This window comes from Roseibium suaedae (assembly GCF_900142725.1).
In the GTDB taxonomy this organism is placed as follows: Bacteria; Pseudomonadota; Alphaproteobacteria; order Rhizobiales; family Stappiaceae; genus Roseibium; species Roseibium suaedae.
Genome location: NZ_FRBW01000006.1, coordinates 115,344 through 198,029, shown reverse-complemented (window position 1 = coordinate 198,029; position 82,686 = coordinate 115,344). Strand labels below are relative to the sequence as shown.

At 63.9% G+C, this 82,686-nt stretch carries 61 protein-coding genes (1 of these 61 cut by a window edge); 45 read left to right on the top strand and 16 right to left on the bottom strand.

Annotated elements, in window-relative coordinates:
- The 4 genes from BUA94_RS23650 to BUA94_RS21285 all read left to right on the top strand — a co-directional run.
- On the top strand, nucleotides 1–1,623 hold a 1,623-nt coding region (locus BUA94_RS23650), incomplete at its 5' end, for a YDG domain-containing protein (protein ID WP_235860670.1).
- Nucleotides 1,624–1,655: 32 nt separating this feature from the next.
- A complete protein-coding gene (locus BUA94_RS21295) occupies nucleotides 1,656–3,527 on the top strand; it encodes a ShlB/FhaC/HecB family hemolysin secretion/activation protein (RefSeq protein WP_235860669.1) in 1,872 nt (623 codons plus the stop codon).
- 471 nt (nucleotides 3,528–3,998) lie between these two features.
- On the top strand, nucleotides 3,999–4,424 hold the full coding sequence (locus tag BUA94_RS21290) for a PACE efflux transporter (protein ID WP_073015406.1): 426 nt from the start codon (nucleotides 3,999–4,001) through the stop codon (nucleotides 4,422–4,424).
- 535 nt (nucleotides 4,425–4,959) lie between these two features.
- Nucleotides 4,960–5,199 carry a hypothetical protein gene (locus tag BUA94_RS21285; RefSeq protein WP_073015386.1) on the top strand — a complete coding sequence of 80 codons (240 nt, stop codon included), beginning with the start codon at nucleotides 4,960–4,962 and terminating at the stop codon, nucleotides 5,197–5,199.
- A 16-nt stretch (nucleotides 5,200–5,215) separates the two neighbouring features.
- Here the strand turns inward: BUA94_RS21285 and BUA94_RS23430 are convergent, their stop codons facing one another.
- From BUA94_RS23430 to BUA94_RS21265, 5 genes are all read right to left on the bottom strand, one after another.
- Entirely contained in the window at nucleotides 5,216–6,013 is a 798-nt protein-coding gene (locus tag BUA94_RS23430) for a hypothetical protein (protein ID WP_139251241.1), read from the bottom strand.
- 163 nt (nucleotides 6,014–6,176) lie between these two features.
- Nucleotides 6,177–6,989, bottom strand: coding sequence for an inositol monophosphatase family protein (locus tag BUA94_RS21280; RefSeq protein WP_073015385.1), 813 nt, complete (start codon nucleotides 6,987–6,989; stop codon nucleotides 6,177–6,179).
- Nucleotides 6,989–8,047: an ABC transporter ATP-binding protein gene (locus BUA94_RS21275; RefSeq protein ID WP_073015384.1), complete on the bottom strand. Its 1,059-nt coding sequence runs from the start codon at nucleotides 8,045–8,047 to the stop codon at nucleotides 6,989–6,991. The genes BUA94_RS21280 and BUA94_RS21275 overlap by 1 nt, the downstream gene beginning before the upstream one ends.
- Entirely contained in the window at nucleotides 8,040–10,052 is a 2,013-nt protein-coding gene (locus BUA94_RS21270; protein WP_073015383.1) for an ABC transporter permease, read from the bottom strand. The genes BUA94_RS21275 and BUA94_RS21270 overlap by 8 nt, the downstream gene beginning before the upstream one ends.
- The gene (locus BUA94_RS21265) at nucleotides 10,049–11,005 is read right to left on the bottom strand and encodes an extracellular solute-binding protein (protein ID WP_073015382.1); all 957 of its coding nucleotides are present in this window, start codon (nucleotides 11,003–11,005) and stop codon (nucleotides 10,049–10,051) included. The genes BUA94_RS21270 and BUA94_RS21265 overlap by 4 nt, the downstream gene beginning before the upstream one ends.
- Before the next feature lie 176 nt (nucleotides 11,006–11,181).
- Between BUA94_RS21265 and BUA94_RS21260 the strand changes: the two genes are divergently transcribed.
- Genes BUA94_RS21260 through BUA94_RS21250 form a run of 3 tightly spaced genes read left to right on the top strand, consistent with a single transcriptional unit; the run spans nucleotide 11,182 to nucleotide 14,228 of the window.
- On the top strand, nucleotides 11,182–12,405 hold the full coding sequence (locus BUA94_RS21260; protein ID WP_073015381.1) for an ROK family protein: 1,224 nt from the start codon (nucleotides 11,182–11,184) through the stop codon (nucleotides 12,403–12,405).
- Between the two features lie 48 nt (nucleotides 12,406–12,453).
- Complete coding sequence (locus BUA94_RS21255) at nucleotides 12,454–13,614, top strand: Gfo/Idh/MocA family protein (RefSeq protein ID WP_073015380.1); 1,161 nt, start codon at nucleotides 12,454–12,456, stop codon at nucleotides 13,612–13,614.
- A gap of 17 nt (nucleotides 13,615–13,631) precedes the next feature.
- Nucleotides 13,632–14,228, top strand: a complete 597-nt coding sequence (locus BUA94_RS21250) for a GNAT family N-acetyltransferase (RefSeq protein WP_073015405.1) — start codon at nucleotides 13,632–13,634, stop codon at nucleotides 14,226–14,228.
- Between the two features lie 15 nt (nucleotides 14,229–14,243).
- Here the strand turns inward: BUA94_RS21250 and BUA94_RS21245 are convergent, their stop codons facing one another.
- The 5 genes from BUA94_RS21245 to BUA94_RS21225 all read right to left on the bottom strand — a co-directional run bounded on the left by BUA94_RS21245 (nucleotide 14,244) and on the right by BUA94_RS21225 (nucleotide 19,161).
- Nucleotides 14,244–15,569: a type II toxin-antitoxin system HipA family toxin gene (locus BUA94_RS21245; RefSeq protein ID WP_073015379.1), complete on the bottom strand. Its 1,326-nt coding sequence runs from the start codon at nucleotides 15,567–15,569 to the stop codon at nucleotides 14,244–14,246.
- Nucleotides 15,569–15,871, bottom strand: coding sequence for a helix-turn-helix domain-containing protein (locus BUA94_RS21240; RefSeq protein ID WP_073015378.1), 303 nt, complete (start codon nucleotides 15,869–15,871; stop codon nucleotides 15,569–15,571). The genes BUA94_RS21245 and BUA94_RS21240 overlap by 1 nt, the downstream gene beginning before the upstream one ends.
- A gap of 202 nt (nucleotides 15,872–16,073) precedes the next feature.
- Nucleotides 16,074–17,468 (bottom strand): dihydropyrimidinase, encoded by a 1,395-nt coding sequence (gene hydA / locus BUA94_RS21235; protein WP_073015377.1) that lies wholly within the window; start codon nucleotides 17,466–17,468, stop codon nucleotides 16,074–16,076.
- Nucleotides 17,465–18,409 (bottom strand): polysaccharide deacetylase family protein, encoded by a 945-nt coding sequence (locus BUA94_RS21230; protein ID WP_073015404.1) that lies wholly within the window; start codon nucleotides 18,407–18,409, stop codon nucleotides 17,465–17,467. Before BUA94_RS21230 ends, hydA begins: the two co-directional genes overlap by 4 nt.
- A gap of 14 nt (nucleotides 18,410–18,423) precedes the next feature.
- On the bottom strand, nucleotides 18,424–19,161 hold the full coding sequence (locus BUA94_RS21225) for a maleate cis-trans isomerase family protein (RefSeq protein ID WP_073015376.1): 738 nt from the start codon (nucleotides 19,159–19,161) through the stop codon (nucleotides 18,424–18,426).
- 284 nt (nucleotides 19,162–19,445) lie between these two features.
- On the opposite strand from BUA94_RS21225, the gene BUA94_RS21220 reads away from it, so the two are divergent.
- From BUA94_RS21220 to BUA94_RS21195, 6 genes are all read left to right on the top strand, one after another.
- Complete coding sequence (locus BUA94_RS21220) at nucleotides 19,446–20,147, top strand: GntR family transcriptional regulator (protein WP_084082175.1); 702 nt, start codon at nucleotides 19,446–19,448, stop codon at nucleotides 20,145–20,147.
- A 93-nt stretch (nucleotides 20,148–20,240) separates the two neighbouring features.
- A complete protein-coding gene (locus BUA94_RS21215; RefSeq protein ID WP_073015375.1) occupies nucleotides 20,241–21,272 on the top strand; it encodes a TRAP transporter substrate-binding protein in 1,032 nt (343 codons plus the stop codon).
- 112 nt (nucleotides 21,273–21,384) lie between these two features.
- Nucleotides 21,385–21,939: a TRAP transporter small permease subunit gene (locus tag BUA94_RS21210; RefSeq protein WP_073015374.1), complete on the top strand. Its 555-nt coding sequence runs from the start codon at nucleotides 21,385–21,387 to the stop codon at nucleotides 21,937–21,939.
- Between the two features lie 6 nt (nucleotides 21,940–21,945).
- Nucleotides 21,946–23,241, top strand: a complete 1,296-nt coding sequence (locus BUA94_RS21205) for a TRAP transporter large permease (protein WP_073015373.1) — start codon at nucleotides 21,946–21,948, stop codon at nucleotides 23,239–23,241.
- The gene (locus BUA94_RS21200) at nucleotides 23,238–24,656 is read left to right on the top strand and encodes an amidase (protein ID WP_073015372.1); all 1,419 of its coding nucleotides are present in this window, start codon (nucleotides 23,238–23,240) and stop codon (nucleotides 24,654–24,656) included. Before BUA94_RS21205 ends, BUA94_RS21200 begins: the two co-directional genes overlap by 4 nt.
- Nucleotides 24,657–24,801: 145 nt before the next feature.
- The gene (locus tag BUA94_RS21195) at nucleotides 24,802–27,540 is read left to right on the top strand and encodes a cation-translocating P-type ATPase (RefSeq protein WP_084082174.1); all 2,739 of its coding nucleotides are present in this window, start codon (nucleotides 24,802–24,804) and stop codon (nucleotides 27,538–27,540) included.
- Between the two features lie 265 nt (nucleotides 27,541–27,805).
- Here BUA94_RS21195 and BUA94_RS21190 read toward each other — a convergent pair whose 3' ends face one another.
- Complete coding sequence (locus BUA94_RS21190; protein WP_073015371.1) at nucleotides 27,806–29,008, bottom strand: AI-2E family transporter; 1,203 nt, start codon at nucleotides 29,006–29,008, stop codon at nucleotides 27,806–27,808.
- 845 nt (nucleotides 29,009–29,853) lie between these two features.
- Nucleotides 29,854–33,057: a hypothetical protein gene (locus BUA94_RS21185; protein ID WP_139251240.1), complete on the bottom strand. Its 3,204-nt coding sequence runs from the start codon at nucleotides 33,055–33,057 to the stop codon at nucleotides 29,854–29,856.
- Between the two features lie 210 nt (nucleotides 33,058–33,267).
- Between BUA94_RS21185 and BUA94_RS23425 the strand changes: the two genes are divergently transcribed.
- From BUA94_RS23425 to BUA94_RS21035, 31 genes are all read left to right on the top strand, one after another.
- Nucleotides 33,268–33,477 (top strand): hypothetical protein, encoded by a 210-nt coding sequence (locus tag BUA94_RS23425; RefSeq protein ID WP_139251239.1) that lies wholly within the window; start codon nucleotides 33,268–33,270, stop codon nucleotides 33,475–33,477.
- Between the two features lie 669 nt (nucleotides 33,478–34,146).
- A complete protein-coding gene (locus BUA94_RS21180) occupies nucleotides 34,147–34,746 on the top strand; it encodes an RNA polymerase sigma factor (RefSeq protein ID WP_084082173.1) in 600 nt (199 codons plus the stop codon).
- Nucleotides 34,739–35,464 carry an anti-sigma factor family protein gene (locus BUA94_RS21175; protein ID WP_073015369.1) on the top strand — a complete coding sequence of 242 codons (726 nt, stop codon included), beginning with the start codon at nucleotides 34,739–34,741 and terminating at the stop codon, nucleotides 35,462–35,464. The genes BUA94_RS21180 and BUA94_RS21175 overlap by 8 nt, the downstream gene beginning before the upstream one ends.
- Before the next feature lie 71 nt (nucleotides 35,465–35,535).
- Nucleotides 35,536–36,867, top strand: a complete 1,332-nt coding sequence (locus BUA94_RS21170) for a S8 family peptidase (RefSeq protein ID WP_175558098.1) — start codon at nucleotides 35,536–35,538, stop codon at nucleotides 36,865–36,867.
- Between the two features lie 533 nt (nucleotides 36,868–37,400).
- Nucleotides 37,401–38,471 (top strand): peptidoglycan-binding protein, encoded by a 1,071-nt coding sequence (locus tag BUA94_RS21165; protein ID WP_073015367.1) that lies wholly within the window; start codon nucleotides 37,401–37,403, stop codon nucleotides 38,469–38,471.
- Nucleotides 38,472–38,552: 81 nt separating this feature from the next.
- Nucleotides 38,553–39,425 carry a Tll0287-like domain-containing protein gene (locus BUA94_RS21160; protein ID WP_073015366.1) on the top strand — a complete coding sequence of 291 codons (873 nt, stop codon included), beginning with the start codon at nucleotides 38,553–38,555 and terminating at the stop codon, nucleotides 39,423–39,425.
- Complete coding sequence (locus tag BUA94_RS21155) at nucleotides 39,418–40,845, top strand: serine/threonine-protein kinase (RefSeq protein ID WP_073015365.1); 1,428 nt, start codon at nucleotides 39,418–39,420, stop codon at nucleotides 40,843–40,845. Before BUA94_RS21160 ends, BUA94_RS21155 begins: the two co-directional genes overlap by 8 nt.
- Before the next feature lie 34 nt (nucleotides 40,846–40,879).
- Nucleotides 40,880–41,962 (top strand): type VI secretion system protein TssA, encoded by a 1,083-nt coding sequence (tssA, locus tag BUA94_RS21150; RefSeq protein WP_073015364.1) that lies wholly within the window; start codon nucleotides 40,880–40,882, stop codon nucleotides 41,960–41,962.
- A 59-nt stretch (nucleotides 41,963–42,021) separates the two neighbouring features.
- Nucleotides 42,022–42,552, top strand: a complete 531-nt coding sequence (gene tssB / locus BUA94_RS21145; RefSeq protein WP_073015363.1) for a type VI secretion system contractile sheath small subunit — start codon at nucleotides 42,022–42,024, stop codon at nucleotides 42,550–42,552.
- A gap of 3 nt (nucleotides 42,553–42,555) precedes the next feature.
- Nucleotides 42,556–44,058 (top strand): type VI secretion system contractile sheath large subunit, encoded by a 1,503-nt coding sequence (tssC, locus tag BUA94_RS21140; protein WP_073015362.1) that lies wholly within the window; start codon nucleotides 42,556–42,558, stop codon nucleotides 44,056–44,058.
- Nucleotides 44,059–44,130: 72 nt separating this feature from the next.
- Entirely contained in the window at nucleotides 44,131–44,676 is a 546-nt protein-coding gene (locus BUA94_RS21135) for an Hcp family type VI secretion system effector (protein WP_073015361.1), read from the top strand.
- Between the two features lie 71 nt (nucleotides 44,677–44,747).
- The gene (locus BUA94_RS21130) at nucleotides 44,748–45,596 is read left to right on the top strand and encodes a type VI secretion system accessory protein TagJ (protein ID WP_208980187.1); all 849 of its coding nucleotides are present in this window, start codon (nucleotides 44,748–44,750) and stop codon (nucleotides 45,594–45,596) included.
- Entirely contained in the window at nucleotides 45,589–46,086 is a 498-nt protein-coding gene (gene tssE, locus BUA94_RS21125) for a type VI secretion system baseplate subunit TssE (protein WP_073015360.1), read from the top strand. The genes BUA94_RS21130 and tssE overlap by 8 nt, the downstream gene beginning before the upstream one ends.
- A 4-nt stretch (nucleotides 46,087–46,090) precedes the next feature.
- Complete coding sequence (tssF, locus tag BUA94_RS21120) at nucleotides 46,091–47,965, top strand: type VI secretion system baseplate subunit TssF (protein WP_073015359.1); 1,875 nt, start codon at nucleotides 46,091–46,093, stop codon at nucleotides 47,963–47,965.
- Nucleotides 47,929–49,041, top strand: coding sequence for a type VI secretion system baseplate subunit TssG (gene tssG / locus BUA94_RS21115; RefSeq protein ID WP_208980186.1), 1,113 nt, complete (start codon nucleotides 47,929–47,931; stop codon nucleotides 49,039–49,041). Before tssF ends, tssG begins: the two co-directional genes overlap by 37 nt.
- A 24-nt stretch (nucleotides 49,042–49,065) precedes the next feature.
- The gene (gene tssH, locus BUA94_RS21110; protein ID WP_073015358.1) at nucleotides 49,066–51,828 is read left to right on the top strand and encodes a type VI secretion system ATPase TssH; all 2,763 of its coding nucleotides are present in this window, start codon (nucleotides 49,066–49,068) and stop codon (nucleotides 51,826–51,828) included.
- A gap of 820 nt (nucleotides 51,829–52,648) precedes the next feature.
- Nucleotides 52,649–56,173 (top strand): autotransporter outer membrane beta-barrel domain-containing protein, encoded by a 3,525-nt coding sequence (locus BUA94_RS21105; protein WP_073015357.1) that lies wholly within the window; start codon nucleotides 52,649–52,651, stop codon nucleotides 56,171–56,173.
- A 218-nt stretch (nucleotides 56,174–56,391) separates the two neighbouring features.
- Nucleotides 56,392–58,206 carry an allophanate hydrolase gene (gene atzF, locus BUA94_RS21100; RefSeq protein WP_073015356.1) on the top strand — a complete coding sequence of 605 codons (1,815 nt, stop codon included), beginning with the start codon at nucleotides 56,392–56,394 and terminating at the stop codon, nucleotides 58,204–58,206.
- A gap of 413 nt (nucleotides 58,207–58,619) precedes the next feature.
- Nucleotides 58,620–62,027 carry a type VI secretion system contractile sheath small subunit gene (gene tssB, locus BUA94_RS21095; protein WP_073015355.1) on the top strand — a complete coding sequence of 1,136 codons (3,408 nt, stop codon included), beginning with the start codon at nucleotides 58,620–58,622 and terminating at the stop codon, nucleotides 62,025–62,027.
- Nucleotides 62,027–62,335, top strand: a complete 309-nt coding sequence (locus BUA94_RS21090) for a hypothetical protein (RefSeq protein ID WP_073015354.1) — start codon at nucleotides 62,027–62,029, stop codon at nucleotides 62,333–62,335. The genes tssB (BUA94_RS21095) and BUA94_RS21090 overlap by 1 nt, the downstream gene beginning before the upstream one ends.
- 26 nt (nucleotides 62,336–62,361) lie before the next feature.
- Entirely contained in the window at nucleotides 62,362–64,488 is a 2,127-nt protein-coding gene (locus tag BUA94_RS21085) for a type VI secretion system Vgr family protein (protein WP_073015353.1), read from the top strand.
- Nucleotides 64,489–64,498: 10 nt separating this feature from the next.
- On the top strand, nucleotides 64,499–65,134 hold the full coding sequence (locus tag BUA94_RS21080; RefSeq protein WP_208980185.1) for a DUF6931 family protein: 636 nt from the start codon (nucleotides 64,499–64,501) through the stop codon (nucleotides 65,132–65,134).
- Nucleotides 65,131–65,421 (top strand): PAAR domain-containing protein, encoded by a 291-nt coding sequence (locus BUA94_RS21075; protein ID WP_073015352.1) that lies wholly within the window; start codon nucleotides 65,131–65,133, stop codon nucleotides 65,419–65,421. Before BUA94_RS21080 ends, BUA94_RS21075 begins: the two co-directional genes overlap by 4 nt.
- A 3-nt stretch (nucleotides 65,422–65,424) precedes the next feature.
- The gene (tagH, locus tag BUA94_RS21070; RefSeq protein WP_073015351.1) at nucleotides 65,425–67,125 is read left to right on the top strand and encodes a type VI secretion system-associated FHA domain protein TagH; all 1,701 of its coding nucleotides are present in this window, start codon (nucleotides 65,425–65,427) and stop codon (nucleotides 67,123–67,125) included.
- Between the two features lie 12 nt (nucleotides 67,126–67,137).
- On the top strand, nucleotides 67,138–67,575 hold the full coding sequence (gene tssJ / locus BUA94_RS21065; protein WP_073015350.1) for a type VI secretion system lipoprotein TssJ: 438 nt from the start codon (nucleotides 67,138–67,140) through the stop codon (nucleotides 67,573–67,575).
- 30 nt (nucleotides 67,576–67,605) lie between these two features.
- On the top strand, nucleotides 67,606–68,940 hold the full coding sequence (gene tssK, locus BUA94_RS21060; protein ID WP_073015349.1) for a type VI secretion system baseplate subunit TssK: 1,335 nt from the start codon (nucleotides 67,606–67,608) through the stop codon (nucleotides 68,938–68,940).
- 25 nt (nucleotides 68,941–68,965) lie between these two features.
- Nucleotides 68,966–70,411, top strand: coding sequence for a type VI secretion system protein TssL, long form (gene tssL, locus BUA94_RS21055; RefSeq protein WP_073015348.1), 1,446 nt, complete (start codon nucleotides 68,966–68,968; stop codon nucleotides 70,409–70,411).
- A 3-nt stretch (nucleotides 70,412–70,414) separates the two neighbouring features.
- Nucleotides 70,415–74,011, top strand: coding sequence for a type VI secretion system membrane subunit TssM (gene tssM / locus BUA94_RS21050; RefSeq protein ID WP_073015347.1), 3,597 nt, complete (start codon nucleotides 70,415–70,417; stop codon nucleotides 74,009–74,011).
- Nucleotides 74,011–74,970 carry a type VI secretion system-associated protein TagF gene (gene tagF / locus BUA94_RS21045; protein WP_073015346.1) on the top strand — a complete coding sequence of 320 codons (960 nt, stop codon included), beginning with the start codon at nucleotides 74,011–74,013 and terminating at the stop codon, nucleotides 74,968–74,970. The genes tssM and tagF overlap by 1 nt, the downstream gene beginning before the upstream one ends.
- Entirely contained in the window at nucleotides 74,967–75,695 is a 729-nt protein-coding gene (locus BUA94_RS21040) for a PP2C family protein-serine/threonine phosphatase (protein ID WP_073015345.1), read from the top strand. Before tagF ends, BUA94_RS21040 begins: the two co-directional genes overlap by 4 nt.
- A gap of 4 nt (nucleotides 75,696–75,699) precedes the next feature.
- A complete protein-coding gene (locus BUA94_RS21035; protein WP_139251238.1) occupies nucleotides 75,700–76,749 on the top strand; it encodes a hypothetical protein in 1,050 nt (349 codons plus the stop codon).
- Nucleotides 76,750–77,173: 424 nt separating this feature from the next.
- On the opposite strand, the gene BUA94_RS21030 is transcribed toward BUA94_RS21035, so the two are convergent.
- The 4 genes from BUA94_RS21030 to bla all read right to left on the bottom strand — a co-directional run bounded on the left by BUA94_RS21030 (nucleotide 77,174) and on the right by bla (nucleotide 81,776).
- Nucleotides 77,174–78,028 carry a hypothetical protein gene (locus BUA94_RS21030; protein ID WP_073015343.1) on the bottom strand — a complete coding sequence of 285 codons (855 nt, stop codon included), beginning with the start codon at nucleotides 78,026–78,028 and terminating at the stop codon, nucleotides 77,174–77,176.
- Nucleotides 78,029–78,088: 60 nt separating this feature from the next.
- Nucleotides 78,089–78,910: a M15 family metallopeptidase gene (locus BUA94_RS21025; RefSeq protein ID WP_073015342.1), complete on the bottom strand. Its 822-nt coding sequence runs from the start codon at nucleotides 78,908–78,910 to the stop codon at nucleotides 78,089–78,091.
- Nucleotides 78,911–79,592: 682 nt separating this feature from the next.
- Complete coding sequence (locus tag BUA94_RS21015; protein ID WP_073015340.1) at nucleotides 79,593–80,546, bottom strand: D-2-hydroxyacid dehydrogenase family protein; 954 nt, start codon at nucleotides 80,544–80,546, stop codon at nucleotides 79,593–79,595.
- A 267-nt stretch (nucleotides 80,547–80,813) separates the two neighbouring features.
- Complete coding sequence (bla, locus tag BUA94_RS21010; protein WP_084082170.1) at nucleotides 80,814–81,776, bottom strand: class A beta-lactamase; 963 nt, start codon at nucleotides 81,774–81,776, stop codon at nucleotides 80,814–80,816.
- Between the two features lie 148 nt (nucleotides 81,777–81,924).
- Between bla and BUA94_RS23855 the strand changes: the two genes are divergently transcribed.
- A protein-coding gene (locus BUA94_RS23855) for a LysR family transcriptional regulator (protein WP_073015339.1) crosses the window boundary here: on the top strand, nucleotides 81,925–82,686 show its 5' portion. 345 nt of this gene lie beyond the right edge of the window; the window shows 762 of its 1,107 coding nt (coding positions 1–762); its start codon is at nucleotides 81,925–81,927; its stop codon lies beyond the right edge, outside the window.

The window sequence follows — 82,686 nt, the reverse complement described above, 5'->3', positions numbered from 1 at the left end:
TCGGCCACCGGCAGCTTCAGCGGGTTCTCCGGCCTGATCTCCGGGGATGTGGTCAGCCTTGACGGCAGCGCGCTCTTTGCCTTTGCCGACAAGAACGTCGGCTCCGGCAAGACCGTCACGATCTCGGGCCTCAGCCTGACCGGCGCAGATGCGGGCAACTACACCATTGCCTCTGCTACTTCCGCCACAGCGGCCATCACCCCCAAGACCCTCACGGTCTCGGCGGCAGCAGATGACAAGGTCTATGACGGCACGACGTCGGCCACCGGCAGCTTCGGCGGGTTCTCCGGCCTGATCTCCGGGGATGTGGTCAGCCTTGACGGCAGCGCGCTCTTTGCCTTTGCCGACAAGAACGCCGGCTCCGGCAAGACCGTCAGCGTCTCGAACATCGGTCTCAGCGGCACGGACGCAGGCAACTACGTCATTGCCTCCACCGCCTCGTCGACAGCTGCCATCACCCCCAAGACCCTGACGGTCTCCGCGACGGCAGACGACAAGGTCTATGACGGCACGACGTCGGCCACCGGCAGCTTCAGCGGGTTCTCCGGCCTGATCTCCGGGGATGTGGTCAGCCTTGACGGCAGCGCGCTCTTTGCCTTTGCCGACAAGAACGCCGGCTCCGGCAAGACCGTCAGCGTCTCGAACATTGGTCTCAGCGGCACGGACGCAGGCAACTACGTCATTGCCTCCACCGCCTCGTCGACAGCTGCCATCACCCCCAAGACCCTGACGGTCTCCGCGACGGCAGACGACAAGGTCTATGACGGCACGACTTCGGCCACCGGCAGCTTCGGGGCCTTCTCCGGTCTGATCTCCGGGGATATGGTCAGCCTCGATGGCAGCGCGCTCTTTGCCTTTGCCGACATGAACGCCGGCTCCGGCAAGACGGTCAATGTCTCGAACATCGGCCTCAGCGGCACGGATGCAGGCAACTATGCCATTGCGTCGTCCCTCACCACCACGGCCAGCATCACGCCCAAGACCCTGACCGTGAATGCCCTTGCCGCCTCCATGATCTATGGCGACGCCATGCCTGGACTGAGCTTCACCGTCACCGGCTATGCAGGTTCGGACAATATGTCCCTGATGACCGGTGCCCTGTCCACCAGCGGGGGCTCCGGCTCCAACGCTGGCACCTATGCGATCTCGCAGGGGTCCCTGTCGGCAGGCGGCAACTATCAGATCGCCTTCACCGGTGCGGATCTGGTCATCAACCGGCGTGCCGTCACGGTCACCGCAAACAACCTGACCCGCCCTGAAGATGTGGCAAATCCGCTGCTGACCTACGCCCTGACCTCCGGTTCGCTGGTGGCTGGCGACAGCTTCACCGGTGCGCTTGCCACAAGTGCCGGTCTCTCTTCGCCAATCGGGACCTATCTGATTTCCCAGGGCTCTCTGGCCCTGAATTCCAACTATGACCTCACCTTCGTGCCGGGCACCTTGACCATCAGCGGTGAGATCGTTATGCCCCAGATCTTCACGCCGCAGGCTTATGAGAGCCAGCCGCCGCTCGCAACGCCGGAAGGTGTGCCAAGCCAGAGCTGCCAGGTCGGTGGCGGCGGTGGAGGCGTCTATCCCTGCAACAGGACCTTCGGGCCCTGGCTCAGCGCTCAAGCGGAGTAGGCCTCTTGCACGCCCAGAAAAGACTTCATTCCATGGCTGCTCATCAGATGGCAAACGCGCCTGTGGCCGCAGGGCCCGGTTCCTCCGCAAAACGTCCGGCACGCCTTCCGGCGCTGACGCCTGCCCTGCTTTCAGTCCTGCTTTCCGGCGTCATGCTTCTGGCTTCTGCCGCGCCTGAGGCCCGTGCCCAGGCCGCCCTGGAGCGGAACCTGCCGGAGCGGCCGGTGCAGCAGCCGGTGTCGCTGAATGTGGATGCCCAGACCTTCACGCAAGGCGATACCACGCCTCTCGGGGTCAATCTGTCCGGCGTGCATCTGATCGGCCAGGGCCAGGAGGTTGACGCCTCCGCGCCCAAGGGCATCAGCGGTGCCACCGAAAGCCTTGCGGGCAGCATTCCCGCTTCCGCCTTCCAGACCGCGCTGACGCCCTTCCTGAACGAGCCCCTGTCGATCGACCTGGCCGGACGGGTTCAGGCAGCCATCGCCAAGGTCTACCGGGATGCGGGCTTCCCCTTCGTCTCCGTCACCCTGCCGCCTCAGGAAATCACCAGCGGCGTGCTGCAGGTCCGGGTCATCGAGTTCAAGTCCGGCACCGTGAGCGTCACGGGCGTTGATGCGGGCGAGGCCGAAGAGATCAGCAGCGACCTTCGGGTCGAGCGCGGTCAGCCGATCGATGCCAGGGCGCTGGACGAGGATCTCTCCTGGCTCAACCGCTCGCCCTACCGCCGCGCGGAAGGCACGTTCCGTCCCGGCGAGGATGCCGCGCTGAGCAATCTCGGCGTTGCGGTCACGGCCTCCAAGCCCTGGCAGGTCTTCGGCGGCTGGTCCAACTCCGGCTCCAGCGACACGGGCCGCGACCGCTATTTCCTGGGCGGCAATGCCCGCCTGCCGCTGCCGGGCGGGCCCTGGGTCTCCTATCAGATGACCGCCAGCGATGCGCTGTGGGGCGATCCGTCGATCGCCTTCCCCCGGGAAGGCCATTATCCGGATTACATCAGCCATGCAGGCCGGCTGACGATCCCGCTGTTTGCCCGCCAGAGCCTGGAGATTGCTCCGGCGATGGTGGCAACGCGGGACGATCCGAATGCGTTCTTCTCCATCGAGAACACCACCTATGAAATGCCGGTGATCTACCGGACGGCCATTTCCAACTTCCTGCCCGGCCATTATTGGGGCGATCTCTACGGCGGCGTGGAGCTGAAACGCCTGGAGCGCAAGACCTATTTCCTCGGCACGCCCGTGGCCGACGGCGCGGTTGACCTGTTCCAGCTCGTGCTCGGCTGGAGCCGTAATTTCTCCGACCCCTATGGCCGCACCGCGCTGGACCTGCGCGTCAAGGCCAATCCGGACGGTGTGCTTCACGGCAATTCCGCCGAGGCCTGGCGGCTGTTTTCCAACGGCCGGGTGAACGGCGTGTCCTACGCCTATCTTGCCGCCGATGTCAGCCGCATCACGCCCCTGCCGGGGCGGTTCTCCTGGATCAGCAACCTCTCCGGCACCCTGGCCGGACAGCCGCTGCCGGATACGGAGCGGATCTCGCTCGGCGGCCGCTATGCGGTGCGCGGCTATAATTATGACGATGCCAGCGTCGACAGCGGCGCGATCTGGCGCAACGAGCTGCGCTTGCCGGCCTTCTCGCCGCTGGCCAGCCTGATCAGCCAGGACGGCTGGCCGGAGTTTCTGCGCGGCGACAGCCTGTCCGCCTTCGTCTTTGCGGATGCGGGCTACGGCGTCGACCACGGCACCGGCAAGAGCGCCACGCTCGGTGGTCTCGGCGCAGGCTTCGACTATTCCATCGGCACCAGCCTGACCGCCAATTTCATCGCAGGTATCGCCCTGCGGGATGGGGGCAGCACCGAAGCCGGAGACATCAACCTCCAGGCCTCGATCACAGCACGGTTCTAAAGGGTGCCGGTCCGCCGGCGCCCTGGCTCGACCCATTGCTGTCCGGTTTCAATTCCGGAGCTACTTTCAAGGTATTGAAATCAGAGCTGGATAATACACGAAAGCAGCGCGGCATACACCCGTCTCCCCCCTTGCGGGGGAGATGTCAGCTTCAGCTGACAGAGGGGGGTGAGGCTTCGGCATATTCAGAAAAAGCTGCAATTTCCGAGGGGCTTATACCCCCCTCTGCCCCCTTCGGGGGCATCTCCCCCGCAAGGGGGGAGACGGGAGCAAGTCGAGGTGCTCGAGAAACAGGAGCTGATGTCTCAACCGGATAGCTGTCGGCTCGACCACGTCAGAAATGCCCAAAAGGCGGCGGCGTTGCCATTGAACGCTGCCGCCTTCAAGCTATATAAGGATCCGAAAGCGAGGACGGCCTCCCCCAGCTCTGGGAAAACGCGTCCGGGACGGCCCGGGCACATGGAGGCGGATATGCGCTCATTCAGTGACCGGATGCGTCACACGATCAGCTTTGAAATCATTGGACTTTTGCTCATCACCCCGCTGGGTGCCTGGGCATTCCACTTTCCCATGCAGGATGTTGGCCTGGTGGCATTCGTCAGCGCCACCCTCGCGACCGTGTGGAACCTTGCCTACAACTACCTGTTCGATCTGGCCTTGCAGAAGCGGACCGGCACCACGCTGAAGTCCGGCTGGACGCGGGCCCTTCACGCCGTGCTGTTCGAAGCCGGTCTGCTCGTTGTCCTGATGCCGTTCATCGCCTGGTATCTCGGCATCAGCCTCTGGCAAGCGTTCCTGATGGATGTCTCCTTCGCCCTGTTCTACATGGCCTACGCCTATGGCTTCAACTGGGCCTACGACCGCCTCTTCCCCCTGCCGGAATGGACCACCCAATAGGTTTTTCTCATGGCGGGCACGTGGTTCCAGGAATTGAGGAGAGACCGGCATCCGGCCTCTCCGGGATTTCGGCTCCGTCTTGCGGTCGCCCGGGAAGCGGACATGATCCAGAAACTCCTTGTTCCTGCATCTTGTGGCACTCCCTCAAAAAGCGGCGGACCCTGTGAGAGTGATTTGTTGGGAGAATACGGTGAATGGGACCGATATGATGACAGGCACCGTTCACTGCATATCGAATACTGTCCAAACAGCGTCAGAATAAGAATGGTAACGCTCATGCGTTTCGACGTTGCTGTCAGGATATGAGCAGGGCGGGGCACCGCCAGGTCAGTATGAGGCCCCCAGACTGTGGAGCTCACCGAAGTAATCATCTCCAGATCCGGCCGGCTGGGCCAGGTTGCAGGGGAGGTGAGGGGCGTGCAATTGGTTTCACGTCGCGTCAATGCAGGGCGAAAGCTCCGCCATCGCATCCCGTGGAGCTGTCCAGTGCCAAGTCAGACGAAACAATTCGTATTGTCAGAATAATGCATATGTCATGAAAAGATACTTTGAAGTTCTTTACGTTCTTCACATCGCATTGATTGAGGCCAGATCTGCTGAGAGCGTTGAGAAGGCAAGCATTCTTGCCGATATTGTTCACAACGTGCCGACCATGATTATGGCTGGAAGCGAAGAGGGCGAAATTATCGCCAAGGTGATGCTCAACGCAAAGCGGCATGGTTTGGAAAGCTACTTTTCCAAACTTATCGAGAAGGCAAAGAATAAGCAGACTTGAGCTTTGCTGGGTGGCGTTAAATCGTCAATGGCTTGAATTTGCCAATCGCAAAATTCACAGCGGTGCCACCAAGAGTGACTGTATTTTCATGCGAGCAATATACAATCCACTCGTTGGAAGGTGAACACCAATATCCTTCAGCGCCATTGTATTGGGGGTGAGCTAATCTGCCATCCAGTTGGTAGCTCGGACCATATTCTCGCAGTTCAAAAATCTTTTCATCTCGTCCAAAAGAAAGAAACTTACAGAGGTATTTCAAAAATCTCTTTTCGTCGATAGAGCCCAAGTCAAAGGCAACCAGGCTCGGGTGGGACTTCTCTCTTAAAGGATACCAATAATCATCTGTCGCACCCCAGATCGTCGCAATGTCAGATCGCACCTGTTCGACTTCTGAGTGTGCCAGCACCCTTCGATACGGAAGGGGGAGTTGCTCACCTGGACCGTCTGCCGCAGCTTTTTCAACTGCCTCTATGAAAGTGTATCGTTCTTCTTGTTCAGCCGAGTGGGCCGTGGAATTGTCATGGTTCGACGTAAAGTCACTTTTTGCGGAGTGACCGAAATTGGATAGCAACTCAGCCAGTTTTTTAAACTCTGGCAAGTTGTCTGAATCTAATGTTTCTACCGATAACAGTATTTCGGCTAGAATATTGTATCTTGGAAATATGTCATACGCGGCGTCGGTGGTTTTATGGCGTCCAGAACCAATACTATTAATTTCGTTCCGTTCTATCGGTCGATATTTATTATGCCAATAGGCTATTCGATCGATGCAGTATCGACGCGCAAATGTGTGTAGATCCAGGCTTTCAGTCATTCCCCTGTGCACCATAAATATGGTGAAGTTTCAACACTAGGACGTGTATCTGTGCAGAAATTCAGCGATAGCGAGCCGGGAGAGAACGTGCCCATCGGCAAACCCAGTCGCGCATAATCTGTATTATGGAACCTTTAATCCTGACTGAGGCCGATGGGCCGGTTCAGTCCGGCTTGACCGGACCAAACCTCTCCATCAGCCACTGGTGCATGGCGGGAGGACCGGCGTAGACGGAGCCTTCGCGGGCGGGAGTGCCGTTGACATCTGTCACCAGGGCACCGGCTTCCAGGGCGACCAGCTTTCCGGCGGCGAGGTCATAATAGCTGAGGCCGTCCTCGAAATAGCCGTCCAGCCGCCCGCATCCCACATAGGCAAGATCCAGGGCCGCGGAGCCGAGCCGGCGGATGCCGGCTGTCTGGTCCATCGCGGCCTGCAGGCCGCTGAAGAAGCGGTCCTTGCCGATCACCTTCAATTGGCCCGGAACCGGCATGGAGACGGAGACCATGGCTTCCGAGGCGGGTTTGGCCGCAAGCTGCGGCAAGGGGGTGCCGTTCAGCCAGACGCCCTGCCCGCAGATCGCGCTGAACATTTCGCCGCGCACCGGATCATAAACCACGCCGAGAATTTCCCCTTCCCCGTCGCAGAGCGCGATGCTGACAGCGAAATAGGGAATGCCCCAGACGAAATTGCTGGTGCCGTCGAGCGGGTCCACGACCCACATTTCCGGACGGGTTCCGGCGCTGAAACCGGTCTCCTCACCCAGAAAGCCGAAGCTGGCGCCATCTGCCCTCAAAACTTCGGCAATCGCGGCTTCCGCGGCAGTATCGGCCTCAGAGACATAGTCCGCCTGCCCCTTCTTGCTGACCTCGCCTTCCTTGAGCGCATGAAAGCGGGACATCAGCGCCTCGCCCCCGGCGCGGGCTGCGGCTTCGGCAAGGGTGAGAAGGGAGGCGGTGTTCAGGTCCATGGTCGTCATCAAGCAGCTCTGAGAAGGGTTGCGGCTTCAAATCCGAGCCCGAAGGTCTCGCCGATGTTCAGTTTGACCGGCGCTTCGGCCCAGACATGAAGGGCTTCGCCCAATGCAAGCTTGTGCACCCAGGACCGGCCGACATAGCGGATGTCGGAGACCGTGGCATCAAGCTGGCCCTGGCCCGCCTCGACCAGCCGGAGCCGCTCGGGGCGGATGAAGAGGGTTGCGGGACCGGCTTCGCCCGGTTCGGCAAGCTGCAGGGACCTGCCATCTTCCAGATGGAACCGGCCCTCGGCAACCCGGCCTTCCAGGAAATTCGCGTCCCCCACGAATTCGGCGACGAAGCGGGTTTGCGGACGGGCGTAGATGTCTTCCGGCCGGGACAGCTGTTCCACCACACCGCCATGCATGACGGCGATCCGGTCTGACAGTTCCAGAGCCTCTTCCTGATCGTGGGTGACATAGATCGCCGTCACCCCGATACGCTGCTGCAGGTCGCGCAGCTCCTGACGCAGCGAAACGCGCAGGCGGGCGTCCAGATTGGACATGGGCTCATCCAGAAGCAGCAGGGGCGGATCAATGACCAGCGCCCGGGCCATGGCAATGCGCTGCTGCATGCCGCCGCTCATCTCGGAAGGATAGCGGTCCTCGACATTCTTGAGCTGCACCTGCTGCAGGGCATTGCGCACGCGCTTGGCGATATCTGCCTTCGGCACTTTGCGGAGCTTCAGGCCATAGGCGACATTGTCGAAGATCGTCTTGTTCGGCCAGAGCGCATAGTTCTGGAAGACGAAGCCGATGTTGCGGTCCCAGGGGGCGAGCCTGGACACGTCCTTGCCGTCGAAGGCGATCTTGCCGCTGTTGATCGGATGAAAGCCTGCGATGGCACGCAGCAAGGTGGTCTTGCCGCAGCCCGAGGGCCCGAGCAGCGTGAAGAACTCGCCCGGCTGGATGGTCATGGTCACGTCGCGCAGGACCGTGAGGGGACCATAGGCTTTCGACACCGATTCAATGGCCACTTCACACCCTTGCGGGCGGCCGGGGTTTGTCAGGATGTCAGGCATTCTCGATCCTTCTCGACTGGCCATAACGCACGACCAGGTAAAGCGGCACATAGATGATCATCATCAAGAGGATGGTCTGGGCGGCCGAGACGCCGAAATCGGCATCGACGAGCGTGTTCTCGAAGATCACGGCGGTCATCGGCTTCCAGGGCGGACGGTACAGGACGATGGTCGAGGACAGTTCCGTCACGATGTGAAGGAAGGTCAGGGTCGCGCCCGTGACGGCGCCCGCAAGCATCAGGGGTGCGGTCACCGTCAGGAACACGCGCAAGGGGCGTGCGCCGAGACTGATGGCGGCCTCGTCAAGGGCCGGATGCACCTGCCGCAGGGCCGCTTCCGAAGCCTTCACCGTGAAGGGCAGGTTCCGGATCACATAGGCAAGGGCCAGGATGAACCAGGTTCCCGTCAGCTGCAGCGGCGCCTCGTTGAACATCATGATCAGGCCGATGCCGAGCACGGTGCCGGGGATGACATAGGGCATCATCACCGTGACGCTGAGGACCGGCGCAAGCACCGCATAGCGCTTTCTGACCAGCACGAAGGCAATGCCGAGGCCGAGGGCAAAGGCGACCGCCGTTCCGGCAATGCCGAGGGACAGGGTCACCCAGGCGGGCGTCAGGCCGCTTTCCAGCATGTTGGTGTAGTTGGACAGGGTGAAGGCAAAGCGGGGCAGGCCGACACGCCATTCCATGAAGCTCGTGACCAGAACGGTCATGTGGGGCACGAAGGCGAAGAACAGCACCAGGCCCGCAAAGCCAAGGGCGCAGATCTGGCCGGTCGTGCTGAGCGGCCGGCGGTCGATCGCCCGCGAGGAGACGACGGAAAAGCCGCGCTTTGCGAGATAGATCTGCTGCGCCATCAGGAAGAGGCTGGAGATCGCCACGAGAACGACGGAGCCGGTTGCCGCCAGCGCCGGGTTGCGGCCTGCCTCGCTCAGGAACGAGGTGTAGATCAGAACCGGCAGGACATTCAGGTCCAGCCCGATGATCCGCGGGGTTCCGAAGTCGGACAGGGCCGCCATGGTCGCCAGATAGAGGCCGGTGATGATGCCGGGCATGGCAAGGGGGATCTCGACGGAGAACCGGGCCTTGGCCGGATTGGCGCCGAGGCTTTCGGCCGCTTCCACGTGGGAGGCGTCAAGGCCGCGGAAGGCGCTGTAACTGAGCAGGAAGATGACCGGGAACACCAGCCAGGCGATGACCCAGATGACGCCGTGAATGCCGACGATGGAAAAATCGACGCCGAGCCCGTTGGTGATGACCCCGTTGCGGCCAAGCAGAAGGCGCCAGGAATAGGCGCCCAGGAAGGGCGGCGAAACCGAAGCCATGGTGGCGAAGAACACGATGCCATTCGTGCCCATGACATCAAACCGGGCGACCACATAGGCCAGCGACACCCCGATCAGCGCCGCAATCAGCGTGGCGGACAGGGAGATGAACAGGCTGTTGAGCGTCGCCTTGACGGTTTCGTTGCCTGTGACGAAGTCGATGTAATTCGAGATCGTCAGGCGGGTGCCCGGATCGTTGAAAGTCAGATAGGCATTGGCCGCATGTTTCAGGACCACACTGCCGTCCGGCTCCTGGGAGGCGGACAAGGGGTCCGGCGCCGTGCGGTTGAAGAGACCGCGCGGCGCCTGCTGTGTGACGGCAAGACTGCTGCCGCCGAGCTGGAGCGATAGATGGCCGTTGCCGTCGTCCGTCGTTCCGATCCTTTCTGCCGCAGAGAGCCGGAGCGTTTGCCGGTCCATGCGGGAGATATCGAGCGCAAACCCGCCGCCTCTGGTGACTTTGAGGGCATTGCCCTTGTCAACAGCCTCCGTCTGGAACTGGTCCGACATTTCGGGAACCGGTTCCAGGCCGGAGCCTCGGTGCACCATCGAGAAACTTCCGCCATCACCAATGACGGAAGCACTCAGAAGACGCAGCTGGGGCAGCAGGATTGTCGCTACGCAAAGGACCAGAGCGACAATCGTGAACAGCAGCCAATTATCGCGCCAGACCCTCATTTGCTCAGGAATTCCTGGAAGCGGGCGACCACGACCGGGCGCGGATCAACCGGAGACACGATGTTCAGGCTGCCGAGTTCCGGAAGAACCGTCGGTGGGGTCACATCTGCACGGGCAGACCGGCGGATGGTGGCATCGCGCACGACTTCATGAGACGCCTTGGAGCCGAGGAAGTCGATGAACGCCTTGGCTTCGTCCAGATGTGGGGCGCCGGCAACGATGGCCTGGGCATCGACCTGGCCGGTCACGGCGTCGGACGGATAGATGACTTCGATCGGCAGGCCTTCAGCCTTCCACTTTGCACCCAGATCCTCGTTGATCCAGCCCACGGCGGCTTCACCGTCACGCACGGCGTTGAACGCATCGTCGGAGCCAGGGGCGATGCGGGCGTCCTTGGCAAGGTTGCCGACAAATTCCCAGCCCTTGTCGCCGGAAAGCGCGGACAGGATCGTGTAGCCGGTGCCGGACTTTGCCGGATCCGGAATGATCAGCGAGCCGAGTTCCTTCCACTTTGCCGTGACCAGGTCGTCCTGGGTCTTCGGCATGTCATCGGCGCTGACGCGCTTGGTGCTGACGATGATCGGCTGCAGCAGCACGGTGTAGGGGTGCCAGATGTGGTTCGGGTCAACCGTCACCATGTCGGCGTCGGTTGCGCTTTCATAGGCCTGGAAGAGAGCGGCGTTCTCTTCGAAGGTCTGGGTGGGGCCGCCCCAAAGGACATCTGCAGTAGGGTTGCCGGCTTCGGCGCGCAGGCGCTCGACGACTTCACCCGTGCCGCCGCGGACGATCGTCACGTTGATGTCCGGATGGGCCTGCTTGAACGCGTCCAGGATCGGGCTAGAGGTGGTTTCGCCATGTGACGTGTAGACGACGAGATCGGCGGCCGAGGCGGTTGCCGGGACAAGCATGGCTGCCCCCATTGCTGCGGCTGCTAGTGCTAGATATCTGCTCATTGACTGCTCCCCTTTGTCGGGTGGAAGGACAATAAATCTATTAAATGGGAAAAATGACAGTTTAGCAACAGCGCATTTTTCAGCCAAAAATTTGAAGCACACGCCCAAGCTGAGAGACTGGACAGGATTCATATGCCGCTATATAGTCAACTAAATAGAATAAATATGGAGCGACCGTGTCGGTAACCGGGAACAACCACGCCTATTCCGGCCGTTACAATCGCCGGCTGGTCTTCGATCTCGTGCGCTCGAAGGGCGCAACGAGCCGGGGAGAGCTCGTGGCGACGACCGGTCTCCAGACCCAGACCATCTCCAACATCACGCGGGATCTTCTGGACCGCGGGCTCCTGCGCGAGGAAAGCCGTCCGGACGGAAGCCGCGGCGCACCGCAGAAGATTCTGACCCTGGAAAGCAATGCGGGATGCTCCATCGGCCTGCATGTGGACCGGGACATCGTGGTGGGCGTGGCCTGCGACCTCTCCGGCCGGGAAATCACCCGCAGCACCAAACGTCTCAACTGGCGCGATCCGCAGGCCAGCGTGGAAAGCATGGCCTCCATCGTGTCCGAGCTTGCTGCCGCCGGGAAAGACGCGCCGGCCTGGGGCGTGGGCATTGCAATGCCGACCCTGCAGGAAGCGGATTACGAGCAATATGTCGGCTCTCCCGGCTGGCAGGAATGGAGCCGCATCGATGTGGCGGATGCGCTCGAGGATGCGTGCGGGTTGCCGGTCATCGTTGAAAATGACGCGACTGCTGCCGCCATCGCGGAACTGCAGGCGGGCGAGGCCACCGGTCTCTCGCATTTTGTCTATATCTTCGTCGGCCACGGCCTTGGCGCCGGCATCATCATCGACGGCCTTCCCTTCCAGGGAGCTTTCAACAATGCCGGAGAAATCGGTCTCCTGAGCTGGCCGGCAGAGCTGAAGCCCGAGGAAACCGGCGCGGCGACGCCTTTCTCGCTGGAAGAAGTCGCGATCATGATCAGTTGCGATCCCTTGCGGCTTGAGGAGCCGGGGGCGCTGGAAAAGCTCTACCAGGCCCGCGATGCAGGCCTGATGCGCTGGCTGGAACTGAGCAGTGCCCGGCTCCGCCAGCTCGTTGCCATGATCGAGAACATGTTTGATCCGCAGGCGGTTTTCGTCGGCGGCACCTTCCCGGCGGCCATCCTGTCGTCGCTGGTCGACCGGGCCTATCCGCTGCTGCCCTCCGTTGCAGCCCGCAAGGACCGGGATGGCCCGCGCCTGCGCCTGGCGCAGCTGGGGGCGAGTGCTTCCGCGATCGGCGCGGCCATGTTGCCGATCATCGCCCATGGCAGCCCGGATTTCCGCCGCCTGTCGCTCATGCGCGGACGCAAGGGGCCAGTGGATCCTGAAACCAGATTTGACCGGGTGGCCGGATAGTCCGGCGCCTGAAAGCCAGTTCAACTAAGTTCGAAAGTGTCGCTTCCCATGAAAGTTGCAGTCGTCGGCCTGGGCTACAGGATGGCCAACGTGTTGAAGTCCTTCCAGAAGGCCAACCCGGATCTTGCCGTGACCGGCCTTGTCGACCCCGCGCCGGCGGGCCTTGAAGACCTTCAGAAGGCCGGACTTGATGTGGGCCCGCGGTTCGACAACGTGGACGAGATGGTGCAGACGGCCCGCCCGGACCTGCTGATGGTCGGCTCTCCCAACGCCTTTCATCTGGAGCATGTGCGAAGCGGGCTGCGCAACGGGGTGAAGGTCTTCACCGAAAAGCCGGTGGTGATCGACGAGCAGCAGTCCATGGAAATGGCGCAGCTCCTCGGTGAATACGGCGCCGACCGGGTGCTGGTGGGTCTGGTGCTGCGCTATTCCGATCTCTACCGGGATCTGAGGAAGGCCCAGGCCGACGGCCAGATCGGTGACGTGGTCTCCATCGAGGCGTCCGAACATATCGCGCCCTACCACGGTGCCTTCTTCATGCGGGACTGGCGCCGGTACCAGCAATATGCCGGCCCCTATATCCTGGAAAAATGCTGCCACGACATCGACCTCTACGCGAGTGTCGTGGGCGCGCGGGCAAGCGCTGTCTCCAGCTTCGGCGGCCGCAAGTCCTTCGTGCCGGATAATGCGCCTGCGGTTCTCTCGAACGCCGAGCGCGAGCAGTATTACTGCAAGCCGAGCGGCTGGAACGCCACGGACAAGGTCTTCGACAGCGACGCGGATATCATCGATTATCAGACGGCCCTGATCGAATATGAGAACGGGGCAACCATGGCCTTTCACGCCAATCTGAACGTGCCCAACCAGTTCCGCCGCTTCTGCGTGATCGGTTCCAAGGGCATGGCGGAAGGGGATTTCGTCCGCAACAATTTCTCCGTCCACGCCGCCTCTTCCGGCGAGAAGCTGGTCGAGAAGCGCTATGAGGGTGTCGAAACCGACCACTATGGCGCCGATGACCAGATGGCCGCCGATATCACGCGCAACCTGCTGGAAGGCGAGCCCCTCCCCGTCGGCATCATCGACGCGCTGGAGGCCGGACTGACGGCAATCAAGATCGACGAGGCCCGGCGCGAGCGCCGTCTGATCGACATGGGCAGCACGTGGGCGCGTTTCGATGAAGCGCTCCGCACAGCGCCGCGCCAGTCATGAGGACAGATCTTGCAACCATGACCGGATATGCCATCCGGCCCGCCCGCGCCGGTGACCGGGATGCGGTCGCCGCCATTTGCCTGCGGACCGCCAACAAGGGCCAGGATGCCAGCACCTGCTACAGCGATCCGGACTATCCCGGGTTTGTCTGGGCCCTGCCCTATCTGGCGCTGGACGGCGGGATTGCCTTTGTCCTGACCCGGGACGAGGAGGTCGTGGGCTATGCGGTTGGAACGGCTGACACCCGCGCCTTCGAGCAGGAACAGGAAAAGAGCTGGTGGCCGGAGCTGCGGTCGCGTCTTGCAGAGGCAAAGGCTGCCACGGACGATGACCGGTATGTCCTGGACTATGTCCGCACGCCGGAATCCCTGCCTGAAGAGATCGTGCAGCCCTATCCGGCCCATCTGCACATCAATCTCCTGCCCGAGGCACAGGGAGAGGGACGCGGGACCCGTCTGCTGGCCACCTTGCTCGACGCACTGGCGGCAGCAGGAGCATCAGGGGTTCATCTTGGCGTCAACCACATGAACGAGCCGGTCACCGCCTTCTACGGCAAGCTCGGCTTCACCGAGATCGCCAGACTGCCGTCCATCATCATGGCAAGGCCGCTCTGACGGCCGGAACCTTCGTCACGCTTCGCCTTGCTGCTCCAGATAGCGCCGCAAGGCCTCCAGCCGGGGTCTGGCTGCGGCCTCGATGGCCGTGACCAGATCCTGCGGGAAGCCGTCTGGCAAGGCCTTGGCTGCCCTGTCGAAGGCGGTGTCTGCATGATCCGCCAGCTGCCGCAGGGCCGCGGTCATGACGGGGACAGGAACGCCTGCGGCCATGGCGCTCTGGACGAAGTGGCGCGGATGGATCTCGTCCAGCCGGTAATGGCGGTTTTTGCCCGCGCTCATGGCCAGTCTCATCTGGCGGCGGGTGACCTGATGGCGGGCATGCGCCGGTTCCGCGCTCAGGATGTCGTAGAGCGGGGTCATGGCAAAGCCGCCGCCGGGTTTCAGGAACAGGCTGAAGTTCTTCGCATGGCCATCGGTGGCACCGATGATCCAGAAGAACAGCTGGGCCGCCAGGAATTGCGCCTGATCCCTGGCCGGCGCGTCCGAGGCCTTCAGAAGATCCAGCACCTCTGCCATGCCCAGCCCGCCTTCGCTCTGGTATTTCAGGGTCGGCGGCACGGACAGAGCCTGACAGCAATCTTCCTGCGGCAGGCGCAGCAGGCGCCCATCCGCAAGCGGGCGCCTGTCGAACCGTTCGATCACCAGGGCGGTGACGCCGTCGAAGGTTCTGATTTCGGCCCGGTTCACCGGAAAACCAAAGCTTTCGGCCAGCTTGAGGCAGTAGAACTCGTTCTCGACGCTGTCCGTCAGGTCGATGCCGCCCGGCAGATGGCCGATGCGGGTCTTGAAGATGTGGCTGGTGGGCGTCGTGCCATGGGGCTTCAGCCACTTGTCCTCCTTGAGCAGCAGCGCGGTCTTTTCCTGGGCGCCCGCGATTGAAATGCGGAAGTCATCCTCCGGCGACAGGCCAAGGGGGGCGGCGGCCAGATTGGTCAGCAGCCGGGCGATGTCCGCATCCGTCACCGTTTCACCGGCAAGGCCATCGTCGCGCCGGTCCATGTCCCCGGCAACAAACTGAAGGGCGCCGACACAGTCCTGGCCGATGCGGGCCAGAAGACTGTAGGCATCCGTGCCTCTGGCGCCCACCCGCTCCGCCACCTTGCGGCGCAGGAGGCCGGAATCCGGCAGAAGGTTCTCGAAAACGGCGGCCACCGGCTCGCCCCGGTAGGCGTCTTCGCGCAGGGGCAGGGACAGGGAGATGGGCAGCGCGCCGGGCTGGGCCAGCCAGTCCGGGTCATAGCGGAAGGCAATCGCCCCGCCCGGTTCCCTGATCAGGCGGCCAGTGAGACGGGAGCCGAGATAGACCCGCAAGGGCACATGGTGAGGAGGCCGGCCCATTATCCGATCAGGTCCTCAAGCCCGTCCGGTTGCGGGTGGTCCGCGCTCTGGTCTGCGTCTTGCCCTGAGAATTCTCCTGAGATTTCCCCGCGCGGCCCGATGCGGAACTCCAGCCCGAGGGCGGCGAGAACCGACAGCAGCGTTTCCAGCCGCACCCCGGCATGACCGCTTTCGATCTGGGATACCGTGCCCTGGCGCAGGCCGGACTGAAGCCCAAGCTCGCCCTGGCTCCAGCCTTTCGCCTTGCGCGCCCGGCGCACGAGCGTGCCGATCTGTTGGGGACTGCGTGCCAGGTTGCTCATCACCGGTCTCCTGCCCCCTTGAGGGGTGGCCATTCACCGATATCAGTCCATGATACCGGACCGGGACTATACGCTCTTGCGGATAAAATTGCAATATACGTCAAGGCGTATAAATTGCAATTAATCGCCACAGCGTATATTTCTAAGCCGTCTGGCCCGCGCGGAAGTGTGGCCGCGCAGGCCCTGGGTCATCCTTGCGGCGTCACGCTTGCGGCTTTTCCCTCGGGATGTGCAGGCCGGTGGACGGGGTGGAGAGCGTTCCGTCCCGAACCACGACCTGCCCGCGCACCATGGTCAGGACAGGCCAGCCGGTCACCTCAAAGCCCTCATAGGGGGTATAGTCGGAGCCGTGATGCAGGATGTCCTGGGACAGGGTCATCTGCCGCTCCGGATCCCACAGCACGATATCCGCATCCGCTCCAATCGCAATGGTTCCCTTGCGCGGATAAAGGCCGTAAAGCCGGGCGTGGTTGGTTGCGGTCAGCGCCACGAAGCGCTGCAGGGAAATCCGGCCCTTCACGACGCCTTCGGAAAAGAGGATCGGCAGGCGGGTTTCGACGCCCGGAATGCCGTTCGGAATCCAGCGGAAGCTCTTTTCGCCCATCGGATGCTTCTTGCCCGCCGTGTCGTCATAGCGGAAGGGGCAGTGATCGGAGGAATAGACGTCGAAGATGCCCTGCTCGATCCCTTCCCAGCAGGCGGCCTGGCTGGCCGTGTCGCGGGGCGGCGGCGAGCAGACATTCTTGGCGCCCTGGGGGATGTCCAGATCCTCCGCCGTCAAAACCAGATATTGCGGGCAGGTTTCGCCGTAGATCTTCAGCCCCCTCGCCCGCGCCCTGGCGATTTCCTCCATGGCCTCCCGGTTGGAAACATGGACGATCATCAGCGGCACATCGGCGATTTCGGCGAGCGAAATGGCCCGGTGGGTCGCCTCCCGCTCCACGGGAATGGGCCGGGTGAGCGCGTGAAATTTCGGGGCGGTGTCGCCCGCAAGTTCGGCCTGATCGCGCAGGAAGTTGATGGCGTCGTCGTTTTCCGCATGGATCATGGCCCGTGCGCCGGAGAGCTTGGCCGCCGTCATGGTCTCCAGGATCTGGCGGTCGGTCAGCTTCAGCCCCTCGTAGGTCATGAACATCTTGAAGGAGGTGTAGCCCTCCTCCGCCAGAGCCGGCAGTTCCTGCCCCAGAACCTGCGGCGTCGGGTCGGAGACGATCAGGTGAAAGCTCACATCCACGTGGCACTGGCCCTCGGCCAGACCGTGATACCAGCTCAGGGCGTCGCGCAGGCTCTGGCCCTGCTCCTGAAAGCAGAAGGGCATCACCGTGGTGTTGCCGCCAAAGGCCGCCGAGCGGGTCGCGCTGTCAAAGTCATCGGCCATGACCACGCCCTCGCCGGAGGGCTGGGAGATGTGGACGTGGCTGTCGATGCCGCCGGGCATGACCAGACGGCCGCTGGCGTCGATGACCTCCGCCGCGCCGGTCAGCGTGTCGGCAATCGCCACGATCCGGCCGCCCCGGATGCCGATGTCGGCCTTGAACGTGTCGGAAGCGGTGACGACCGTTCCGCCGGAAATGATGGTGTCGAAGGAAGGGGTCATGAGCGGATGTCTCCGGGCTGCGGGAAAGACTGTGGGGACGGCTGAAGCGGGTGCTGGCGAAGCCAGTGACGGGCAATGGCCTCACGTGTCGCGAACCAGGCCCCGCCCCGGGCGGCCACATGGTCCAGAAAGCTGGCGAGACCGCCAATGCGGGCAGGCCGCCCGATGATGCGCATGTGCAGGCCGATGCTCATCATCTTGGGCGAGGTTGCCCCCTCCTCCCACAGCCAGTCATAGGCCGCGCAGAGATAGCGGGCAAAGTCCGCCCCGTCCCGGAAGCCGTTGGGCAGCTGGAAGCGCATGTCGTTGGTGTCCAGCGCATAGGGCACGATGACATGAGGCCGGGAGCTGTCCGCACCGATCGTCCTCGGCAGATCGTCGTCATAGGCGTCGCTGTCATAGAGGAAGCCGCCGTGCCGGATCAGGAGGTCACGGGTCAGGGGGCTTGCGGTGCCACGGGTGTGCCAGCCGACAGGCGGCGTGCCGGAAGCCTCGCCCAATGCCTCGAAGGTGCGGGCGATCCGGTCGCTTTCCTGCTCCGGTGTCAGCGCGCCATGGGCTTCCCAGCGCCAGCCATGGGCCGACACTTCATGGCCACGGCCGACCGCGTCCCTGAACAGCCAGGGATAGAAGGCTGCGGTCTCGCCGGTGGCGCTGAGGGTCGCGGGCACTTTATGGCGCTCCAGAACCCGCATGATCCGCCAGTAGCCCGCCCGCGGGCCATAGTCGAAGTGGCTCTCCATGGCGATGTCCGGGTGGCCGGACGGCTCGGCCAGCATGTCGAAGATCCGGTCATTGACCTCATCCCCCCGGCGGATGGAGAACTCGGAACCCTCCTCCACATTGATCACAAGGGAGATGGCGACCCGCGCCTGACCCGGCCAGTGGGGTTGGGGCGGCTGCGGGCCATAGCCGAGAAAGTCTCTGTTGTAGCTGGTCATGGTCTGTGCGCCGCTCAATCCAGGTCCCGGAACAGCCGGCCCCAGCCCTTGATCTGCCGGGGATCGGCTCCGCAGGTGCGCAAGGAGGCCCAGATCGCGGTCTGGACCGTGTCGTAGATGGCAATGCCCAGTTCCTGCTCCAGCCGCTCGACCAGGGGCCCGCCTGCCAGATTGGTGCAATAGATGACGATGGCGTCGGGCTTGCCCTCGGCGGCGACATCCCGGATCATCTGTTCCAGCTGCTCGGGCGTCACTTCGGAAAAGGCGTAATTGACCTTCAGGTCCAGATGGCGCTCCGCCGCGCAGGCGTAGCCGGCGGAGGCATAATTGGCGATGATGCGCTCCTGAACTTCCGGCAGATAGGGCGTGACCAGACCGTAGCGCCTGACGCCGGTGCGGGCGAAGATCTCGTTGACGGCCAGAACGGAAGAACAGGCAGGCACCCCTGTTCTCTCGGTTATGGCCGCGCACAGGGCCTCGTCCCGGTCAAAGCCGAGCCAGCCGGCGGAGGTGCCGTTCCAGCAGATGCTGCCCACGCGGGCGTCGGCCAGAAGCTCGGCGGCGGCCAGCATCGGCTCCAGATCGAACTGGCCGAGAGCCTGATCGCCGAGGGAGATTTCCGTGACGCGGAACCGGCCGAAATGGGCGGAGACATTGTCCGTGCCGGCCAGCATGGCGGCGGTGACGGGTTCCAGGATGGTATTGGAGGACGGGGTCAGCATGCCAAGGAGATGGCGCTTGGGAAGGGGCATTCTGCAGGTTCCGGTCTTTATGGTCTTGAGGCGGGCGGGCTGTGCCGCTCTTTCTTCTGTCCTGTCGCAACCCCCATGCCAAAGCCCGCGCGGCTCACGCTTTTTCTGCCAAGTCCTTCAAACCTTTGGATCTTGCCCTGCCGAGTATGTCCATTCCGGCCGGGGGATGGCATATTCTGTTTATCCCATATTGTATTCTGTATACATTTTAATCCTAGTTGATTGTCTTATAGGCATTTTCTATCTTCTGGAAATGAGATCACACGATCAGGAAGGGCGCTTCGGTGCGGCTTGAGAAAATAAAAAACACAACCACAAAGACGCATGCGATCCGCCGCCGGTCCCTTCCGGAAGAGATCGCAGAGCACCTGCGCACGCTCATCATCGAGGGCACGCTGAAGGACGGCGACCGGATCGTGGAGACGGAGCTTTGCGAAGCGCTGTCCGTCTCCAGAACGCCGATGCGCGAGGCGATCAAGGCACTCACCCACGAAGGCCTGATCGAGCATCTGCCGAACCGGGGCGCGCGGGTCGCCAGCGTCACGCCCGGTGAAATGCATCAGCTGTTCCAGGTCATCTCCGCGCTGGAGCAATTGGCCGTGGAGCTGGCAATCGCCGTTTCAAAGCCGATAGATATCAAGCGCTTGCGCGCCCTGCACGATCGCATGGCAGGCCATCACAAGGCCGGAGAGCGCAAGGAATATTTCGCGCTCAACCACCAGATTCATCTGAAGATCGTGGCCATGTCCGGCAATCCGATCCTGATCGAAACCCATGGCAACCTGATGATCCGCGCCCGCCATTACCGCTATTGGGCGCTGGCCGACGAGGACCGCTGGCACGAGGCGATGGCCGAACATGACGCCATCATGGAGGCCATGGAAGCGGGCGATCAGGCGCGGGCGGGAAGCCTGCTGAAGGCCCATGTGAGACGCACGGGCGAGGTTGCGGGAAGCGCCGTTCTGGGCTTGGCCACCGAGAGCTGAGCGCCCCCACCGCCAGCGCTGGTCCGGCGAATGGCCCGGTAACTGGCATGCTGGTTGCAAAGTGCTCCCCGTCACCTAACTGGGGAGTTCCAAGTGCGTCAAATCTTAGCAGCCCTCACAATCGCCGCCGGCCTGGCTCAACCGGCTCTTGCTGAAACCATCGAACTCAAGGTTCTCGGACAGCCCGGTTCCACCGGCCTGATCCAGAAGAACAAGGAAGTTCCCTTCTTCGAGAACCTGGCCAAGGAAACCGGCATCGACCTCTCCGTCAATTTCCAGCCGCTGGACGTGACGGGGATCAAGGACACGGAAGAACTGCGCATCCTCAAGGGGGGCCTGTTCAACGTGGTGTCCCTGCGCCTGTCCCAGGTCAGTCGCGATGACCCGAGCATTCTCGGCCTCGATCTCGTCGGCCTGAACCCGACCTATGCGGAAGGCAAGAAGACGGTTGAGGAATATCTTCCTATCGTCGACAAGGCCCTTCAGGAAAAGTTCAACACCAAGCTGCTGGGCGTCTGGCCCTTCGGTCCGCAGGTCCTGTTCTGCAAGCCCGAGATCAAGGGTCTCAAGGACCTGAAGGGATACAAGGTCCGCGTCTATGACCAGAACCTGGCGAAGTTCATCGAGTCCGTCGGCGGCATTCCGGTTCCGCTCGGCTTTGCCGAAGTGCAGCAGTCGCTTTCCCGCGGCGTCGTGGATTGCGCCGTGACCGGTCCGAGTTCGGCCAACTCCGCCGCCTGGCCGGAAGTCACCACCCATGTTCTGCCGCTCGCCTTCCAGATCGCCGTCAATGGCTATGGCATCAACCTGGACACCTGGAACAAGTTCTCCCCGGAAGAGCAGGCCAAGCTGGAAACGGCCTTCAAGGGTCTGGTCGATGACATCTGGGTCTATTCGGAAGAGCTGTTCGACGATGCCATGCGCTGCAATGTCGGCAAGACCCCTTGCGAGCTGAACAAGCCGTACAACCTCACCGAAGTGCCTATTTCCGAGGAAGATCTGGCTCTGGTCCAGAATGCGGTGAAGGAACTCTCCTTCCCGGCCTGGGCAGAGGTCTGCGACGCCACCCGTCCGACCTGCTCGGCTGACTGGAAGGCAACCGTCGGCAAGCGCCTCGGCATGTAAGCTATCCCGCCCTGATGCGCCGGATCTCAGTTCAGGGGCCCCTGCCCCGGGGTCCGGCGCATGAACGTCTTTCCTGCCGCGCGTGCCGTGCGGCGCATCCTGGAACCGGGCCATGCATCGTTTCACCATCGCGGTCAGCTGGATTTTCGGAATCCTGCTTCTGGGGCTGTCCCTGTTCGTCTCCCTCGAGACGGTCAGCCGGAAGCTCTTCAACCATTCCTTCCAGGGAGCCGACGAGCTGGGGGGCTATGTCCTCGCCATTTGCGGGTCCCTTGCCTTCACGGTTGCCCTGATCGAACGCGGGCATGTGCGCATCGACTTCCTGCACGACCGGCTCGGCCCGCGCCTGCAAGCGGTGATGAACCTCATCTCCCTGCTGTTCCTCACCGGCGTCGGCCTGTTCTTCATCCGCTATTGCTACACGGTGATCAAGGACACGCTGGACTATGGCAGCACCGCCGCGACGCCCTGGGCAACGCCCCTGATCTATCCGCAATCGCTCTGGTACGGGGCGCTGGTCGTCTTCTTCCTCGCCTGCGTCCTGTTGCTGGGATGCGGCCTCCGCGACCTTCTGCGCGGCGACATTGCCGCCATCAACCGGAACTTCGGCCCGAAAGGCGCCATGGAAGAGCTCCGCGACGAACTCGACGATCTGGAGCAGAGGTAATCTGGCATGTCTGTAACCGCGATTTTCCTGGCCTTCTTCCTCATGCTGGCCATCATGCTGGCAGGTGTTCCGATTGCCGCCGTCATGGCCCTTACCGGCATCGTTGCCGGGGTTCTGGCCTTCGGCTGGCCGCTGGTGGAATCCATGGGCGCCGTCGTCTGGGGCGTTCAGAACGAAAACCTCCTGACCGCCATCCCGCTGTTCATTCTCCTTGGCGAACTCCTGCTGCGCAGCGGCATCGCTGATCAGATGTACGGGGCGCTGTCGCTCTGGTTCGGCCGTCTTCCGGGCGGCCTGCTGCACACCAACATCGGCTGCTGCGCGCTGTTTTCCGCCACCTCCGGCTCGTCCGTCGCAACCGCGGCCACCATCGGCACCGTGGCCATGCCCACCCTCGACAAGCGCGGCTATGCCAGTGACAAGTCGCTGGGCAGCCTGGCGGCGGGCGGCACGCTCGGCATCCTCATTCCGCCAAGCGTTAACCTGCTCGTCTATGGCTCCATGGCGGAGCAGTCCATCGGCCAGCTCTTCGTCGCCGGCATCGTGCCGGGCCTGCTCCTGACCCTCTGCTTCATGGGCTACATTGCCTTTGCCAACCGGGGCGAACACGGCATGGTCGAGGTCTCCGCGCCGCTTGCCGTCAAGCTGCGGGCGCTGAAGGCCCTGTTCCCGCCGGTGGTGATCTTCTTCATCGTCATGGGCTCGATCTATCTGGGCATTGCCACGCCCACGGAATCCGCCGCGCTCGGCGTTGTGGCCGCGATGATCTTCGTCGTCCTGCATGGCAAGTTCAGCAAGGACTTCCTCAACCGCTGCTTCATCCAGACCGCCAAGACCACGGGCATGGTGCTTCTGATCGTCACCAGCGCCTTCGTGCTCAACGTCACCCTGTCCCTGACCGGCGCGGCCCAGGCCATGACCACCTGGATTGCCTCCCTTGGCCTGTCGGCCACCGGCCTGCTCTTGGTGCTGATCCTGTTCTATCTGGTGCTCGGCATGTTCATGGATGTCCTGTCCATGCAGGTCCTGACCATTCCCATCGCCGTGCCGGTGATCGTGGCCGCAGGCATCGATCCGGTCTGGTTCGGCATCTTCGTCGTGCTGATGTGCGAATTGGGCCTGATCACCCCGCCCGTCGGCATGAATCTCTATGTGGTCCATGGCGTGCGGCTGGACGGCGGCCCCTTCATGGATGCGGTGCGCGGCGCCCTGCCCTATGCGGTGATCATGCTGGTCTTCACCCTGCTCCTGATCGCCTTCCCGCAGATCGTCCTGTTCCTGCCGCAGAGCATGTTCCAATGACGGAACTCTGGCGCCTGCCCCTGACCGGGCTTTCCGCAGCGCTGCAAGCCGGAGAGGTCACGGCGGTCAGCCTGCTGGAGGCCTTCACCGCCCGGATCCGCAAGCTGGACCCAAGGCTCAATGCGCTTGTCACCCCCAATCCGGAGGCAGAGGCCCAGGCACAGGCCTCCGACCGCCGCCGGGCGAAGGGACGCCCGCTTGGCCCGCTCGACGGCATTCCCCTGGCGGTCAAGGACAACATCCTCACCGCAGGCATCCGCACCACCTGGGGCAGCCCCAGCTATGCGGATTATGTGCCAGACGCGGATGAAATCGCAGTCTCCCGGCTGAAAGCTGCCGGCATGGTCATTCTGGGCAAGACCAATGTGCCCGAGTTCACCCTGGAAGGCTTCACCGACAATCCGCTTTTCGGCCCGACCCGCAACCCCTTCGATCCGGCCCTGACCCCCGGCGGCTCAAGCGGCGGCTCTGTCACGGGGGTGGCGGCCGGGCTTTTTCCCGCTGCCCTTGGCACCGATGGCGGCGGCTCGATCCGCAGGCCCGCCGGATACACCGGCCTGATCGGCCTGAAGCCCAGCATCGGGCGGGTGCCGCGCGTGGAGTGCCTGCCCCAGATCCTCCTGGATCTGGAGGTGATCGGCCCCCTCGCCCGCACCGTCGAAGATGCGGCCCTGGTCTTCAAAGCCATGGCAGGCCCCCATCCGCTGGATCCAAACTCCTGGCACGGGCAGGAAGAAGACGCCGGGGCAAGCCTCGATCAGGCGCCCGGTCCGCTGAAGATCCTCTATGTTGAGCGGTTCGGCGATGCGCCCCTGGACCCCATTATCGCCGCCTCCTGCCGCGCCTTCACGGATCAGCTGAAGGAACTGGGCCATGAGGTGAGCGAAGGCCCCCTGCCGCTGGATATTTCTCCGCTGACCGCAGGCTGGCCTCTGATCGGCAAGAGCGGGCTGGCGTTTCTGGACCAGACGATCGGGAGTGATTTCCAGAAGGCTTCAACCAAGTACCGGAACATGGCTGCGGAAGGCCGCGCCACCGGCAGCGGCGATTTTTTCACGCTGATGGATGCTATTGCCGGTCTCAGGCGCAAGGCAGCCGGGGTGTTTTGCGAGGTGGATGTCATCCTCACCCCGTCAGCTGCCGCCATGCCCTGGGCCATCGGCATGGACTATCCGCCGGAGATCGACGGCCAGCCGGTGGGGCCGCGCGGTCATGCGGTCTATACGGGCTGGGTCAATGCCATCGGCCACCCGGCAATCACCCTGCCCGCTCAGGCCTCCGGGACCGGCCTGCCGATCGGCATCCAGCTTGTTGGTGGCTTCAACCGCGACTGGCGGCTTTTGCGTCTAGCCCGTCAGATCGAGACGGCCTTTCCCTTTCCCCGCAAATGGCCCGCATTGGCTGAAGAAGGGTGAGACATTTCCCGCATAAGTGGTATGCCTACGAAGTCTCCCCGACTTGGCCCCAGGCTGCTGGTCGCCGAAACTCGCGGAAGACCTGGATTTCAATGCTGATCCCTGATCGCTGCCCCTGACCTTCTCCTCGGACCCGGGAGCTGGAATGCAAGACCCGCTGCGGAACAGTCTCTTCGATCCGGCGCAAGCCTTCGCCCTTGAGGGCGCGGCGGCCGCCCGGGGGCTGGAAACGGCGGTGGAGACCGGGCTCTCCAGCGCGGAGGCGGCAAGGCGGCTTCAGGTTTACGGACCAAACCAGCTCAAGGCGCACAAGCCCCAGAGCCTCACGGCCCTTCTGGTTCATCAGTTCAAGAGCATCATCGTCTGGCTGCTGCTGGCGGCGGCGCTTCTTTCTCTCCTCCTCGGGGACAGGGCCGATGCGCTTGCCATCTGCGTGGTGCTGCTGATCAACGGCATCATCGGTTTCGTGACCGAGCTGCGCGCCGCCCGCTCCATGGAAGCCCTGCTGCGGATCACCGATGTCAGCGCAAGGGTGCGCCGGGATGGGCAGGTCCACGACATCAGCGCCGCCGGGATCGTGCCCGGCGACATTGTGCTTCTGGAAGCGGGCGACGTGGTCAGCGCCGACGTCAGGCTCCTTTCAGCCTCCGGGCTGCTGTGCGATGAATCCCTGCTCTCCGGAGAATCCGCGCCCGTTTCCAAGGACATCCGGCAGCTTCCGCCGGACACGATCGCCGCCGAACGCAGCAACATGGCCTTCAGCGGCACTGCCGTGACCCAAGGGCTGGGCGAAGGCATTGCGGTTGCCACGGGCATGGCGAGCGAGCTTGGCCGCATCGGGGCGCTGGCCCAGGAAACAGACGGGCAATCCTCGCCTCTGGAGCGGCGGCTGGATCTCCTCGGCCAGCGGCTCCTGTGGCTGACATTGGTGCTGGCGGCCGTCACCAGCCTTGCGGGCATCCTCTGGGGCCATCCGGTGCCGGACATGCTGAAGACCGGCGTTGCCCTGGCCGTGGCCGCGATCCCCGAAGGCCTGCCGGTGGTCGCAACCCTGTGCCTTGCCCGGGGCATGTGGCGCATGGCCGCCCATCATGCCCTCGTCACCCGTCTGTCGGCGGTGGAAACCCTCGGTTCCACAACGATCATTCTCACCGACAAGACCGGCACCTTGACCGAAAACCGCATGTCCGTTGCCCGCTATCTTCTGGCTGACACGGACATAACCGTCCGCCAGAGCGGTGCCGGGACAAGCTTCCTGCGCGAGGGCGAAGAGCTCACGCCGGACGAAACCGCCTTGCTGATTCAGGCCCTGGAAACCGGCGCGCTCTGCAACACGGCGGATCTGGGCCACGCGGCGGCATCCGGGTCAGCGCAGGCGTCAGATGCCATCGGCGACCCGATGGAGATTTCCCTGCTGCAAGTGGCAAAGGCTGCAGGCGTCTCCCATCCGGATCTCGGTCTGCGCCTGCCCCAGGCCGGCCGCCATGCCTTTGACCCGGACTGCAAGATGATGGCGACCATGCATGAGCATGAGGGGCGCTATCTCTATGCGGTCAAGGGAGCACCTGAATCCGTGCTGGCGGTGGCAACACGGGTGATGACGGAGGCCGGCGAGCAGCCGCTTTCCAGCGATGACCGTGCGGTCTGGCGCGCCCGGCAGGCAGAGGCCGCCAGTTCCGGCCTGAGGCTCCTGGCCCTTGCCTCGAAGGTCGAAACCAGTGCCTCTGCGGCCCCTTACGCGGATCTGACCCTGATCGGCTTCGTCTGTTTCCTCGATCCCTTGCGCGTCGAAATTCCGCAGGCGATCCGGGAGGCCCAGAGGGCCGGTGTCCGGGTCGTGATGATCACCGGCGACCATCCCCAGACCGGCGCCCGCATTGCCCGCGATGCTGGCATCGGGCAGGGCGAACTGAAGGTGCTGACCGGCCGGGAGGTCGAGGCCATGGGCGGCGGCTCGGCGCTCCTGACCCGCACCGACGTCTTTGCCCGGGTCGCGCCGGAAACCAAATACGCCCTCGTCTCCGCTTTCCAGAGTGCGGGCCACGTGGTGGCCATGACCGGCGACGGCGTCAATGACGCGCCCGCCCTGAAGAAGGCCGATATCGGCATTGCCATGGGGCAACGGGGCACCCAGGTCGCCCGGGAAGCTGCCAGCATCGTGCTTCAGGACGACAATTTCGCCACCATCCTGATGGCCATGCGCCAGGGCCGCATCATCTTCGAGAACATCCGCAAGTTCGTCGTCTATCTCATGTCCTGCAATGTCAGCGAGGTGCTGATCGTCGGCCTTGCGGTGGGCATCGGCCTGCCCGTACCCTTGTTGCCGCTGCAGATCCTGTTCCTCAATCTGGTGACCGATGTGTTCCCGGCCTTTGCGCTGGGTCTCGGGCGCGGCAGTGCGGATGTCATGCTGCGGCCACCGCGCGATCCGAAGGAGCCGATCGTCGACCGGCCACGCTGGATCCTGATCGGGTTCCTCGGCGGGGCGATCACCCTTGCGACCCTTGCCGCCTTCGCGCTGGCCCTGTTCTGGCTGAAGCTTGGCCCCGGCCCTGCGGTTTCGGTCACGTTTCTGACCCTGGCGCTGGCCCAGCTCTGGAATGTCTTCAACATGCGCAGTTCTGGCCCCAGTTCTTGTCACAGTCTGGCGCGCAATGACGTGCTGACGAATGCCTATGTCTGGGGTGCGCTGGCCCTGTGCCTGGGCCTGATCACGGCCGCCTTCTGGCATCCGGGCCTCAGCGAGATTCTTGGTCTGGACTGGCCGGGACTTGCAGGCCTCGGTCTGGCAACGGCCCTGAGCCTCCTGCCGCTGGTGCTGGGGCAGATCTTCCTGCTGCTGATGCCCGGCCCCGCCAGAGTGCCGCCCTCAGCGCCCCTTTAATCCCCACCGCAAGCCCCCCTCACCCGGACCTTCGGTCCGACCTCTCCCCCATGGGGCGAGGTGGCCGTGCGGCATCGCTCAGGTGAGAAAGATCCGGGGGGAATTTGGAGGAGGCATTTTTACGAAGGACGAACCGAATTCCCGACCAAGCCGGAGTCCGCAGCAAGATCCAACAAACGGATTCAGCCCGTCCCCATGGCACGACCCGCCCCCTCTCCCTTCAGGGAGAGGGCTGGGGTGAGGGTCTTGACTGGATAAGCCGCTATCAGCCGTGACCTGAAGCAGGGTCGACGACTGTGCCGTCGGCTTCCACCTGCAAGGGGGCATCCGGTGTGGTCAGGGCGACTTCGCGCACCCATTCGCGCCAGATCGACACGAGGATGGCCATCAGCACCGGGCCGATGAACAGCCCGAGGAAGCCGAGGGTCTTCACCCCGCCGACAAGGCCGAAGAAGGTCGGCAGGAACGGCAGCTTGATCGGGCCGCCCACGAGGCGCGGGCGGATGGTCTTGTCGACGATGAAAAGCTCGATCGTGCCCCAGGCAAACAGCGCGCCGCCCTCGATATAGGAGCCGCTGGCGGCCAGATAGATGGACACGAGGGTAAAGGACAGGGGCGCCCCGCCCGGGATCAGCGCCATCATGCCGGTCAGAACGCCGAGGGTAACCGGAGAGGGCACGCCCGCCATCCAGTAAGCGATGCCCAGGACAATGCCTTCGCCGATGGCGATCAGGGTCATGCCCGTCACGGTCGAGCTGATGGTCGCCGGAACCACGCGGGAAATCCGCTCCCAGCGGGTGGGCAGGATGCGCTCACCCAGAAGGTCGAGCTGACGCACGAATTTCTCCCCGTCCCGGTAGACGAAGAACAGGGCGATCAGCATGAACAGAAGGGTCAGGACCAGATGGAAGGCCCCGTCCCCGGCCGCGATCAGGGCGCGGTAGATGTTGCCGATATTGGCGCCGCTGACGATGCGCACCAGTTCGGCAATGTCACCGGGAGAGCCGATGTGCTCGCGCCATCTGGTCGCCAGCCAGTCGCCGACGCCCGGAAGGCCAGCGATCCACTGGGGCGGCGGCGCACCGACACTGTTGACCTCGATGGCCCAGCCGATCCACTGGCGCAATTCATCCACCGTATAGGCGATGGCGATGGAAATCGGGATGATCAGGAAGCCGACGATGGCCAGAAGAGCAACCGTTGCCCCAAAGGTGGTGTTGCCGCCGGTCTGGGTCAGAAGCCTGCGATAGAGCGGCCAGCTGGCAAAACCGATCACCAGCGCGGCCAGAACCGGAACGATGAAGCCGTGGAAGAAATAGATGGCGGCAATCACCACCAGCAAGAGCAGCCAGCGGGCGGCGGAAACGGGCGCAATCAGCGCAGAGCGGTTGGCATTTGTCGGTCCAAGCCAGCGGGCCGCTTTGTGACCTTCGCCGGGCGTACCCGTGTTCCCATCGCTCTGTTTCATAATCTTCCGGTTCGCAAACTGACTTCAACATCACCGGGCCGATCGCTCGGCACCGGATCTTCCGGCAAAGACCGGAAAAGGCTCAGATAGGAACGCCACACAAGCATGTCCAGCGTCCTCCCGGAACCGGGCCGACTGTCGCACCATGGTCAAGACAGATCAATGTCGGGAACCGATATTTCATCTCCGCGATGAAAGAATTCGAGTGGCTGGAGAGAGGGAGCCCCCATCCGTCCGTCACCCCGGCCGCAGGTGCAACCGGAGAGCCGGGGCCTACTCACATGGCGTCTTTCGAAAACGCCGGTGGCAACGCGACAAGCATCCGATCCGGAAACCGGTTGAAGGGACAAGGGACTGGCGTTGAAACCCTGCTCAATATGACCGCTCTGCAAATGAGTAGGCCCCGGATCTCCGCTGCGCTGCGTCCGGGGTGACGAAACGCTTCTACGTCCAGCCATGGATTGCCAGATCAAGTCCGGCAATGACGCAGAGTTTGGGGAAATGCGGTGAGCCAACCAGCCGGTGAGTGGTCTGGTAGGGTCGACTGACCCACGCTTTTGGAACAGACGTCACCCCGGCCAAGCGCAGCGCGAGCCGGGGCCTACTCGTTCGAAGAGCGGTTGTTTTGCGTAATCCTCCAAGGGGAGATGCCCCTGGCCATGACATCGGCCACTTTAAAACCGGTTCTGCGAGTGGGCCCCGGGCCTCGCCATGCGAGCCGGGGTTGACCGGCAGGTGATGGCGGAGGCTTGGCGGGATTGTCCACGGCCAGAGCGGAGATCTGCCCCCTCCGTGCAACATCCGCAGCCGGGCGGTTGATGCCCGGCTGCGGGTTTCATGTCAGATCACTCGTCGTCCGGGATGTCGGACATTTTCAGCGGCTTGCGAAGAATCTGGCGTTCCTGCTTCATGCGCATGGCGTGGACGATCGCTTCGGCCAGATAGCGGCCGTTCTTGATCTTGACCTTTGCCTTGGCATTGCGGCGGGACAGGATGTCCTTGCAGGCGGTCTTGGCCTGATCCGTGTCCTTTACCGCCTTGCGGGCGACCTTCTTGATCTCCTCGATCTCGCCCGGGTCGATCTCGTAGACCTCGCAGAAATTGTCCCAGTTCACGACCTTGATCAGCTGGGCGGTTACGTCATTTGCCTCGTCACCGCCTGCTCCGCCTTCCTTCGCCGCAGCCGACTTCGGCTTTGCCTTGCCAAAGGCAAGCCGCAGGATCTCGTCCCGGGTCATGGGAGGAGCTTCGCCATTGGAGGACTGGAGCATCTTCGACAAGGCCTCTGCCCGCTGCTGCGCTGCCTTCATCTGGCTGGCGATGATCAGCTGGGTGATCGCCCGGATTTCGGAGGCTGCATAGGTGCCCAAGTCCTGATTGCCGCGCCGGTCCTCCTGGGAGCGCTCGCGCATCTGGCGTTCCATCCGGTCCATGGTGGCACGGTCATAGCCGCCGGCCGGGGGCTGCTGTGCTCCCCCATTCGCTCCTCCATTCGGGGCCCCATTGCCGGTTCCGCCATTGGCAGCGCCAGCGCCCGGATTGCCGCCGTCCGGACCCCGGCGCGGGCCATTGCGTGGATCCGGCTCGTCAGTGCCCCTTGCGGCCGCTCTCGGCTTCTTTTCATCTTCCGACAGCGCACCATTGATCTCTTGCAGGATCGTGGTCGTCACCTCGCGCACTTCCTGTTGGAAAATACCCTGGAGATGCGGTTCCGCACGCGGGCCGCCCAGAAGCTCGGAGGCAAGGTCACGGGCCGCCACGCGGGCCGCGTTGACATCCCTGTTGATCAGGGCATCGCGCACCCGCCGCATGCCCTGGAGCGCGACCTGCGTGCCTTCGAGGTGCCGGGCGTTTCGGATCAGCTGCAGCAAGGGCGTGTTGCCCACCGGCGTCGTGCGGGGAGGCTGGGCCTCGCCGTTCTGGGCGTTTGCCTGCTCCTGAGCCTGACCGCTTGCCTGAGCATTTGCTTGAGCTCCGGCCTGGCCTCGGGCCTGGGCGCGGCGGATCTCTTCAGGATCATCGTTCAGGAAATCGTCGACATCCATGGACAAGGTGCGTTCGGCCTCGCGGAAGGTCGGGCCAGACCCCCCATTGCCCCCGTTGCCACCATTGCTGCCGTCATCGGAGCCATCATCCCCGCCGCCGCCATTGCCACCACCCGGGGGATTGCCCGGACCGGTGCCGCCGTCCTGCCGGCCACGCATGTTGCGGGCAATCTTGAGGATATAGGCCTGCAATTCATAGACATCGACCTGTTCAACGATACCCGGAGCCGAGTGCTCGAGCATGTAATTCATCAGCTCCTGGACATTGCGGGTCACGAGCGCATTGTTGCCCTGGCCGATTGCCCAGCTGATATCCTCCATCCGGGCCTGGATGTGGCCATCGGCGCTGGCGGGCAGCTGGCGGATGAATTCGCTCAGGCTCACACGCTCGTCCCCTGCGTCCGTCGCGCCGTCGCCCGCTTCCCTCACATCTTCGCCGTCCTGGCCTGCCTGCTGGTTCTGCCGGCGTCCGAGATCGAGGATATAGCTGACAAGCGCGTAGATATCGAAGGTCTCGCCTTCCCGGATGCCCGCCATGTTGCGCAGTTCGGCGGCCAGATCCCGCGCAAGGCCGGTGGCGCCGTCCTCGTTGTCCGCGGCCAGAGCCTCGCGGATCCCGCCCATGTTGGGCCGGGTCAGCACCTCGATGTCATTTGGCAGACGCAGCATGAAATCCGTCAGGGTCAGCTCGCCAGGATCCCTGGTGTCCGTTTCCGTGTTGGTGCCGGTGTTACCATTCTGGTTGCCAGCCCGGTTCCCGGCGATCCGCCGGATATAGGCTTCCAGTTCTGCCCGGCGAACCTGACGGGCATCTTCCGGGTCTGCGTTCTGGAGGATGTACTCCATCAGCTCGGCAATATTGGAGGCGATCAAGGCGTTATTGCCCTCACCAATCGCCCAGCTGATGTCGCCCATCCGGGCTTCGATATGGGCGTCGACATGGGACGGCAGGCGGCGGATGAATTCGTTGAGGCTCAGGCCGCCATTGCCCGCGCCTCCGGCGCCCGGACCACTATCGCCGCCGTCGGAGCTGTCAGAGCTGTCGGAGCCGTCATCGCTGTCATCGCTGCCGCCGCCAGTCGTGTCGAGGAAGGTCTCCAGAGACACAGGCCTATAGCCGCTCATCCGGAAGCTTTCAACGCTGTCCCCGTCACTGTCGCCATCATCGCCGCCGCCATCGCTCCCGGCGTCTGCGGGCTGGCCCATGCGCCGGGCGAACTGCAGGATATAATCGAGCAGCTCATAAATATCGAAGGTCTCGCCTTCCTGTAGGTCGGCCATGTCCCGCAATTCGCCTGCCAGATCGCGGGCAAGACCGGTTGCACCGTCCTCGTCCCCTTCAACGACCAGCAGCTGGCTGATCGCGGGCAGGCTTCTCTGGATCACGGCTTCCGCAGTGGGCGGCAGGCGCAGCATGAATTCCGACAGGGTGAGCCGGCCGTTGCCGCCGCCCGCGCCATCGCTACGGTCGTCATCGCCGCCCTGGTTATTGTCGTCATCCCCGCCTTCTGTGCCCTGCGCCTGCGCATTTGGCCGCTTGTCGCGGATGAAGCCGCCCGCAATCAGCCGGTCGATAAACGCCTCCGGCGTTTCGGTCCGGTTCAGCTTGGCCAGACACTCCTGCGCCAGGGTCAGGTTCTGCTCCCAGCTGAAATTCCCCGGGCCATATTTCCCCATGAACTCCTGCAAGGCAGCGACGTTCTGGGTTCCAAGCGCAAGAGCCGCCGCATTTGGGTCGTAAATGACCTTTGCCTGAATACGGCCTTCGGCTTCCAGCCGTTCGACGAGCTGCTTCGGGGTGAGATTCATGCCTTCCCTGGCCAGCAAGTCCTTGGCCTCTGCAAGCGTTTCTGCGGTCCAGCGGTCCCTGGAGAAACTCCGGATGAAGGCTTCCAAGCGACTTGGATAGCGGAAATCGTTCTCATCGCCGCCATTGTTCTGGTGGAAGTCCCAGAATTCATCGGACTTCCAGAAATTTGTCAGCTGGGCGGAACTATTGACCATGGACTCAATTTCGTTGATGGCGTGCCTGAGTTGTGTGGTCCATTCGCCTTGATCAAAAGGATCTGTCTGAACAATCTCCGTCAGCCTTTCGCGCAAATCGCCGGAAATGTTGATCCGTCTCGCAGAGTCTACAAGAATATAATCTCTGTAGATGTCTTCCCATCGCGCGCCAGAATAAACAGCTCGAAGAAAACTAAGGTTCTCATCAAAATGGCCACCGCTGAAATACCGCGCAAAAAGATCGAAAAGCGCGCGGTTGCTCTGGTAGATGTCGGCGATTTCATCGGGATAGTTGATGTTACCGAAGGTTGTCATGATCTTTTCACCTTGATCTGCAAGGCCCGCCTGGGATGTGGCGGCCTTTTCATGCACTTTTCCGTAGGTGATCGGCAGCGGCCGGAAAGTTCATCGGCCCTGTAAAAATCTGCAGGCTTGGGACGGCTCCCGCCTCTCCTTTTCACCCCGCTTTGCTTGAGGTTTGCTGCAGGCATCTGGGCAGGGCTCCTCGGGTGATCCGGGAGGTTTTGCACTCGGCGGCAACAGATCTGCACAAACTGGCAATGATCAGGTCCCCCCGGTTTTTCAGGGCCTGATAGATTTCTGGAAGGCCCTCCAGATGCTGGCGGGCATGAAGAACTCACGATCCATGCCGGGAAAGCCGACAGCCATCCCGCAAAACGAGCCGAAACTGTCTGGTCTGCATCCGCCGCAGGCCGGCGGAAGATATGTGCGAAAAGCCGGTCCGATAAAAAGGACAAGAAACCGGCGCCAGCGAGCTGGCCGCACCATGTGGCCCGGCAAGAAGAAAGAACAATGTGCGGCAAGGCAGCGCTGTGTCCCATCCGGCAGCTGCCGCCAACCGGCGAACGGATCGCGTTTTCTCGATGACAGCCCGGACAGGGCTTTGCCCGTCCCGCGATGATCCCCGAGAGGAACGAACATGAAACAGTCATTTGATGTAGTCTGGCGCGCGCCTCAACCAATGCTGGCAGGCGTCTCAGGCCTTTTGAAAATTTCTTGCCCTGACGTGAACCTTTCCCGGTTTGCCGAAGCACCTATGTCCCGTACACAGTAAAGCGAACTCGAAGAATGAGCTTACTCAGATCCATTCGGACCACGCTGTCGGGCAAACAGAACCCGGCCGATGAGTCCTTGCTGGCCGCCATTGCGCAGGGCGACCTGTCAGCATTTGAAAACCTGCACCGCCGCTATCTGCCGAAACTGATGCATTTCGCGCGGCGCATTACGGAAAGTCATGAGGCGGCTGAGGAAGTTGCCAATGACACGCTGATGGTTGTCTGGCGGTCCGCCGGACGCTTCGAGGGGCGGTCCAAGCCTTCGTCCTGGATCTTTGGCATTGCCTACCGGCTGGCCATGAAGAAGCGCCAGAGCATGGGGCGCTACAAGGATGATGTCGTTCTGGAAGACGATCTTCTGGACGACAACAGCGACACGGCGGAAGCCGTGATCCGCCAGAAGGACATTGCGAATGCGCTTCAGCAACTCACCCCTGAACTCAGGGCGGTTGTTGAACTGACCTACTTCAACGGTTATCTCTATACGGAGATAGCAGAGATCCTTGGATGCCCGGTCGGCACCGTGAAAACCCGCATGATGACGGCACGGCGGCGGCTCAGGCACATAATGAGCGACGATGAGCGCGCCGTCTCGGAGAACGCAGTTGCTTGATTCCTCTCCCCCGATTTCTGTCGAACCGCATGACGCCGTCTGGGAACTCATTCCCTGGTTTGTCAACGGAACCCTGCCCCCAGCGGAACAGGCGCGGGTGAAGCAGCACGTGCAGAGCTGCCCGCAATGCGCTGCGGAAGTGGCGCGGCAATTCGAACTGGCAAAGCGGGTCGCTACCGAAGACCCTTTTGATGTGCCCCTGTCGCAGAGCTTTACCAGTCTGCGTGCGCAGATCGAGGCGGAAGCTCTGGCCGGGGGCAAACAGATTGCCACATCTTCCGCCCTGGCAGGCGGGTCTTCAAGCCGGTCCACGGACCGCCGCCGTACGGACACCCGGCGCTGGAGAGGCGCGGTCGGCACCTATAAGGGATTTGGGGGAGCGGCTCTCATGGCTGGCGCGGGTCTCGCAGCCTGTCTTGTCGCCGCGATCGTTATCCTGCCCGAGTATCTTGGCCCGCAGAACCAGGACGGCTACCAGACCCTGACAAGTGGACCGGCCGATGGCAGCCGGATCAAGTTCCAGACGGCCGCCCCGCTTTCTCCGGAAGCCGTGTCCGCGCTTCTGGCCCGTCACGGCATGACGCTTGAAGACGGCCCCTCGGAAACCGGCGTCTATACCGCCAGCATCAAGGACCCTGCCTCTGCGTCCCCGGACCGCAAGGCCGTGGCCGACAAGCTGATGGCCGACCCAGACATTCTGTTTGCCTCACCGGAGTGATGGCGATGACCCGTGGCGCGTTGCTTTGCCGGATTGCCGGAAGGATTGCCGGAAGGACCACTGGAAGCACCATGACCCTGTCCCTTGGCGGACTGGTGCTGTTCTTGCTGCTGACCTTTGGCCTGCAGTCCTTCGGCTTTGTCCGCACAGCAGCGGCTCAGACCGCAGCCCAACCAGCAATCCCGTCTGCAAAGCCTGCGGCAGCGGCTGACCCGGTGGCTGCGCCCGGCACCACGGCTGCCGCACCAGGTCCCACGGCTGCGCCCCCCCAGTTCCGCCTCGTCCCCGCAGACACGCTGTCCTCGGATGTGCATCTGCTGTTGACCGTGCCGCTCGCCGATCCAGCAAGCCTGCCCCAGGTTGCCGCCGGCATTGAAAGCCGGTTCGGGGTGACCCTGGCGGCCGAATGGCCCCTGCAGTCGATCTCGGTTCACTGCTTCATCATGACCGTTGCCGCCAATGCGGATCTCGACGGCCTGATTGCGCGGATGGAGGCCGATCCTGCGATCCGGACCGTGCAGAAGATCCAGACCTACAATGTGCTCGAGCACAGCTATTCCGACCCGCTGCTTCCCGCCCAGGGCGCCCTGTCGCGGATCAACGCCCTGAAGGCCCATAGTCTGTCCAAAGGCAGCGGCGTTTCGATCGGCGTGGTGGATTCCGGCATCGACATCACCCATCCGGATCTGGCTGGACGTATTGTCAGCCAGCATGATTTCGTCTCTGGCAACTCCGGCAACTCTGGCAACACCAAGGCGCCGGAGCATCCCGAAACGGGCGAAGCCCATGGCACGGCCATTGCCGGGATCATTGCCGCCGATGCGGACAATGCGCTCGGCATCGTCGGCGTTGCGCCGGAAGCCGGGATCATCGAGCTGCGCGCCTGCTGGCAGGGATCGGCCGCCACCGGCCAGTGCAACAGTTTCTCCCTCGCCCGGGCTCTCAACTTTGCCATCATCAACCGCGTCAAGGTGATCAACATGAGCCTTGGCGGACCCTTCGATGCCCTGCTGGAAGAACTGGTGCGGGCCGCGGTCGGCCATGGCCTGCTGGTTGTCGCCGCCAGAGGCGAAGGGACTGACGTTGCCTTTCCCGCCTCCGTGCCCGGTGTGGTGTCCGCAGGAGCTGCGGGCCACGCGCCCGCGATCCCGGCCCCGGCGGTCGACATATTGAGTACGGCGCCCGGCAATGCCTTCCGCTATGTCTCCGGATCCTCCGCCTCCGCCGCCTTCGTCAGCGGCGTTGCCGCGTTGATCCTGTCCGCCCGCCCGGAGATTTCGCTTTCCGATCTGGAAACCGCCCTCCGCACATCCCTGACAGACCACGACGGCAGCCCCCTCCTCGACGCCTGCAAAGCCCTCCAAACGGCCCTCACCGGCGACATGAACTGCAGCACCGAGTAGGGGAGAGGCCTACGGTTGATGGACAAACGGTTCGCGGACGTAGAAGCGTTTCGTCACCCCGGGCGAGCAACGCGAGACCCGGGGCCCACTCGTTGCCAGAGCGATCATTTTGAGCAGGGTTTCAAGGCCAGACCCTTGTCCTTTCGATAGATTTCCGGACCGGATGCTTGTCGCCTTGCCACCGGCGTTTTCGAAAGACGCCATGCGAGTGGGCCCCGGCTCTCCGGCTTCGCCTGCGGCCGGGGTGACATCTGTGCCAGAAGCGTGGGTCAGTCGACCCTACCGGACCGACTTCCGGCTGGTTGGCTCACCGCATTTGCCCCAACCTCTCCGGCATTGCCGGACTTGATCCGGCAATACTGTGAGCTTTCCATATCACAAGACGTGCCCCCTCAATCCCCCCTCCCCCATATTTTTTCCTACCCCCGTGAACCTCTCCCGGTCCTGAGGGCACCTAAGGCGTGATGGAGCTTTGTGGCGGGCCTGGGGGTCTGCCGGCTCCCTTGATCGCCAATGGAGCCGAGAGACCGGATATGTTTGCGCGCCTGTTTTGTCTGAGCTTCGCTCTTGCTTCGTCGCTGGCCCTGTCCGGTCTGCTGGTGCCCTCGCAGGCTTTGGCCCAAAGCGGCCGCGTCGTCGCGCTGGTCGTCAGTGTCGGCGAGGATGACAAGCGGGCCGAGGCCATTCAGGCCGAGCTTCAGGCCATCGGCGTTGAAACCCTCCGCTCTGCCGATCCCAACAACGCGGAACTGCGGTCGATCCTGACCCGCTTCGCCCGGGAGGCGGCCAATTCGCGGGCCACCTTCGTCTATCTCGATGCGCCGGTGGTCACCTTTCAGGGCCGCGCCTTCGTGCTGCCCGAGGGGGCGGTGCTGAGCCGGGGCACGGATCTCTTCACCCGCGCCATTCCGCTACTCGCCTTCTCCCGTTCTGCGGCACAAGCCGCACAGGGCGGAGCGACGGTGGCGACCCTTGCCCCTGCCAATGTGAGCCTGCCGGAGAGTGTGATTCCGGCAACGGAGGCTCCCCCGCAGGATCCGGCCTCCTCGCCGGTTCTGACCGCCCCGGTCGCCGCCTTCTCCGGCGTCCTCGATGCGCTGGCCAGCGCTGTTTCAAAGGGCGAGGGCGTGGAGGTCAGCACGGTCCTGCGCCGCATGAGCGTTCAGGAAGGCGCGTCCGCATCGGGCTTCCCGTCCCGGCCGATCTTCCTGAAGGAACCGAAGCCGGAAGCACCTGCGGCCACATCGGAGGCTGCCACTCCGGAGGCGTCCCCCGCTGCCGCTCCCGTTGCCCTTCCTGCCGCAGAGGTGACCGCCGCTCCCGCAGAGCCCGTAACGGATGCAGCAAGCAACGCAGCATCCGAAGCCCCGACAGACACCCCGGCGGAAACCCTGGAAGAGCTGAGCCTGCTGGAACAGTCCCTGTCCCGCGCCGCCAAGCGTTCGGTCCAGACCCGGCTCAGGGATCTCGATTTCTACAAGGGGCTGGTCGACGGCATTTTCGGCCCCCAGACCCGCACCGCCATCAAGGCCTTTCAGGACAGCCGCACGGAAGAACAGACCGGTGTCCTGACCCGCCGCCAGCTGATTGACCTGAGCGCCTGAGAGGACCGGCTGCCGCCGCTCCCGGGCCAGACCTGACAGATTTGATCTCGCGCGGATGCGCCAAACCAAGGATCCCGACCCATGGGCCTGCGCTTCAAATACAACATCGCCCTGCTTCTGACCTGCCTTGTCGGCATCGCAGCCGCCTCGGGCGTGTCCTATCTCGTCGTACAGAAGTCAGCTGTCCGGGAGATCCATCAGGCCATCGACCTGATCCGGGCCAATGCCATCGCCGTGCGCTCCTATACGGTCAGCAACATCACGCCCGCCTTGTCCGATGACAGCGACATCCTCTTCTTCCCCGAGACCGTTGCCGCCTTTTCGGCGCAAAGCGTGTTCCAGGGCTTCAAGAAGATGTTCCCGGAGTTCAGCTACAAGGAAGCGGCCCTCAATCCGACCAATCCGGACAATCTGGCCAATGAGATGGAAACCGGGCTGATCGAGCAGCTGCGCGCCGATCCCAAGCTCGAGCAGATCTCGACCGTGGTGGAAAATGACGGCAACCGCTATCTCACCGTCGCCTTTCCGCTGACCATCAAGCAGGAAGGCTGCCTGATGTGCCATTCCACGCCGGAAGCCGCGCCTCCGGCGATGGTGGACCTTTATGGCCCCAACCACGGCTTCGGCTGGCAGCTGGGCGAGACCATCGGCGCCCAGATCATTTCCGCGCCCATGTCGATTGCCGACCGGCGCGCCGAGGAAACCGGCCTGATCCTGATTGCCGGTTTCACCCTGCTGTTCTTCCTGATCTTCATCGTCAGCAACGTGCTTCTGGGCCGCATTGTCCTGCGTCCGGTGCGCCGCATGTCGGATGTGGCGGAAAAGGTCAGCATGGGGGACTTCTCCGTGCCCGAATACCGCAAGCCCGGCAAGGACGAGATCAGCTCCCTGTCCCATTCCTTCAACCGTCTGCGCCGCAGTCTCGAGCGGGCCATGAGCATGATCGATGTCTGACCCAACCGTCATCGGCCCCTCCGGCATCCGGCGGTTCGTCGGCAAATACCGGATCGAGGGGATCCTGGGCGAAGGCGCCATGGGCATGGTCTATGCCGGGCTGGACCCGGACATCGAGCGCCCGGTCGCGATCAAGACCATCCACCAGCACCTGATCAATGCCGCCGGCAGTCAGGACTGGCTCGACCGCTTTGCCCGCGAAGCCCGCGCCGCAGGCCGGGTGCTGCATCCCAATCTGGTGACGATCTTCGACTTCCTGCAGGAAGACGGCGTGCCCTTCATCGTCATGGAGCGGGTGCGCTCGATCACTCTGGAGGACCGGCAGCTGGGCCCCGGCGGCATGGCGCTGGAGGAAATCCACGCGATCATGTCGCAGATCCTCGCGGGTCTCTCCTGCATTCACGGCGTCGGCATCGTCCACCGGGACATGAAGCCCGCGAACGTCATGCTGGCGGAAGATGGCACGGTGAAGCTGACCGATTTCGGCATTGCCCGGCTGACCTCCATGGAAGCGACGGGGGCGGGCATGATCGGAACCCCCGCCTATATGGCGCCCGAGCAGCTCATGGGCGGCGAAGTGGATGCGCGGGCGGATATCTATGCCTGCGGCGTGCTGCTCTATGAGCTTCTGACCGGCCGCAAACCCTACAAGGGCGGCGGCATCGAGGCCCTGTTCGAGGCCCTGCGCTCAGGTCAGGTCACCCCGCCGAGCGAACTGGTGGCCGCCATTGCGCCCGCCATGGACCGGATCGTGCTCAAGGCCATGAACGTCGACCCGGTCCGGCGGTTCGAGAGCGCGGCGGAGATGCGGGCAGCGCTGGCGGAAGTCTTGCCCGATGCGGACAGGACCGGCCTGATCAACATGACGCCCGCGCCCCGGCCCGCGATGCAGACCGGGCAATCCCTGGCTTCAGGCCTGGGCCCGGTTTCCTCCTCCATGCTGCAGCGGATGAGTTCGCAGACCCTGCTGGAGGTGGAAAAGCACCTGACCTCAAGCCTTGGCCCCATGGGCCGGATCATCGTGCGCCGGGCAGCGGAACGCTCCAGCAGCCCGGAAGAAATGATCGAGACGGTGCTGCGCGAATTTTCCGACACAGGCGAACGCGAACAGCTTCGCTCCCTGATCAGGCGGGCGCTGGCCGGGACCACCATGGGCGGCACTCATGGCGGGACGCTCGGTGGCACCCTGGGCGGCGGCTCTTTGGTCTCCAGCGGGCTGGCCGAGGAGATCGTCCAGCAGATTGCCGATCTCCTGAAGCCCCATCTTGGACCGATTGCCCGGGTGGTGACCGTCAAGGCCGCCCGCGACGCGCCGAGTGCGGAAATCCTGGCGGAAACCGTCGCAGCCCACATTCAGGACAAGGGCGAACAGGCGCAATTCCTGAGCGCGGTCAGACGCGCACTCGGCGGGGCGACATGACCCTCCGCCAGACCGATTTTTGAGAGGATCCATCATGCTCAATCTGGACGACCTGCTGCAAAGCTTTGGCGATGACGCGCCCTGCGGCGAGGACATGACCTATGACGCCGCCTTCACAACGCTGGAGCTTGCCAATCAGCCCGGCGAGGAACGGGTCGTCGGCGACAGCGTCATCAAGGCCGAGGATCCGGATTTTCAGGAAGTGATCCGGCAGGCCTGCGAGCTGCTGGCCTCGACCAAGGACCTGCGCATCGCCGTGATGCTGGCCAATGCGGCCCTGCGTGAGGACGGGCTGCAGGGGCTGGACGAGGTACTCTCCTATATCCGCCGCTGCCTGGAGGACTATTGGGACAGCGTTCATCCGCAGCTGGACGAGGACGACGACAACGACCCGACCATGCGCGTCAATGCCATTCTGGGTCTCACCGACCGGGAAACGGTGCTGACCTCCCTGCGCCTTGCGCCCCTGACCGACAGCCGGGCCTTCGGCCGGTTTTCCCTGCGCGATCTCCTGATTGCCGATGGCGAAGTGCCGGTTCCGGCGGGCATGGATACGCCGCCGACCCCGCAGACCGTCTCTGCGGCCTTTCAGGACACGGATCCGGAAACCCTCGCCAGCCTTGCCGCCGCGGCCGCCAGCTGCACCGGCCACGTGAAGGCCATCGCGGCGGTGTTCGACGCTGAGGCCGGCGCCTTCAGCCCGGATCTCGCCCCCTTGCAGAAGATGCTGTTCGATATCGGCAAGCGGCTCTCGGCCTATGCGGTGGAGGACTTCCCGGAGGCGGATGAAGAGTTTGCCGAGGACGACGCCTTCGAGACCGGTGACGGTGACGGGGCGCCATCTCAGGCCCCTGCTAGAGCCCGGGCGCCGGTGTCCTCAGCCCCTGCAGGCGCCATCACGTCGCCGGAAGACGTCAAGCGGACCATCGACCGGATCCTTGATTATTACGCCCGCCATGAGCCTTCCAGCCCCCTGCCGATCCTGCTGCAGCGGGCCCGCCGTCTGATCAACGCGGACTTCCTCACCATCATGCGGGACATGGCCCCGCTCGGGGTCGAGAACGTCGCCCTGATCGGCGGCTTCGAGGAGAACGAGGAAGAAAACGAAATTGATTGAGCCTGCCGTGAACCTTTGAGCCAGGCGCAGGCACACACTTCCAGACAAACACGGGAACCATGATCATGGCCAGCAGTCAGAAATTCATTGCCCGCAATCGGGCACCGCGCGTTCAGATCGAATATGACGTGGAACTCTACGGTGCTGAAAAGTCCGTCCAGCTCCCCTTCGTCATGGGCGTTCTGTCGGATCTCTCCGGCAAGCCGGAGGACCCGCTGCCGGCGGTCGCGGACCGGAAATTCCTGGAAATCGACGTCGACAATTTCGACGAGCGGATGAAGTCGATGAAGCCGCGTGCGGCCTTCACGGTGGCAAACACGCTGACCGGCGAAGGCAACCTGGCGGTCGACATCACCTTTGAAAGCCTGGACGACTTCTCGCCTGCTGCCATCGCCAAGAAGGTCGAGCCCTTGAGAAAACTGCTCGAGGCGCGAACCCAGCTCGCCAATCTGACCACCTACATGGACGGAAAGACCGGCGCGGAAAACCTGATGGCCCAGATCATCCAGGATCCGGCGCTGCTGAAGGCCCTGGCCTCGGCGCCCGCTCCGGCTTCCACCCCTTCAGACACTTCCGGCACCGAGGACTAAGCCATGGATCAGACCTCAAAGACTTCGGCCGGCGCGGCCACTGAAACGGCAACGGCCTTCGGTTCGAGCGAGTTTGCCTCGCTGCTCCAGAAAGAGTTCCGGCCCAAGTCCGACCAGGCCAGAACCGCTGTTGAAGAAGCAGTGCGCACCCTGGCGGAACAGGTGCTGCAGAACCAGACGCTCGTCTCCGACGATGCCCTGCGCTCGATCGAAAGCATCATCGCCGAGATCGACAAGAAGCTGACCGAACAGATCAACCTGATCCTGCATCACGAAGATCTGCAGAAGCTGGAGAGCGCCTGGCGCGGCCTGCATTTCCTGGTCAACAACACCGAAACCGACGAGATGCTGAAGATCCGGGTCCTGAACATTTCCAAGAAGGATCTGTCCAAGACCATGCGCAAGTTCAAGGGCACGGCCTGGGACCAGTCGCCGATCTTCAAGAAGCTCTATGAAGAGGAATACGGCCAGTTCGGCGGCGAGCCCTATGGCTGCCTCGTCGGCGACTATCATTTCGACCACAGCCCCCGCGACGTGGAGCTTCTGGGCGAAATGTCGAAGGTGGCCGCTGCCTCCCACTCCCCGTTCCTCACCGGTGCGGATCCGGCGCTGTTCCAGATGGACAGCTGGGCAGAGCTCGCCAATCCGCGCGATCTGACCAAGATCTTCCAGACCCCGGAATATGCCGGCTGGCGGTCCCTGCGCGAGAGCGAGGACAGCCGTTATCTCGGTCTCGCCATGCCCCGGTTCCTCGGCCGTCATCCCTATGGCGAAAAGACCGATCCGGTTGAGGAATTCGCCTTCGAGGAAGACACGGAAGGCGCATCCTCGGAGAAATACTGCTGGGTCAATGCGGCCTATGGCATGGCCCGCAACATCACCCGTTCCTTCAAGGAATATGGCTGGTGCACCCGCATCCGCGGCGTGGAATCCGGTGGTGTCGTCGACAACCTGCCCACGCACACCTTCCCCACCGACGATGGCGGCGTGGACATGAAGTGCCCGACGGAAATCGCGATTTCCGACCGGCGCGAAGCGGAGCTTGCCAAGAACGGCATGATGCCGCTGATCCACCGCAAGAACAGCAACATGGCCGCCTTCATCGGTGCCCAGTCGCTGCAGAAGCCGACGGAATATGACGATCCGGATGCGACGGCCAACGCCAATCTGGCGGCCCGGCTGCCCTATCTCTTCGCCACCTGCCGCTTCGCCCATTACCTGAAGTGCATTGTTCGCGACAAGGTCGGCTCATTCCGCGAGCGCGACGACATGCAGAACTGGCTGCAGGACTGGATCAACAAATACGTCGACCACAACGCCGACAACTCCCCCGAGGACGTCAAGGCGCGTCACCCGCTGGCCGCAGCAGAGGTCGTGGTCGAAGAGGTCGAGGGCAACCCCGGCTACTACACGTCGAAGTTCTTCCTGCGGCCGCACTACCAGCTGGAGGGCCTGTCCGTGTCGCTCCGCCTGGTCTCCAAGCTTCCCTCGGAAAAAGCCCAATAGTCTCACGCCCCGGGAGACCACTTCCGGCGCAGTTACAAGCGATCAGACTTCACTACGTGAAAGGATAGTCTCATGGCCTTTGATGCATTTCTTTACTTCAAGGACTCCAAATTCAAGGTTGTCGGCGAAACCACCGACAAGGACATGGGCGGCTCAAAGAACGCCTTCGAACTCCGGTCCTTCGAGTTTGGTGCCGAAACCAACGTCAATATCGGCTCCGACACCAGCGGCGCAGGTGCTGCCGGCAAGACGACCTTCAAGGATTTCCAGATCACCAAGCGCACGGACACCGCGTCTTGCGCCCTGTTCTCCGGCTTGTGCGCCGGCGAGCATTTTGACGAAGCCATCATCGAGCTGCGCCGCTCGGGCGGTGCTGCGGGCAAGTCCGGCAAGACCTTCATGACGATCTCTTTCAAGATGGTCATGGTGAAGGACATGGGCTGGAGCGGCTCTGAAGGCGATGACGTGCTCGAAGAAACGATTGTCTTCGAATACGGCGCCATCAAGATCGAATACAGCATCCAGTCCAAGGACGGCAGCCTCAAGAAGGCACCGGGCAACCAGGGCGAGGCCAAGTGGAGCCGCGTCCTCAACATCGCCGACTACGCCGTCAACTAAGGCCTTCAAGCCTCCTCAACGTCTCCGGGCGCGGAGCAATTCCGCGCCCGTCCTCCAAACACACCAGGGGCATGACGCGCATGGATGCGGAGCATCTTCTCAAGCAGGGTGATCTGGACGGGGCCTTGGCCGCGCTTCAATCCGACATCCGCAAGGCCCCCGAGAACGCGCGCCTGCGGGTGTTCCTGTTTCAGCTTCTGGCTGTCCAGGGCAACTGGCAGCGGGCCGTGGCCCAGCTCAAGACCTCTGCGACCCTCGACCCTGCCGCCGAGACCATGGCCCAGACCTACCGGGCCGCGATCCTGTGCGAGGGCGTGCGCGAGAAGGTCTTTGCCGGACTGACCGCGCCCATCATTCTGGGCGAACCCGAAGCCTGGACCGCCAATCTGATCGAAGCGCTGAAGGTTCAGGCCCGGGGCGAGTTCCAGGCCGCCGAGGATCTGCGCGGTGAGGCCTTCGAGGCCGCCCCCGCCGTGCCCGGCCATCTGGACGGCGTGCCCTTCTCCTGGATCGCCGATGCGGATCCGCGCTTGGGGCCCATTCTCGAAGTCATTCTCAACGGCCGCTATGTCTGGGTGCCTTTTGCCAGCCTTAAGAGCCTGACCCTGGAGGCTCCGTCGGATCTGCGCGACAGCGTCTGGATGCCCGCCACGCTGACGCTCGCCAATGGCGGCAGCTCGGTCGCCCTTATTCCCACGCGGTATCCGGGCACTCACAAGGCGCCGGATGCCCGCCTGCACCTTTCCCATGCAACTTCCTTCGTGATGGAGGACGGGCTGGCTGTCGCCGGTCTTGGCCAGCGGCTGCTGGCAACCGACACCCAGGAATGCGCCCTGATGAACATCCGGGAGCTGGTGATGGGCCCGGCGCAGGACGCTGGCGAGGCAGAGGCGGCGGAAGCGGGGCTGGCCGATGGTTGACCGGCTTCTGTCCGAACGGCTGCAGCCCTCGCTTCTCGACCGGTTGACGGATGACGCACCGGAAGAGACCACCGAGTCCGGATCGCACCGCTTCATCGATCTGTCGCGCCTGCGCGACATCATCAAGCGGGATCTCGCCTGGCTGCTCAACACCTCGAACCTGGAGGCGGCCCATGATCTGGAGCTTTTCCCGCAGGCCGCCCGCTCCGTGGTCAACTACGGCATTCCCGATCTCTCCGGCACCGTGCGCACCAGCCAGCGGGCGGTCGAGATCTGCCAGTCTATCCGCCGCGCCATAGAAACCTTTGAGCCGCGCATCTTGCCGCAAACCCTCGATGTCTCCATCGGCCGGGAGAAAAAGACCTCCGGCGCGATCCTGTCCTTCGATATCCGCGGCGAAATGTGGGCCGAACCGGTGCCGGTCGACATCTATCTGCGCACCGCCCTCGACGTCACCACCGGTGAAGTCATCCTCCGGCGGCAGGGGTAGGCCCATGGATACACGCTTGCTCAGACGCTATGAGGAGGAGCTCGGTTTCATCCGCGAGATGGGAGCCGAGTTCGCCGAAAGCTATCCGAAGATCGCCTCGCGCCTGGGCATGTCCCAGCTCGAAGTGCATGACCCCTATGTGGAGCGGCTTCTGGAGGGCTTTGCCTTTCTGGCGGCCCGCGTCCAGCTGGAGCTGGACCTGCAATATCCGGTCTTCACCCAGAACTTGCTGGAGATCGTTTACCCGCACTTTCTGGCGCCGACCCCGTCCATGACCATCGTCCGGCTGATGCCGGACATGTCCCAGGGCGGCATGGAGGAAGGCTACACGGTGCCGCGCGGAACCTTGATGCGCGGCCGGGTGCTGGACGGCGGGCAGACCGCCTGCCAGTTCACCACCTCCCAGGACGCGACCCTGTGGCCCATCGAGCTGGTGGAGGCCGAATATGTCGAGGGCCGGGGCGAGCTTGTCGCCGCGGGCCTTGGCCGCAACAACAGCGCCAAGGCCGCGATCCGGCTGCGCATCCGCCGCAAGGACGGGAAAAACCTCTCCGATCTGCCGCTCGACCGGCTGACGCTCCATCTGTGTGGCAGCGGCGCGGAACCCTGGCGGCTTTATGAGGCGATCCTTGGCAAGGCGGCTGGTCTGGCGGGCCGGTCCACCGACCGGCGCGAGGACTGGAGCCTGCCCCTTGGCAAGGACATAAGGCCGCGCGGTTTTGATGCGGAAGAAGCCCTCCTGCCGGTGCCCGGACCCTCCTTCGAGGGCTACCGGTTGCTGCAGGAATATTTCGCCATGCCGCAGCGGTTCTTCTTCATCGATCTGTGCGGCCTGTCTCCGGCGGTGCGCAAGGCCAAGGGCGATGATCTGGACCTCTATATCCTCCTGTCCGAGGATTATCCGTCGCTGAAGTCTCTCAGCCCGGCCAGTTTCGAGCTGAACGCCGTGCCTGCGGTCAATCTCTTTTCCAAGCGCTGCGACCGGGTCTCCCTGGCGGGCACGGAGGTGGACCATCACATCACCGCCGACCGCATGGCGCCGCTGGATTACGAGATCTATCAGCTGGAGGAAGTCACCGGCATCGGCAGCGAAGGCACCGATGACGTGCCCTTCCGGCCCTTCTATAGCGCGCAGGATTTCACCCCCTTCGGCGAGACCCATTCGGCCTATTACAACGTCCGGCGGCGGCTGCGCCAGCGCTCGGAAAAGCAGCGGCTGAAGGGCGGACGGACCTCTTATCTCGGCACCGAATTCTATCTCTCGCTCAGCGACCGCAATCAGGCCCCCTATCCGGGCAATGTGCGCCAGCTGGCGGTCAAGGCCCTGTGCACCAACCGCGACCTGCCGCTCCTGACCCCGATTGGCGGCCAGGACACGGATTTCGTGCTGCCCGAGGGCGGGCCGGTGTCGGAAATCCGGGCCATCGTGCCGCCCACCCGCCCGCGCCACAGCCTGGCGGAAGGCGGGCGCGCCTGGCAGATGATCAGCCACATGAGCCTCAACTATCTCTCCATCGCCGATGGGGACCGGGGCTCCGGCGGCGCGGCCCTGCGCGAGCTGATCGGCCTTTACACCCCGCTCGGGGAAGTCGCCATCGCCAAGCAGGTGGAGGGGCTGGTTCATGTCAGCTCCCGCCCCATCGTGCGGCGCATGGCGGACGGGGTGCTGTCCACCGCGGTGCGCGGGCTGGAGATCCGCGTCGGCTTTGACGAGAGTTTCTTCGAAGGCACCGGCTGCTACGTGCTCGGCGCGGTGCTGGAATCCTTCTTCGCCAAATACGTCACGCTGAACAGTTTCACCGAAACCGTCATTTTCTCACAAAAACGGGGGGACATCGCGAGATGGCCGGCCAAGAGCGGAAAACGGAGGCTGATCTGAGCTTTCCGGTTCAGGACGCCCCCCTTGTTGCTGCGCAGGAAGAGATGCCTTCCGGCGAAGATCTGCCGCCTGCCCTGTCCGGGGCCGTGCCGCAGATCCTCGCCGCGCTGGAACAGCATCCGGAAAAGCATCACATCTTCCAGGCCCTGCGCCTGGTCGAGGCGGCCCATTCCGACCGGCCCCGGCTTGGCCGGTCGCTGCGCCCTTCCGAGGATGCGGTGCGGCTGGGACAGACAGCCGAGCTTGCCTTTCCGACCTCGACCCTCTCGTCCTTCAAGCCGGAGGGCGAGACCGGCCGCCACCGGCTGTCCCAGCATGTCTTCGGCCTTTTCGGACCCCATGGCGCCCTGCCGCTGCATCTGACGGACTATGCCCGCGACCGGGTGCGCAACCACCGGGACACGTCCTTCACCGCCTTTGCGGATCTCTTCCATCACCGGATGATCTCGCTCTTCTACCGGGCCTGGGCCACGGGCGAGCCTGCCCCCTCCTTCGACCGGCCGGATGACGATCCCTTCGGCGAGAAGCTGGATGCCATTGCCGGGATCGCCGGGGAAAGCTTTCAGGACCGGGACGCCATGCCGGATCTGGCGAAGCGGCACTTTGCCGGCTTGCTGGCCAGCACGCCGCGCAGCGAAGCGGGGCTCAAGTCGATCCTTCAGAAGTTCTTCCGGGCGGAGATTTCCATCGAAAGCTTTGCCGGCAGCTGGCTGCATCTGGAGCCTCACGACCGGGGGCAGCTGGGCCAGGCCACGCTCGGCGGCCAGGCGAGCCTCGGCGAAAAGGTCTGGTCGCGGGAGGCGAAATTCCGCATCCGCATCGGCCCGCTGTCGCTGGAGGATTACCGCCGCCTGCTGCCCGGCGGCCAGAGCCTGAAGCGGCTGGCGGCGATCCTGCGCAATTTCACCGGCGACACGCTGGAATGGGAGGCGAACCTGGTGCTGCGGCAGGACGAGGTGCCGCCGACCGTGCTGGGCAAGTCTGGCGACCTCGGGCTGACAAGCTGGATCGGCCAGCGCTCGGCAACAGATGCGGACGACCTTTACCTGACAGCGCCTCAACGGCCGATGTTTTGACCCTGACCGGATAGGAAAATAATCATGACCGAAATCAGCCGTGTTGCCCTGTTCGGCAAACTCAACCGGTTGGGCTTCCAGTCGATCGAAAGCGCCACCGTCTTCTGCAAGATGCGCGGCAATCCTTATGTCGAGCTGGCCCACTGGATCCATCAGATCCTGCAAGGGCAGGACAGCGACCTGCACCGGCTGATCCGCCATTATGAACTGGACCCCGCCCGCCTTGCCAGCCAGCTGGTCGCCTATCTGGACGGCCTGCCGCGGGGCGCCAGCTCGATCTCCGATCTCTCCTCCCATCTGGAAGAGGCCGTCGAGCGCGGCTGGGTCTATGGTTCCCTGATGCTGGGCGCCAATCAGGTGCGCACGGGCCATCTGATCCTCGGCATCGTCAAGACCAGCAGCCTGCGCAACCAGCTGGAGGCCATGTCTGCCGAGTTCAAGAAGATCAAGGCCGAGGATCTTTCCGCCCGCTTCAACGAGATCCTGAAAGGCTCGCCGGAAGAAAGTCTGGCGCCGCAGGACGGCTCAGTCTCTGCCGGGGCTGGCGCGCCTGCCTCCGCGTCGTCCCTGCCCCAGCTCGGCGGCAGCGCGTCGCTGGAGCAATATTGCACGGACCTGACGGAAAAGGCCCGGGCGGGCGAGATCGACCCGGTCATGGGCCGGGACGAGGAAATCCGCCAGGTGGTGGATGTGCTGATGCGCCGCCGTCAGAACAACCCGATCCTGACCGGCGAGGCCGGTGTCGGCAAGACCGCCGTGGTCGAAGGCTTTGCCTTGCGCATTGCCCGCGGCGACGTGCCGCCCGCCCTGCGCGATGCCCGGCTGCTGGCGCTGGATGTGGGCCTTTTGCAGGCGGGCGCTTCCATGAAGGGCGAATTTGAAAACCGGCTGAAGTCGGTGATCGAGGAAGTTCAGGCGAGCCCGGTGCCGATCATCCTCTTCGTCGATGAGACCCACACGCTGGTTGGCGCTGGCGGGGCAGCGGGAACGGGCGATGCGGCCAATCTCCTGAAGCCTGCCCTTGCCCGTGGCACCCTGCGCACCATCGGCGCGACCACCTGGAGCGAATACAAGAAGCACATCGAGAAGGACCCGGCCCTCACCCGCCGCTTCCAGGTGGTGCAGGTGGCCGAGCCGGACGAGGCCAAGGCCGTGCTGATGATGCGCGGCATTGCCTCCATGCTGGAGCGTCACCATCAGGTGCAGATCCTCGACGAGGCGCTGGAAGCCTCGGTGAAACTCTCTGCCCGCTATATTCCCGCGCGCCAGCTGCCGGACAAGTCGGTCAGCGTTCTGGACACGGCCAGCGCCCGCGTCGCCATCAGCCTGCATGCCATGCCCGCCTCGCTGGACGATTGCCAGCGCCGCCGGGAAGCGCTGGAGACCGAACTGGACATCATTGCCCGGGACGAAAGCGCCGGCAGCGATGTGGCCGCCCGCCGCGCCACGGCCCTTGCGGAGCTGGAGGCCGAAAGCCTGCGCCACGGCGAGCTGACCGCCCGCTGGGACGCGGAAAAGGCCCTGGTCGGCGAGATCCTGACCTTGCGCGCCCGTCTCCGGGAAGGTGGCCAGCCGGTGGAGGCAGAATCTGACAAGCCCCCAATTGCCCCCTCACTCGAAATTACCCCCTCACCCCAGCCCTCTCCCCAGGGGGAGAGGGAGCCTGACGCTTCTGCCAATGAACCGGCACCGGTAGACCGGGACGCCCTGATGGCAGAGCTTCGCGCCAAACAGGCCGACCTTGTCGTGCTTCAGGGCGAAGACCCCCTGATCCTGCCGATTGTCGATGCCCAGGCCGTGGCGTCCGTTGTCGCCGACTGGACCGGCATTCCCGTTGGCCGCATGGTCAAGGACGAGATCCGCACGGTGCTGAACCTTGCCGAACATCTTGGCAAGCGGGTGATCGGCCAGGACCACGCGATGGAAATGATCGCCAAGCGGGTGAAAGCCTCCCGCGCCGGGCTGGACAATCCGTCAAAGCCCATCGGCGTGTTCCTGCTGGCCGGAACCTCCGGCGTCGGCAAGACGGAGACCGCGCTGGCGTTGGCCGAGACCCTTTATGGCGGCGAGCAGAATGTCATCACCATCAACATGTCCGAGTTCCAGGAAGCCCACACGGTCTCCAGCCTCAAGGGCGCGCCTCCGGGCTATGTCGGCTATGGCGAAGGCGGGGTGCTGACCGAAGCCGTGCGGCGCAAGCCCTATTCGGTGGTGCTGCTGGATGAGGTCGAAAAGGCCCATCCGGACGTGCACGAGATCTTCTTCCAGGTGTTCGACAAGGGCATGATGGAGGACGGCGAAGGCCGGATGATCGACTTCCGCAACACCCTGATCCTCCTGACCTCCAACGCGGGCTCCGAAGTGATCATGGATCTGTGCTCCGATCCGGAGCTGATGCCAGAGCCGGACGGCATGGCCAAGGCCCTGCGCGATCCGCTGCTCAAGGTCTTCCCGCCAGCGCTCCTGGGCCGCATGGTCGCCATTCCCTACTATCCGCTCTCCCCGGACATGATCGGCAAGATCACGCGCCTGCAGCTCGACCGGATCGCCAAGCGGGTGAAGGACACCTATCAGGTGCCTTTCAGCTATTCCGAGGAGGTGGTCGACACCATCGTCTCCCGCTGCCAGGACCTGGAAAGCGGCGGCCGCATGATCGACGCCATCGTCACCAACACCATGCTGCCGGAAATCTCGACCGAATTCCTGACCCGCATGCTGGACGGCGGCACCATCGGCGCCATCACCATCAGCGTCGAAAACGGCGACTTCGCCTACGGGTTCAACTGAGGAAGCGCTGCAAGGTTTCGAGGGGCTTATTTCCCCTCAAGACTGCTGACAAAGGTATCAAGCTCTCGATAGTCATCCCGGCCAAGCGGAGCGCGAGCCGGGACCGGTGAGCCAGAAGAGTAACGGTTCCAATCAGTTGACTGCAGGCGCGCCTCGGCTCACCGGTCCCGGATCTCCGCTTCGCTGCGTCCGGGATGACGATTTGTTAGGTTTGTCATCAACCTCGAGGAGCTTATTTCCCCTCCTCTGTCCCCAATTTGGGGGCATCTCCCCGTAAAGGGGGAGGGGAAATGCATTTGGGCAAGGAAACGCCGGAAACCGATTTCTGTTGAAGAAATGAAGCTTCAGCAAGCGGCCCATCCTTCGAGACGCCTGGCATAGGCCAGGCTCCTCAGGATGAGGCGAGTGTTTGTGCCAAGTCATTTTCCTATGCGTTCTCAGCACGATACCCTCATCCTGAGGAGCAGCAAGGCTGCGTCTCGAAGGATGGGCTGCACGCTATTAAAGCGTCATGGCTATCCCGCGCAGGCGGCCGTTTCGTCATATGCGATAGCCCTGCTCCTTGCGGGGGAGATTGGCGCCCGCCGAACCGTTTGTCCCTCAACCGTCGGCATTTCAACCTCAAAGTAGAGGGCGAGATCAGGTCCTCACCTGCCGGAAAGGAAGGCGCACGGAAATAGTCAGAATTTGTCAGAATTGTTTGATGGACGTCTGCAGATTTCTCCCCATATCGTCGCGGGATTGACGGTTTACGGCCTTGCCGCATGAAGAGGCGGAGTCCCCATGCAATGGCCCAAGGGTCCGCGATGAGGGGGAATTCATGCGATCTTGCCAAGGCAGACTGAAACTCGCACTGGCCTTTGGCCTGTCATCTGCAGGTTCCCTTCATCCCGCAACGGCTGGCGATATCTCGTTCACGGGTGATGTGATCTATGAGAGTGAAGTTGTCAGCAGCAACAATGACTTGGACAAAGAGTACCTTAACCTGACGGTCGGACATACCGGCCAAGGCAGCGGACTTGTCAGCAACGGCGCGACGCTTGGGACCATTGGGGCCACGTATCTTGGAGAAAAGGCCGGAGCCCAAGGCGAGGTAACCGTAACGGGCGCCTCTTCCCACTGGTTAGCCGAAGACATGTTCGTCGGTGCCGCCGGACAGGGCAACCTGATCATCCAGGAGGGCGCCAACGTCACTATTGGGGCGCTTGCAATCGCCGGGAGTGATGCCGGTTCTCTCGGCACGATCAGCTTGACCGGGCCAGGAACCAGCCTGCTGTCCTCCATCGACCTGATTCTCGGCTATTCCGGCGAAGCACGGTTCAGCGTTACGGACGGTGCGGAAGTCGACGTCCTGGGAAGCAGTCGCTTCAGCGTGAACCCCGGATCAAGCAGCACGATCACCATTTCGGGAGACGGGACTGAATGGCGGACACTCAAAAACCTGGATATCGGATATGGCGGTGACAGCACCCTGACCATTGACGGCTTCGCGAAGGTCGGAAGCGTCAAGAGTTCGATTGGATATTCCGCAGGCTCCTCTGGCACGGTCATCGTGTCCGGAAACGACGGGACGGGGACCTTCGCGCGCAGGTCTGAATGGGAATACGACAGTCTGCAGATTGGCCTGCACGGGACGGGCAACCTGACGATTGCCGACGGCGGCTGGATCACAGCCGCCAGCGAAACCGTCATGGCGACCACCTCCGGTTCGACCGGCACCGCCACCGTGACCGGAGCGGAATCAGTCTGGTATCAGCAAGGCGCCCTCACGGTCGGCAAAGCGGGCCGGGCAGAGCTGACCATCCAGGACGGGGGCACTGTGGAAACCTACGGCGGAGCAGCCATTGTCGGGCAGGATGTGGGAGGAACCGGCACCGCCACGGTCACTGGTCCAGGATCGCTGTGGAACATTGAGAACAACGCTCTTGTCATCGGGGACTACGGCCAAGGCACGCTGTTCATCGAAGATGGCGGCGCTGTCATTTCTGAGACCGGGTCAATCGGTGGCAATGGCTTTTCCACACACGGTCATGGCGAAGTTACAGTGACCGGGGCCGGATCCAGCTGGAAAACGAGGACATTGGTCGTTGGGAATGGGGGCGGCGGCAGCGGTGTTCTGACGATCGATGATGGCGGCGAGGTCGAGGCCATATCCCTTATCCTGGGCAACTCGGGCGTCGGGACCCTCAATCTGAACGGCACGGACGGCCATCGCGGCAGCTTGCTGACCTACGGTGTTTCCGCGGTTCCAACGTTAGGCCGCATCAACTTCAACGGCGGCATTTTGAAGCCTGCCCAGAGCGGCACGCTGATCCAGAGCGGTGTCGAGGTCATCCTTCATGACGGCGGTGCCTTCATCGACACGGGCACCAGCGATTCGATCATCAGCGCATCCATGGACGGTGTGGGCGGATTGACGAAACTGGGAAGCGGCACGCTGACCCTGACCGGCTATAACAGCTATCAGGGCGTGACACAGGTCGAGCATGGCACGCTGCTGTGGGGCGGCACCCCTCCCTTCGATGTTGGCGGGTTCGTTCAAGGTGGTGCCTATGTCGTCAACGGAGGGTCCCTCGATCTGGGGACCAACCATGGCTACAATCCCATCCACCCTGAACGGTTTGCCCTGGCCATGTCCTCCCTGTCCGGCACCGGCGGTGGCGTGAACCTCAACACGGGCGAGCTCATTGTCGATCAGGTGGTGACCACAGACTATGCGGGGGTCATCAGCGGGACTGGCGGTCTGACGAAACTGGGCTCCGGCCGCCTGAGCCTCTCGGGAGACAACACCTATACCGGCAAGACGATTGTTGGCGGCGGCACCCTTGCGGTCAACGGCTCCCTTGCCAGCGAGGTCTTGGTGGGACCGGACGGGTCCCTTGAGGGAACCGGCGCGGTGAATGCCAATGTTCTCAACGAGGGCGTTGTCGCGCCCGGCAATTCCATCGGCACCCTTGCGGTCAACGGCAGCTACAGCCAGTCGGCGGAGGGGGTGCTGAGGCTGGAAAGCGACTTTGCGGCAGGCAAGATCGATCGTCTCGAAATCACCGGGGATGCGTCACTTGCGGGCAAGGTGCAGGTCAGCGCGGCCAGTCTTCTGCCCCGGATTGCCCTTCCCTTCCTCTCGGCCGGTGGAAGCCTCTCCCAAAGCCTGAGCGTGGACTCCGCGCTGTTCGATTTTGAGATCACCGGGACCTCCGGCGCGCTGTCGATTGCGGCAAACTCCGCGCATTTCGCGGATCCGGGTGTGGCTCTGACCAGCCAGCAGAAAGCGTCGGCCAACCATCTTCAGGAGATCTGGAATGCGGGGGGCGGCACGTTCGGAACCCTGTTCGGCGTGCTCGGGGTCCTGGCGGACACGGCGCCTGCCAGCTATGCCTCCGCCCTGTCCGATCTGACGCCGGGCGCATCGGGCGCGGCTTCCGTAGCCAGCGTCTCCGCAGCGCAAGACCATCTCGGCATGCTGATGAGCTGCCCGGTCTTTGCGCCGGGAACCTCGCTTCTGGTGGAGACGAGCTGCGCATGGAGCCAGGGCAGCGCACAGGTCATGGATCAGCAGGCGGAAAGCGGTGCCGCCGGGTTCCAGACCTCCACCTATGCGCTTCAGGCCGGGGCACAGTATGAGGTGCGGCCCGACTGGTTTGTCGGCTTTGCGGGAGGCTATGACCGCAGCTTCACCCGCTCGGACGATGACCGGGCAAAAGCCGACGGGGATACGCTCCACGCTGGCCTGTCCGTGAAGCACCAGACCGGCGGCTGGCTCTTTGCCGGGGCGCTGTCTGGCAGCTACGGTTGGTACGGCAACAGCCGGTCGATCCGCATTCCCGGTTTGACGGCAACGGCCAAAAGCGATCAGGACATCTACACCTTCGGCACACGGGCCCGCGCGGCCTACACATTCGCGGTGGCTCCCTTCTATGTGCGGCCCCTGGTGGACCTGGATCTGATCTATTCCCATGCGGGCGGATACAGGGAGGCGGGCGCCGGGGTGCTGGATCTTCAGGTGTCCTCACGGGACCAATGGAGTTTCCACGCCACGCCAGCCCTGGAAGTGGGCACCCAGGTGAGCCTTGGCGAGACCGCGGTGCTGCGCGCCTTTGCCGGTGCGGGGGTCAGTTTCGGCAGCGCGGACACCTGGGAAACCCACGCCCGGCTGATCAGTGCGCCGGCGGGCACGGGCACCTTCCAGAGCGACATGCCGCTGCCGGGCACCATGGGGCGGATCTATGCCGGGGTCGATATCGCCAGCGGCAACGGCTTCAGCCTGCGCACCCAGTATTCCGGAGGCTTCTCGGACAGCACCAGCAGCCACAGCGGCACCTTGCGGCTGAGCTACAGGTTCTGAGCCACGGTCTGAATGTTGTTTGCAGTTTGAACGGCCATGCTATCGTCAGGACAGGCGGGAGGGCCTTTTCGGCGGGCGCGGTGGAGGACGTGCTGGACCGCCCTGGAGATCCCTCGGCGCGGAGCGCTTCAGCCTGCGCGCCTTCCAGAGCCCCACGTCTCTTCCCGCAAGATTTCCTGAGCCAAAAAATCTAGCAAAACCAAAAAGATAGACAAGACATGATTGCTGACCTTCCCTTCACTTTCACAGCCCTTCAGGACGCCTATGCCACCGGCACGACGCCGGTGGAGGTGATCGAGGAGGTGTTCCGCCGCATCGCAAGGGTCGATGATCCGGGGATCTTCATCCATCTTCTCGCCAAGGAGGAGGTGCTGGACGCGGCCCGCGCGCTGGGGGCTCCGGATCCCTCCCGTCCGCTCTGGGGCATTCCCTTTGCCATCAAGGACAACATCGATGCGGGCGGCAAGCCAACCACCGCAGCCTGTCCGGCCTATGAATATATTCCTGAGGAGGACGCGTTCGTCGTCGCCCGGCTGAAGGCGGCCGGCGCGCTGCTGGTGGGCAAGACCAACCTCGACCAGTTCGCCACCGGGCTGGTCGGCGTGCGCTCGCCCTATCAGCCGCCGCTCAATTCCGTCGATCCGGCCATCGTGCCGGGCGGTTCTTCCTCCGGCTCGGCAGTGGCCGTCGGTCACGGCATCGTCAGCTTCTCGCTGGGCACGGACACCGCAGGCTCCGGCCGGGTTCCGGCCATGCTCAACAACATCGTCGGCCTGAAGCCGACCCTTGGCGCCCTGTCGGCCCGGGGCGTCGTGCCGGCCTGCCGCACGCTGGACACGATCTCCATCTTCGCCCTGACCGTTTCCGATGCCTATGCGGCCTATCAGTCCGCCGCCGGGTTCGATCCGCAGGACGCCTATTCCCGCGAGATCCGCGTCACCCCGCTGGGGGCTATGCCGCCGAAACTGAAGATGGGCGTTCCGGACAAGGCCAGCCGCGAGTTCTTCGGCGACACGGTTCAGGAGGCCTGCTTTGAGGAGACGGTCGAAACCCTCAAGGCCCTCGGGCTCGAGGTTCGGGAGATCGACTTCACGCCCTTTTTTGATGTGGCCAGAATGCTCTACGAGGGCGCCTGGGTGGCCGAGCGGCACACGGTGATCGGGGAGCTGATGGCCAAGCGGCCGGAAGACGTTCACCCGACCACCCGCATCGTTGTCGGCAAGGCGCTGGAGCTGAGCGCGAGCGACGCTTTCCGCGGCATCTACCGCCTGAAGGAACTGAAGCGCCTGACCGATGCGGCGCTCGCCGGGCTGGACCTGCTCTGCGTTCCGACCGCGCCGACCTTCTATTCGGTTGAGGATCTGGTCGCAGATCCGATCGGGCCGAACTCACGCAATGGCACCTACACCAATTTCGTCAACCTGCTCGACATGAGCGGTCTGGCGGTGGCGGTGTCGCCCCGGTCCGACGGGCGGCCCGGCAACGTCACCCTGCTGGCGGGCATGGGGCAGGACGGTCTGCTCGCCTCGGTCGGCGCCCAGCTGGAACAGGCCTGCGCCCATGAACTCGGCGCTACCGGATGGGACCTGCCGGAGGCTCCGGCCCTCGCAGCGCCCGTCGTCCAGGCAGATGAACTGGCGCTGGCGGTCTGCGGTGCGCATCTGTCCGGCATGGCCCTCAACCACCAGCTCACCTCACGCGGGGCCCGGTTCCTGGAAACGGCCAGAACCAGCGACAGCTACCGGCTTTATGCGCTGGCCGGCGGCCCGCCGAGCCGTCCGGGCCTCGTCCGGGGCAAGCCCGGCGAAGGAGGCGAGATCGAGGTGGAGATCTGGGCGGTGCCGCTTGCCGAGGTCGGCTCGTTCCTGGCGGGCATCCCCGCACCGCTCGGCCTTGGCACCCTCATTCTCTCCGACGGCCGCACCGTTCAGGGCTTCCAATGCGAAAGCGCAGGCATCGAAGGCGCACAGGACATCACCAGCTTGCAAAGCTGGCGGAATTTCATGGCTTCTGGCACCGCCCGCTCCGCTTGAGCATTTCACACGTCGGGAGAGGCTGGACGCCCAGTCTCTCCTCAGCTTTCGCGCGTCATCAACTCTGTTCAAGAGTGTTGAAAAGGGAAACCGGCCTTTCCTCTCGCCGTCATTCCGGGCTTGACCCGGAATCCATGCCGTTCCGCCTCCCCAAAGCACAGCTTCTCTATGGGGTGAGGTTACGGCATGGATGCCATGGTCAAGCCATGGCATGACGAAGACGGAGGGGATTTTTCCCGCAGAAAAGCTGATGTAGCCAGTTTTCCCACCTGAGAACTCCTCTCCCCTCTCCTCCCCGACAAGTTTTTTTCTCCAGCCCCGAACCTCGGGCAGCTGTGCGGGCACTTACTAGGGAACAGGCCGGAATTCCTGGCCTTTGCATGTCCCCTGGATGAGCTTGTGGAGAGCGGCAGATGTCGAACAGCGGTCAGAAATTCGTTGCGCGCAACCGGGCGCCGCGGGTGCAGATCGAATACGACGTTGAACTGTACGGTGCCGAAAAGACGGTCCAGCTGCCCTTCGTCATGGGGGTCCTGGCGGACCTGAGCGGCAAGCCGTCCGAAGAGCTTGCGCCGGTCAGCGACCGCAAGTTCCTCGAGATAGACATCGACAATTTCGATGAGCGCATGAAGTCGATGAAGCCGCGGGCGGCCTTCACCGTCAACAATACGCTGACCGGCGAAGGCAGCCTTGCCGTCGACATTACCTTTGAAAGCCTTGAGGATTTCACGCCCGCCGCCTTGGCAAAAAAGGTCGAGCCACTCGCCAAGCTGCTGGAAGCCCGCACCCGGCTGGCCCATCTGACCACCTACATGGACGGCAAGACCGGCGCGGAGAACCTGATCGCCCAGCTGATCAGCGACCCTGCCGCCCTTGCGGCCCTCAGCGCTGCGCCTGCCGCATCCTCCAGCACTGCGGACCAGCAGGCCGCCCTTGCCGGATTGCGCGCTGCGCATGAAGCCGCCAACAAAACCGCCAGCGCGCCCGCGTTGGAAGAGACCACGTCGAGCGTCCTGGCCAGCCTGAAGGCCCGGCCGGTTGCGGAGGCAGCTGATGACGGGGTGGAAACAACACAGGCGCTGGCCGGTCTTCGCACCCTCAGCGAGAGCCTGCCGGACACCGGCCTGGAAGACACCAACACTGCAGAAGTGCTGCAGGGCCTGAAGCTGTCCGCGCCCGAGGAAGTGCCTGCCTCCGGACAGGATGGCGACCTGAACCTTGCCGCCCTGCTGCGCATCAAGGACGAAAACGACCTCGGCCGCCTTGAAGCGGAAGAGGGCCCGGATCTGGCCGCGATGCTGGCCGGTCTGGAAACCGGCGCCTCCGATGACGATGACAGCGACGCGGGTGATGACGGGGACGATGAACTCGCCGCCCTGCTGGACGGGGACATGTCCGGCCTTGAGGATCTGTTGAACGGCGGCAGCGAAGCCGAAGACGAGGTTTCCGAAGAGGACGAAGACGGCACCGCGTTCGACTTCGAGTCCCTGGACGCGCAGGATGAAGACGCGGATCTGGCGGCGCTTCTGGCCGCTGTTGCCGAGGATACGGATGCGTCTGAAGAAGAGACATCTGACGAGACCCCGGAAGAAGCCGAAGACGAGGATGAAGCGGATACGGATCTGGATTTCGATCTCGCAGCCTTGATGGCGGAAGACGACGGCGACACCAGCAATGACAGCGACGACCTCGCCGCGCTTCTCGCCTCTGTCTCGGAAGAGACACTTGAGCAGACCGAAGAAGACCTGTCCGAAGACGTCTCCGAGGATGCGGACGCAGAAGCCGATGCGGATTTTGACGCCGAGCTTGCGGCTCTGATGGCAGATGACGAAGGTGACGCCCTGTCCTCGCTTCTGGACGGCGGCGATGAGGCTCCTGATGCGGCCCTTGATGCGTCTGGGGAGGACTCGGTGGAGCTCTCGGCAGACGATGAGCTTGCCGCGCTTCTGGCCGAAGATGACAATGAGGACGCTGCACTGGCCGCCCTGCTTTCCGGCGACGACACTGCGGACGAGACGCTTGGCCTCGACGCCGAGGAAACGCCTGCTCCGGCCGATCCCTTCGGCATGCTCAGCGCGCCCCAGCCCGAGGACCATGGCCAGCCGCGCAAGAAATTCCGCATCGCGCTCCTGGGCGATTTTTCCGGCCGCGCCAGCCGCGGCGACATGGAAACCGGCGACGGACTGGCAGGCCGCAAGCCGATCAAGTTCGACGTGGACACGATCGACGCGGTGATTGCCCGCTTTGCCACCACGCTGGTGCTGCCCATCGGCGCGGATGGCGCGGGGGTCGAAGTGCCGCTCTCCAGCCTCGATGACCTTCATCCCGACGAGCTTTATGAAAATGTCGGCCTGTTTGAAGAGCTGGCCGGCCTGCGCCAGCGGGTCTCCCGCGGCGAAGCCTCTGCGCTGGCCGAGGTGAAGGCCTGGGCCGCAGAGGCTGGCGTGCTGCCGGTCTCCCGTCTGCGCTCCAAGGGCAGCGCGGTTCCTGCGGACCGCAAGCTCAGCGATTTCCAGAGCCTGATCGGCGACATGCAGGGCAAGCTGGCAACCGCCAGCCCGGCGGAAGACCTGATCGGCCGGATCGTCGGCCCGCATGTCGTTGCCGCCGCCAGTCAGGAACAGGCCGGTCTGACCGCCGCCCTGGACGAGGCGCTGTCCGGCGCCATGCGCACGATCCTGCATCACCCGGATTTCCAGGCGGTGGAATCCACCTGGCGCTCGCTGGAATTTCTCGCCCGCCGGATCGAGACGGACGCCACGCTGGAAATCGTGCTCTATGACGTTTCCGCCGAGGAATGGGCCGCGGATCTCGCCGCCCATGACGATCTGGCCGACAGCGGTCTCTTCCGCCTTCTGGCAGAAGCGCCCCGCCTGGATGAGGCTCAGGGGCCGCTTTCCGCAGTCTTCGGCCTCTACATGCTGGAAGAGACCCCGCCCCATGCGGAGCTGATGGCCCGCATGGCCAAGATCTCCGCCTGGATGAACGCTCCTTTCGTCACGTCGATCTCTGCCCAGTTCCTGGACACCCCGAAGAAGGACCGGCATCCGCTGACCGCCAAGGCCTGGGACCGGCTGCGGGCAGCACCTGAGGCCGCCTTCGCGGGCCTTGCCTCGCCCCGCTTCCTGCTGCGCCAGCCCTATGGCGAGAAGACCGAGCCGGTCGATCCGTTCGATTTCGAGGAATTCAGCCTGCGCAGCGGCGTGAAAGGCATGCTCTGGGCCAATCCGGTGATCCTGAGCGCCACCCTGCTGGCCGCCTCCGTCAAGCGGTCGGGCAAGGCCATGCGCCTCGGCGAGATCATGTCGCTGGGCGACATTCCCGTCCACATCATGACCGACCAGTATGGCGACCAGATCGCCCTGCCCTGCACGGAGCGCCTGCTCAACACCCGCACCATGGCCGATGTCGTCAGCCGGGGCTTCATGCCTGTCCTGTCGATCAAGGGCCGCAACGAGGTCCGTCAGGGGTCCTTCCAGGCGCTCGGCGCGGGCGAACTCAACGGCCCCTGGGAGCTGTCGCCCGGCATGGGAACGGCGGTTTCCGGCACCAGCATCGCCTTCTCGTCGGCCCTTGGAAAGGACAAGGCCGATGCGGAGGAGAGCGCTGGCGAGGACGCGGCAGCCGCGGAAGGCGCAGCGGACGATACGGACGCCACTTTCGATCTCGGCGCCCTGTCCGGCGGTGATGATGCCAGTGGGGATGGAGACCTCAACCTCGACGACCTCCTGTCCGGATTTGGCGAGGACACATCGTCAGCTGATGGCGGCGATGACCTGGATATGGACCCTGAACTGGCCGCTCTGCTGGGAGATCTGTGATGAGCCTTGAGACAAGCACCGACACACAAGACCTGCAGACGGACGAGATCGGCGGAATGCTTCTGGCCCAGGTCGGCAATGCCTATTGGCTGCTTGAGGGCGAGGAGCATCTGGATGCGCTGCTCAACGGCCGCGATCCCTATCCGACCCCGGTCAAGTGCCTGCGGTTTTCCACGGCCTCCCACCTCCAGTCCATGATGCCGGAAGGCCAGAACACAGGTCAGCTGTGGGGAGTTCATCCGGCCATCGTCGAGCGCGTGAAGCGGCGCGGCGAACTGATGGTCTTCACCGCACCAGAGCTCGGCTGACCCGGAGCGGACAAGAAGGATCCCGGATGTCACAGGATATCACACTCCAAGGACGCAAGGCCCGGCTCGTGCTGCCGGCCAAGCTCAAGGGCTGGCTGGTGCGCGCGGAAATGACCGATGGCCTGAGCCAGCTGCCGGAGACGACCATCGAGTTCATGTCGCATGACATCGACATCGATCTGGAAAAGATCGTCGGCGAGCGGCTGCGGCTGGAAGTGGATGCGCCGGAAGACAAGGTGCGTTATTTCCAGGGCCATTGCGTGGGCGCGGAATATCTCGGCTCCCATGCCGGGCGTGGCTATTACCGCGCCGCCGTCCGCTCCTGGTTCTGGTTCCTGACCCGCACCCAGAACTGCCGGATTTTCCAGGACAAGTCGGTCATCGACGTGATCAAGGACGTCTTCGGCCAGCACGGCTTTTCCGACTTCAAGGACCTGACCAAGCAGAAATACCGCAAGCGGACCTACTGCGTTCAGTATCAGGAATCCGACTTCGCCTTTCTCTCCCGCCTGATGGAAGAGGAAGGCATCTACTATTACCACACCCACGAGAAGACCAAGGAAACCCTGGTCCTGGCCGACGATGCCAGCGTGCACAAGCCGGTCGAGGACAATGCGGAGATCGAGTTCTATTTCCGCGAGGACGAATACCGCCGCACCAACGACCACATCTTCGAATGGCGGGGCAGCGAGCGGATCCGCACCGGCAAGGTCACGCTCAAGGATTTCGATTTCGAGAAGCCGCGCTCGGACCTGACCTCGGTCAAGGCCCTGCCCAAGGGCAAGCACGCCTACAAGTCCTACGAGGTCTATGACTATCCGGGCCGCCACCTGGACACCCGCACCGGCGAGCATCTGGCGAAGGTGCGCGTGGAAGGCTTTGCCGCCGAAACCCAGCGCTGGCATGGGGTCAGCAATGTCCGGCAGATGGCGGTCGGCGCAAAGTTCAAGCTGAAGAAGCATCCGCGCAAGGCGGAGAATGCGGATTATCTGGTCATTTCCGCCCGCCACCAGATCCAGATCGATGCGGATATCCAGGACAATGAATTCGTCGAGGCGATCCTCGGCCGGGAGCTGGCGTTCGACACCACCAACAGCCTCGACATGTATCGCTGCATCTTCCAGACCCAGCCCGCCGATGCCCCGTTCCGTGCGCCGCAGACCACCCCGCGCCCGCGCTTTCCCGGCGTGCAGACGGCCATCGTCACCGGCAAGAAGGGCGAGGAGATCTGGACCGACGAGCATGGCCGGGTGAAGGTCCAGTTCCACTGGGACCGCGACGGCAAGCGCGACGACACCTCCTCCTGCTGGATCCGCACCTCCGTGCCGTGGAGCGGCAAGAGCTGGGGGGCGGTCGGCGTGCCGCGCATCGGCCAGGAAGTCGTCGTCCAGTTCGAGGATGGCGACCTGGACCGGCCGCTGATCACGGGCATGGTCTATAATGGCGACACCCGCGTTCCCTACACCCTGCCCGCGCACCAGACCCAGAGCGGCGTGAAGACCCAGAGCTCCAAGGGCGGTGCCGGGTTCAACGAGCTGGTATTCGAGGACAAGAAGGATGCGGAATTCGTCCGCTTCCAGTCCGAGCGCGACTACAAGCAGATCATCAAGAACAATGCCGAGATCACCGTCGGTCTGGAGCACAAGAAGGGCGGCACCTACACCCAGACCATTCACGGCGACAAGACCGAGACGATCCGCGAGGGCAACCACTCCTTCACGGTGGCCAAGGGCGAGGAAACCCAGTTCATCGCCAAGTCGCGCAAGACCGACATCGGCGCCGACGATCTGTTGAAGGTGGCGGCCAATCAGGCGGTCTCGATCAAGGGCAAGAAGAACGACGACATTTCCAGCAGCTACACCATCGACGTGGGCGCGGCGCTGGACATTTCGGCCCGGACCAAGATCACGCTGACCTGCGGGGCCTCCAAGGTCGAGATCACCCCGTCGAAGGTCACGATTTCCTCGCCCCAGCTTGAGTTCAAGGCCGATGCCACGGCCAAGCTGACCGCCAATGGCCAGCTGAAGCTGGAAGGCAAGGGTCAGGCCGAACTGAAAGGCGGCGGCATGCTGAAGCTCGAGGGCGGCGGCATGACCCAGTTGAAATCCTCAGGGCTGCTGATCGCCAAGGGCAGCCTGACGATGATCAATTGAGGAGGCCGCGATGACCACGCCGCACATGCCCAGTTCCAGCCGGTTTTCAGACCTGACCAAGGTGCCCGCCGCCCCCGCTGCCCGGGTTCTCGCCCGTGGCAATGCGGTGCTGCAGACCCGGCTCGATGCGCCTGCCAGCGCCTCCATCGCCGAGGTTCTGGCCGAGCTGGAAGACAAGGGCGCGTTGATCGACATGCTGCAGCTTCTGGCCCATTGCCTGCCCGCCCGCGAGGCGACCTGGTGGGCGTGCCTCTCTGCCCGCGACACCCTGGCCGATGGCGCTCCGGTTCCCCCGGCGCTGAAGGCCGCCGAAGCCTGGGTCTATCAGCCCGGCGTGAAGACCAGAACCGGGGCCCGCGAGGCACTCGACACGGCCACCAACGAGGACGAGACGGTGCTTTGTGCCATGGCTGCGTCCTTTGCGGACGGCACGCTCGGGCCCGGCGAGCTGGAAGACTATGACGCCCCTCAAGGGGCTGTCGGCGCGGCCGCCTTCGGCATGGCCCTCACCGCCCTGTTCCACGACGAAGACAAGGTGGAAGAAGAAGGCAAGCTGCTGCTGGCCCGCGCCCTCGACATCGCCCGCGGCGGCAGCGGCACGCTGCCATCCGGCTCCGCCGCAAGCCAGAAGGAGCAGACCCCATGACCCTTCCCGCAGCCCGTGTCGGCGACAATCACGTTTGCCCGATGGTCACCGGTGTCATCCCCCATGTGGGCGGACCGGTGGTCGTGCCCTGCCCGACGGTCCTGATCGGCAAGATGCCGGCGGCAACCGCGACGGCCATGGCCGTCTGCGTCGGCCCGCCCGACCTGATTGCCAAGGGCTCTGTCACGGTTCTGACCGGCAAGAAGCCCCAGGCCCGCCTGACGGACACCTGCGGCCATGGCGGCCTGATCGTGATGGGCTGCCCCACCGTTCTGGTTGGAGGCTAGACCATGAGCCTGACCCTGCGCCTGATGAATTCCGGAACCCTGCCCAACGGCATGTCCGCCGTCCCGATGAAGGACGGCGTGCTGACCATTGGCCGGGGCGAGGAAAACGACCTGTCCCTGCCCGATCCGGACCGGCTGCTGTCCAAGCGCCACTGCGTGATCGAGGAACGGGCCGGTGATTTCGTCATCATCGATTTCAGCACCAATGGCACGTTCCTCAACTATGGCGCGGAGCGGATCGGCCAGATCCCGACCCCGCTGAGCCATGGGGATGTGGTGCTCCTGGGCGCCTTCGAGCTGGTGGTGGACATCACCTCGGCTGAGGCCCATGCGATGGCGAACGAGCCCCTGCCCCCGGCCGATGACAGCCGCAACATGCCGGTCTCGCCTGTGCGCGACCCGGCCCATATCAGCCTGGACGATCCGCTGGACAATGGCGCGGAGCCCTGGGACGCCTTCTTCGGCGAACCGCTGGACGCGCCCGGCCACGGGTCCTTGCCGTCTGGCCAGCCTGCTGCCCATCCGGGGGCCCATCCAGGAGCATGGGCGCCGCCGGTGCGCCCGTCCGATCCGCTGGCCTTTGACCACCCGCTCGGCAGGGATGATCCGCTTGCGCCGGGAGCCCCGCTCGGGCTGGACGATCCCTTTGCCGCTGCGCCCGAAGCCTTGCCGCAGGGCGCAATGCCGGGACAGAGCGCATGGCCTCATGGCGCCAGCGAAGGCGACCACAAGCCGACGCAGCAGGATTATTTTCCCACGCCTTCCGTGAAGCCGTCCCTGATCCCGGACGACTGGGACGATCTTCTGCCGCCCGCTGCCGCCCCGCAGGCAAGCCCCGCCGCCCCAGCGCAACAGCCAGTTCATCAGGCTTCCCCGGCTCCTCAAGCTGCCAAGCCGGTGCAGGCGCCCTTTGACGATCCACTGGCAGGCCCGCTGGATGGCCCGCTTGACGGCTCTTTGCCGGAAACACTGCCCGGGTTGCAGCCAGAAGCCTTTCCGGATCCTCTCTTAGAGCCTGCGGCGAACCCGTTCGCCGAGCCGCTGCCTGAAGCGCGGCCCGCTGCAGCCTCTCCTGTGCGCCAGGCTCCGGCTCCCGTGGCCGCAGCACCGGCGCCATCCCACGGGTCTGAAGCCGCCGCGCGGGCGTTTCTGGCTGGTGCTGGCGCCAGCCATCTCGCCATTCCGGCGGAGGAGCTGGAAGAAACCATGGCCCGCATGGGCCGGGTCTTTGCCGCGCTTGTTGCGGGCATGCGCGAGATCCTGCTGACCCGGGCCACGATCAAGAGCGAAATGCGGATGAACCGCACCATGATCAGCAGCGGCGGCAACAACCCGCTGAAGTTCTCGATCAGCCCGGAACAGGCGGTGGAAGCGATGATCCGCCCCTCCGTGCGCGGCTATCTGGATGCGGAAACCGCAGCAGCCCAGGGGCTGGCCGACATCCGCGCCCACGAGATCGCGATGATGTCCGGCATGGAGGCGGCGCTGAAGGATCTCCTGGTCCGGCTCAGCCCGGACAAGCTCTCCTCCCGCATTGAATCCGGCGCCTCCCTCGGCGGTCTGCTGGGCGGCAGGAAGGCCCGCTACTGGGAGGCCTACGAGAAGATGTACGCCCAGATCGCCCGGGAAACCGAGGATGATTTCCAGTCCGCCTTCGGCCGTGAATTTGCCCGCGCCTACGAAGAACAACTCAAGAAGCTATGACAGGAACACACCATGCGTCTTAAATCCGCAGCCTTTGCCCTTTGCAGCCTCGTTGCCCTCGCCGGATGCGTGTCGGGCGGCCCCGCACCGACCACGGTCGATCTGGCCATTTCCGGCGCAGCCAACATGAACGGCGGCGCTCCGGCCAAGGTGAAGGTCTATTACCTCGCCTCGCCCGCCACCTTCCAGAGCAGCGACTTCTTCTCCCTGTTCAACAATCCGGAAGCCACCCTCGGCACGGACCTGATCGCCGTCGACGAGTTCCAGCTGGCACCGGGCCGCACCGTCTCCGACGTCAGAAGCGTCAATGGCACACCGACCGCCATCGGCATCGTCGGCGCGTTCCGCGATATCGACCGGGCGAAGTTCAAGGGCGTGAAGCGCCTCGTGCCCAATTCCGACAACCGCGTCCGCGCCACCCTGTCCGGCACCACGGTTTCGGTCCGCTAATCCTGTTCGGGCCAAAGGAGTATTCAGAGCGTGTCCTGGGAAAACAAGGTTGTCTGGCAGGAGGGTCTTTTCCTCCAGCCCCACCACTTCCAACAGCATGATCGCTACGTCGAGGCGCTTGTCTCCGGCGTTGCCGCCGCTGCTGCCCCCTATCTGTGGGGCCTGAGGGAGCTGACACTCGACGAGGATCTCCTGAAGCTCGGCAAGATCGCTGTGAAATCCTGTTCGGGCCTGACCCCGGACGGGGTGACCTTCAAGGTGCCCCAGCGCGAGGATCATCCCCAGGCGCTGGATGTGCCGGGGGGCATCAAGAACACGGTGGTCTATCTCGCCATTCCGATCCGCCGCGCTGGCGCGGCGGAAGTGGACCTGACCGGATCGCCCAAGTCGGCCGCCCGCTATCAGGTGGACGAGATCGAAATCAGCGACAGCATGGGCCGGGACCGGCGCTCCGTGCTGATGGCCATCGGCAAGCTGCGCCTGCAATTTGCCCTGGATCTTGACGACCTGTCGGACCAGATGGTGATCCCGATCGCCCGGATCATCGAGGTCCGGCCCGACCGGGAAATCGTGCTTGATCAAGCCTTCATCGCTTCCTGCACGGATGCGCGGGCAGCCCCCCCGCTGCACGGCTTCCTGACCGAGCTTGAGGGCCTGCTCAGCCACCGGGCCGAAGCGCTGGCCGGACGGCTCAATCAGAACGGCAATGCCCGGGGCGTTGCGGAAATCGCGGACTTCCTGCTGCTGATCTCCGTCAACCGCGCCCTGCCGGTGATCCGCCATCTGATCTCCATCGAGAACGCCCATCCGGAGACGATCTATCAGGCTCTCGTGAGCCTCGCCGGAGAGCTGGCGACCTTCATGACTGCGGAAAAGCTGTCGGTTCAATTCCCGGCCTACCGCCATGACGACCTGACCAACGTGTTCCAGCCGGTCTTCCGCATGCTGCGCCAGCACCTGAGCGCGGTGCTGGAACAGGGCGCCGTGTCGATCCCGATCGAGCCGCGCAAATACGGGATCTCGGTGGCGATGATTTCCGACAAGCGCCTGCTGCAGTCGGCGACTTTCGTGCTGGCGGCCAAGGCTGCCGTTCCGGCCGAAAGCGTGCGCCGCCACTTCCCCACCCAGGCCAAGCTCGGCCCGGTGGAGGAGATCCGCCAGCTGGTCAATTCGGCCCTGCCGGGCATTGGCCTCAGGCCCCTGCCGGTGGCCCCGCGCCAGGTGCCCTATCACGCCGGCGTCGTCTATTTCGAGCTCGACGCCACCAGCCCCTACTGGAAGCAGATGACCACGTCCGGCGGTCTTGCCATCCACGTTGCGGGCGACTTCCCGGATCTGGACATGGAACTTTGGGCCATCCGCTGACCCGCCGCACGCTGAGGAGCGACCGATGAACCGTGACGACCCCTTTGCCGAACCGTTCGATACGGAAAAGACGGTGATCCGGCCCAACCCGGCGGGCCGCAGACCGGCCGCGCCCACACCGATGCCGCCGCCCGAAGGCGCGCAGCAGGCCTTTGGGCAGCCGCAATCGCAACCTCATGGTCAACCTCAAGCCCCGGCGCAGGCATATGCCCCCGCACAGGCTTATGGCCAGCCCTCAGCCGGTGGACCAGCCCCTGCAGGTCCTGCGGTTCCCCTGAACAATGCCTCTGCCGGGATGAACGCGCTGAATGCGGCGGCCTCACCGCTCTTTGCCCTCGTCGCCCGCATCCGCAACCGCGCCCAACATGCCGATCCCGCCGCCCTGCGCGAAAGCGTGATCGCCGAGGTTCGCGCCTTCGGCAACAACGCGCTCGCGGCAGGCGTTCCGGCGGACATGGTGCGCATGGCCCGCTACGCCATCTGCGCCACGGTCGATGACGTAGTGCTGAACACCCCCTGGGGCGGCCAGAGCATCTGGACCCAGCAGAGCATCGTCGGCACCTTCCACAAGGAGACCTATGGCGGCGACCGCTTCTATGACCTCTTGACGCGCCTGGAAGCCTCCCCGTCCCAGAACCTGGACCTGCTCGAATTCTTCTATGTCTGCCTCAGCCTCGGTTTCGAGGGCCGCCTGCGGGTGGCGCAGCGCGGGGCGGAAAAGCACCTGTCGATCCGCGATGGCCTTGCCCGCCTGATCCGCACCCACCGGGGTTCGGCGGAACCGGCGCTCGCCCCCCATTGGAAGGGCACGGGCATCCGCCATCAGCTGATTTCCTTCTGGACGCCGGTGTTCATTGCCAGCGGGGCCGCGCTTGCCGCCCTGTGCCTGATCTTCTTCGTCTTTTCCTTCCTGCTCAGCGGCGACACCGAGAAGCTCGGCACGCAGATCGCGGCGCTGGACTTCAATGGCCCGATCGAACTGGCCCGTCCGGCTCCGCCCCCGCCGCCCGCCCCGCCCGCGCCCAAGCAGGTCGAGACCATCGAGACCGTCTCCGCCTTCCTGGAGCCGGAAATCAAGGCCGGGCTGGTCAGCGTGCGCAGCGAAGGCAACACGCTCACCATCTCCATCACCGGGGAAGGCATGTTCGCCTCGGCCTCCGATCAGCTCGATCCGCGGTTCCAGGAAATCATGGACCGGGTCGCCAAGGCGCTGGACGACGAGCCGGGCCGCATCATCGTGGCAGGCCATTCGGACAATGTGCCGATCAAGACCGCCCGTTTCCCGTCCAATCTCCAGCTTTCCCTCGCCCGGGCCAAGTCCGTCATGGCGCAGGTCTCCCTGTCCCTCAGCGACAAGGCCCGCATCACTGCGGAAGGCCGCGCGGACAAGGAACCCGTCGCCCCGAACGACACGCCCGACGGCCGCGCCAAGAACCGGCGCATCGAAGTCATTCTCGTGAAGGCAGCCTGACCCATGTTTCAGAAACTCCTCTCCCGGGTCCTCAGCCCCATTCCCATCCTGATCCTGTTCAGCGTGATCCTGGCTGCCGCCCTTTGGTATCTGGGCCCGCTGCTGGCCCTTGGCACGGTCCGGCCCTTCGACAGCACCGGCAACCGCCTGATCGCCCTTGGCGCGATTGCGGCCCTGACCGTGATTGCCATTCTCGGCATTCTTCTTTCCCGCCGCTCCCGCGACCGGAAGATGACCGAAGCCATCGCCACCAATGCGGCGGCCCCGGCTAGAGGGTCGGACGACGAGACGGTCGAGGCGGAGCTGGGCGAATTGCGCCAGCGCTTCACCGAGGCGCTCGGGTTCCTGCGCAAGTCCAAGCTCGGTGGCCGCTTCAGCACCCGCTATCTCTACCAGCTGCCCTGGTACATCATCATCGGCCCTCCGGGCGCGGGCAAGACGACGGCCATCGTCAATTCCGGCCTGCAGTTTCCGCTCGCCGAGCGCATGGGCAAGACGGCCATCGGCGGCGTCGGCGGCACGCGCAATTGCGACTGGTGGTTCACCAACGAGGCGGTTCTGATCGACACGGCCGGCCGCTACACCACCCAGGACAGCAACAAGGATGCGGATGCCCGGGCCTGGACCGGCTTCCTGGACATGCTGAAGAAATACCGCCGCCGCCAGCCGGTGAACGGTGCGCTGGTGGCCATCAGCCTGTCCGACCTGTCCCTGATGGATGAGACCGGCCGCCGCGACCATGCCCGCGCGATCCGCGTGCGCCTGCATGAGCTGCGCGAACGGCTCGGGGTGCGGTTCCCGGTCTATATCCTGCTCACCAAGGCGGATCTGATCGCCGGGTTCCAGGAGTTCTTCGACAATCTCGGCGCGACCGAGCGCGAGCAGGTCTGGGGCTTCACCTTGCCCTTCGAAAAGGCCTCAAAAGAGGGCGATCCGGTGGCCGCCTTCGATGCGGAATTCGAGACGCTGGTCGCCCAGCTGTCCAACCTCAGCCTGGAACGCATGCAGGCGGAGACCGACTATCAGCGCCGCAGCCTGATCGCGGGCTTCCCCTCCCAGATCGCCTCGCTCCATGGCGTGGCCAAGGCCTTCCTGAGCGATATCTTTCAGGAAAGCCGCTATGAGGACAGCCAGTTCCTGCGCGGGGTCTATTTCACCTCCGGTACTCAGGAAGGCACGCCCATCGACCGGTTGATGATGGGCATGTCGCGCACCTTCGGGATCGGGCGTCAGGCCATCGGCAGTGGCCGGGGCCAGGGCCGCAGCTTCTTCCTGACCCGCCTGCTCAACGGCGTGATTTTCCCCGAGTCCGGTCTCGTGTCCGCCGATGATGCGGTCGAGCGGCGCTACCGCTGGATCAAGCGCGGCGCCATTGCCGCCGGTGTGATCGGCCTTGCGGGGGCTGCCACGGTCTGGACCAACAGCTATCTGGGCAATCTGGATCTGGTTGCAGGTGCCCGCGCCCAGGTGGACGAGGTCCGCACGATTGCGCGCGAGATCCCGGCAAGCCCGATCGAGGATGACAACCTGCCGCCCATCGTGCCCGCGCTCAACAAGTTGCGCGACCTGCCGGGCAATCCGGCAGCCAGCGATCCGGAACCGCCGGTGGAGCTGACCTTCGGCCTCTATCAGGGCGATGCCATCGGCACGGAATCCGCCCAGGCCTATCGCGGCGCGCTCAACGCCCTGTTCCTGCCGCGCATGCTGTTCCGCCTGGAAGAGCAGCTGCAGGCCAACATCAACAATCCCGACTTCCTGTTCGAAGCGCTCAAGGTCTATCTCATGCTCGGCCTCCAAGGGCCGCTGGATCAGGAGACCGTGAAGCAATGGATGCAGGCGGACTGGGCTCTCGAATATCCGGGACAGGACCAGCTTCAGGCCGATCTTGCAGATCATCTTGAGGAACTGCTGAACCAGCCCATGCGCCAGATCGGCCTCAACGGGCCCCTGGTCGACCAGATCCAGTCGCTTCTGGCCGAAACGCCGCTGGCGGAGCGGGTCTATCAGAGCATCATCAAGTCCCCGGCCACCCGGCGCCTCACCCCCTTCCGCATCACCGATGCGGGCGGTCCGGCCGTGTCCCGCGTGTTCCTGCGCACGTCCGGCAAACCGCTCAGCGCCGGTGTCGACGGGGTCTATACCTATGCGGGCTTCCACACCTATTTCCTGCCCGAACTGACCACCCTTGAAGAACGGGTGAAGTTCCAGAAACTGGTGCTTGGGCCGAAGGCCGAAGAAGTCACGCCGGAAACCCTGGCCCGCCTGTCCCGCGACGTGCTGGCCCTTTACGAAAACGATTATGTGGCCCGCTATGACGAGCTGCTGTCGGATGTGGACATCATCCCGATGGAAAGCCTCGGTCAGGCGACCCAGGTGATCAACATCCTCTCCGGCCCGACCTCGCCGGTGCGCAACATCCTCAACGCGGTGACCAGGGAAACCCGGCTGACCCAGCTGCCCGGCGCCGAAGCGGTCAAGACCGGGGTTGGGTCCGCGGCCGCGGAAATCCTCCGGGATGAAGTGGTCTCGGCTCTCGATGCCCGCGGGCAGACAGCGGTCGAAGCCCTGTCTTCTTCCGTCGCGGCCTCGGAAGCAGGTCAAAAGCCGGCCCTTCCGGGTGCCTTCGTGGAAGAGCGGTTTGCGCCCTTGCATAATGTGATTGCCAGCCTTGATGGGGTTCCCTCTCGCCTCGACGAGGTGATGCAGCGGATGAGCGCCGTCTTCGACGAGCTGAACCGCCTGTCCCTCGGCCAGGATTCCGGGGCTTCCATCGTCGGCCAGAAGGCAACGGCGTCGGACCAGCTGGAAGTACTCACCACCCAGTTGCCGAACCCGCTGCAACGCTGGACGGCGCAGGTCGTGGCCGCCTCTTCGGGCGCTGCCGTTGGCGGGGCCCGCACGGACCTCAACATCAAGTGGCAGGCCGATGTGCTGCCCTTCTGCCAGCAGGCGATCAATGGCCGCTATCCGGTCGACCGTCAGGCAAAGGCGGACATTGCCATCAAGGACTTCGGCAAGCTGTTCGCGCCGGACGGCCTGATCGACGGGTTCTTCAAGGAGAACCTTGCCCCCTTCGTCGACACTTCCGCCAATCCCTGGCGGCTGCGCCGGGTGAACGGGGTCGATATCGGCATCTCCAGCGCGGTCATCTCCCAGTTCCAGAAGGCGCGGGAAATCCGGGACAGCTTCTTCCTGGCCCCCGGCCAGCCGTCTGTCACCTTCGACATCAAGCCCGTCGCGCTGGATCCGAATGTGGAACAGGTGGTGGTGGAAATCGATGGCCAGCCGGTCACCTATGCCCATGGTCCGCCGGAAGTGACACCGTTGGTCTGGCCCGGTCAGGGCGGCGGCGGACGCACCCGCGTCACCGTTTCCCCTGCCCGCACCGACCTCAACAACACCATCCAGCGGGAAGGCCCCTGGGCCTGGTTCCGCCTGCTGGACACGGCTGAAGTCCGCCGCACCAACGTGTCGGACCGCAACCGGGTGATCTTCAACCTCGGCGGCCGCATCGCGATCTTCCAGCTGCGGGCAGGCTCGGCGCTGAACCCCTTCACCATCACCGCGCTCAACAACTTCTCCTGCCCGAGCTCGCTGTGATGGAAGACGGGGGCATCCTCAAGGCCGCGTGGCAGGCCGGATGGTATGGCAAGGTGCCCTGCACCGGCGATTTCATCCGCTCCGGCCTGTCCGCCGGCCTGATCCGCAACCTAGACCAGTGGCTCCAGGAGCTGCTGACGGCAGGCCGGCAGGCTCTGGGGGATCAGTGGCAGGCGGCCTATATGACCGCGCCGATCTGGCGGTTTGTCACGCCCGCCGGTGTGTTCGGCCCCGCCCCTTGCGCCGGCGTGATCATGCCGAGCGTCGACCGGGTCGGCCGCCAGTTCCCCCTCTGCCTTGCCCTGGAAAGCCAGGAAACCGGAGAGGTCCCAATGAGCGCGGTGGACGCCTATAATCTGCTGGAACCGGTCTTCCCCGCCCTTGAGGACGCTGCCCTTGCCATGCTGGACGACGATGCCACGCTCTCCCTGCTTGAAGAGGCCGTGACACAGGTGACGAAGCAAATGCAGCAGGCGCCATCAGACGCCCTGCCCCTTGACCAGCTTCAGGAAATGCTGGCGCCCGGATCTTCTTGTGAGGTCCTGAAGGTCAGCTCTGCCGGTCCCGCGCAGCTCATTCTGCTGCCGGAAGATCACCCCCCTCTGTCAGCTACGCTGACATCTCCCCCGCAAGGGGGGAGAAGGGCCGGGACGGGAGGCTCAGGCACATCTTCGACACTTGCCGCAGCGCCCTTCTCCCCCCTTGCGGGGGAGATGCCCCCAAAGGGGGCAGAGGGGGGTAACCCCATCGAAACGGGAAGCCAATCCTCCCTTCCCGATCCGCTGACCACCAGCCTCTGGATCTCCGCCTATCAGGGAACGGAGCGCCTCATTCTGGTGCCGGGACTGCCTGAAGGAGCCGATCTGGCATCGGCCTTCTTCGATCTGGAGGCGCCCTGCTGGCAGCCTGCCGCCCCGGACCTTTCAACTCCTACGCAAGACCCGGAAAGTTCAGGATGACCGGCAGCCTTCTCAAGGACACAAGAGGCCATAGCGCCACGACCCACACCGGCTTCGTGCGCAAGGTCAACGAGGATGCCATCCTGGCCCGCCCGGACCTTGGCCTTTGGGCCGTGAGCGACGGCATGGGCGGCCATGCGGGCGGCGACTATGCCAGCCAGACCGTGGTCGACGCGCTGAACAGCCTGCCCGCCGGTCTCGATCCGGCCAGCGTGATGCAGGAAGCCCGGCGGGCGCTGTTCGAAGCCCATGAGCATATCAAGGCCGAGGCCCACCGCCGGGCCCAGGGCACCATTGGCGCGACCGTCGTGCTGCTGGTCCTGTCCGAACAGCATTTCATGTGCCTGTGGGCCGGAGACAGCCGCCTCTACCGGCTGCGCCAGGGCACGCTCAGCATGATCAGCTTCGATCATTCGGTGGTGGGCGAACTGGTCGAACAGGGCCGCCTGACCTGGGACGAAGCGGCCAATTGCGCCGGCAGCAACCAGATCACCCGGGCGGTCGGCGTCGGCGACGAGCTGGAGATCGACAAGCGGCGCGGCGACATCCTGCCCGGCGACCGGTTTCTCCTGTGCTCCGACGGCCTCTCCCAATATGCGGACGAGGCGACCCTCAGCCACTATCTCACCGGCCATCCCATCGAAACCGTTGCCGATGGCCTTCTGTCCGTCGCCCTGGCCGGCGGGGCCTCCGACAATGTGTCGGTGATTGCCGTGGAGGTCTGAACCGATGCCCTGTTTCTGTTCCGTCCCGGCAGATACGGCCCGCAACATGTTCGTGCCCGGCATCGTGCCGGTGTTTCCCACGATACCCATTTCGATGAAACTGGCCCTGGCCCTGCCCGCTCTGGCTCCGGCAAACCGCCTGGACATGCAGATTGCCGCCGGCATGAACCCGGTTACATTGCCCAGCATGGAGTTCAGCGGCGGCGGGCCGATGGTCGCCCTGTCCATGATGCTGTCGCTCATTTCCGGCAATTTCGTGCTCGATGAGCTGCCAATGCTGGAAATGCAGATGAATCAGGCGGCCGACAGTCTGGTCAGGAATGTCTGGCCCAGGCTCGGCTGGCTGACGACCCTCAAGATCCAGCCGCTGGTGAATTACGCCATCATCGCCCGGCTGGTGATCGACCTGCAGGCCCTGGGCATCGACCCGATTGCCGTTGCGTCCTTTCCGGCAGAACCCCCTTCCTCCGGCTTCGGCGCCAGCTTCACCCCCGCGCTGACCCGGCCGCAGCTCGTCATGGCCCGGTTTCTGGGCGGCCTTCCCAATCTTCTGGCGATGACCGAGGCGCTGAAATTGCCTCCTCTCGGCGAGCCCGGCTCCCTGTCCGCCATGGAGAACGTGATGATGGGTCTTGCGTCCCTGACGCCGCCCAATCTCGTCATTCCCATGCCCATTTTGCGCAAGCTCGCCCTGGTGCTGGATTCGCTTCACGTCATCAACGAGGCCTTCGGCGAGGACGCGTTTTCCCCCCCGGTCATCGCCTCCGTTGAGCGCATGCTGACCATGTGGAGCCAGTTCAGCATTCCCTTTCCCATCCCAGTCGGCGCGATGCAGCTCAACAACCTGCTCCTGACCCTGCCAACGCTCGAGGACATCAAGCTCGGGGAAAGCATTGCAGGCGGTTCCAGCTTCGCCATGGCGATGACCCAGTTCAAACCGCCGAAACTTGCCATCATGCCGTTCCTGAGCGTGGTCATGGCCCTTCGCGGCAGCCTGCAGGTGGCGCTCGACATGGAGCCCTTCGACATGTGCTCCCTGTGCCCATGCGCCTGAGCTGGACTGCTGTCAAAACGCAAGAAATGCCTTCGGCATCAACCCCAAGCTCATTCGTCACCCCGGGCGCAGCAGAGCGGAGACCCGGGGCCTACTCATTTGCAGAGCGATCACGTTGAGCACGGCATCAAGACCAAGCCCGCGCCGCGTCGGCCGATTTTCAGACAGGCCGCTCATTGCACATTCTTTGAAAGACGCAGTGCGAGTGGGCCCCGGGTCTCGCGATGCTCGCCCGGGGTGACCGCCTGAAAAGGACGGGACAGGCCTCGACCTTCGAAACGGGCAAAAGCCTGCTTCTGCCAACCTCATCGCGAGCAGAATCTCGGCATCACCCCCAAGCCCATTCGTCACCCCGGACGCAGCGAAGCGGAGATCCGGGGCCACTCATTGCCAGAGCATTTCTCTTCCCCCCCTTCTGCCGGGATCAGCTGCTGAGAACCTTGGCCTTGAACAGGGTCTTCAGGAGCAGCTGGGGGCTCATCTTGGCGATGGGGGCGCCTCTCGGTTCGAGCTTGCAGACTTCCTTGGTGCGGGCGAGGAACAGGACGCGGTCGTTTTCATGGACCGCCTTGACCAGTTCCTTGACCGCCTTCTGCAGGATCTTGTCCTCCGGATTGCTGAAGCCGCAGTCCCGCAGGCTTTGCGGCGTGACATTCATCTTCTTCGGCTTGGCATCTGCGTCCGGCACCTTGCCGCTCTTCAGGGCCGCGAGAAGCGCCTTCTTGTCGAGGGAGAGTTTCTCCGCCCGGATCAGCTTGTCGGCCAGGGAGCCAGCCTTGTCCATCTCGTCGAGGGTCACGACCAGCATCAGGGTCTCGAGCCGCTTGACGTTCTTGATCTTCAGCTTGCGCGCCATCTCCTGCGGATTGTCCATGGCTTCGCGGGCAGCCTTCAGCACATTCTGCTTGTGAAAGGCCTCGAACGGCTTGCTCTTGTAAAAGGCCGGCAGGATCTGGCTGTTGAGGATCTTCAGGAATTCCTTTTCCAGCGCCTTGGCAAGGCCTGCCCAGTCCACCGACTCGCCTGCCTCCTCGCGGGCGTGCAGCGCCTGCACTTCTGCGGCGAGCTTGCCGGTGACCGGCACGGGAAGAGACGCATTCGGCGCCAGATAGACAGAATAGATCGACTTCGGGCTCGGCTTCTCGTCCACGAAGTCGACCATGTTCCAGACCTGCGGCACCTTTTTCGCAAAGGGGTGGAACACCTCCAGCAAGTCCGGGTCCGTGACCAGCTCCTGGATAGTCTTGGGATACACGATCGGAGCGATCTTGCTGGCCATGGGGGTCCTCTCAGAATGTCTTGACGGGATCGTCGTGAAAAAACAAAAAATGCGGCAGGTTCAGATCTCTCCGAGCCTGCGCCATTGCAGCAGCTTTTCGCGGCTGACTTCGAAATGCATGGAATCCTCCCGGCCGAAGCCCGCACCCCAGATCCAGCCTTCCTTCTTGAAGAAATCTGCCAGAAGGATCAGGCCAAGCTGGGTGCGGCCATCGGCCAGGGTGTCGAGAACGCCGTCGATGTTGATGTCCACCGCCAGGCCATAGGCATGGGAGGAGGCAGAGGTGATCGACCCCCGGATCCGCCGCACGCACAGGGATCCGGCGCTCTTGATCCGGGCATAGAGCTCCGGCTCGAAAACCTGAACATTGGCAAAGACCTGCCGGAGCGACACCAGCGCCGGCTCCAGCATGCGGGCATCGATCGGCCCTACATTCTCGGTCTTCAAAAGGTCCTTCAGCGCCGGATTGGTGGCCGACTGGCAGTCATCCGTCAGCCCTTCGCGGGGCAGGCCCAGAAGATCCTGCAGGAACGAGGGCGAGGCGACGGTGAAGCCTTCGTTGGCGGCCCGCCGGTCGGCGATCAGCACCACCTGGGCAAAGGAATCCTTCAGGCTGTCGGAGGCGGCACGGGTCTCTTCCACCGGCTGTTCCTCGGCATTGCCGCGCGACAGGCCCAGGGACGTCCGGATGTCCAGCCCGTCCACCCGGCCCTGCAGCTGGTTGACCTCTTCGCGCAAGGCTGCCACCTCCGCCTCCAGGGCGCTGGTGTCCACCACGGGCGCAGCCGGAGGCACCGGCGCCAGCTCGCGCTGCGCGTAATGCCAGGCAAACGGCACGGAAGCGATCGCCAGAGCGATCAGAAGAGCAGACAAGACCCGCATGACGGCAAACCCCAAAAGTCCCGGCCCGGATCCTGACCCACATCCGGCCCAAGTCCGGCCCGCAATCGGGCCAGCCTCGGGTCAGCATCAGGTCATCATCAGGTTTTCCGGGCAGTTCCTTGGGTAAGTGACGCGGTCAGGGCAAAAGGTTCATGGGGGACCCAAGGAAATGACGCTTTTGGAATGCGGTTTCCGGGTTAAATTCCGGCCCAAAGCTCGATGAGGCACAAAAGCCGCTCGGCATACACCCATCTCCCCCCTTGCGGGGGAGATGTCAGCGATAGCTGACAGAGGGGGGGTAAGGTTTCTGCATACTCATAAAAACTGCAATGTTCCGAGAGGCTTATACCCAGAAGGTCGATGACAAAGCAGCCCAGTTTGCTGGTCATCCCGGTTTGGTGCCCTGCACCAAGACCGGGATCCAGTACGCGCTAGAGTGGGGTCTTGAAAAAGGCAGTTACCTCAGATGGCTACTGGATCCCTGCCTTCGCAGGGATGACATCCAACTCTTCGCGATTTGACGCCCGCAAGGGGCTTTGGGTTTTTGTCAGCAGTCTGAGGGGCTTATACCCCCCTCTGCCCCCATTCGGGGGCATCTCCCCCGCAAGGGGGGAGATGGGAGCAAGCCGGGTTGCCGGTGTATCTGGAACAGATCTCCGCCCCAGACACCCATGGGCAATCGTCAGGTCAGGGTCCGGACCGGCGTGCCCTGCTGGAAGGCGGCGATGGCCTCGACGGTGTCCTGATAGAACAGGCGCCAGGTGGCTTCGGTGACATAGCCAAGATGCGGCGTCAGCAGAAGCTTCGGCCCGAACTCCCTTGCCGCAGCGCGCCAGGGATCATCCGCCGAAAGGGGCTCTTCCTCAAAGACATCGATGGCCGCCTGGGCGGGGCGTCCCTCGCGCAAGCCCTCGAACAGGGCGTCCCGGTCGATCAGCCCGGCCCGGGACGTGTTGAGAACCATCGCCTCTTCCGGCAGGGCGGCGAAGGCCTCCGCGCCGATCAGGCCCCGGGTCGTCTCCGACAGCACCATATGGACAGAGAGCACGTCACTTGCGGCCGCCAGATCCGTCAGGCTGCCCGCAAAGCCGACGCCGATCGCATCGCAGCGCTCCTGTGTAAGGTTCGGCGACCATGCGGCCACCTCCATGCCGAAGGCCTTGGCAAGGGCTGCCACCTGCGCGCCCACATTGCCAAGCCCCACCAGCCCCAGGCGCAGGCTTGCGAGATCGCGGCCGGGGGCGCCCTGCCAGCCGCCAGAGGCCAGAAGGCCGGTTTCCTGGGGCAGGCGCCGGGCCAGCATCAGCATCAGCGCCAGGGTCAGCTCCGACGTGGTGGTCTTGCGCGAGCGGGTGCCGCAGACGGTGACCCCTTGCGCCTTCGCAGCCGCCACATCGATGCTGAGATTGCGCGGGCCGGTGGTCACAATCAGCCGCAACCGGGGCAAGGCCTGGATGAAGCTGGCCGGAAAGGGCGTGCGCTCGCGCATCAGGCAGACCACATCGAAATCCTGAAGCGCCTCGATGAGCCCCTCCCCGAGCGGCTGATCAAAAAAGCGGATCTCCGCCGCAAGCCCGGCCCAATCGGCCATGGCAGGGGCGGCTTTCGCCCAGTCATCAAGAACAGCGATTTTCATGAAGGCTCCGCAAGGCTGCAGCAATGAACATGTCCCACCCACTATATTCCGCCTTTGAAGCTGCCGCCAATGGGGCGGGAAACGCCTATAGGACAGAAACCCTGCGCTATGCACCCGGTGCCCGTTTCAAGGATGAGGAAAAACCTTCTTTCCCGGCTGCATCTGGGCTGGGGCACCCCGCGAGAGGCGGAGGACACTCAGATCCGGCTGACCAAGGCCCGCCGCTGACTGCCCTCCCGCCCCGGGAGCCTGAAAGGCGCTAGGAACTTACTTCTCCGCGATCACGCCAAAGATTGCTTCGCTGATGTCGGCGATGACCTGGTTGCGCTGTTTCAGGTCGGCTTCGTTCTCGGTGAGGTAGATCGTTGCCAGGAAGGTCCGGCCGTCGGGCGCGATCAGAAAGGCGGTGATGCCGCGGGTGCCGCGTGCGCCGGCGCCGGTCTTGTCGCCGATGGTCCAGCCCTTGGGCAGCTTCGAGCGGATCAGCGCATCGGCCACCTTGTCCTCGATCATCCACTGGCGCAGCTGTGCCCGCGAGCGGGTCATCAGCACGTCGCCAAAGACGAGCCGGTCGATGGTTTCGCTCATGGCGGCGGGCGTCGTCGTGTCGCGCGGGTCTCCCGGCAGGGCCTCGTTCAGATCCGGCTCGGTGCGGTCCAGCCGGGTGGTGCTGTCGCCGCTCCAGCGCAGGAATGCTGTCAGGCCCTGCGGTCCGCCAACGCTCTCCAGCAGCAGATTGGCCGCCGTGTTGTCGCTGAGCGTGACCGCCGCCTCGCACAGCTTGCCGATGGTCATGCCGTCCTTGACGTGCTTTTCCGTTGCCGGGGAATAGGCGACGAGATCGGCGGCCTTATAGGTGATCCGGCGGCTGAGATCCTCTTCGCCCGCATCCACCCGGGCCAGAACCGCGCCGCAGAGCAGCGCCTTGAAGGTGCTTGCCATGGGGAACCGGTCATCGGCCGCATGGGCATAGTTGAAGCCGCCCTCCCGCTCGCGCACCTGAACGCCGATGCGGGCGCCGAGCTCTTCCTCCCTGCGGGCAATCACGGTGTCGATGGCCGCTGTAGGAGCTTGGGTTTCAGTCTTGGCGGTGCCGGCAAATGCCGGGGCAACCGGATCGAGGCCAGATGCGCCAAAGAGGCCAGTGCCGGAGCTTGCGCCGGACAGGCTATAGGCGCCGGCAAGCGCTGCGAGGGCGGCAAGGGCCGTGAGAGGTCTTTTGAAGGTCATGAGGTCCGCTTCTGGCTGTGTCCGATGGGTCGAAGGCAATTTCGGGCGACAGGATCATTCATCCATGTCATGCTTACCCAGATAATTCAGAGGCTTTCCCGCAACAAACGACAAAAACTGCGGTTTGCCATTAAATAAAGTAATAGCCATGGACCGTCCCCTTCTGCCGCTCAATGCCCTGCGCACCTTCGAGGTGGCCGCAAGGCAAGGCAGTTTCACCGCCGCCGCCGGCGAGCTGCGCGTCACCCAGGCCGCCGTCAGCCACCAGATCCTGCGCCTGGAAGACCAGCTTGGCGTCAAGCTGTTCCACCGCACCTCCAAGGGGCTGGTGCCGACCAGCGAGGCGGAAGCCCTGCTGCCGCTGCTCAGCGACAGTTTCGACCGGATCGGCGGGTTGCTCGATCAGGTCCGCACCGGCCGCTATGTGGAAACGGTCAATCTGGGCGTGGTGACCACCTTTGCCAGCGGCTGGCTGGTGCCGCGGCTGGCGGCCTTCGAGCGCGATCACCCGGGGCTCCGGCTGCGGCTTTTCACCAACAGCAACAAGGTGGACCTGACCCGCGAAGGGCTGGATGCGGCCATCCGCTTTGGCGATGGCGGCTGGCAGGGGGAAACCGCCGTGCCGCTGATGGAAAGCCCGCTGACACCGCTCTGCGCGCCCGGCACCGCCGCCCGCCTCGCCTCTCCCGCAGATCTTCACCGCGAGGTGCTGCTGCGCTCCTACCGGGTCGAGGAATGGCCAGCGTGGTTTGAGGCGGCAGGGGCGGACGGCGCTCCTGACCCGGGTCCTCCGGATACCGAGCACGGCACGGCCGCACCCGGAGATCAGGAGCGGAGGGAAACCGGCTCCCGTGGAGAGGAAAGCCTTCAGGCGAAGACTATTGATGTTGAAGGCACCGGTTCAGCCGAC

Bases quoted from the DNA above. Each gene is read 5' to 3' on its own strand.
- BUA94_RS21180 (WP_084082173.1), top strand. From the start codon at position 34,147: ATGAGCTTACTCAGATCCATTCGGACCACGCTGTCGGGCAAACAGAAC.
- BUA94_RS21250 (WP_073015405.1), top strand. From the start codon at position 13,632: ATGACCGGATATGCCATCCGGCCCGCCCGCGCCGGTGACCGGGATGCG.
- BUA94_RS21090 (WP_073015354.1), top strand. From the start codon at position 62,027: ATGAGCCTTGAGACAAGCACCGACACACAAGACCTGCAGACGGACGAG.
- BUA94_RS21225 (WP_073015376.1), bottom strand. From the start codon at position 19,161: ATGCCCCTTCCCAAGCGCCATCTCCTTGGCATGCTGACCCCGTCCTCC.
- hydA (WP_073015377.1), bottom strand. From the start codon at position 17,468: ATGACCCCTTCCTTCGACACCATCATTTCCGGCGGAACGGTCGTCACC.
- BUA94_RS21205 (WP_073015373.1), top strand. From the start codon at position 21,946: ATGTCTGTAACCGCGATTTTCCTGGCCTTCTTCCTCATGCTGGCCATC.
- BUA94_RS21165 (WP_073015367.1), top strand. From the start codon at position 37,401: ATGTTTGCGCGCCTGTTTTGTCTGAGCTTCGCTCTTGCTTCGTCGCTG.
- tssE (WP_073015360.1), top strand. From the start codon at position 45,589: ATGGTTGACCGGCTTCTGTCCGAACGGCTGCAGCCCTCGCTTCTCGAC.
- tssL (WP_073015348.1), top strand. From the start codon at position 68,966: ATGAACCGTGACGACCCCTTTGCCGAACCGTTCGATACGGAAAAGACG.
- tssH (WP_073015358.1), top strand. From the start codon at position 49,066: ATGACCGAAATCAGCCGTGTTGCCCTGTTCGGCAAACTCAACCGGTTG.
- BUA94_RS21195 (WP_084082174.1), top strand. From the start codon at position 24,802: ATGCAAGACCCGCTGCGGAACAGTCTCTTCGATCCGGCGCAAGCCTTC.
- tssG (WP_208980186.1), top strand. From the start codon at position 47,929: ATGGCCGGCCAAGAGCGGAAAACGGAGGCTGATCTGAGCTTTCCGGTT.
- BUA94_RS21255 (WP_073015380.1), top strand. From the start codon at position 12,454: ATGAAAGTTGCAGTCGTCGGCCTGGGCTACAGGATGGCCAACGTGTTG.
- bla (WP_084082170.1), bottom strand. From the start codon at position 81,776: ATGACCTTCAAAAGACCTCTCACGGCCCTTGCCGCCCTCGCAGCGCTT.
- BUA94_RS21275 (WP_073015384.1), bottom strand. From the start codon at position 8,047: ATGCCTGACATCCTGACAAACCCCGGCCGCCCGCAAGGGTGTGAAGTG.
- BUA94_RS21245 (WP_073015379.1), bottom strand. From the start codon at position 15,569: ATGGGCCGGCCTCCTCACCATGTGCCCTTGCGGGTCTATCTCGGCTCC.
- BUA94_RS21075 (WP_073015352.1), top strand. From the start codon at position 65,131: ATGACCCTTCCCGCAGCCCGTGTCGGCGACAATCACGTTTGCCCGATG.
- BUA94_RS23425 (WP_139251239.1), top strand. From the start codon at position 33,268: ATGGCCACCGCTGAAATACCGCGCAAAAAGATCGAAAAGCGCGCGGTT.
- BUA94_RS21035 (WP_139251238.1), top strand. From the start codon at position 75,700: ATGCCCTGTTTCTGTTCCGTCCCGGCAGATACGGCCCGCAACATGTTC.
- BUA94_RS21130 (WP_208980187.1), top strand. From the start codon at position 44,748: ATGACGCGCATGGATGCGGAGCATCTTCTCAAGCAGGGTGATCTGGAC.
- BUA94_RS21185 (WP_139251240.1), bottom strand. From the start codon at position 33,057: ATGGTCAATAGTTCCGCCCAGCTGACAAATTTCTGGAAGTCCGATGAA.
- tagH (WP_073015351.1), top strand. From the start codon at position 65,425: ATGAGCCTGACCCTGCGCCTGATGAATTCCGGAACCCTGCCCAACGGC.
- tssM (WP_073015347.1), top strand. From the start codon at position 70,415: ATGTTTCAGAAACTCCTCTCCCGGGTCCTCAGCCCCATTCCCATCCTG.
- BUA94_RS21285 (WP_073015386.1), top strand. From the start codon at position 4,960: ATGAAAAGATACTTTGAAGTTCTTTACGTTCTTCACATCGCATTGATT.
- BUA94_RS21290 (WP_073015406.1), top strand. From the start codon at position 3,999: ATGCGCTCATTCAGTGACCGGATGCGTCACACGATCAGCTTTGAAATC.
- tssA (WP_073015364.1), top strand. From the start codon at position 40,880: ATGCTCAATCTGGACGACCTGCTGCAAAGCTTTGGCGATGACGCGCCC.
- BUA94_RS21015 (WP_073015340.1), bottom strand. From the start codon at position 80,546: ATGAAAATCGCTGTTCTTGATGACTGGGCGAAAGCCGCCCCTGCCATG.
- tssJ (WP_073015350.1), top strand. From the start codon at position 67,138: ATGCGTCTTAAATCCGCAGCCTTTGCCCTTTGCAGCCTCGTTGCCCTC.
- tssB (WP_073015363.1), top strand. From the start codon at position 42,022: ATGATCATGGCCAGCAGTCAGAAATTCATTGCCCGCAATCGGGCACCG.
- BUA94_RS21170 (WP_175558098.1), top strand. From the start codon at position 35,536: ATGACCCTGTCCCTTGGCGGACTGGTGCTGTTCTTGCTGCTGACCTTT.
- BUA94_RS21280 (WP_073015385.1), bottom strand. From the start codon at position 6,989: ATGACGACCATGGACCTGAACACCGCCTCCCTTCTCACCCTTGCCGAA.
- BUA94_RS21240 (WP_073015378.1), bottom strand. From the start codon at position 15,871: ATGAGCAACCTGGCACGCAGTCCCCAACAGATCGGCACGCTCGTGCGC.
- BUA94_RS21230 (WP_073015404.1), bottom strand. From the start codon at position 18,409: ATGACCAGCTACAACAGAGACTTTCTCGGCTATGGCCCGCAGCCGCCC.
- BUA94_RS21200 (WP_073015372.1), top strand. From the start codon at position 23,238: ATGACGGAACTCTGGCGCCTGCCCCTGACCGGGCTTTCCGCAGCGCTG.
- BUA94_RS21040 (WP_073015345.1), top strand. From the start codon at position 74,967: ATGACCGGCAGCCTTCTCAAGGACACAAGAGGCCATAGCGCCACGACC.
- tssF (WP_073015359.1), top strand. From the start codon at position 46,091: ATGGATACACGCTTGCTCAGACGCTATGAGGAGGAGCTCGGTTTCATC.
- tssC (WP_073015362.1), top strand. From the start codon at position 42,556: ATGGATCAGACCTCAAAGACTTCGGCCGGCGCGGCCACTGAAACGGCA.
- BUA94_RS21190 (WP_073015371.1), bottom strand. From the start codon at position 29,008: ATGAAACAGAGCGATGGGAACACGGGTACGCCCGGCGAAGGTCACAAA.
- BUA94_RS21270 (WP_073015383.1), bottom strand. From the start codon at position 10,052: ATGAGGGTCTGGCGCGATAATTGGCTGCTGTTCACGATTGTCGCTCTG.
- BUA94_RS21210 (WP_073015374.1), top strand. From the start codon at position 21,385: ATGCATCGTTTCACCATCGCGGTCAGCTGGATTTTCGGAATCCTGCTT.
- BUA94_RS21160 (WP_073015366.1), top strand. From the start codon at position 38,553: ATGGGCCTGCGCTTCAAATACAACATCGCCCTGCTTCTGACCTGCCTT.
- BUA94_RS21030 (WP_073015343.1), bottom strand. From the start codon at position 78,028: ATGGCCAGCAAGATCGCTCCGATCGTGTATCCCAAGACTATCCAGGAG.
- BUA94_RS21265 (WP_073015382.1), bottom strand. From the start codon at position 11,005: ATGAGCAGATATCTAGCACTAGCAGCCGCAGCAATGGGGGCAGCCATG.
- atzF (WP_073015356.1), top strand. From the start codon at position 56,392: ATGATTGCTGACCTTCCCTTCACTTTCACAGCCCTTCAGGACGCCTAT.
- BUA94_RS21085 (WP_073015353.1), top strand. From the start codon at position 62,362: ATGTCACAGGATATCACACTCCAAGGACGCAAGGCCCGGCTCGTGCTG.
- BUA94_RS21105 (WP_073015357.1), top strand. From the start codon at position 52,649: ATGCGATCTTGCCAAGGCAGACTGAAACTCGCACTGGCCTTTGGCCTG.
- BUA94_RS23430 (WP_139251241.1), bottom strand. From the start codon at position 6,013: ATGACTGAAAGCCTGGATCTACACACATTTGCGCGTCGATACTGCATC.
- BUA94_RS21155 (WP_073015365.1), top strand. From the start codon at position 39,418: ATGTCTGACCCAACCGTCATCGGCCCCTCCGGCATCCGGCGGTTCGTC.
- tagF (WP_073015346.1), top strand. From the start codon at position 74,011: ATGGAAGACGGGGGCATCCTCAAGGCCGCGTGGCAGGCCGGATGGTAT.
- BUA94_RS21080 (WP_208980185.1), top strand. From the start codon at position 64,499: ATGACCACGCCGCACATGCCCAGTTCCAGCCGGTTTTCAGACCTGACC.
- BUA94_RS21295 (WP_235860669.1), top strand. From the start codon at position 1,656: ATGGCTGCTCATCAGATGGCAAACGCGCCTGTGGCCGCAGGGCCCGGT.
- BUA94_RS21025 (WP_073015342.1), bottom strand. From the start codon at position 78,910: ATGCGGGTCTTGTCTGCTCTTCTGATCGCTCTGGCGATCGCTTCCGTG.
- tssB (WP_073015355.1), top strand. From the start codon at position 58,620: ATGTCGAACAGCGGTCAGAAATTCGTTGCGCGCAACCGGGCGCCGCGG.
- BUA94_RS21135 (WP_073015361.1), top strand. From the start codon at position 44,131: ATGGCCTTTGATGCATTTCTTTACTTCAAGGACTCCAAATTCAAGGTT.